Source organism: Streptomyces sp. NPDC030799, assembly GCF_055572255.1.
In genome coordinates this window covers 1-114332 of sequence record NZ_JBVIDS010000008.1, presented here as the reverse complement: position 1 = coordinate 114332, position 114332 = coordinate 1, and the positions used below count along the sequence as shown (strand labels likewise).

Sequence of the window (114332 nt, the reverse complement as noted above, 5' to 3'; positions counted from 1 at the left end):
GAGCCGGAGGCGCTGCGCAGGACCGTCGGGCGCGGAGCCTGCCTCGACGCCGCCCGTGACGCGCTCGACCGGGCCGACCACGCCACCGACACCGCCGAACGGTCCCTCGCCAACCGGGAGTTCCACCGCGCCCTGTACCTGCCGTGCGGCAACCCGCTGCTCGGCCGGATGCTGGACGAGGTCCGCGACCAGGCCGCCCTGGTCTCCGCCGTCGCCTGGGCCGCCGACCCCTCCTGGGAGCGGGAGGCCGCCGAGCACCGGGAGATCCTGCGGCTGGCGCTCGATGGCGACGCCGACGGCGCGGCGCGCGCCCTGCACGCCCACATCGCCTCCTTCATCCAGCGCGCTTTCCCCTCGGACGCCCAGGACACCGAGTCCCGGCCGGAGGAAGGTCATCGATGAGCAGTGTGACGTTCGAGACCCAACGGGCGGCGTCGGCCGACGTGGTGGCCATCCCGGTGACTCCGTTCGCCGAGGACGGCACCGTCGAGCAGGACACCCACCGGGCCCTGCTGCGTCGCCTGCTCGACGGCGGGATCCACACCCTCACCCCGGGCGGCAACACCGGCGAGTTCTACGCCCTCACCCCCCAGGAGCGGCGCGTGGTCACCGAGCTGACCGTCGAGGAGGCGGGCGGGCGTGCCGTGATCCTCGTCGGCGTCGGGCACGACCTGCCCACTGCCATCGCCGCCGCACGGCACGCCCGCGACCTCGGCGCCGGGATGGTCATGGTCCACCAGCCCGTCCACCCCTGCGTCTCGGCGGCCGGCTGGGTCGACTACCACCGGGCCATCGCCGAGTCCGCGCCCGGGCTGGGTGTGGTGCCGTACATCCGCAACGCCCAGCTGCCCGGCGCCCGGCTCGCCGAACTCGCCGACCACTGCCCGAACGTCATCGGGGTCAAGTACGCCGTCCCGGATGCCGCACGCTTCGCGGCCTTCGCCCGTGACGCCGGTCTTGCCGAGCCGTACGCCCCCTCCTACTTCTCCGCGGGCGCCACCGGCTTCACCTCGGGGCTCGTGAACGTCGCGCCGGCCGTGTCGCTGAACATGATGGAAGCGCTTCGATCGGGCGACTGTCCGGCGGCCATGAAGGTGTGGGAACAGATCCGCCGCTTCGAGGAGCTCCGCGCCGCCCACGGCTCCGCCGACAACGTCACCGTCGTCAAGGAAGCCCTCGCCGCGCTCGGCCTGTGCCGCCGCGACGTCCGCCCGCCGAGCAGGCCCCTGCCCGAGCACAAGCGCGCCGAGGTCGCCGCCATCGCCGCCGGATGGTCCCTATGAGGAAGCTGAGAAGCCACCAGTGGTACGGGACCGACGGGTTGCGTTCGTTCAGTCACCGGGCCCGGACCCGGCAGCTCGGGTATCTGCCCGAGGAGCACCTGGGCAAGCCCGTGATCGCCGTGCTCAACACCTGGTCCGACATCAACCCGTGCCATGTGCACCTGCGGGATCGCGCCCAAGCGGTGAAGCGCGGGGTGTGGCAGGCCGGCGGGTTTCCCCTGGAGTTCCCGGTCTCGACGCTGAGCGAGACCTTCCAGAAGCCGACGCCGATGCTCTACCGGAACCTGCTGGCGATGGAGACCGAGGAACTGCTGCGGTCCTATCCGGTCGACGGTGCCGTGCTGATGGGCGGGTGCGACAAGTCGACGCCCGCGCTGCTGATGGGTGCGGCCAGCGCCGGTCTGCCGGCCGTCTTCGTGCCTGCCGGGCCCATGCTGCCGGGGCACTGGCGGCGCGAGGTGCTCGGCTCCGGTACGGACATGTGGAAGTACTGGGACGACAAGCGGGCCGGTCTCCTCGGCGACTGCGAGATGGCCGAGCTGGAGAGCGGCCTGGCCCGTTCGCCCGGGCACTGCATGACCATGGGTACGGCGTCCACGCTGACGGCCGCCGCCGAGGTCCTCGGCGTGACCGTGCCGGGCGCGTCGAGCATTCCCGCCGTCGACTCCGGGCACGGGCGGATGGCCGCCAAGGCCGGGATGACCGCCGTGGAGCTGGTCCGGAACGACCGGAGGCTGTCGCGGATCCTCACCCGTGAGGCGTTCGAGGACGCGGTCACGACCGTGCTCGGCCTCGGCGGCTCCACCAACGCCGTGATCCATCTGATCGCCATGGCCGGCCGTGCCGGGGTGAAGCTCACCCTGGACGACTTCGACCGCATCGCCCGGACCGTGCCCGTACTCGCCAACGTCCGCCCCGGCGGCCGTGAGTACCTGATGGAGGACTTCCACTTCGCGGGCGGCCTGCCCGGCTTCCTGTCGCGGATCACCGATCTGCTCCATCTGGACCGGCCGACGGTGTCGTACGACACCCTGCGCGAGCAGCTGCAGGGCGCCCAGGTGCACGACGACGACGTCATCCGCCCCCGCGACAACCCGGTCGCGAGCGAGGGCGGGGTCGCGGTCCTGCGGGGCAACCTCTGCCCGGACGGCGCCGTCATCAAGCACATCGCCGCCGAGCCCCGCTTACTGAAGCACACCGGCCCGGCCGTCGTCTTCGACGACTACAGGACCATGCAGCGCACCATCAACGACCCCGCCCTCGGCATCACCGCCGACAGCGTGCTGGTGCTGCGGGGCGCCGGGCCCAAGGGCGGGCCGGGCATGCCCGAGTACGGCATGCTCCCCATCCCGGACCACCTGCTCAAGCAGGGTGTGCGGGACATGGTCCGGATCTCCGACGCCCGGATGAGCGGCACCGGTTACGGCGCCTGCGTCCTGCACGTGGCCCCGGAGTCGTACATCGGCGGCCCGCTCGCGCTCGTGCGCACCGGGGACCTCATCACCCTGGACGTCGAGGCCCGCAGCCTCCGTCTCCACGTGGACGACGAGGAGCTGGAGGGCAGGCGGCTCGCGTGGACCCCGCCGCCGCCCCGGTACGAGCGCGGCTACGGCGTCCTCTACAACGGGCAGATCACCCAGGCCGACACCGGCTGCGACTTCGAGTTCCTGGCCCGGCCGGGCACGGTGCCGGACCCCTACGCCGGCTGAGCCACGCATCGAGAGAGGTGAAGCGCTTCACCCATGCGCATGCAGCAAGCGCCTCCTGCGCAGGCTGCCGCACCTGTTGACCGCCCCGGCGGCCCTGCTGATGCTGGGCTTCATCGCCTACCCGGTGCTCAGCGTCTTCCACTGCAGCCTGCAGAACTCGCCTTCATCCGGGTCGGTGACCCGTTGGACCTGCCTGGACGACTGGGCGTCATGGGAGGGGTGCTGATGCCCGGCAGACGCACGCTCCTCGGCCCAGTCGATCAGTTCAGATGCCACAGCGCGTACGTGGCAAGAAGCAGGACCAAGCCCGCGCACGCCATCACCGCTCCCAGGAACCGCAGATAGCCCGCAGACGCGAAGAGCGTGGGCGATCCGCCGAGACGCCCCACGGCCGCCCACCGTTCCTCGTTCCTGCGCCGAATCCGCTCGGCCCTGCTCGTGGTGATTCCGCGCACGTCGAAGGCCCAGTTCACACCGCACCACAGGGCGGCCAGGCCGCCCAGGGCGAAGACGACGAGCAACACCGGGGATGGTCCGTGGGTCCCCGCGGCGACGTACTGCATATGTGGTGATCCTTTTCTCGTATCGATCGGATAACACCGCTCGCAGAGCCGGAGTTATGCGCGTAGACATTCTCTGACCTGGTACATCACTCTCATCCACCAGATCCGGAGAATCCATGCGGAAGTCCCACAGAGTCGTCACCGCCGGTGTCGCCTGTGCTCTTGCCGGTGCCGCGCTGTACGGCGCGGGCGCTGCCACCGCCGGGCAGTCGACGGCGAACTCCACCCACGAGCCCTACAACATAGGGCAGTTGGTGAAGGACATAGACAGCTATTACGGCACCACCGCCGACAGCAACGGCGTCTACCAGGCGTCCCCGGACAGCCCGTACGCCAAGGACCTGGCGGACATGGACGCCGCCGCCAAGCGCTACATCGACAAGGCGGCTCGCAAGGCGCACCGGCACGGCGAGAAGCCGGCCGTCGTCTTCGACATCGACGACACGCTGCTGCTCAGCCTCGACTACGAGAAGCGCTACAACTACACGTACAACCCCACCACGTGGAACGACTACGTGAACCGCGCCGACCGCCCGGCGGTCTTCGGCAGCCCCGAACTGGTCCAGTACGCCGCGTCCAAGGGTGTCGAGGTCTTCTACAACTCCGGCCTCAGCGAGGCGCAGCGCGCCGCCGCGGTCGCCAACCTGAAGAAGGTCGGCGCCGATGTGAACCTCGACGCCGACCACATGTTCCTCAAGGACAAGGCCAACCCGCCGGCCTATCTGAGCGACTGCGCCACCCCGAACGCCTGGAACTGCACGACCGTGCAGTACAAGTCCGGGACGCGCAAGCACATCGAGGACGACCTGGGTTACGAGGTCATCGCCAACTTCGGCGACCAGTACTCGGACCTCGACGGCGGCTACGCCGACCGCACGTACAAGCTGCCGAACCCGACCTACTTCGTCTCCTGACGGTCATCAGTAGGTTCTGAGCAGCCGCTCGTACCCGGCCCCCGCCACGGCACAACCGTGCCGTGGCGGGGGCCGGCCGGAAGGGCGGCGTCGCGCCCGCCGCCCGCGTGGTTGTACTGCGGCTCTTCCAGCAGTGATTCGTACGGAACTTCGAACGTCGTATGACACGTCGAACGCTCTTCTGTAACACGAAGAAAACCTGAAACGGGTTCGACGAGGGAACAATCCAGCCAGCATCCGCACGTCGGTCATCAGGTGGCGAGGAGTGGGACCATGTCAGTGGACCGGTACTTCAGGATCTCCGAGCGGGGATCCACCTTCGGCCGGGAGATACGCGGCGGTTTCGCCACGTTCTTCACCATGGCCTACATCCTTGTCCTGAATCCGATCATCCTGGGCAGCGCCAAGGACAAGTTCGGCCACTCCCTCGACACCGGCCAACTCGTCACCGCCACGGCGCTGGTGGCCTGTGTGATGACGATCGTCATGGGCGTCGGCGGCAACCTCCCGCTGGCCGTCGCCGCCGGCCTCGGCCTCAACGCCGTCGTCGCCTTCCAGCTGGCGCCCCTGATGAGTTGGGCCGACGCGATGGGCCTGGTGGTCCTGGAAGGCCTCGTCATCTGCCTCCTGGTCCTCACCGGACTGCGGGAAGCCATCATGAACGCGATCCCGCAGCAGCTGAAGCAGGCCATCGGCGTCGGCATCGGACTGTTCATCGCCTTCATCGGCTTCGTCGACGCCGGGTTCGTCAGCCGCATCCCGGACGCCGCCCACACCACCGTGCCGGTCCAGCTCGGTGCGGTCGGCCGGCTGACCGGCTGGCCCGTGCTCGTCTTCTGTCTCGGCGTGCTGCTGACCATCGCGCTGCTCGCCCGGAGGGTGAAGGGCGCGATCCTCATCAGCATCGTGACGATGACCGTCGTCGCGATCGTCCTCAACGCCGTCGCCGACATCAAGAGCTGGGGCCTGACCACGCCCAAGGTCCCCGACAGGATCGTCGCCGCCCCGGACTTCGGACTGATCGGTCACTTCAGCCTGTTCGGCGGCTTCGCCAAGGCCGGGGTGCTCACCGCCGTGCTGCTGGTGTTCACCCTGGTCCTGTCCGACTTCTTCGACGCCATGGGCACGATCGTCGGCATCAGCGCGGAGGCCGGGCTGCTCGACGAGAAGGGGCAGGTGCCCGGCATCGGCCGCGTGCTGTTCATCGACGGCGCCGCAGCCGCAGTCGGCGGCCTCGGCTCCGCCTCCTCCAACACCGCCTACATCGAGTCCGCCGCCGGCGTCGGCGAGGGCGCCCGCACCGGCCTCGCCAACCTGGTCACCGGCGGCCTCTTCGGTCTCGCCCTCTTCCTCGCCCCGCTGCTCACCATCGTCCCGCTCCAGGCGGCGGCGCCCGCGCTGATCGCGGTGGGCTTCCTGATGATGACCCACGTCAAGCACATCGACTGGGACCGGTACGAGATCGCCGTCCCGGCGTTCCTCACCATCGCCGCGATGCCGTTCACCTACTCCATCACCGACGGCATCGGGGCCGGATTCCTGTCCTACGTCGTCATCAAGACGGTGCTGGGGAAGGCGCGGGAGGTCAACTGGCTGCTGTGGGCGGTCTCGGCGCTGTTTCTGGTGTACTTCGCGATCGACCCGGTCGAGCAGGTTCTCGGGGTGAAGTGAAGGGCGTCACTTGAGTGCCGCCTGCATCATCGCCCTGGCCACCGGCGCCGCCAGACCGTTGCCGCTGACCTCCGACCTCGCCGCGTCCGACTGCTCCACCATCACGGCGACGGCCACTTCCTTGCCGCTGCTGTCGGACTTGCCGAAGGACGTGAACCAGGCGTACGGCGTCTTGCTGTTGTTCTCGCCGTGCTGGGCGGTGCCCGTCTTGCCGCCGACGGTGGCGCCGTCGATCAGGGCGTTCGTGCCCGTGCCCTCCTTGACCACCGTCTCCATCGCCGACTGAAGCTGCTCGGCGGTGGAGGAGCTGATGATCTCCTTGCTGTCCGCGTCGTCGTCGTAGTTGTGCAGCACAGCACCGCCGCTGTCGGTGATCTGCGACACCATGTGCGGCGAGACCAGCTTGCCGCCGTTGGCTATGGCCGCGGACACCATGGCCATCTGCAGGGGGGTCGCGGTGACGTCGAACTGGCCGATGCCGGAGAACGCGGTCTGCGGCTCGTCCATGCCGGAGGGGTACACACTGGCGTAGGCCCGCACCGGCACGTCCTGCTTGTCGTCGTTGAAGCCGAACTTCTCGGCCATCGCCTTCACCTTGTCCTGGCCGAGCTGGACGGCCATATGGCCGAAGACGTTGTTGCAGGAGTACTGCAGGGCGACGCGGATCGAGGCGTTCTTGCACGGCGCCGACCTGTTCTCGTTCACCAGCACGTGCGTCGTGCCCCGCGGGGTGTAGGGGTCCGGGCTGTCGGTCTGCTCGTTCACGGTCTTGTACAGCCCGTCCTCCAGCGCTGCCGCCGCCACCACCAGCTTGAACGTGGAGCCGGGCGGCAGCGGCTGGCGCAGCGCCCGGTTGGTGAGCGGCTTGTCCTTGTCCGCGTTGAGCTGCTTCCAGGCGATCCCTGCCGTGTTGGCGTCGGTCAGCGAGGACGGGTCGTACGACGGCGTGGACACCACCGCGAGGATCTTGCCGGTCTTCGGGTCGACCGCGACGGCCGCGCCCTTGTTGCCGCCGAGCGCGCGGTACGCCGCCTTCTGCACGGCCGGGTCGATCGTCGTGAGCACGTTGCCCGGGTCGGCGCGCTTGCCGGTGAGCGTGTCCATCACGGTCTTCAGCCGGTTGTCCGTGCCGTTCAGCAGGTCCGCGTAGATGCCCTCCAGCTGGGTCGGGGCATAGGCCTGCGAGGCATAACCCGTCACCGCGGCGTAGAGCTTGCCGTCCGTGTACGTCCGCCTGTACGCGAGGTCGCTCCCTTTCGTCCGCGTCGAGCCGGTGATCGCGTTCCCGGCCACGATGATGTTCCCGAGCGGCCGCGAGTACGTCTGTATCGCGTTCCGCCGGTTGCTGTTGTCGTCCGCGAGGGCCTTGCCGTCGTAGAACTGCACCCAGGTCGCCCTGACCAGCAGAGCGAGCACGAGCAGCAGCGCGAAGACGGACGCCCGCCTGATCGTCTTGTTCATCCCGCTTCGAAGACGATCGGGACGGGGCCGATCGTTCCCGTACGCCCCGTTTTCTCATCGCCCGCTCAGAAAACCGGCCTCGTACGCGGCGATCACCGCCTGGGTGCGGTCCCGGGCGCCGGTCTTCGCGAGGACCGCCGCCACGTGCGACTTCACGGTCGCGGGGCCCACGTCCAGCCGCCGGGCGATCTCGGCGTTGGTCAGTCCGTCGGCCATGTGCCGCAGCACATCGCGCTCACGTCCGGTGAGCTTGCTCACCCAGGGCGCGGCCGATGCGGTGCCGCGCGCGTGCTGGGCCGCGAGGGACCGCACGGCCGACGGGAACAGCAGGGTGTCGGTGCGCGCGACCAGCCGTACCGCCTGCACCAGGGCATCGGCGTCCGACCGCTTCAGCAGGAAGCCGGCGGCACCGGCGCGCAGGGCGTCGTACACGTACGCGTCGTTCTCGAAGGTGGTCACGACGACGATCCGCGGCGGCTGTGCCACGGCGGCGACGATCTGCTCGGTGGCCCGGATGCCGTCGACCTCGGGCATCCGGACGTCCATGAGCACGACGTCGGGCCGCAGTTCCCGGACCACGGACACGGCCTCGGCGCCGGTGGTCGCCTCGCCGACGACCTCCAGGCCCGGCTCGGCGGAGAGGATGGCGCGCAGGGCGGTGCGGACCATGCGCTCGTCGTCGGCGAGGACGATCCGGATGGCGGGCTGGGTCATGCGGGTCCCTTCGGGAGCGGTCGGGGTTGCGTGTCGGCTGCCGTCGCGGCCGTGGTCAGGGGCAGGCGTACATGCAGGCGCCAGGTGCCGCCCGACGGTCCCGCCTGTGCCGTGCCGCCCAGCAGCCGCACCCGGTCGGCGATGCCCCGTAGTCCGTGGCCGCCGCCGGGGCGGGGAGCCGTGGCCGTGCCCAGGGGGTTCTCGACGGTGATCTCCAGGTGGCCGGCGGAAGCGCAGATGCGCACGGCGACCGCCGTGCCGGCGTGCTTCAGGGCGTTGCTCAGGCCCTCCTGCACGATCCGGTACGCCTCCCGGGAGACCAGCGCCGGCAGCGCGGCGGGGTCGAGACCGACGGTGGCCGTCACGGGCTGTCCGGCGGCCCTGGTCCGGCGCAGCAGCCCGTCGAGGTCGGTCGCGAGGGTCGGCGCCGGCGCGGTGCCCGGCGTGTCCCCGTCGCGCAACACGCCGAGCACGGCGTCGAGTTCGCCGACCGTGCGCCGGGTGGTCTCCTCGATGGCGGCGAGCGCCTCGCGGACGAACTCCGGGTCGGAGCCGAGGAGCCGGCGGGCCGCGCTCGCCTGGAGGGTGACGGCGCTCAGGGCGTGTCCGACGGAGTCGTGCAGCTCGCGGGCGAGCCGGTTGCGTACGGCGAGGTCGGCGGCCCGGGCCTCGGCGGCGGCCAGCCGGTCCTGCGGGGTGGGTCCGAGCAGCGCGGGCGCCCAGCGGGCCAGCAGGGCGCCGCAGCCGGCCGCGCACGCGGCGAGCGCGCACAGCATGGCCAGGCCCGCGACCGGGGACAGGGCCAACGCCCAGGGGTGGTCGAGGGCTTCGGGCAGGCCGAGCGGGGAGTGGCGCAGTCCGGCGAACAGGGGCAGTACGACCAGCACCGCGGCGAACGGCGGCACGGCCAGCGACATGCCGGAGATGATCCCGCCGAGGCCGAGGTGCAACGTGAACCAGGCCGCCGTACGGCCTCGTTCGGCCCGCGTCCGGGCCGGGCCGTGGGCGAGTGCCTCCGCGTCGATACCGCACAGGGCCCGCGCGGCGGCCGACTCCAGCGGCCGGGCCGACGGGAACAGCGCGGTGACGGCGGCCAGCGGCAACCCGACGGCGAACGAGCCGAGTTGCAGGGGGAGCGAACGGAAGACGTCGTCCACGCCGGTGAGCGGCCCGACGACCAACGAACCGACGAGGACGTACGGCATGGCGAGCGCGCCGCCGAGGATGAGATGGATCCAACGGCGCCGCGCCCGCCCGCCGAACAGCGGCCTCAACGCCCTTGTCACCGCGGTGCCTTGGCGGGCCGGTCCGCGAGGAAGTGGGCGATGACGCTCGCCACGAGCAGGCCGGTGATCATCTGCCCAGCGTAGGTGAGGCTGGTCAGCGGTGTCGGCCTGTAGGCCGTCACCAGCGTTCCCAGCGATATCCAGCCGCCCCAGCACGTCACGGCCCCGGAGCCGGTCCAGGCCAGCGCCAGCGGCACGGCGACCGGCAGGGCACGGCCCCGGCGGAACGCGAGCTGCCAGGCACCGGTGACGGCCATGGCCAGGAAGAGGACGAAGACGCACTGCAGGGACCGGGCACCGCTGCCGTCCGCCGAGGCCGCCCCGAAGGCCCGCAGCAGCCGCACCACGCCGGGGAACAGCGCGAGAAGCGCGGCCGTCACGGCCGTCAGCCGCTGCGCCCCCGTAGCGCCCCCGGCCGGCAGCTCCCGCACCCGCCCCCGCCACAGGTGCCCCCAGCGCTCACGGGCGTACCCCGCGAACAGCGCGCCGAGCGCCAGCCCCTGAACGATGAACCCGCTGTAGACCACCGCGAAGACCCAGTCGGCCAGGAAGGGTCTGCCGTCGCTGTGGCCGCCTCCGCCGCCGTGCAGGACCAGTTGCAGCGGGAAGCCCACCATGATGGGTGCGAGGAGTCCCACAGCGAGCCACATCGGCACCGCGAGCAGCCAGGCCGGCACCCGCCGGCCCCACGGACGGGTCAGCAGCAGCGCGAGCACGACGACGGCCGCGTCCATCAGCACGGTGACGCCGTTGGCGAGCGCCGCGGTCAGCCGGTGCTCCAGCAGCGGACTGCCGTCCGGGATGCCGAGGTGGCTGCCGGCGATCCAGGCGGCCTTGAGGGACATGTACGGCAGGCAGGCGGTGATGGCCACGAGCCGGAGCGAACGGCGTCGCGTGGAGATGCCGGCCGTGAGAGCGGCCGTTGAGATCGTCATGCCCCAACGCTCCCGCGTCGCCCCGGGCGAGCACCTCCTGCGGCCCGACGATCCGTCTCCGCCGCACGGGGGAGGGGCCTCAGCCCTCCAGGACGAGCACGACCTCGTCGATCTCCTGCCCCCGCCCGTTCGCGTACCCCCGGGCCCGGGCCGTCTCGCGGAAGCCGCACTTGTCCAGCACCCGCAGCGATGCCGCGTTGTCGGCCGCCGCCCGCGCGTACAGCGGCCGTTCGGGAACCTCGGTGAGCAGAGCCCGCAGCGCGGCCGTCGCCACGCCCCGGCCCCAGTACGCGCGCTCGATCCAGTACGTCACCTCGCGCTCGCCGGCCACGCCGTAGACCGCCGCGTTACCGGCCACCTCGCCGTCGGCCAGCACCGTGCGCAGGACGAAGGAGGAGTTCCGCACGCGCAGCCAGTAGGCCGCGAAGGCCTCCGGGTCGTACGGGCCCTCCGGGCCGAACGCGGCCATCCGGACGGCTTCCGGGTCGGTCATCTGCCGGTGGAAAACCGGCAGGTCATCGTCCTCCACGGCGCGCAGAGCGATCTCCATGGGGCCCGAGCCTACGACGGCTCGCGCGCCGCGCCCACCACCGCCCGCGCTCAGAGCCTGCGCGTCGCCAGGGTCAGCCGGTCACGCGCGTCGAACAGCGCGTCCTTGATCATCTGCTCATGGGCCGGGGTCAGCCGGGCCACCGGCACCGAGCAGCTGATCGCGTCCCGGGCCGGGGTGCGGTAGGGGATCGCCACGCCGAAGCAGCGCAGGCCCAGCGTGTTCTCCTCACGGTCGACCGCGAAACCCTGCTCGCGGACCTGGTGCAGCTCCTCGATGAGCTTCTCCCGGTCGGTCAGGGTGTTCTCGGTGAGCGCGGGCAGGGTCTCCGGCAGCAGCTTGCGCACCTGCTCGTCGCTGTACGTGGCGAGGATCGCCTTGCCGAGGGAGGTGGAGTGGGCCGGCAGCCGGCGCCCGACCCGGGTGAAGGGGCGCAGATAGTGCTGGGACTGGCGGGTGGCGAGGTAGACCACGTTGGTGCCGTCGAGCCGGGCCAGGTGGATGGTCTCCGTGGTGTCGTCGGAGAGCCGGTCCAGGGTCGGCCGGGCGGCGGCCACCACCTCGTCGCCGTCGATGTACGACGTGCCCACGAGCAGCGCCCGCACCCCGATGCCGTACCGCGTGCCCGTCGCGTCCGTCTCCACCCAGCCCAGCTCCACGAGGGTGCGCAGCAGCATGTACAGGCTGGACTTGGGGTACCCCACGGCCTCCTGGACGGACGCGAGGGAGTGCATACCGGGCCGGCCGGCGAAGTACTCGAGCAACTCGACGGTCCGCACCGCGGACTTGACCTGGGCCCCGCCTGTCTCGCCAGCCGACATCGCCCTTGACCCCTTCGTTCGCCGGGAAATAGTCTCCGAGCAGCATATTCATCATCAGAGACAGCGTTCAGTATATCGAACGCCTCTGATGGTCGACCCTGGCCCGCCCTTGGATATTGCGGCCTTACTGGAGGGATCCGCGGTGGCAGCAGCACCAGTCTGGAGTGTCGACCCGCGCACCGGGAAGCAGCGTGAACAGGTTGCGGTGGAGGCCACGGCCCAGGAGGTGGACACGGCGGTCAGGGCGGCCCACGCCGCACGTGGCGCCCTCGCCGACCGCGCGGTGCGCTCCGCCTTCCTGCGCTCGGCCGCCGCGGGCCTGGACGCGGCCGGGGACGGCCTGGTCGGGACCGCCGACGCCGAGACCGCCCTCGGCCCGGTCCGGCTGACCGGAGAACTCGCCCGCACCAGCTACCAGTTGCGGGCCTTCGCCGACATCGTCGACGAGGGTGCCTTCCTCGACGTCGTCATCAACCACCCCGACGACACCGCCACCCCGCCCGTCCCGGACCTGCGCCGCTACAAGGTGCCGCTCGGCGTCGTCGCCGTCTACTCCGCCTCCAACTTCCCCTTCGCCTTCTCCGTCGCCGGCGGCGACACCGCGAGCGCGCTCGCCGCGGGCTGCCCGGTGGTCGTCAAGGCCCACCCCGACCACCCGGCCCTGTCCGAGCTGGTCGCCGAGGTGCTGCGCCGGGCCGCCGCCGAGCACGGCATCCCCGAGGGCGTCGTCGGCCTCGTGCACGGCTTCGAGGCGGGCGTCGAGCTGATCAAGCACCCGCTGGTCGCGGCGGCCGGCTTCACCGGTTCGGTACGGGGCGGGCGGGCGCTGTTCGACGCGGCGGCCGCGCGTCCGGTGCCGATCCCGTTCCACGGCGAGCTGGGGTCCTTGAACCCGGTCCTGGTGACCGAGGCCGCCGCTGCCGAGCGCGGCGAGGAGATCGGCACCGGGCTGGCCGGGTCCATGACGCTCGGCGTCGGGCAGTTCTGTGTGAAGCCCGGGCTGGTGCTGGTGCCGTCCGGCGCCGGGGGCGACCGGCTGGTGAAGGCCCTGGCCGACGCCGTCAGCGACACCGGCGCGGGGGTGCTGCTCGACCACCGCATGCGGGACAACTTCGTCGCCGGGGTGCGGGAGCGGGCCGGCCTGGACGACGTGGAGACGCCGGTCACGCCGGGCGCGGACGGCGAGCACACGGTCAGCGCCGGATTCCTCACGGTGCCGGCGCAGCGGCTCACCAAGGAGGGCGCGTACGACCTGCTGCTCGAGGAGTGCTTCGGACCGGTCAGTGTCGTGGCCCGCTACACCTCCGAGGAGGAGGCCGCCGTGGTGCTGTCGCGGTTGCCGGGGAATCTCACGGCGACGGTCCACCTGTCCTCGCAGGAGGCGGCAGGGAAGGGGCGGGGGCCGGAACTCCTGGCCGAGCTGACTCCGCTGGCGGGGCGTGTGGTGGTGAACGCGTGGCCCACCGGTGTCGCGGTGGCTCCGGCCCAGCACCATGGCGGCCCCTACCCCGCGACGACCTCGACGTCCACCTCGGTGGGCGGTACGGCCATCGAGCGGTGGCTGCGGCCGGTGGCCTATCAGAACGCGCCGTCGGCCTTGTTGCCGAGGGAGCTCCGCGATGAGAATCCGCTGGGGCTTCCCCGGCGGTTCAACGGGATTCTGGAGCGGTAATCGCAGCCCTGCGACACTTGGCCGATGGACGTGGAACTTCCCGAACTCCCTTTCCCTCTCCGTACTTACGGACCCGACGGGCACTGGACCTACGAGGACGGCGTGCTGACCGGCTGGGCCGGGCCCCGGCAGGACCGGTTCGTACCGCCCACCGGGGAGGCACTGGACCCCGTCTCGGACGCGCCCCGGCTGCTGGGCGCGCCCGAGGGCGACTTCCAGCTGATCGCTCGGGTCACCGTGGGCTTCCGGGCCGCCTTCGACGCGGGCGTCCTCTACGTCCACGTCGGCGAGCGGGCCTGGGCCAAGCTGTGTCTGGAGTACTCCCCGGATGTGCCCACCGTCTGCACGGTGGTCACCCGGGGGCACTCCGACGACGCCAACTCCTTCACCGTCGAGGGGAGTTCGGTGTGGCTGCGGGTCAGCCGCACCGGGCGGGCCTTCGCCTTCCACGCCTCGCGGGACGGCGAGCGGTGGACCTTCGTCCGGCTGTTCACCCTGGGCGACGAGAAGGAGACCGATGACGCGCTGGTCGGTTTCATGACCCAGTCGCCCCTGGGGGAGGGGTGCGTGGTGACGTACGACCACCTCGCGTTCAGGGCCGCCTGGCCGAGCGACCTGCGAGACGGAAGCTGAGGGCGAACGTCGTCGTGAGCCGGGCCGCGCCGAGGGCCGGGCTCAGCCGCACACCGGCCTCGAAGCCGTCGCCGAGCGGCGCCCCGAACACCGCGATGCCCGGGCCGCCGGCCATCTGCCGGGCCGAGTCGAGCACCCCGGCCGCGAGAGCCGCCCGCTCGGCGGGTACGGCGACCGTCATCGCGGCGGTCAGTGGCGGCACCGTGAGCGCGCAGCCCAGCGCCGGCGGCACCAGCGGCACGGACACCACCGGGTGCGGCCGACGGGCCCCGATGCGCAGGGACGCGGCGCCCGCGGCGACGGCCACCCCGGCGCCGCCCACCCCGAGCGCCTACCGGCCCGGTTCAGCCGCCTCCCGGAGGGAATGAACCCGGCTGTTTGAACGTTCACGTACTGCTGGCGGAGAGAGCCTCCGCACCCGTACGACCTGGAAAGAGCCGAAGACATGCGCGTCGAGATCTGGAGCGACATCGCCTGCCCCTGGTGCTATGTGGGCAAGGCCCGCTTCGAGAAGGCGCTCGCTGCCTTCCCGCACCGTGACGACGTCGAGGTGGTGCACCGCTCCTTCGAGCTGGACCCGGGCCGCGCCAAGGGCGACGTGCAGCCGGTCATCACCATGCTCACCAGGAAGTACGGCATGAGCGAGGCGCAGGCCCAGGCCGGCGAGGACAACCTGGCCGCCCAGGCCGCCGCCGAGGGCCTGGACTACCGCACCCGCGACCGGGACCACGGCAACACCTTCGACATGCACCGGCTCCTGCACTTCGCCAAGGAGCACGGCAGGCAGGACGCGCTGATCCAGATCCTGTACCGGGCGAACTTCGCCGAGGAGCGGTCCGTGTTCACCGAGGGTGACGAGCGGCTCGTCGAGCTGGCCGTGGCGGCCGGTCTCGACGCCGGGGCCGCCCGCGCGGTGCTCGCAGACCCCTCCCGCTACTCCGACGAGGTCCGCGCCGACGAGCGCGAGGCCGCACAGCTCGGCGCGACCGGCGTCCCGTTCTTCGTCCTCGACCGGAAGTACGGCGTCTCCGGCGCCCAGCCCGCCGAGGTCTTCAGCCAGGCGCTGACCCAGGCGTGGGACGAGCGCTCCCCGCTGGAACTGGTCGAGCAGGGGGATGCCGAGGCCTGTGGGCCGGACGGGTGCGCGGTGCCGCAGCACTGAGAAACCGCAGGTCGGCGCGGACGTATAAGGATCCCTAAGCGGATTCACGTAAAAATCCGCAATGGACTGGGACTTCACGGGGCCGCACAGTGGTCCCATGCAGACCACGGAGACGTTCGACAGCCTCGTCCGCGCCGAGTTCGCCCCCACGAGCACCTATCTCAACACCGCAAGCAACAGCCTGCTGCCCGCCCGTACCGTCGCCGCCCTGCACCGGGCGGCGCTGCTGCGGGCCGAGGGCCGGCCGCTGACTCCGCTGTACGAGGACGTGGAGGACTGCCGGGCCGCGTACGCCCGGCTCGCCGGTGTCCCCGCCACCCGGGTGGCCGCGGGCGCCTCGGTCGCCGCGCACACCGGGGTGATCGCCGCCTCCCTGCCCGCCGGTGCCGAGGTCCTCACCGCCGAGGAGGACTTCACCTCCGTACTGAACCCGTTCCACGTCCGCGGCGACCTCAAGGTCCGCACGGTCCCGCTGGCGCGGATCGCCGAGTCCGTCCGTCCGGGCACCGCGCTGGTCGCGGTCAGCGCCGCCCAGTCCGCCGACGGGCGCATCGCCGACCTGGCCGCCCTCAAGGAGGCCGCCCGCGCGCACGGGGCACGCACCTATGTCGACTTCTCCCAGGCCGCCGGCTGGCTGCCGATGGACGCGGACGCCTACGACTTCACCGCCACGGTCTCCTTCAAATGGCTGCTCGGCCCGCACGGCGCGGCCTTCCTCACGGTCCCCGAGGACTTCGGCGGGCTGAGTCCTGTGCTCGCCGGGTGGGTCGCGGCCGAGAGGCCGTGGGACAGCTGTTACGGCCCGGTCGCCGACCTCGCCCACTCCGCACGGCGGTTCGACCTCAGCCATGCCCTGTTCACCTTCACGGGACTGCGGCGCTCGCTGGAGCTGATCGAGGAACTGGGCGTGGCCGCCGTGCACGCCCACGACGTCGCCCTCGCCGACCGGTTCCGGGCCGGCCTGGCCGCCCTCGGCCACGAGCCGGTGCCCGCCCCCGGCTCGGCGATCGTCTCGGTGCCGCAACTCGGCTCCCGGCAGCCCGACTTGAGCGAGGCCGGCATCGAGGTCTCCAACCGCGCGGGCAACCTGCGGGCGTCCTTCCACCTGTACAACACGGAAGCGGACGTGGACCGTCTGCTGGACGTGCTCGCCGGCCGACGACATGACCGGGCCGGAGCCTTGAAGGGGTGACCTTGCCAAGTCACCCGGAAATATCACGCATGATCAGTGGCGGGACAAGGAACCGGCGATCCGTCGGACGAGGTCGGTGAAATTTCCACTCCCGAGTGAATCGATCATGGGATCGTAAAGTGACGCATTTCCTTGTTGTCGACAAGGGGCGGGCTGCGGCGAGTGTCGGCGAATTGACTTGACACCGTCGGTACGCTATGGCCTGACGGCGCATCGGCGCAAGGCCGGTCAGGGCGCCTGGTCGACAACGGGGGCTTGTGAGTGAACGACTCGGACAAAGGGTGGTACTCCATAGTTTCGCCGCTGGCGGTGAAGCTTTACGAATGGTCTTTGAGGCGCGGCGGCATATCCCGCGCGGAGGCGCTTGAGGGGGCACCCGGGATCGGGGGATCCGTCGCGGACGTCAGCGATGCACTGCGGACCCTGGTCGAGCTGACTCTGCTGCGAAGCTCGCTGTCCGAGCCCGATGTTCTTTTTCCTGTCAGCCCCGAGTCGGCGATTGCGGAAGTCGTCAATCCGATCGAGGTGGACATCAAGGAACGTGAGCAGCAGGTCGGGGGTCTGAAGTCCCAGTTACTTTCCCTGAATTCAGTCTATTTCCAGAGTCGGCAGGCGAGAAATCGACGGGAGGCCATTGATGTCATCAGTGACGTCGAAAGCGTTCGGTTGATTCTGGCGAAGGAAGCACGGGCGTGTTCCGTCGAAGTCTTCAGTGCGCATCCCGGTATTTTATCCGAGCATGAAATAGAGCGGTCGCTCCCGCAGGACCTCGAACTGCTCCGCCGCGGCGTGCGGATGCGTACGCTTTACCAGCATCCCGTCCGGGTCAGCCCGATGATGCGTCACCAGCTGACACGGCTCGCGGCGGAGGGCTGCGAGATCCGCACCTGCGAGGAGATTCCGGACCGGATCGTCATCTTCGACCGTGAGGTCGCGTTCATCCCGGACCGCATGGGTTCCGACGGTGCCGTCGCCGTCCGGGAGCCCTCGACGGTCGATTTCCTGTACCGGGGCCTGGAGCAGGCGTGGTCCGCCGCTGTCCCCTTCGAGGACCGTTCGCCGTCGGGGATCGGTTACGGCGCGGCCCGGAGCGAGATGAAGCGGGCCATCGTCAGGTACCTCGCGGAAGGTGCGAAGGACGAACTGATAGCACACCGCTTGGGCATCTCCGTGCGGACCTGCCGGCGGCACATCGCTGAAGTCATGGAGGAACTGGAAGCGTCCAGCCGCTTCCAGGCCGGGGTGCTCGCGATGCGGGCAGGACTGCTCGACGACGCGGCGGTCGGCGTTTCGGAGACGTCACTGAGGCTTTCCCGGCGGTGATGCCGGGCGGGACCGGTGTGGTTCGTCAGCCGAACCACACCGGTCCCCACGCGATCTGCGGGCGGCCCAGCAGCGCATCGGCCAGGACTCGGGTGCCCAGGACCCTGAGACCGGCTGGACGGAGGAATTGAAGGACGCTGGAGGCCAGTTGCATCAGCGAGGCCGGGTCGAGCTCGGTCAGCAGGCAGCTCGCGGACGGCACGCACTGTTCCGGCGGCCCCTCGGCCGGCGAGCCGAACCCGGTTGTCCGAGCGGCGGCCACAGCGCGCCGAGCGGCGTCTTCGACGCAGCATCCCCACTCGGCGGGCGCCTGGACGCCCGATTTCTGGTGGACCAGCTGTGCTGTGCACCAACTGCCGGGGAGCTGCCTGACGCAGCGGAACACGAGCTGCCAGTCGCAGGCCGGCGAGGCGAACCCACGAGTCGCATCCGACCAGGCAAGAGGCGGTGGGACCTCCTGCCTCCGCGTCACCATCGAGACCCGGGCCAGCAGGCTCAGGGCGCCGTCCAGCAGCCAGTGGAGCTCTGACGGGCCCGCGGCACCGACTGTCTTCCCGCGCAACAGTCCACCGGACGGACAGGACTCGGCAGCCAGCATCTTCAGTCCGCCGAGAACGGCCGAGAGAGCTGAGTCGGCTTCGCTCTGTCCCCAGCCGCGGCTCTCGCACTCTCCGGACAACGGGCAGACCAGAAGCCTGGTTTCGTAGGGGCCGGTGGGTGAGAGGCGAGATGCGCTGCCGGGCGCCAGCAGACCGGACCACGGTCGCAGGAGCCCCGACACATCCACTGGCTCGTCAGGTGCTGCCGCTGTCGCGCCCAGGCAGGTGAGATCGGCCAAAGATCTGATGCCGGTCCACTGTGAACGGCCTGATCCCCTCACGCTCAGGTAGGTGATCCGGCCACTCGCCCGCTGCACGATCGCCGCCGCCCCGGGCCGCCCCCCGAGGCCGGACTTGAGGGCCCTGCGTACCGAGACCGCGGGCGCTTGCTCATACCGGTCCTCCCGCTCGCGCAGGACCCGTTGCCACATGCGAGAGCGGCGCACGAGTTCTTGGTGGGCGGTCCAGGTTTCCGCAACGGGGCCCAGAACGACGGCGCTGTGCAACACGGTGACCGGAACTGACTGCTGGGCCAATGATCTCCGTTCCCGTCATTGCTCGTAGCAGGTGCTCGACCGCTCGGCGGCGTGGGTCAGTCCCGTCCGGTCGGGCGGGGGAGGTGGCGTCCCGTCCGGTCGAGCGCGATCGCGCGAGTCATGGAGTCCGCCGATCCCGAACGACGACTGTGTCTCAGGTCTCCGTGCGCGTCCAGCCTGGCGCAGTTGGCCACTGGGAGAACAGAGCCGGAGGAACGTCATAAACCTGCACGGCACTTTGTCCCCCGTGGTCTTCGAGTGTGTGCCGGGAGCGTTCGGTGGCATGCAGCGTCGTGGGACGCGTGCTGTCCCGACGTGCTCCTGGAAGCCCGTGCCCGTCCCGCCGACCGGGCCGGCGCGAGCCCGGGGGGACTTCGTGCCATGCAGCTTCCTGGCGGTCCGTCAATAGTCCGGCAGGCCACAACGGATGCAATGGTGGGGTCAATAGTGTGGGCGTGCCGAGCGCCGAGTACTGCGCAACCGAACGGCCTCCTGTGGCCTCGCCGTGGTACGCCCAGCAGTCCGTCCCCAAATCGCCAGAGCAGGTGGGTCTTGCAGATGGTTCGGTCATTGGTGGAAGTGCTGAGCTCTCGGGCATCGGGCGAGCCCGACCGGATCGCCTACCGGTACTTGACCACCGGTGAATGCGACGGCCCCGTGGACACGCTGACGTATGGTCAGCTCGACCGGCGTGCCAAGGCCATCGCCTCCTGGCTCCAGCAGCGCGGACTGGCCGGCTCCCGGGCACTGCTCCTGTATCCGCCGGGCCTGGACTTCATATGCGGCTACATGGGCTGCCTGGCGGCGGGCGTCATAGCCGTTCCGGGCGTGCCGCCGCAAGGGCGCTCGCAGAACCATCGCGCCTTGAACCGTATGCAGCGGTTGATCGCCGACGCGAACGTCGAGGTGATTCTCGGTACTCGGCAGATCCTCGACGCCCTGCGCCCTGCCCTGGACGCCCTCACCGGACTCGCCGACATCACCTGCGTGGCCACCGAGGAGTTCCATGACGAGATCGCGGGGGACTGGCGCGAACCCGACATCACATCGGATTCGGTCGCCTTCCTCCAGTACACCTCGGGTTCGACCTCGGCGCCGCGCGGCGTGGTGGTGACCCACGGGAACCTGCTCGACAACCAACGGGTCATGACGGAACGCATGGGGCACACGCCGGACGCGATCGCGGCGCACGGTGGCGAGCTCTATGTCAGCTGGCTCCCCGTTTACCACGACATGGGGCTGATCGCCCCGGTGCTCAACACGATCCACCTCGGCGCCACCTCCACGCTGTTCTCACCGCTGCACTTCCTGCAGCGGCCCGAGCGCTGGCTGGACGCCGTTTCCCGGTACCGGCCGCACACCAGCGGCGGACCCAATTTCGCCTACGAGCTGTGTCTTCGGGACGCCACCCCTGAGCTCCTCGACCGCCTCGACCTGAGCGCATGGCGCGTGGCATTCAACGGTGCCGAACCGGTCCGCGCCGCGACGCTGCGGCGGTTCTCCGACACGTTCGCGCGTGCCGGGTTCCGCAATGAGGCCTTCTACCCGTGCTACGGGCTCGCCGAGGCGACGCTCATGGTGAGCGGGGGTTCGGTGGACGAGGCGCCGACGGTGTCGGGCCGGCCCGGAGACGCCGCCGAGGTGGTCAGCTGCGGCCGCCCGGGCATGACGGTGGTGATCGCCGATCCCGACCGGCTGGAGGAGTGTCCCGAGGGCGAGGGCGGGGAGATCTGGGTCTGCGGCGCCAGTGTCGCGCGCGGCTACTGGCGCAACACGCTGAAGACCCGCGAGGTCTTCCAGGCATCGCTGAACGACGGCAGGAGCGGATTCCTGCGGACCGGTGACCTGGGATTCATGAGGGACGGCGAGTTGTTCGTCACCGGCCGTGTGAAAGACCTGCTGGTCATCGACGGACGCAACCACTACCCCCAGGACCTGGAGCTGACCGCGGAGATGTCCCACCCGGCCGTCCGTCCGGGCTGCGCCGCCGCCTTCTCGGTCGAGGACGGCTCGCTGGGCGAACGACCCGTCATCGTCGCGGAGGCGTCGCCGGACGCCGCGCCCGAGATCGGCGAGATCTCGGCGGTCATCCGCAGCACCATCAGCGAGACCCACGACCTGTCGTTGCGGGACGTGGTGTTGATCAAGCCCGGATCCATCCCCAAGACGTCCAGCGGGAAGATCCAGCGCCAGGCCTCCCGGGCCGCCTACCTCGATGGCACGCTCGCCGTACTCGAGCCGGCGGGCCGCCCCGCCGAGTAGCCACTCCACCGCCGACTGTCCAGGTCGATCGCCGCACGACGGATCGCGCCGCAGACCCCTGAACGAGCCCGCGAGAACGGTTGCCCTCATGCTTGAGAACAAGTCGCCCGAGCCGCCCGTCGACACACCCGAGGCGGTCCGGGGCTGGCTGACCGAAGCCGTCGCCGAACGTGTCGGCGTTGCTCCCACCGAGATCTCAGTCGACCGTCCGATAGCCGAATTCGGTCTGGGGTCACGTGAGTTGGTGGCACTGGTGGGTCGGTTGTCCATGCGGATCGGCCGAGATCTGGAACCGTCTCTGTTCTACAACCACCCCAGCATCGCCGGGGTCGCCGAGGCGGTGGCCGGCAAGGGCCCGGATCAGCTGGTCGCGGCGTCGGCCACACAAGCTTCGCCCCGGGGGCCGGCGGCCGCTGAGGCGGCGGACGAGATCGCCGTCATCTCGATGGCCTGCCGCTTCCCCGGCGGCGCGGACACCCCCGACCAGCTGTGGCGGCTCCTGGCCGCCGGCGAGGAAGTGATCAGCGACGTCCCGGCCGGCCGCTGGGACGCCCAGGCGCTGTACGACCCGGACCCCGAGGTCTCCGGCAAGGCCTACTCGCTGCGCGGCGGCTTCCTGTCGGACATCGACCGCTTCGACGCCTCGTTCTTCGGCATCTCGCCCCGCGAGGCCGCCGCCATGGACCCCCAGCAGCGCCTCCTGCTGGAGACTTCCTGGGAGGCGATCGAGAACGCCGGCATGCTCCCCGGGGCGTTGAACGGCAGCTCCACCGGTGTGTACATCGGCCTGTACCAGAGCGGCTATCTGGCCTCGGCCGGCTTGGAGCAGCTGGACGGGCACGTCGGCACGGGCTCGGCCACCAGCGTCGCTTCCGGACGGATCGCCTACACCCTCGGCCTGCAGGGCCCGGCCGTGACGGTGGACACCGCCTGCTCCTCCTCCCTGGTGGCGCTGCATCTGGCCGCGCGGGCCCTGGCGAGCCGGGAGTGCGATCTCGCCCTGGCCGGCGGCGTGACACTGATGGTCACTCCGCGCGGGCACGTCGAGTTCAGCAGGCTGCGCGGGCTGTCGCCCTCCGGGCAGTGCAAGCCCTTCTCCAGCGACGCGGACGGCGTGGTGTGGGCCGAGGGCTGCGGGCTGGTGATGCTCAAGCGGCTGAGAGACGCGCACCGGGACGGCGACCGGGTCCTCGCGGTCATCAAGGCCACGGCCATCAACCAGGACGGCCGGAGCCAAGGGTTGAGCGCCCCCAACGGCCTGGCGCAGCAGCGCGTCATCCGAGCCGCCCTGGACGCCGCCGGTCTCGCTCCGCACGACGTGGACTACGTGGAGGCGCACGGCACGGGCACGTTGCTGGGCGACCCGATCGAAGGCGACGCCCTCGGCACCGTCTTCGGCCCGGGCCGACCGGACGGACATCCCCTCGGCGTCGGATCCCTCAAGTCGAACGTCGGCCACATGCAGGCCGCAGCCGGAATCGGCGGCGTCATCAAGACCGTACTGGCACTCCAGCACGAGCTGCTGCCCGCATCCTTGCACGCCGACAACCCGACCGAGCGGGTCGACTGGGCCGGCGCCGGCATGCAGGTGCTGAGCCGCGCGCAAGCCTGGCCCCGCGGCCACCGGGTGCGACGCGCCGGCGTGAGCGCGTTCGGGATCAGCGGCACCAATGCGCACGTGATCCTGGAGGAGGCGCCCGACGTCCCCGTGGCGTCCGAGGCCGGGCCGGCAACGGCACAGCCGTTCCGCCGGCAGGACGGCGAAGGTTCACAGCTCGTGCTGTTCCCGCTGTCCGCCCGCACCGCGCCGGCACTGCACGCACAAGCCCGTCGCCTCCTCGACGCTGTCACGGCGGACCCGCAACTTGCCCTGCCCGCCATCGCTGCCACGCTTGCCCACCACCGGACGCACTTCGAGCACCGGGCCGTCATCGCGGCGCGTCATCGCGACGAGCTCGTGAGTGGTCTGCGCGGCCTGGCAGCCGGGGAGCCCGCCACGGAGCTCGTGGTCGGGCCGCACCGGGTGTCGGCACCGGGCAAGCTGGCCTTCGTCTTCCCCGGCCAGGGCGCGCAGTGGGCGGGCATGGCCCGTGACCTGCTGGCCCGCTCCCCGCTGTTCGCGGACGAACTCGACCGCTGCGACGCTGCCCTGAGCGAGCACACCAAGTGGTCCGTGGCGGCCGTGCTGCGAGGGGATGCCGACGCGCCGTCCCTGGAGCGGGTCGACGTCGTCCAGCCGGTGTTGTTCGCCGTCATGGTGGCCCTGGCTGCGGTATGGCGCGCGAACGGTGTGCGGCCGGACGCCGTGGTGGGACACAGCCAGGGCGAGGTCGCCGCGGCCTGCGTCGCCGGGGCGCTCAGCCTCAACGACGCGGCAGCCGTGGTCGCCTTGCGCAGCCGGGCACTGGCCGGTGTCGTCGGGTCCGGCGGCATGGCCGTCGTGGGCCTGCCCAGCAGCGAGGTCGAGACCCGGCTGCGGGACCAGGACGGGCGGGTGTCGATCGCCGCGGTGAACAGCGGCCGGGCCACCGTGGTGGCCGGGGACTCGGAAGCCCTGGCCGCCCTGCTGGCCGAGCTGGAGAAGGAGCAGGTGTTCACCCGGGCCCTGGAGGTGGACTACGCATCCCACAGCGCGCAGGTCGAGCCGGTCCGCGAGGCACTCCTGGCGGACCTCGACGGCATCGTCACCTACCCGACGTCCGTCACGTGGTACTCGACGGTCACTGAAGAACCGGTCCGGCACGAGCTGGAGGCCGACTACTGGTACCGCAACCTGCGCGCGCCCGTCCGGTTCGCGTCGACCGTGGAACGCATGGTGGCCGACGGCTACCGGTACTTCGTCGAACTGAGCCCCCACCCGTCGCTCGTCACCTCGGTGCAGACCATCGGCGAGGACGCCGGACATGAGCTGGCAGTGGTCGGCTCCCTGCGGCGCGACGACGACGCGGTGGCCTGTCTTGACCGGGCCGCGGCCGAACTGCATGCCCGCGGCCGGGCGATCGACTGGCGGCGCATCGCACCCGCAACGGACGGGGAGCCGGCGCGGCTGCCGACCTATGCGTGGGAACCGCAGCGCCACTGGACCGACCCCGATGCGACCGCGGGCTCATCCGGCTTCCTGCCCCGGTCCGCGCACCCCCTGCTCGGCATCGAGCTCCGCTCGGTCGACGCCACCCGCTGGACCTTCCGCAACGAGTGGTCCCCGAACACAGCCGACTGGCTGGTCGACCACACGGTGTTCGGCGAGGTGGTCGTCTCGGGCACGACGCTGATGGAGCTGTGTCGTGCCGCGCTGGAGACGGCCCGCCCCGAGGAGCCGGCCCACCTCACCGACGTGCTGCTTCTCGCCCCGCTGGTGCTGCCGCGCTCCGGCACCGTGGAGGTTTCCGTCGAGGTCGTCGCCGCCGGCCCGCAGGATCCCCTTGAGGTCACGGTGTACAGCCGGCCACGTGGGCAGGAGCTCGCGGGCTGGGTGCAGAACGCCGCTGCGACGGCGAGTGAGCCGGCCGCGACGGACGCGGGCGCACCGCCGAGCCCGCCGGACGGTGCGCAGCCGTGCTGGGATCCGCAGACCTACGCGCGCCTGGCCGAGGGCGGACTCGCCTACGGTCCCGCGTTCCAGGGTGTCGTGTCGGCCGTGCGCACGGGGGACGACGAGCTGCTGGCCCGTCTGTCGCTCCCGTCGCCCCAGCACGACGACGTGGAGGGATATCCGGTCCATCCGGCCCTGCTGGATGCCGCGTTGCACGTGGCGGCGGCCTTCGAGGAGCAGGGCCGCGTGCTGCTGCCGTTCTCGGTCGGACAGTACGCGCTGCTGCCCGGGGCTTCCGGCGACGTGATCGCATCCGTCCGGCGGACAGCCGGCTCCGCGGACGAGGTCGCCCTGGACGTGCGGCTCTGGGACTCCGACGGCTTCCCCGCGGGCTGCCTGACGGATGTGCGGCTGCGCGCGGTGAACCCGTCCGATCTGCAGGGCTCCTCCCGCGCGGACGATTGCCTCTACGAGGTGGTCTGGACCGCGGTGGTCCCCGAAACCGCCGGAGCGCAGCCGCGTGACGACAAGTGGACCGTGGCCGGGGACAGTTCACACCCGTACGCCGTTGCGGCCCGGCAGGGCCTCGAAGCGGCGGGGATCCGCACGGCCGACGCAGTGGCCGATGCCGCCGGCGAGACCCTCGTCCGCTTCTGGCCCCTGCCCGGAGCGGACACTGACACGGCCGAGTACGTGCAGGAGCTGACCAGCGCCGGGCTCGCCGACCTCCAGTCGCTCCTCGCCCTGCCGCCGGAGCAACTGCCTTCTCGCGTCCTCTGGGTGACCTGCGGCGCGGTCGCGACCGACGCGACAGCACCGGCGTCGGGGTTCGCCCAGTCGGCGCTGTGGGGCCTCGCCCGCACCGCGCGCTCGGAACACCCGGAGCTCGGACTTCGTCTGATCGACCTCGACGGCCTCGACACCGTACGCACTCCGTGGCCCGTGCTGAGCGAGCTCGTGGCCGGCTCGGACGAACCCGAACTCGCGGTGCGCGGTGACGTGTTGCTCGCCCCTCGGCTGCTGCGCAGCCGGAGCGCGGACGACCGGGCGACGCCGGCGGCGCGGCACGAGCGGCTGACGGACACGGACGCGGAGCTGCCGCTGCCCGGCGGTCCGGTGCCGACCGACGGCACCGTGCTGGTCACCGGTGGTCTCGGCGGGGTCGGCGTCCACATCGCACGGTGGCTCGCCTCACGCGGAGTCGCGCGGCTGGTGCTCACCTCGCGGCGGGGCCCCGAGGACCCGCGCAGCGCCGAGGTGACCGCGGAGCTGTCCGCGCTCGGTGCCGAGGTCGAGGTGGCGGCATGCGACGTGGCGGACGCCGAGGAGCTTGCCAGTGTGATCGGCAGGGCCCGCCCGCTGCGCGGTGTCGTGCACTGCGCCGGCGTGCTGGACGACGGCGTCGTCGTCGAACAGACACCGGAGCGGTTCGCCCGGGTACTGCGCCCCAAGGTGGCGGGGGCGATCAACCTGCACCATCTCACGACGGATGATCCACTGGATCTCTTCCTCCTGGTGTCGTCGGCGGCGGGGGTCGTGGGCAGCCCCGGGCAGGGCAACTACGCGGCCGCCAACGTCTTCCTCGACCGGCTCGCCCACCACCGGCGGACGCTCGGCCTGCCAGGAGTCTCGGTCTCGTTCGGCGCATGGGCCGGTACCGGCCTGGCGGCCGACCACGCCGACCTCCAGCGGATGGCGCGGCTCGGCCACGGCGCCCTGACGCCGGCGCAGGCGTGCGGGCTCGTCGAACTCTCGCTGCTGCGCGGGGCGCCGCATCTGGTCGCGTGGGCTCTGGACCAGCGAGGGCTGCGCGATTCGCTGGCTCGCGGGGGCGGCGCGACCGCGCTGTGGCGGTCCTTGCTGCCTCCCGAGAAGCCCGTGCGACGGGACGACGCATTCGCGGCTCGGCTCGCCCGGCTCCCGAAGGCCGAGCGGATGGAGCGGGTGCTCGCCGTGGTCTGTGCGGAGGCGGCACGCGTGCTGGGGCTCCGCTCTCCCGACGAGCTGCGCAAGGACCAGCCCCTGAGCGAGCGGGGGATGGACTCGCTGATGGCCGTCGAACTGCGCAACCGGATCGGCGCCCGGGTCGGGGCCCGGCTCTCCGCCACCTTGTTGTTCGACCATCCGACGCCGGTCCGGCTCGCGGACCACCTGGTGAGCACCGTGCTCACGTCCGACGCCCGGGAGAGCGGGCGGGCGGCAAGCGCCCCGCGGCGGGAGTCCGCCTCCGACGAGCCCATCGCCGTGGTCTCCATGGCCTGCCGGCTGCCGGGCGGTGCCGACGATCCCGGGGCGCTGTGGCAGGTGCTCGAAGGCGGCCGTGATGTCGTCGGCCCGTTCCCCGCGCAGCGCTGGAACGTCGAGTCCCTCTACGACCCCGATCCGGAGGCCGAAGGCAAGACCTACGCCCGGGAGGGCGGGTTCCTGCAGGACATCGAGACCTTCGATGCCGCCTTCTTCGGGATCACCGCGCGCGAGGCCGCGGCGATGGACCCGCAGCAGCGCCTGCTGCTGGAGACCACGTGGGAGGCGCTGGAGCGCGCCGGGATCGTGCCGGCCCGGCTCGCCGGAAGCACGACGGGCGTGTACGTCGGCATGTTCGGCAGCGACTACCTGGCGGGCTCCCGTCTCGACCAGCTGGACGGCTACGTCAGCACCGGGTCCGCCCTCAGCGTCGCCTCCGGTCGGCTTGCCTACACCCTCGGACTCCACGGCCCCGCCCTGACCGTGGACACCGCCTGTTCCTCCTCACTGGTGGCGGTGCACCTGGCCGCGCAGGCGCTGCGCTCGGGCGAGTGCGACCTGGCGTTGGCCGGCGGTGTGACGCTGATGGTGACTCCCCAGACGTTCGTGGAGTTCAGCCGCCTGCGAGGGCTGTCCCCCACGAGCCGGTGCCGGTCGTTCTCCGACGACGCGGACGGAGCCGTCTGGGCCGAAGGGGCCGGCATGGTCGTGCTCAAGCGGCTGACGGACGCGCGCCGGGACGGCGACCAGGTGCTCGCGGTGCTGCGTGGCACCGCGGTCAACCAGGACGGGCGCAGTCAGGGACTCGCGGCACCGAACGGCCCGGCCCAGGAACAGGTCATCCGAAAGGCCCTGGATCTGTCCGGGCTGACGCCCGCGGACATCGACTACATCGAGGCCCACGGAACCGGCACGACACTCGGCGACCCGATCGAGGCCAACGCCCTCATGTCGGTGTTCGGCGCCTCCCGTCCCACGGGACGCCCGCTGTACCTGGGTTCCCTCAAGTCCAACCTGGGCCATCTGCAGGCGGCTTCGGGCATCGCAGGCCTGATCAAGGTCGTGCTGGCGCTGCGGCACGGGAGTCTTCCGCGCACGTTGCACGCCGAGCGGCCCAGCCGCCATGTCGACTGGGACAGCGGTGAACTGCAGCTGCTCCAGGAGGCTGTGGCCTGGCCGTCGGGCCCGCGACTGCGGCGGGCCGGCGTCAGCGCCTTCGGGATCAGCGGCACGAACGCGCACGTGATCGTCGAGGAAGCCCGGGAGGAGATCGCGGCCCGTCAGCCCGACCCGTCCGCCGGAACGGACGAGGGCACCGCGCCGCGGCAGCTGTTCGTGCTGTCGGCGCGCGACGACGCCGCCCTGCGCGGTCAGGCCACCGGTCTCGCCGCTCACTTGGGCGCACTCGGTTCCAGCGGGCCGGCACTGCGCGACATCGGCTACACGCTGGCCCACCGCCGCAGCCACTTCGAGCGCCGCGCGGCGGTGCTGGCGAGCGACCGGGACGGTCTCCTGGCCGGCCTCGACGCGCTGGCGCAGGGGCGTGTCCATCCGGACGTCGTACGGTCACCCGCACGGGAGACACCGGCGGGCAAGGTGGCGTTCGTCTTCTCCGGGCACGGCGGTCAGTGGCCCGGCATGGGCAGCGAGCTGCTGACCGAGTCGACGGCGTTCCGGGAGGCGCTGTCGGCCTTGGACGATGCGATCCGCCGGCACGCCGGCTGGTCGGTGCTGGAGGCCCTGCGCGGAGCGGAGCAGGCCCCCGACCTCGATCGCACCGACATCCTGCAGCCGGTACTGTTCGCCTTCAACGCGGCTCTGGCCGCGGCCTGGCAGTCCCTCGGAGTCTCTGCGGACGCGGTGGTCGGCCACAGCCTGGGCGAGATCGCAGCCGCATACGCGGCCGGCGCGCTGAGTGCCGACGGCGCCGCGGCCGTGGTGACCCGGCGTGCCCGTGCCGTCGTGCCGCTGGCCGGCAGGGGCGGCCTGCTCTCCGTGGAACTGCCGCTGTCCGAGGTCGAGGAGCGTCTCACCGCCTACCAGGGGCGGCTGTTCGTCGGAGCTGTGAACAGCGCGCGGTCCACCGCGGTGTCCGGCGACATCGACGCGCTGACCGACCTCCAGGGCAGGCTCGCCGAGGAGGGGGTCCCCGTCCGGCGACTGACGACCGCGTTCGCGTCGCACAGCCCGCTCATGGCTCCGCTGCGTGCGGAGCTGGTCGACGGATTGTCGGACGTGCGAGGCAGGCACACGTCGATCCCGTTCTATTCGACGGTACGTGCGGAGCCCACGGCCGGTGACGGGCTCGACGCGGAGTACTGGTACGCGAATCTGAGCCGACCGGTGCGGTTCGCCGACACCGTGCGCCGCATGCTGGAGGACGGTTACCGCTACTTCGTGGAACTGAGCCCGCATCCGACGCTCGGCGCGGCCATCGAGTCGGTCGCGCAGGAGGTGGGAGTCGCCGCGGTGAGCGTGGGCTCGCTGCGCCGTGACGCCGGCGGCCTGGACGGTCTGCTGCGTCACCTCGGTCTGCTGTACAGCGCCGGACACGAGCCCGACTGGTCGCCCCGGTGTCCCACCGGTGCCCTCGCCGAACTCCCCACCTACGCGTTCGAGCGGGAGCGCCACTGGCTGACGGCTGCCCCGGCCCTGTCCTCCGGTGCGGGCCGCACGCCGCTCGTCGACACAAGGATCGAGGCGAGTGACACGCCCGACCGGCACATCTTCCAGACCGATCTCGACCCGCAGGACGGCCGGTTCGGCTACTTGCTCGATCACCGCGTGGCCGGCGAGGTGTGGCTGCCCGCGGCCGCCTTCCTGGAGATGGCGTTCGAGGCGGCCTCCGGTCTCCAGGAAGGCGAGGAGGTGCGGCTGGCCGACGTCAGGTTCGAGGCACCCCTGAAGCTGCCGACGACCGGACCGGGTGTCCGGCTGCAGCTGGTCCTGCAACCGGAACACGACGCCGGCCGGGACTTCACCATCGCCTCCACGGTGCCGGGCGAGCCGCGGTCCGGGTGGGTACGGCACGTGTCCGGACGTGTCGTCCTGGGCGCCGCTGCCGAGGAGGGCGCCGGCACCCGCACCCGGCCCGGCGACTCGTGGGGCGGCTCCCTCGAAGCGCTGCGCGCGCAGTGCCCCGCCGAAGCCGATCTGCCTGGTGTCTACGCCGCGCTCACCGCGCTGGGAATCGACTACGGTCCGGCCTTCCGCCGTCTGGAGCAGGGCTGGCAGGCCGAAACCACCGCGCTGGGCAGGCTGGCCGACACGCCGCGCGGCGGGTACCTGCTGCATCCCGCGGTGCTCGACTCGGCCTTCCACACGGCCGCGCTGCCGGCGGGCGCGCCCGAGGGCCGCGCACTGGTACCCACCGGGGTGGGGCGTCTGCGGTTCTCGAAGCCGCGCACCGCACCCGCCTGGGTGACCTGCCGACTGCGTGCCGTGAACGGGAACGCCGTCACGCTCGACCTGCTGCTGCTCGACGAGCAGGAGCAGGAGGTCCTGCGGATCGAGGAGTTCGAGTTGTCCGCGCTGTCTCCGCTCGACGCGTCCCTGTACGAAGTGGAATGGCAGCCGAGGCCCACCGCGCAGGCGCAGCCCGCTCAGGGCCCCTGGCTGATCCTCGCCGACGACTGCGGGGTGGGAGCTCGGCTGAGCGCTCTGCTCGGCCCGCTGCCCCATGTGGTGGCGGTGAAGGGCGACACGTTCGCCGCCGAGGCTCCCGGTCGGTTCCGGATCGATCCGCGGAACCCGCAGCACCTGGCCCGGCTGCTCGACGAGGCCTTCCCCGCCGGCGGGCCCGAGCAGGTGGTCCACCTGTTCGCGCTGGACGCCCCCGGGGTCGACTCGGTCGAGACAGCGGAGCAGGCCGCCGCGCTGGGGTGTCTGAGCACCCTTCACCTCGCCCGGGTGCTCACGGAGGGTCGGCGTGGCCGGGTGCCGCGCCTCTTCCTGGTCGTACGCGGCACCCAGCCTGCCGACGGGAGCGAGGTCTCCGCGCCTGAACAGGCGCTTGCCTGGGGGTTCGGTCTCGCCCTGGCCCAGGAGTACCCCCAGTTGGCGACGACGCTGATAGATCTGCCGCCCTCCGGTGGGGTGGACGCCCTGCTGGCGCAGTTGCTGCAGGCGGACGACGAATACCTCGTCGCACTGCGCGAGTCCGGTCGCCTCGTGCCGCGCCTGGTGCGCAGCCGCCAGGACGGCGTCGAGGACGGCGAACCGGCGGCCGACGGCACGTTCCTGGTCACCGGAGGACTGGGCGGCCTCGGCCGCGTCGCCGCCGAGCGCCTGGTACACCGCGGCGTACGCCGCCTGGCCCTGATGACCCGCTCCGCGCCCGATGCCGAAGCGGAGAGCTGGGTCGAGGCACTGCGTGCGCGCGGCGTCACCGTGCACCTGGCTCGCGCCGATGTCGCGGACCCGCAGGGCCTCGCGGCGGCGCTGGACCGCGTCCGCGACCTCGGTCCGATCACCGGCATCGTGCACGCCGCCGGTGTCGTCGACGACGCCACCGTGCCGAACCTGTCCGACGAACGGGTGCTGCGGGTGCTCGCCCCGAAGGTGCTGGGCACGGTTCTGCTCACCCAGCTGGTGCCCGAGGCGGAAAGCCTCGTCCTGTTCTCCTCGGTGGCGGGAGTCCTCGGCTCGGCAGGGCAGAGCCCCTACTCCGCGGCGAACGCCTTCCAGGACGCCTGGGCGCACCACCTCGCCCTGGCGGGCCGTCAGGCTCTCAGCCTCGACTGGGGCGCCTGGGCAGGTGTCGGTCTGGTCACCCGGTCCGCGACCCGGACCGAGACCACTCGCCGGTCGGGCCTCATCGCCTTCTCCCCCGAGGAGGGCGGCGACCTGTTCGAGCGCGCGCTGCCCATGACTCGACGCCGTCAGCTGGTTCCCGCCCGGCTCGACTGGGAGGCGTTGGCACTCGATCCGGACGTGGCCCGGTCGCGGCCGATGCTGCGGGGGCTGATCACCTCGCCGGCCGCTGGGCCGGACACCGACGAACTGGTGGCCCGGGTGCTCGGCGCGGCGACCGCCGGCGAGCAGCAGGAACTGCTGGAGGGTTATGTGCGGGAGATGGTCGGCGAGGTGGTGGGCGGCCTGCCGCAGGCGACCCCCACCGCCTCCCTCAAGGCGCTCGGTCTCGACTCCCTGATGATGGTGAGGCTGCGCAACTCCTTCGTCCGTGATCTCGGCGTCGAACTGCCCACGACTGCCGCCTTCTCGGCCGCGGACATCCGTGGCCTCGCCCAGCTGCTGCTCTCCGCGCTGTCGGCACAGGGCAGCCCGGCCGGGCCCGCCACCGCTCACCACGAGCGGCAGCCGGCGGACGACGTTCCCGAGACCGAGCTGCGGCCCGCGCCCCGTGACGTGGCCCGTCTGGTGCGGAGCGCACAGCAGGGCACACCGGGCTCCGCCCACGCCGTCGGCGTCGCCGTCCGGCTCGGAGCGCAGACCACCCGGGAACATCTGACCGGCGTGCTCACCCGACTCGCCGCACGGCACGCGGCCCTGCGCACCGCGATCGTCGCGGGGGACGGACGCGAGCAGCAGCTGCGCATCGACAAGCAGGTGCCCGCGTCGCTGCTGTTGCGCTGGACAGAGCTGGGCGACGGCGCGGAACTCGATGCCGACGCCAGGCTGCGGGCGCTCGTGGAGCAGCCGTTCGACCTCACTGCCGCACCGCTGTGGCGCTTTGAGCTGCTCGACCGCGGGGACGAGGCCCAGACGCTGCTCTTCTGCGCCCACCACAGCGTGAGCGATCTGCAGTCGCTGCTCCTGGTGACGGCCGAGATCGACGCTGAGCTCGCCGGAGCGACGCTGGGGGACGCCGTGACCAACCGCGACATCGACCTGCTGCTCGAAGCCCAGACCCAGCAGGCTCCGGCGGGCGGCCCGGACGGCACGACGGACGACTGGCACGAGTCCTTCAGCGGTGCCGCCCGACTCGACCTGACCCTCGCGAAGGAGCGCCCCGCCCAACGCTCGTACCGGGCCGGCAGCGTGACCCTGACGCTGCCCGACACGCTGATGGCACGGGTGTCGGATCAGGCGAGCCGGCTCGCGATCACGCCGGCGGCGTTCTGCCTGGGCGTGCTGACCGTGTTGCTCGCCCGGCGGCAGGAACGCGACCGGTTCGTCCTCGCTGTCCCCGTCGACACCCGGATCCATGCCGACGCCGACGGCGCGCTGGGGTTCTTCGGTGTGCCGGTGCCGTTCCCGGCACAGGCCGCCGGCAACGAGGCCGTCCAGGATGTGCTGCGCCGGAGCGACCGTCACCTCGAACGAGTCCTGGCCAAGGGCGCCATGTTCTCGGACACCCTGTCGACACTCGTCGCGCAGGGGCTGTACCGGCCGAACGCGCCGCTGGTCGAGGTGTACTTCAACTACGTGCGGTCCTCGGCGGTCCGGCTCACGAATCTGGAGATCCTGCCGGCCGGCACGGGCTATTCGGATCTCGACCTGATGGTGACGATGACGCCGGACGCCGGACGGCTGCGACTCGACTACAGCCTCGACATCCTGGACGAGGCCACCAGCAAGGCGCTCGGGGAGGACTTCCTGCGGCTGCTCGCCGAGGCCGCCGAGGATCCCACCGCCCCGGCCCGCACCGGAGCCGTGGTGGAGGGCTCGGCACCCGAGCGCCCGGACACCACACCCGCTCAGCTCTCTGTCGCCGTCGCGGCCACGTTCGCGCTGGGCAACCTGCCCCTGCTGTGCCAGATGGCGCTGAGCGACAGGGCGGACGACGGCGGCGCCGCGCCGGTGTCGATCGCGGAAGCGCCCTACCACCAGGTGCTGGCAAGCCTGCAGGACCCCTCGGGGGTCTTCGCCGACCCGTCGACGGCGCTTGGCGTGGTGCTGCTCAGGGCGGCCGATCTCGAACGGTTCGGCCGGGTGGACGACGCCCTTCTCGCCGAGCTGCGCACGCAGTATCCCGCCGCTCTTCGGGCCCTGTCCGAGCGGAGCAGGAGGCCGTTGATCGTCGGCTTCCTGCCCACCGCACACCGTGACGAGCGGCTGGAGCGCTGGGAGCGCGACGTGGCGTCCGAGCTGTCGGAGCTGCCCGGCTTCGCGCTCCTGCGGCCCGACGACTGGACACGGCACCACGAGGTCGCAGAAGTCTTCGACGACAGGACGGACCAGCTGGCGCATCTGCCGTTCACGCCGCAGTTCCAGGCGGCGGTGGCGCTCACGCTGGCCGAGACGGTCGAGGCCGTGCGCCGCACGCCGCCGAAGGTGATCGCCGTGGACGGAGACGAGACGCTGTGGAGCGGTGTGGCCGGGGAAAGCGGCCCCGACGGCGTGGACCTCGGGGGTGCCCGCGCGCTGCTGGCCCGCCGACTGCTCCAGTGGCGGGACGCCGGAACCCTGCTGATGCTGGTCAGCAACAACGACGAAGCCACGGTGCGAGCGGTGCTCGACCGCCCGGAGAGCGTTCTGCGGGCTGAGCATTTCAGCGTGATCTCCGCGGAATGGGGTCGTAAGTCCGAGCGGTTGGCGCAGGCGGCGCGGACGCTCAACCTGGGCGTCGACAGTTTCCTGTTCCTCGACGACAACCCGGTCGAGATCGCCGGCGTGCGTGCGGCACTGCCCGAGGTGCTCTCGGTGACCTGCCCTGCCGTCGACGAACTGGAGTCCTTCCTGTCCCGGCTGTGGCCGCTCGTCCCGGCGGCGGCGACCGCCGAGGACTCCCTGCGCGCCGCGTTCTACGAGCAGGAGCAGCAGCGTGAGGCGGCGCGTGGGCAGGCCGGCTTCCAGGAGTTCCTCGAGCAGCTGGGACTGGAGGTCGACATCCGGCCGCTGACCGGTGACGACGTGCCGCGCGCGGCACAAATCGTCCGCCGCACCAATCAGTTCACCCTGCACGCCCGGTCGAGCGACGACGGCGACCTGGAGCGCTGGCGGCAGCAGGGCGAGGTATGGATCGCCGCGGCCCGCGACCGATTCGGGGACTACGGCCAGATCGGGCTGGTCGCGCTGCGCCACGACGGCGACCAGCTGGACGTCCTTGCCTGGATGCTCAGCTGCCGGGTCCTGGGGCGCGGCGCCGAGGAGAGGTTCCTGCAGTGGCTGGCGGACCGGGCGGACGGCCTGGGCTGCGGCAAGGTGCGCCTGACGGCCTCGCAGACGCCCCGCAACATTCCGGCCCGGCGCCTGGTGGCCGCGCTCGGCGGCGGCGACCAGGACAGCAGGCTCTTGGAACTCATCACCACTCCGGAGCACCTGCGGGCGTTCCGGTCCTGGCAGCAGTGATGGCGAACACAGACACACACGGCGAAGGGCTCCCCGTGCAGCAGAACAACGAGGACAGGCCGACTCGGGCAGCAGATCCCGGTCAGCGGCTGATCGGCGAGGCCATCGAGCGGGGCAAGACCGCGCTCAGCGTGGCGGACCTGCTCGCCCGAGCGCTCCCCTCAGCGGCCCCGGCGACCCCCCGACCACCGGCGCGCACCGCCGCGGACGACGCACGGCCGCAAGACGCGGAGGAACTGGCCGCGGCCATCGCCGCCCTGGCCGGCCGCCACCTGGACGCAGAGGTGGGTCCGGAGACCGACTTCTTCGAGGCGGGCGGAACGTCCGTCGGGGCGGTGGAGCTGGTCGCGTCAGTGGCCCGCGAGCTCGGGGTGGAGCTCACTCTGGACGACGTGTTCGCCGACGCCCGGCCGCGGCGTCTCGCCGAGCGCTGGCTCGCCGCCACCGGAGTCGTTGACTCCAAGCGGCCCATGCCCGCGTCCCGCGCCGTACGTGCCCGTACCGGGGACGACGACCTCGACCTCATCCTGGCCGACCTGGCCCTCGTCGACGACCTGCCGTGGGCGGCTCCCCCGGAGCCCGTCGCGCCCCGCCGCGTGCTGCTGACCGGAGCGACGGGTTTCCTCGGCGGCCACATGCTCCTCGATCTGCTGCGGCACAGCGACGCGCACGTGTACTGCCTGGTGCGCGCCGGCGACGAGCCGGAAGGGCTCCAGCGCCTCGGTGCGGCGCTGGCCGGCTACTCGCTGCCGTGGTCCGCCGAGATCCGCAGGCGGGTGAGCGTCCTGCCGGGCGACCTCCGCAAGCCGAAACTCGGCCTGACGGACGATCGATGGAACGAGCTGGCCCAGGAGCTGGACGCGGTCGTGAGCGTAGGCGCGGCGGTGGACTTCCTGCGCGGCTACCCGTCGTTGCGACAGAGCAATGTGCTGGGAGCGCTCGCGCTGGCGGAACTGGCGGCGGCCGGACGACCCAAGCCGCTGCACCACATCTCGTCGATCGCGGTGTTCAACGAGGTCGGCATCGCCTCCATGGGTGAGGACGACCCCCTCGCGCACATCGACCGCCTCGTCGCCGGCTACGACAAGTCGAAGTGGGCCGCAGAGGCCGCACTGCGGCGGGCCCGTGATCACGGGCTGGTGGTCACGGTGCTGCGGCCGGGCGGTATCGGCGGGCACACCAAGACAGGCGCCTACAACGCCCAGGACCTCAGCAGCGGGCTGCTCTCGGCCTTCAGCCGGTTCCGCAGCGTCCCCGCGTTCCGCTATCTCAACGCCGCCCCCGTGGACTGGGTGAGCCGAGTGGCGGTGGCCGTCATCTGCGAGCCCAGCGCCTGGGGATACAACTACAACCTGACCGGCACACCGAACACCCTCGATGACGTCGTGCGGGACATGAGCCTGGGCGGCATGAATGTCCGGGTGCAGGACTGGGACGAGTGGCGAGCCGACACCCTGGCCCGTCTGGAGGCCGAGCCGATACCCGAACTCGACTTCCTGACAAGGGTGTTGCAGAGCCCCACGGCTCTGAAGCTGTGCGAAGCGACGCTGACGGGACCCGCGGCAACGGGCACGCGCACCGAGGCCTTCGTGGCCGCGCAGGGCCTCACACCCGCCGCACGGTACGACACCCAGGCACAGCTGAAGACGTTCGAGAGGCTGGCGCACGACGGTCTCGCCCGGCTGCCCGAGCGGACCGACACGCCGTACCTCTGGTTCCCCGAGACGATGGAGGGGAGCCTGGGTCCTGCGGGCCAACCCGCCGAGAGCGCCTGCACGCTGTCGCTGACCCTGTCGATCGCCGGCATGTACCAACTCATCCGCGAGCGTCGGGTCGACGTCGCAGGCGAGCTCCGCTGCTCTCTGATGCATGCGGATCCGCTCGTGGTGGAGCAAGGTGACATCTGGGTGCGGCCGCAGGAGGGGATCCCGGAGCGGCACGGCCTGCGTCATCCGCTGCTCAGGTACCGGCTGACGCTGCGCGACGCAGACGGGCAGCGCTGGTGGCTGGAGGGTCGGAAGTATGCCCGCGCCCGGCGTGATCTGTGGCGGCAGACGCGAGCACTGACCGTGGCGATCGGCCGTGCCGGCGAGCCCGCCCACCTGGCAGGTGAGGTCGTCGTGCCGGCCGACAGCTATCTGCGCGAACAGATCGACGGCATCCGTGTGAACCCGCGCCTGTCCCCCCAGGAGCAGCGGATCGCCAAGCTGACGTGGCTGCTCTGGTTCGGCCGGGAAATCGGCCTCGGACTGCTCGGCCCGTTCACCCGGGTGGGCGCGGACCTGCTCGACATACGCCGGAACCCGACACTGACGGAGCGCACGCGATGACTCTGCGACCGCTGTACGCACGCCTCGCGGAGGCACGCGTGGAAGAGATGCCGTTCGTCACCAAGGACGGGTTCAGGCTCGGCCTGACCCGGGTGGCGACCGACGACACCGACCGGCCCGCCGTACTGCTGCTGCACGGCCACACCGCCTCGTCCGACATGTTCCTGCTGCCCGAGACCCGCAACCTGGTCGAGGTACTGCTGGACGCGGGCTACGAGCCGTGGCTGCTGGACTGGCGCGGCAGCTGCCGCCTTCCCTACAACGAGACGGGGCGTCGGTACACCTATGACGACGTCGCCCTGTACGACATCCCCGAGGCCGTGGCGCGCATCCGGCAGCGGATCGGCACCCGGCCGCTGTTCGTGGTGGCGCACTGCATCGGCGCGCTCGCGCTGTCGATGAGCATGACCGCGGGCCTGGTGCCCGGGCTCGCCGGCGTGGTGACGCAGGGCGTGTTCCTGACGCCGAAGCTGGCCGGACGGACCTCGCTGCGCATGACGCTGGGCAGCGAGCTGCTGCGGTCCCGGATCGATCACGTACCCGTGGACTTCCGCAAGGTCGGCTTCCGGTCGCGTCACACACTGCTGTTCGCCCTGGCCTCCCGTAAGGCGACCTGTCCCGACCCCACCTGCCAGATCCTGCACAACTCGGCCTGGGGCATGGGGGCCTCGCTGTTCGTGCACGAGAATCTCTCGGCGGCCACGCACGACCGACTGGCTGAGCTGCTGGGCCCCGCACCTGTGTGGATCTGGCCGCATCTGCGGCGCATCGCACTGGCGCGCAGCGTCGTGCGCTGGCACCACGGCGACGACCGCTACCGCGCACTGCCGGAGAACGCCCTCGACGAGGCCTCTCGTATCGACTGCCCCGTCCTGCTGCTGTCCGGCAGCGAGAACGGGCTCTGGCTGAACTCCCAGGAGCTCTGCCACGAGGTGCTGACCGCCAGGCAGCCGCAGCTGGACGTGACCTACACCGAGGTCCCCGGCTACGGCCACCTCGACATGTTCATGGGTCGTGGCGCGGCGCTCGACGTGTTCGGACACATCCTCGACTTCCTCGGCAGGGCCGGTGACTGAGCGTCGGTGAACGGGGTTCCTCCACGGCTGGACGGCCGGCCGGCACCGCTGATGGTTCCTCTCGGCCGGCGTTCCGTCACCCCGTAGCGACCGCCTCACCCAGCATCCCGAGCGTGCGCGATCCGGCGCGACCGCTCCTCCCTCACTAGGAGTGCACTCCATGTCCACGACCGTTCCGCCCGGCAAGACGTCCGCGGTGGTGCCCGGGCCCGCGGGCTCGCCGCTGCTCGGCTCGATGCTCGAACTCAGGCGCGGCGCTCTCGATCTCTTCCTGGACGCGCGACGCGACTACGGCGACGTGGTCCGCTTCACCGCAGGCCCGCCCGGGCTGCGCAAGGAGATCTACGCGGTCTTCTCCGCCGAGGGCGCCCAGCAGGTGCTGGCGACCGAGGCGACCAACTTCCGCAAGGACAGCCGTTTCTACCAGGAGGTCCGGGAGACGGCCGGCAACAACCTGCTGACCAGTCAGGACGCCGTATATCAGCGGCAGCGCCGGCTGCTGCAGCCGCTGTTCACACGGCGCCGGGTCGACGGCTACGCCACGCAGATCGCCGAGGAGACCCAGGCACTGCTCACCGCCTGGCGCAACGCGCCGGACGACACGGTCGAACTGGTCGAGGACATGTCGCGGCTGACCCAGCGCATCACGGTCCGCATCCTCTTCGGTGCGGACTTCGAGGCCGCCCTCGATGTCGTGGCACGCTGCTTTCCGGTCGTCGGCGACTACATCCAGCGTCGCAGCTACTCGTTCGTCAGTGTGCCGCGGACCTGGCCGACGCCCATGAACCGCAGGGCCGCCGCTGCCACGGAAGAGCTGTACTCGGTGTGCGACCGGGTCATCGAGAAGCGGCGCGCGGGGGCGGATTCGTCGGCTGCGGAGGACATGATCACACTGCTGGTCCAAGCGCAGAACGCGGAGGACGGCAAGCTGGACGCATCGGAGGTCCGCGACCAGGCACTGGTGTTCCTGCTTGCCGGCACCGAGACGACGTCGACCTCGCTCGCCATGGCGTTGCACCTGCTGGCACGGCACCCCGAGGCACAGGAGCGCGCCCGCGAGGAAGTCCGGCGCGTGCTGGGGACCCGTGCGCCCGTCTCCTCCGACATGGACGAACTCCCGTACCTCAGCTGGGTGTTCAAGGAGGCGATGCGCCTCTACCCGGCTGGTGCCTTCGTCACGCGAAACGCAGTCGCCGCCACCGAGATCGACGGCTACACGATTCCCGCGGGAGCCGAGGTGCTGGTCTCGCCCTGGGTGACGCAGCGGCACCCGCGCTACTGGGACGAGCCGGAACGCTTCGACCCCGAGCGGTTCACGCCGGAGCAGGAGAAGGCCCGGCACCGCTATGCATGGTTCCCCTTCGGCGGCGGCCCGCGGGCGTGCATCGGCAGGCATCTGTCCATGCTGGAGTCGGTGATGGCTCTTGCGATGATCCTGCGGCAGTACGAACTGGACGCGGTGGACGAACACGTTCCCGTCACGTACGGGGTCACTCTTCGCACGGAGACCCCCGTCCGCTGCCGGCTGCGTCCCGCATAGCGCGGGTTCCCGTCCGTGCGCGTTCGAGGTCCGGCGCGCACGGAAAGTCCGACCGGAGGCCCGTCGGGTCTTCGGCAGCGGTACTCGGCCCGGCCGCGAGATCGCCGCGCCCGACGGTCTCGCGGGAGCGGCCGCACTCCACCCGAGGTGGAGTCGACCACCCGCCGTCTAGCAGGATCAGAGGTACCCATGCGTTGGGAGCAGCTTTACATCGCCGGAGTCGGCGCATACCTTCCCGAAGCGGTCGAGAAGGCCGAGACCGCCGTTGCCGCCGGCCTGTACGCCGCCGATGCGGCGGAGGCGAACGGAATCCGCGCGGTCCGGATCGCCCGGGCGGACGAGGCACCGCCGGTGATGGCGGCCGCGGCGGCACGCCAGGCGGTGGCCCGCTCGGGGTGCGAGGAGGCGCAGTTCGGGCTGGTGGTGCACGCCTGCCTCGGCCACCAGGGGCAGGAGTTCTGGCAGCCGGCCTCCTACGTCCAGGACAACTCGGTGGGCGGCAGCGGTGCGGTGGCCGAGGTGCGCCAGGGGTCCAACGGCTCGCTGACCGCCCTTGAGCTGGCGGCTTCCTGGGTGACCGCCCGCCCGGGCAGCGCCGCGCTGGTGACGGCGGGGGACTCCTTCCACCTGCCGTACTTCGACCGCTGGACCAGCGACGACTCCCAGGTCTTCGGCGACGGCGCGGGCGCCGTGGTGCTCACCTCCGGTACGGGCTTCGCCCGGGTGCGCTCCACCGCCACGCTCTCCGACGCCACGCTGGAGCCGATCTACCGCGGCACGGCGGGCTGGACGGCGGGACCGTTCCTGGACGGCCGGCCGGTGGACCTGCGGGAACGGAAGCTCGCCTATGCCGCCACGGTGGAGGAGGGGGCGGAAGGCACGATCATCGCGCGGATGGGCGGCAATCTCCTCGCCGTGGTCGAGACCGCGCTGCAGGACGCCGACGCCGAGCTCGCCGACATCGCGTACGTGCTTCACGCCAACACCGGCGCGCGTCTGGTGGAGAACGGCTTCTACAAGCTGCTCGGCATCGACGACACGAAGACCGTCTACGAGTGGGGGCGCGAGATCGGGCACATCGGCGCCGCCGACCAGCTGGTCAACCTGAACCACCTCGTCGAGAGCGGCCGGCCGGCCGCCGGTGACCTCGTGCTGGTCTTCGGGGTCGGTATCGGCTTCACCTGGAGCGCGGCGGTGCTGGAGATCCTGGACGTCCCGGCCTGGGCATGAGCCCGCACCGCGCCGCCGCCGGACCGCTGGATCGGCGGCGGCGCGGTGGTGTGGACTCACCGCACGGGGGTGAAGTCCCGGGCCCCGATGAAGTCCGGCCGGCGCACCGGCGCGGCGAACGGCTCCACCGCCGTGTTCTCCACGCTGTTGAACACGATGAAGACGTTGCTGCGCGGGAACGGCGTGATGTTGTCGCCGGAGCCGTGCATGCAGTTGCAGTCGAACCAGGTCGCCGAGCCGGCCCTGCCGGTGAACAGCCGGATGCCGTGCTCGCTTGCCAGCGCGGTCAGCGCCTCGTCGGACGGGGTGCCCGCGTCCTGCATCTGCAGGGACTTCTTGTAGTTGTCCTTGGGCGTGGCGCCGGCACAGCCCAGGAACGTCCGGTGCGAGCCCGGCATGATCATCAGGCCGCCGTTGGTGTCGTGGTTCTCGGTCAGCGCGATCGAGACGGACACCGTGCGCATGTTCGGCAGGCCGTCCTCGGCGTGCCAGGTCTCGAAGTCCGAGTGCCAGTAGAAGCCGCTCGCACCGAAGCCGGGCTTGACGTTGATCCGGGACTGGTGGACGTACACGTCCGAGCCGAGGATCTGCCGGGCCCGCCCGACCACCCGCGGATCGCGCACCAGGTTCGCGAACACCTCGCTGATCCGGTGCACTTCGAAGACCGAGCGGATCTCCTTGGACTTCGGCTCGACGATGGAGCGCTCGTCGGCGCGGATCGCCGGGTCGGAGACCAGCCGGTCCAGCTCACGCTTGTAGACCTCGACCTCGTCCGGGGTGATCAGCTGGTCGACGGCGAGGAACCCGTCACGCTCGTACGCCTGGAGGTCGGACGTCGGGATCGGGCCCGGCGTGTCCGGGGAGCCCCAGACGACCGGGTCCTGACGCGGGACGGTCACCTCGGTGGTGCCGCGGGTCGGGTAGAGATCCTTCACGGGGGCAGTGGTCATGGGTTCTCACACCTCCTCGGGCTCGGTGAGCAGCGGGTAGACGCCGTTCTCGTCGTGGTCCTCCCGTCCGGTCACGGGCGGGTTGAACACGCAGATGCAGTGGAAGTCCTCCTTGACGCGCAGGGTGTGCCGCTCGTGCCCGTCGAGGAGGTACATGGTGCCGGGGGTGATCGTGTACGTCTTCCCGGCCTCGTGGTCGGTGAGCTCGGCCTCGCCCCGGGTGCAGACGACGGCCTCGATGTGGTTGGCGTACCACATCGACGTCTCGGTCCCGGCGTACAGGACGGTCTCGTGCAGGGAGAAGCCGACCCGCTCCTTGGCGAGGACGATCCGCTTGCTCTCCCAGGTGCCGGACTTCGCCCTGACGTGCCGGTCGGTGCCTTCGATGTCCTTGAACGATCGGACGATCACAGTGGTGCAACTCCTAGGTGGTCATGCGGTTTCGCGGACGGCACGGGCGAGGATGCTCAGGCCCTCGTCCAGCTCGTCCGGGGTGATGGTGAGGGCGGGCAGCAGCTTGACGACCTCGCCCTCCGGGCCGGACGTCTCGATGAGCAGCCCCAGCTCGAAGGCCCGCCGCGCGACCCGCGACGCCCGGCCCTTGTCGTGGAACTCCATGCCCCACACCAGACCGCGCCCGCGGTACTCCTTCACATCGGCGAGGTTCTCCTCGGTGACGGCGATCAGCGCCTGCTCGACCTGCTCGCCACGGGCGCGGGTCTGCTTCTCCATGGCCGAGCCGTCGGTCCAGTACGCCTCCAGCGCGGCGGTGGCGGTGACGAAGGCCGGGTTGTTGCCGCGGAAGGTGCCGTTGTGCTCGCCCGGCTCCCAGACGTCCAGTTCCGGCTTGAACAGGCACAGCGACATGGGCAGCCCGTACCCGCCGATGGACTTGGAGACGGTGACGATGTCGGGGGTGATCCCGGCCTCCTCGAACGAGAAGAAGGCACCCGTGCGCCCGCAGCCCATCTGGATGTCGTCGACGATCAGCAGCATGTCCTGCCGCTCGCACAACTCCTTGAGGGCGCGCAGCCATTCGGGCCGGGCGACGTTGACGCCGCCCTCGCCCTGCACGGTCTCCACGATCACGGCGGCGGGCTTGTTGAGCCCGGAGCCCTGGTCCTCCAGGAGCCGCTCGAACCACAGGAAGTCCGGGACCGTGCCGTCGAAGTAGTTGTCGAACGGCATCGGCGTGCCGTGCACCAGCGGGATGCCGGCACCGGCCCGCTTGAAGGCGTTCCCGGTGACGGCGAGGGAGCCCAGGGACATCCCGTGAAAGGCGTTCGTGAAGGACACGATCGCCTCCCGCCCCTTCACCTTCCGGGCCAGCTTCAGCGCCGCCTCCACGGCGTTGGTCCCGGTCGGCCCCGGGAACATGACCTTGTACGGCAGGTCCCGCGGGCGCAGCACCAGATCCTGGAAGGTCTGCAGGAAGGACCGCTTGGCCGTGGTCGACATGTCCAGGCCGTGGGTCACCCCGTCCCGGGACAGATAGTCGATCAACGCCCGTTTGAGTACGGCGTTGTTGTGGCCGTAGTTGAGTGAGCCGGCACCGGCGAAGAAGTCGAGGTACGCATGACCGTCCTCGTCGTACATCCGGCTGCCCTGCGCCCGGTCGAAGACGGTGGGCCAGCCGCGGCAGTAGCTGCGCACCTCGGACTCGACGGTCTCGAAGACGCTGAGGTCGGGCTGGGTGATGGTCACGGTGAATCGCTCCTCAGTGGGCGGTGGTGTCGGTCAGCGGACCGATGCGGTAGAGGACTTCGGGGTCGTGCGGGCCGTCCGGGAACAGCTCGGCGGGGAACAGCACCGCACGCTCCAGGTGCGCCCCGTGCCGGGCGGCGAACGAGGTGAACAGCCGCTCGGAGGCGGTGTTGCCGGGCGTGATGGTGGTCTCCACGTCGGTGATGCCCTGCTCGTCGGCGAGTCGTGCGGTCAGCCCGTCCAGCAGCCGGGCGGCGATGCCGTGGCCCCGGTACGCGGAGTCGACGGCCACCTGCCAGACGAGCAGGGTGCGGGGGTGCTCCGGCCGCACATAGCCGGTGACGAAACCGACCGGCTCCCCGTCCGCACCGCGCGCCACCGCCGAGGTGCCGGCGAAGTCCCGGCACCACAGCAGATAGCTGTACGAGGAGTTCAGGTCGAGGGTTTTCGAGTCCTTGGCGAGACGCCAGAGCGCGGCTCCGTCGGTCACCGCCGGCTGGTCGATGAGCAGGTCTGCGGGTGCGGCAGTCATGCGGCACGAATTTAGCGAGGCGAATTAGGAAATGCACGGCCGCCGTCACTGTGCCGCGCAGAGGCCTCGGTGAAATGACCGAATTGACCCGCATCAAATCGGGACAAAAGTGCTGCGCTGTGGAGTGTGTCACAGCACAGAAACCGCCAGAAAACCGCCAGGAAACTTCCCCGTTTAGCCTTGCAAAAAGCGGGCAGAAGAAGACGGGAAGCTGTCGCCCAGAGAATTGGCGGGAATTGTGAAGCCCAATTGAATTCAGGCTCCGGCGGTGCCGTCGATTCGTTCACGCAGAATGTCGGCGTGCCCATTGTGCCGGGCGTACTCCTCGATGAGGTGGATCAGCACCCAGCGCACACTCACCTCGACGCCGGCCATCGGTCCGTCGGCGATCCGCCCGGTGTCCTCCAGAGCCCGCTCGGCAAGCAGCTCACGGCCGCGCGCGATCTCCCGCCGCCACGCATCCAGCGCCTCGTCGAGCCCCCGCCCCGGAGCGAGGGCGTACCCCGTCTCCTCCTCGAACACCGGCGGCACGTCCAGCCCGGCCACCACCCGCTGGAACCAGGTGCGCTCGACCTCGGCGAGGTGCTGGACGAGCCCGAGCAGCGTCAGCGACGACGGCTGCGCGGAGGCCTGCCGCACCTGCGCGTCGTCCAGCCCCCGGCACTTCAGCTCCAGCGTGGCCCGGTGAAAGTCGAGCCAGCTCTCCAGCGTGGGCAGCTCGGGTCCGGTCAGCAGGGGGATCGGCCGGCCGTCGGGGAGCGTGCGGGGTGCCTCGGGTGTGCCGTCGCTGCGGGGGGTCTGTCGCATGGTCATGGGCGAAAGGGTGACACGGAGCACTGACATCCGAACCCGCAAGCAACCGGCGGGTCCGGGGGCGGAGCCCCCGCACCGGACCCCGCTCGTGTCGACCGGCCGGCACCGCTCGTCACGGCCGGCCTGAGCCGAACGACACCCCCTGGCGCTGCACGCCGAGCGCCGTCCCGAGCGCCGTCAGGCACCTGTCCACGGTCTCCGCGGAAGCGTCCGGGCCGTAATGGTTGACCCGGATCATCTCCTTGGCCAGCGCACCACCGCCGGCGGCGATCGGCAGCGTCGGGTCGTCGGTCAGGGCCCGCGCCACCACCTCCGACGCCACCACCCCCGGCGGCACCCGAAGCGTCGTGGCGACCGGTGCCGCATCCGAGGCCTCGGACACATACGGCTCAAGGCCCCCGCCCAGGGACACCGCACCCGCCCGCGTGGCCAGCGCAGCGCTCCGGTGCCGGTCCATCACCACATCCAGCCCCACCGACTCGATCCGCTCCAGACACGCCTCCAGCGCCAGCATCTCCAGCTGTGCCGGAGCATGCGGCAGCACGGCGCGCCCGGCGTCGGTCCAGCGCTCCTTCCAGTCCAGCAGGGACAGATAGGACCGGCGCGGAGCGTTCGGGTTGGCCGCCATCCGGGCCCAGGCCCGCTCGCTCACCGAGATCGCCGACACACCCGCCGGACCGCCCATCGCCTTCTGCGCGCCGATCACGCACAGATCCACGCCCCACGCGTCCGGCAGCACCGGCTCCGCGCCCACGGAGGCGACCGCGTCCAGATAGAACAGCGCGCCCTGCTCCCGTACCGCCTCGGCGATCTCCGCGACCGGGTTGGTGTTGCCGGTCGCCGCCTCCGCGTGCACCAGCGAGACGAAGTCGATCTGCGGATGCTCGGCGAACGCCTCCCGGATCTGCTCGGCGGTCACGGCCGTGTGGAAGGGCACCGACAGGTCGTACACCGTCGCACCGCAGTCCCGGAGCCAGTTCCCGAACGTCTGCCCGTACGGGCCGGTGATCACGTTCAGGGCCACCGTGCCCGGACCGGCCGCCGCCCGGATCGCGCCCTCCAGCGGCAGCAGCGCCTCCCCCTGCGTGATCAGCACGTCCTGCCGGGTGCCCAGCAGCCGGGCGACGGCGTCCTCGATGGCGGCGAAGCGCTCGGCGCTGAGCGGGGGCAGATCGAGGAAGGGGTGGCTCACGGTGCTGCTCTCTTCGTTGCTCACGGAGGTCGACTCGTCCGATCTTAGGTGCAACGGTTCCGTAACCATCGGTTTGATTTGAGAGACTCAAACTCTTCCTTATAATCGGAACTCACCGTTCCCCCACAGAGAAGATCCCCCATGAAAACGTTCCTCGGACGCCGGACCCGCCTCCTGGCTGCCACCACCGCCACCGCCGGTCTGGTGCTCGTGGCCGCCGGCTGCTCCTCGAACGGCAACGGGGGGAGCGGCGGCGCCACCGTCAAGGGTGTGCACGTCGTCAAGGCCGGTCGGCTGACCACCTGCACCCACCTGCCCTACCCGCCGTTCCAGTCGGAGATCAACGGCAAGGTGCAGGGATTCGACGTCTCCCTCATCGACCTCGTCGCCAAGAATTTGGGCGTCGAGCAGCAGATCGTCGACACGCCGTTCGAGAACTTCAAGACCGGCGCCTTCCTGAACTCCGGCCAGTGCGACCTGGCCGCCGCCGGCATGACCATCACCGCCGAGCGCAAGAAGAACGTCGACTTCTCCGACCCGTACTTCGAGGCCACTCAGGCCGTCCTGGTCGACAAGAACAGCGGCGTCAACTCCCTGGCGGACGTCAAGGCCAAGGGCAAGAAGCTCGGTGCCCAGGCGCAGACCACCGGCGAGGACTACGTCAAGAGCAAGGGCTACGACCCGATCTCCTTCGAGTCCTCCGACGCGGTCCTCAACGGCCTGCGCACCGGCCAGGTCCAGGCCGTCGTCATCGACTACCCGGTCGTCCAGGGCTGGCTGAAGGACAAGGCCAACGCGGACAAGTTCAAGGTCGTCGACAACCTCAAGACCGGTGAGCAGTACGGCTTCACGGTCAAGAAGGGCAACACGGCGCTGCGCGAGGCCATCAACAAGGCCCTCAAGCAGGCCAAGGCGGACGGCACCTACAAGAAGCTCTACGAGCAGTGGATCGGCCCCTACAACGCCTCCGTGGCCTCTCCCGCCGCCTCATGACCGACGCGGACGTACGACTCCAGCCGAAGAAGAAGGGGCTGACGCGGCGTCAGAGGCGTCGGCTGTCCCGCGGCGTGCAGTACGTCGTCTTCGTCGCCGCCGTGATCGCCATAGCGGTCACGGCGGACTGGGGGCGGCTGCAGAACCAGTTCGCGCAGGGCGCCATCGCCCGGCAGATGTGGCCGGACGTCATCACCCTGGCGCTGAAGAACACCGTGCTGTTCACGGTGTCCGGCTTCGTCCTCGGACTGGTGCTCGGCCTGGTCATCGCGCTGATGCGGCTGTCCTCCGTCGGACCGTACCGCTGGCTGGCCGGCATCTACATCGAGGTCTTCCGCGGTCTGCCCGCCCTGCTGATCTTCGTCTTCATCGCGGTGGCCGTGCCGCTGGCCTTCCCCGGCACGGAGATCCCGGGCGGAACCTACGGCAAGGGCGCCCTCGGTCTGGGTCTCATCGGCGCCGCCTACATGGCGGAGACGTTCCGCGCCGGTATCCAGGCGGTGCCCAAGGGGCAGATGGAGGCGGCCCGTTCACTGGGCTTCTCGCCGGCCAGGGCCATGGTCTCCATCATCATCCCGCAGGCGTTCCGGATCATCCTTCCGCCGCTCACCAACGAGCTGATCATGCTCTTCAAGGACTCCTCGCTGGTGCTGCTGCTCGGCGTGACCCTGGAGGAGCGCGAACTGTCCAAGTTCGGCAGGGACCTGGCCAGTACGACCGCCAACTCCACGCCGATCCTGGTCGCGGGCCTGTGCTACCTGCTGGTCACCATTCCGCTCGGCTTCGTCGCCCGCCGGCTGGAGGCCAGGGCCCAGGAGGAGATCAAGTGACCCGCCCCGAGATCCGCGTACGGGACCTGCACAAGTCCTTCGGCGACAACCACGTCCTGCGCGGCATCGACCTGGAGATCGGCCAGGGCGAGGTCGTCTGTGTCATCGGCCCCTCCGGCTCCGGCAAGTCCACGCTGCTGCGGTGTGTGAACCTGCTGGAGGAGCCCAGCAAGGGCCAGGTCTTCGTCGGCGACACCGAGATCACCGACCCGGACGTCGACATCGACGCCGTACGCCGCCGGATCGGCATGGTCTTCCAGCAGTTCAACCTCTTCCCGCACCTGAGCGTCACCGAGAACCTCACACTGCCCCAGCGCAGGGTCCTCGGGAGGGACAAGGCGACGGCCGCGAAGACCGCCGCCGAGAACCTGGCCCGGGTCGGCCTCTCGGAGAAGGCGGACGCCTACCCCTCCTCCCTCTCCGGCGGCCAGCAGCAGCGCGTGGCCATCGCCCGCGCGCTCGCCATGGGCCCCGAGGTGATGCTCTTCGACGAGCCCACCTCGGCCCTCGACCCGGAGCTGGTCGGGGACGTCCTCGCGGTGATGCGCAGGCTCGCCGAGGAGGGCATGACAATGATGGTCGTCACCCACGAGATGACTTTCGCCCGCGAGGTCGCCGACCGGGTCGTCTTCATGGACGGCGGCGTGGTCGTCGAGGACGGCAGCCCCGAGCGGGTCATCGGCGACCCGCAGCACGAGCGCACCCGCCACTTCCTGTCCCGGCTGCTCGACCCGGCCATGGCCGAGGTGGAGGAGGAGAGCTCCGACCAGGTGGGGAAGGAGCAGCCTTAGGCCGTTAGGGTGCGGTGCATGAGCGATGGCGCGGTGCTGCACGTGAAGGGCCGGGTTCTGGCCGGGCCGGACGACGTCCGTGACGAGCTGTGGGTGGTCGGGGGCCGGGTGTCCTACGACCGCCCCGCCGGGGCACGTGACATCCGTACCGTCGAGGGCTGGACGCTGCCCGGCCTGGTCGACGCGCACTGCCATGTGGGCCTCGGCGCGGACGGCCCGGTCGACGCGGACACCGCCGAGAAGCAGGCGCTCACCGACCGCGAGGCCGGCACCCTGCTGATCCGGGACGCGGGCTCGCCCTCCGACACCCGCTGGGTCGACGACCGCGAGGACCTGCCGAAGATCATCCGGGCCGGCCGGCACATCGCCCGTACCCGCCGCTACATCCGCAACTACGCCTGGGAGATCGAACCGGACGACCTGGTCGCGTACGTCGCCCAGGAGGCCCGGCGCGGCGACGGCTGGGTCAAGCTGGTCGGCGACTGGATCGACCGCGACCTCGGCGACCTCGCGCCCTGCTGGCCGCGCGAGGCGGTTCAGGCCGCCATCGCCGAGGCCCACCGGCTCGGCGCCCGCGTCACCGCGCACTGCTTCGCCGAGAGCTCCCTGCGGGACCTGGTCGAGGCGGGCATCGACTGCATCGAGCACGCGACCGGCCTGACCGACGACCTGATCCCGCTGTTCGCCGAGCGCGGCGTCGCGATCGTCCCGACCCTCGTCAACATCGCCACCTTCCCGCGGCTCGCGGCCGGCGGCGACACCCGGTTCCCGCGCTGGTCCGCGCACATGCGCCGGCTGCACGAGCGCCGCTACGACACCGTGCGCGGCGCCTACGACGCCGGGATCCCGGTGTACGTCGGCACGGACGCCGGCGGCTCGCTGGCCCACGGCCTGGTCGCGGCCGAGGTGGCGGAGCTGGTCACCGCCGGCATCCCGGCCGTGGACGCCGTCTCGGCGACGAGCTGGGGCGCCCGCGCCTGGCTCGGCCGCCCCGGCCTGGACGAGGGCGCACCGGCCGACCTGGTGGTGTACGAGGGCGATCCGCGGGCGGACGTACGGGTGCTGGCGGCGCCGCGCCGCGTGGTGCTGAACGGGCGGATCGTGCAGTAGGGGAACGCCTGTGCCCCGTGATTCGAAGAGGTGTGCCGGGTATCCACGTTCGGGTGAAGTAGTGCGAGATCGCTGACCGTTCACCCACAGGGCGTACAGGGTTGACGGGTCCCAAGCACGTTTCCTCTGGGGGTCCCACCGCCTTGAACAGCATCAACTTCCGCATGCCCGCACGCCGTGTCGCGACTGTCGCGACGGTCACCGCCCTGGCCGCCGGTCCCGCGGTCCTGGGCGCGGGCGCCGCGCACGCGACCACCGACCACGGTCGCGCCTCCGCCGTCGTCCTGCGCACCGGGCTCGACGTCTCCCTGCTCAACAAGACCGTCGACGTCCCGCTCGCGGTCTCCCTCAACGAGGTCCAGGCACCGCAGAGCGCCGACAGGACCACGCTGTCCGCCCGGCTCGACGGCGTGGCCGGCGGCAAGCCGTTCACGGTCCTCGGCGCCGACGTCGCCTCCGCGAAGGCCACCGCGAGCGCGCAGCGCGCCGAGGGCTCGGTCCGGCTCGTCGACGCCCGGCTGCACGTCCCCGGCCTGCCCCTGCTGTCCCTGATCGAGGTCGGCACGGTCACCGCCAAGGCGACCTGTGAGGCCGGCCGGGCACCGGTCGCCTCGGCGAACGTCCTCGGCGGTGTCACCGTCCTCGGCAAGCGCGTCACGCTCACCGCCGGCGGTCCGACCGTGGTGAAGGTGCCCGGCGTCGGAGAGGTCCGCCTCGACCTCGCCCAGCAGCGCACCACGACCCGCACCGCTGCCGCCACTGCCCTCGAACTCAAGGTGTCCGTCAACCCCTTGAAGCTCAACGTGGCCGACGTCGAGGGCACCGTCACGCTGGCCAAGGCCACCTGCGAGACCCCGACGGCCCCGCGCCCGGTGCCGAGCCACGACCCGGCCGCGGGCCCGAAGTCCCAGGACGCGCCCGCGCGGCCCGACATCGCCTCCGACGTGAAGCCCCAGGGAGGCGCGGCGAAGACCGACCTCGCCGAGACCGGCGGCAGTTCCGCCACCCCGTACATCGCCGGCGGCGCGCTCGCCCTGGTGCTGGCCGGCGGGGGAGCGGTGACGGCGGCCCGCCGCCGCAGGGGCTGACGCCCCGCACCGCTGACAGGGCGGCGGCGTCCCACCCGCCGCCCCGCTCGGCCGTCATGCCGGGTAGGGCGCCGCTTCCCGGCCCGACCGGAGCGTGCCCGCCCACCAGGACAGCTGGTCGAACAGGGTCTTGGCGTAGCCCTCGGCCGCGCTGTCCAGCGGCCGGCCGTCCTGCCACGCGGTGAAGTAGTTCGGGAAGGCGAGACCGTCCCGGATGGTCACCGCGTGCAGTTCGGTCAGCACGTTCTCCAGGTGCAGCACGGCATGCCGGCCACCGGCCGCACCGCCGTAGCTGACGAAGGCGACCGGCTTCGCCGTCCACTGGGTGAAGTGCCAGTCGATGGCCGCCTTCAGGGAGGCGGGGTAGCTGTGGTTGTACTCCGGAGTGACGACGACGAACGCGTCGGCCTCCGCCAGCGCCGAGGTCAGCCGGGCCATCCCGGCCGGCCGCGGGTAGGCGTCACCGGCGAACTTCGGCGACTCGGCGGGCAGCGCCAACGGGATGTCGATGTCGGCCAGATCGATGACGTCGACCTCGAACCCCCCGTGCCGCCGCGCCTGTTCGGCCACCCACGACCCGACGACCGGCCCGAACCGGCCCTCCCGGACGCTCCCGACGACGACCAGCAACTTGTGTGTCTGCGTGTTCTCCATGCCCACCACGATCGGGTCGCCCGGCACCCCACAGCCAGACCGTGCTCAGGCTGGCCCCCGCAGGGCCACCCTGAGCACTCGGCGACCGTCGGACCGCCGGTCTATCCTCGCGCCATGGGCACACCACTGGGGGATTTCGTCCGGGCCAAGCGCGACAGCACCCAGCCGGCGACACTGGGCCTGCCGGAGCGCGGCCGCCGCCGCTCGCCGGGCCTGCGCCGACTGGACCTCGCCGCACGGGCCGGCATCAGCGTCGAGTACCTGACCCGCATCGAACAGGGCCGCGACCGCAACCCCTCGGTGTCCGTGGTGAACGCGCTCGCCGACGCGCTCAGCCTCGACGCCGCCGAGCGCACCCATCTGCGTTACCTCGCGAAGATCACCGGCGGCGCGTGCACCGCCCACACCCGCCCGGCCCCGCCCCGCCGGGACGTCCGCCCCTCCCTGCTGCAGACGCTCCGCCTGCTGGAACCGGGCATCGCCGTCGTCACCAACCGCCTCGGCGACATCCTCGCCCGCACCAGCGGCTACGAGCTGGTGACCGGCGGCACCGGACTGCTCGACGCCGAGAACCCGAACCTGACCCGATACGTCTTCACCGATCCCCGGGCGCGGACGTTCTTCGCCGACTGGGACGAGGTCGCCGACGAGCAGGCCTTCGACCTGTGGCTCGGTCCGTCGGCCGAGAACTCGGAATGGCTCAGCACGGAACTCGCCCCCGTCGCCGGGCCGGAGTTCACCCGCCGTCTGAACCGCCATGTGGTGCCGCAGCGGGGCGTGCTCCGGCTGAACCACCCCACAGGCTGCGAACTCCGCCTCACCCGCGAGACCCTGGACGCATCGGCGGAGGCCCAGCAGCTCGTGGTGTACCTGCCGGCGGACGACGAGACGGCACAGGCCCTGGCCGGACTCCGGGCACATACGAGGGGCAGGCTCAGGGCGATCTCCTGACGGCGCTACCCAGCCGACCGGGCGGGCGGAGCTCGGCTAGGGCAGGGCAGCCGACAGTGCCGACAGGAACCCGCTCACCGTGACCCGGTCCCGCACAGCCACCCGCACCCATTCCTCACCGAGCCCCGGAAACGTGTCCCCCCGCCGTACCGCATAGCCGAGCTCCCGCAGCCGACGCCGTACGACCACCGCTTGGGGCATACGGACCAGCACAAAAGGCCCTTCCGCAGGCTCCACCACCCGCACCCCCCGCGAAGCGAACGCGGACAACCCCGCCACCAGGTGGGCCCGGTCCGCCGCGATGCGATGCGCGGCATGCCCCGCCTCGGCCAGGGCCCGCGGTGCCACACACGCCCGCGCCGCGGTGAGGGCCGGCGTGGAGACGGGCCACAGCGGCTGAGACCGCTCCAGTTCGGCGACGATCTCCGAAGGAGCCAGCACGTACCCGATCCGCAGCCCGGCCAGCCCCCACGTCTTGGTCAGGCTCCGCAGCACCACGAGACCGGGCACATCCGTCCGCCCGGCCAGCGCCTCCCGCTCACCCGGCACCGCGTCCATGAACGCCTCGTCGACCACCAGCACCCGTCCGGGACGGGCCAGTCGGGCGATCGTCCCCGCCGGATGCAGCACAGAGGTGGGGTTGGTCGGGTTCCCGATCACCACCAGATCGGCCTCCTCCGGCACCGCCGCCGGATCCAGCCGGAACCCGTCCGCCTCACGCAGCAGCACCCGCTCCACGGTGTGCCCCGCGTCCCTGAGCGCCGCCTCCGGCTCGGTGAACTGCGGATGCACGACGACCGGGCGCCGCACCTTCAGCGCCCGCGCCAGCAGCACGAACGCCTCCGCCGCGCCGGCCGTCAGCAGCACCCGTTCCACCGGCAGCCCGTGCCGCGCCGCCACCGCCGCCCGCGCGGCCCGACCGTCCGGGTAGGCCGCGAGGGACGACAGCGAGGCGGCGATCTCCTCCCGCAGCCACGGCGGCGGCGTGTCCGCGCGGACATTGACGGCGAGGTCGGTCAACGCCGCCCCGTCGTCCCGCACTTCGGCGTCCCCGTGATGCCGCAGATCGTGCCCGGAGCCGCCGGTGTCGTCAGTGCGCATGGCTGTGCGAGTGCCCCCCGTGATGGTGGTGCCCGTGCCCGTGGTGATGGCCGTCGTCGTCCGGGTGGAAGTGCGGCTGCTGCGGCAGCCCCACCTTGTCCTCGAAGCCGGGCAGCGCGATCCGGTACACGCACGAGTCGCAGTTCATGCGCAGATCACCCTTGACGGCCTCTCCGTACCGCTCCATCACCAGGTCCAGCAGCTCCGGCTCGGGCCCGATGACGTCCGCCGAGCGCACATCGGCCTCGGGGTGCCCGGCCGCCCACTCCTCGGTCTGCTGCCGCACCCGGTCCGGCAGGATCCCGGTGAACAGGAAGTAGGGCAGGACGACGATCCGCCGCGCGCCCAGCCTCGCGCACCGGTCAAGGCCGCTCGGCACGTCCGGCGCCGCCAGCGACACGAACGCCGTCTCGACCCCCGCGTACCCGCGGCCCTCCCACAGCAGCCGCGCCGCCTTGAACACCTCGGCGTTGGCATCGGGGTCGGTCGAGCCGCGCCCGACCAGCAGCACGGTCACCTCCGCGCGGTCCGTGTCGCCCAGCACCTCCTCCAGCCGCCGCTCCAGCACGTTCAGCAGCGCCGGGTGCGGGCCCAGCGGGCGGCCGTAGGTGTACGAGATGCCCGGGTGCCGTTCCTTCTCGCGGGCCAGCGCGGCCGGGATGTCGCCCTTGGCGTGCCCGGCGGACACCAGCATCAGCGGCACGGCGGCGAACCGGCGCACGCCCCGCTCGACCAGCTCGGCGACGGCCTCGCCGAGCGGCGGCGGGGACAGCTCGATGAAGCCGCCCGCGACGGGCAGCTCGGGGTGGCGGCGCCCCAGCTCACGCACGAAGTCGCGGAACGCCTCGGCTCCGGCGTCGTCACGGGTGCCGTGTCCGGCGATCAGCAGGGCGGGCGGGGTGGTCACGAGGTCTCCTCAGACGAAAGGGGGTGGTACAGCAGGGCGTTGAGCGCGGCGGCGGCGACCGCCGAGCCGCCCTTCTCGGACACGTTGCTCACGGCGGGCAGCCCGCTCTCGCGCAACGCGGCCTTGGACTCGGCCGCGCCGACGAAACCGACGGGCAGACCGATGACGAGTGCGGGGGAGGCGTCCAGGGTGAGCAGCTCCTCCAGGGCGGTCGGCGCACAGCCGATCACCCACAGGGCGCCCGGTCCGACCTGTTCGTAGGCGAGCCGGACGGCATGGGCCGAACGGGTCAGTCCCGGACCGGACGTGGCGTCCTTCAGCCGGCACACGGTCTCCCGCCGGGTGATGCCGGCCGCGACCATCTCCACGTCCACGACGACCGGCGCCCCGGCGTGCAGCGCCGCGTGCGCCTTCACCAGGTCGTCCTCGGCCATGACGAGGTCGGTCGCGTATTCCAGGTCGGCGGCGGAGTGGATGACCCGCTCCACGACCGCCCGGGTCAGGGGCGGGAAGTGCGAGGTGTCCAGGCGGGCGCGCAGCCGCCGGAAGGACTCCTGCTCGATGGGGTGGACCACACGGTTCACTGGGCGTCCTCCTGCCCCGCGGCGGAGCCGCTCATCGGTGCGGCTTCCTGCCAGCGGTAGCCGCGCGGGGTCACCATGCGGCCCGCGACGGTGCGGGTCGCGGTGTTGCCCACGGTGACGACCGTCATCATGTCGACCGTCGCCGGGTCCAGCCCGGCGAGCGTGGTCACCCGGCTCGACTCGTCCGGCCGGGAGGCGTTGCGTACGACGCCCACCGGTGTCGTCGGCTCCCGGTGCCCGGCCAGGATCGCGAGCGCCTTTGGCAGCTGCCAGTCGCGGCCCCGGGAGCGCGGGTTGTAGAAGGTCACGACGAGGTCCGCCTCGGCCGCCGCCCGCACCCGGCGTTCGATGACCTCCCACGGCGTGTGCAGGTCGGACAGGCTGATGGAGACGTGGTCGTGGCCCAGCGGCGCGCCCAGGACCGCCCCGGCGGCCAGCGCGGCCGTCACCCCGGGCACCCCGACCACGTCGATGTCGTCCGACGCCTCGGCGAGCGCCGGGGAGGCCATGGCGTACACGCCCGCGTCCCCGCTGCCGATCAGCGCCACCGCATGCCCCTTGCGGGCCTCCGCGACCGCCGTACGGGCCCGCTCCTCCTCGGCGCCGAGCCCAGACTCCAGCACCCTGGTGCCCGGCCGCAGCAGGTCGCGGATCTGGTCCACGTACTGGTCGAGGCCGACCAGCACCGAGGCCCGGCGCAGCTCGGCCGCCGCGCGCGGGGTGAGCAGGTCCCGGGCGCCCGGCCCGAGCCCGACCACCGCGAGCCGCCCGCGTCCCGGGCGTCGTACGACCGCGCAGGTCGCCATCGCGGGCCGGCCGTCCGCACGCTCCGACTTCCGCTTGGGCACCAGCAGTTCACCGCCGCGCACCAGCGCGGCGGCCTCCGCCACCGACGGTGTGCCGACGGCCGCGAGCGGCGCGTGCGACGGGTTGGGCACCTCGACCGCCGCAAGCTCCTCGGCGGAGTACGTCACCAGCGGCACCCCGAGCCGTTCGGCGGCGGCCAGCAGGCCCGGCTCCTCGGACTTGGCGTCCACCGTGGCGAGTTCGGCCACGGACCGCACCGAGAGGCCCGCCTGCGCCAGCGTCTCCTCGACCAGCCCGAGGACCTCGTCCACCGGCGCGCCCTTGGACGCGCCGACCCCGACCACCAGGGACGGCGGACGCAACAGCACCTCACGCTCGCCCGGCGCGACATCGCGGTCGGTGAGCCGGATGGTGTACGACCCCTGCGCCGAGACCGGCAGCGGCGGCAGCGGCCACGGCACCTCTGCCTCCAGCGCGACCGGTTCGCCGTCCAGCAGGGCGCGGGAGACCAGGGCCACCGAGCCCTCGTACGGCAGCCCGAGCGTGTCCAGGCCCGCCAGTCCCACGGAGTCCGTCGCGGTCGTCACCACCGGCTGGGCCCCCAGCAGCTCGCCGACCGCGCGGGCCAGTTCGTTGGCGCCCCCGCCGTGCCCGCCGGCCAGTGACACCGCGAACCGGCCGCCCTCGTCCACGCACACCACACCCGGGTCGGCCGTCTTGTCGCCGAGCAGGGGCGCGAGCAGCCGTACCGTCGCGCCCGTCGCCAGGAAGCACACCAGCTGCTCGCACTCGGCGAACGCGGCCCGTACCGCCTCCCCGACGGGACCCTCGTACACGCGCGTACGGTCCGGCCAGGCCGCGGCCAGCCGGTCCCGCGCCACCGCCCCCGCCGCGGTGGCGGAAATCAGGCCGATCACTGGGCAACTCCCTCACTCGATACCGGGGTTCTGTCACCCCAGAGCAGAAACACAGGATTGGTGGCCGCGAGCCGGGTCACGTCCCCGGGCAGCGGCGCCAGGCGCGAGGACTGCAGCAGCACCCCGTCGCAGGTGAACCCGGCGGCCGTGAGCGCCTCACGGGCGGCCGGCACACGGTCCAGCGCGGCCATGGCGACGACCACGGTCCGCCGGGCCCGCCGCGCGCACGCGCCGACGACGGCGGGCAGTTCCCGGCCGCCACCGCCGACGAACACCGCGTCGGGATCGTCGAGCGTGTCCAGGGCCTCGGGGGCCGGGCCGTGCACCACGTCCACGTCGACCCCGTGGGCGTGCGCGTTGGCGTGGATCCGCGCCACCCCGTCCGCCGCCTTCTCCACGGCGACGACGGCCGCGCCGAGCCGCGCGCACTCCACCGCCACCGAGCCCGAGCCGGCGCCCACGTCCCACACCAGGTCGCCCAGCCGCGGCCCCAGCCGGGCCAGCGCCAGCGCCCGCACCTCGAACTTGGTGATCATCGAGTCGCGGTGCGCGAACCCGCCCTCGTCCAGCGCCCATCGGGCGGGTCCGGCCGGTGCCCCGGCGACCGTACGCACCCCGCCGAGAGCGCGTGTCTCGTCCAGGCACAGCACCACGCTGACGTCCGGGCCCCAGTTCCGGGCGGCGGCCTCGGCGGGCGTGACCCGTTCGACGCGCTCCTCCGCGGAGCCGAGGGCGGAGGCGACGACGAGGACGCGCCCGCGGGGCGCGTGCGCCGACGCGGCCTCCGGACCGGCCGTCGCGTCCCGCGGTACCCGAGAGCGGTGCAGCAGCGCCGCCCCCAGTTCCGCCGGCCCCGCGCCCGGCCCCGTCAGCACCGCCACCTTCGGCCGCGCGCGGCACACGTTGACCGCCGTACGCAGCTCCCTGCCGTGTGCGCTGACGACCACGGCGTCGTCCCATGTCAGCCCCACCCGCGCGAACGCGGCGGCCACGGACGAGACACCGGGCCGCACCTCAAGCCGCCGCGACCCGAACCGCTCGGCCAGCACCCGGACGATCCCGAAGAACCCCGGGTCGCCGGAGGCCAGTACGACGACCCGGCTCCGCTTCTCCAGATACCGCTCGATGATGTCCAGCGCCGGCGCCAGCGGCCCCAGCACGACCTGCTCGGCGCCGTCGGGCAGCCGTACCGCGTCCAGGTGCCGGCGCCCGCCGACCACCAGCGCGGCGCCCGCGAGAACGTCCGCGGCGACCGGCGCGCCCGTCCCCGTGCCGACGACCGTGATCAACTCTTCGCCCGCTGCTCGCGCAGGGCCCGCCGGGCCTCGGGGTCGGCCTTGCGGTATCCGTGGAAGTGCCCCGGGTGGTACAGGTGCGAACGGGTGCCGTGCGCGTCCAGCGCCGGGCCGACCAGGAAGAGCGTGTGCTTCCAGAGCTTGTGCTCCTTGACCGTCTCCTCCAGCGTGCCGATGGTGCAGCGCACGATCAGCTCCTCCGGCCAGGTCGCCTGGTAGGCGACGACCACCGGCGTGTCCGTCGGATAGCCGCCCTCCAGCAGCTCGCGCACCAGCTGTCCGCTGCGCGCCGCCGACAGGAAGACCGCCATGGTGGTGCCGTGCCGGGCGAACTCGCGCACCTCCTCGCCGGGCGGCATCGGCGTCTTGCCGCCGCCCAGCCGGGTGAGGACGACGGACTGCGCGACCTCGGGGATGGTCAGCTCACGCTGGGCGAGCGCGGCGACGGCGGAGAAGGACGAGACCCCGGGGACGACCTCCGTGGCGATGCCGATCTCGGCGCACCGGTCCAGCTGTTCCTGCGTGCCGCCCCACAGCGCCGGGTCGCCGGAGTGGATCCGGGCCACCTTCAGGCCCTCGGCACGGGCGCGCCGGTAGACGGCGACGACGTCCTCCAGGGACATGGCCGCCGAGTCGAGGACCTGAGCGTCCTCGCGCGCGTGCGCCAGGACCTCCGCCTGGACCAGGCTCGCCGCCCAGATCACCACGTCCGCCTCCGCGATCGCGCGCGCGGCACGGAACGTCAGCAGATCGGCGGCGCCGGGGCCGGCACCGACGAACGTCACCTTGCCGGTGGGGGCATCGGCCATGGGAGGGTCCTCTCGTACGGGGTCACCAATGAAAAGCAGGGGAAATATCAGGTTCTGCGTCGATGTGGGCGTGGCCGGATGTGCACGAAGGCGCCTTCATCGGATAGCAAGGGCCTATGGCGGTCTTCGTCGCGCTCGGCGCGTTCCTGATGACGCTGGCCGGCGGCTGGACGGCACAGCGCGTGACCGACCGTCGGCACCTGGTCCTCGGACTGGCCGGCGGTCTGATGCTGGGCGTGGTCGGCCTGGACCTGCTGCCGGAGGCGCTGCACGCCGCCCACCACGAGGTCTTCGGCGTACCCGCCGCCCTGCTGCTGTTCGTGACCGGCTTCCTGCTGGCCCATCTGGTGGAGCGCACGCTGGCCGCCCGGCAGGCCGCGCACGGCGGCGCCGAGGGACACGACCACCGGGCGCCCGAGGTGGGCCTGGCGGCGGCCGGCGCCATGGTGGGCCACAGCGCCATGGACGGCGTGGCGATCGGCGCGGCCTTCCAGGTGGGCGGCGGCATGGGCGCGGCCGTCGCGCTCGCCGTGATCGCGCACGACTTCGCGGACGGCTTCAACACCTTCACCATCACGAGCCTGTACGGCAACGCCCGTCGCCGCGCCATCGCCATGCTGGTCGCCGACGCCTGCGCACCGCTGCTCGGCGCGGTGTCGACCGCCTTCTTCCACATCCCCGAGCCGGTACTCGGCGGCTATCTCGGCCTCTTCGGCGGCGTACTGCTCTACCTCGCCGCCGCCGAGATCCTGCCCGAGGCCCACCACGAGCACCCGGCCCGCTCCACCCTGCTGTGCACGGTGGCGGGCGCGGCCTTCATCTGGCTGGTGGTCGGCCTCTCCGGCGGCTGAGCCGACCGGTCGCCCGGGCCGGCTCACAGCTTCCCGCCCCGCCCGCCGTCCCGCCGCGGGGGCGCGATCAGCGTCGACAGATACGGCAACGGCGTCCCGTCCAGCTCGCCGGCCGACCGCACCGACTCCTCCGGCAGCCCCAGCGCCGAACCCCACACGGCGTCCCCGAGCCGCCCGGTCTCCCGCAGCGCCTCGGCGACCTCGGCGGCCTGCCGCCCGAACTTGTACGCCACGACGGTCCCGGGCCCGGCCAACGCGTCCTTGAGCACGGCGGACCCGGCGGTGACCGGCACCAGCGTCAGCGGTTCGGTGCCCTCGGTCAGCACGGCACCGGACCGCGCCGCCAGATCCTGCATGGCGGTGATCCCGGGCACGGTCTCCACGACCACGTCCGGCACCAGCTCCGTGATGGTCTGGGCGAGATAGGTGAACGTGGAGTACACGTTCGGATCGCCGATGGTGGCGAAGGCGACGGATCCGTGCGCTGCGAGAAGCTCGGCGACCCGCCCGCCCGCCGCGTCCCAGGCGGCCTCCCGGCGCGCCCGGTCGGTCCGCTCGTTCAGCGCGAACACCACCCGGACGACCTTCTCCGCGGGCACGTAGTGCAACACGGTCGCCTCGGCCCGCCCCCGCTCCCCGGTGTCCATCACCGGGACGACGACGACATCGGCGGCCCGCAGCGCGTTGACCCCCTTGACGGTCACCAGCTCCGGATCACCGGGACCGACCCCGACTCCGACCAGCCTGCTGCTCATGACGTCCGGCACCTCTCCACGAACCGACGGGCGACACCGGGCTCGGACGCCCAGTGCGTGTGCAGGTAACTCGCGTGCACGCCCCGCTGTACGAAACCTTCGACCCGCCGTACGGGCGCCCGCACGCCCCAGGCGGGAGCCTCACCGACGCCGGGCTCGACGACCGTGCGATGGAACTCGTGCCCCCGCATCCGGGTCCCGGCGACGGCCAGCACACTGTCCCCGACGGCCACGGCGTCCCGGTAGCCGAGGGTCAGCCGTTCCGTCATGCGTGCGGTCGCGTCCAGCACCCCGCACATGGGCTGCCCGTCCAGCTCGCGGCACAGGTAGATCAGCCCGGCGCACTCGGCGGCGACGGGAGCACCGGCGAGGGCCAGTTCGGCGACGGCCTTCCTCAGCGGCTCGTTGGCGGACAGCTCACCGGCATACATCTCGGGGAAACCGCCGCCGATGACCAACCCGGCGGTGTCTTCCGGCAGTTGCTCGTCCCGCAGGGGGTCGAAGGTGACGACGTCGGCACCGGCGGCGGTGAGCAGTTCCGTGTGTTCGGCGTAGGAGAAGGTGAAGGCGGGTCCGCCGGCCACGGCGACCACCTCACGCTTGCCCGTGGTGGTGACGGGCGGTTCCCAAGGAGCGCATGACAGGTCTCCCGCACTCCGCGCCAGTCGCCGCAGAGCTTCGAGATCGCAACCTCGCTCCACCTGAGCGGCCATCGCCGCCACTGCGTCTGTCGCGTCGGACCGTCGCTCGGCCACCGGCACCAACCCCAGATGGCGAGAAGGCGTATCCACCTGCGGAACCCGCCGCAGCACACCGAGGACAGGCACCCCCGCCGAATCCAGGGCCTCCCGGAGAAGCTCCTCGTGCCGGTCGGAGCCCACCTTGTTCAGGATCACGCCCCCGACCCGCACCTCCGGATCCCAGGAAGCGAACCCGTGCACCAGCGCCGCCACCGACCGCGACTGCGACGACGCGTCGACCACCAGCACCACCGGCGCCCGCAGCAGCTTGGCGACATGAGCGGTGGACGCCAGTTCACCCTCTCCGGCCGCCCCGTCGTACAGCCCCATCACGCCCTCGACCACGGCCAGGTCACAGCCCCGCGCCCCGTGCAGGAACAGCGGAGCGACCAGCTCGGGACCGCACAGATACGCGTCCAGGTTGCGTCCCACCCGCCCGGTCGCGAGCGCGTGGTAGCCGGGGTCGATGTAGTCCGGCCCGACCTTGTGCGGGGACACGGCGAGCCCCCGCGCGGCGAACGCGGCCATCAGCCCCGTGGCGACGGTGGTCTTGCCGCTGCCCGAGGAAGGCGCGGCAATGACCAGCCGAGGCACCGACGACATCACCACTCGATGCCCTTCTGGCCCTTCTGCCCCACGTCCATGGGGTGCTTGACCTTGGACATGTCGGTGACGAGGTCGGCGAAGTCCACCAGTTTCTCCGGCGCGTTCCGCCCGGTGATCACCACATGCTGGGTGCCGGGCCGGTTCCGCAGCACGTCCACGACCTCGTCGGTGTCCACCCACCCCCAGTGCATGGGGTAGGCGAACTCGTCCAGCACGTACAGCCGGTACGTCTCGGCGGCCAGGTCCCGCTTGACCTGCTCCCAGCCCTCCCGGGCCTTCTCCTCATTGTCCATCTGCTGATCGCGCTGCACCCAGGACCAGCCCTCGCCCATCTTGTGCCAGTCCACGGTCCCGCCCTCGCCGGAGGCGCCGAGCACCCGCAGCGCGTTCTCCTCGCCGACCTTCCACTTGGCCGACTTCACGAACTGGAACACCCCGATGGGCCACCCCTGGTTCCAGGCGCGCAGTGCGAGCCCGAACGCGGCGGTGGACTTGCCCTTGCCGATGCCGGTGTGCACGACGACCAGCGGACGGTTGCGTCGCTGACGGGTGGTCAGTCCGTCGTCCGGTACCACACTCGGCTGTCCCTGCGGCATTACGCGGCCCTCCTCGAAGTCCTCTGCGTCCCCTGCACGTCCCTGACCAGCCCGGCGATCGAGTCGGCCCGCAGCTCGTCCAGCGTGACGGCCGTACCGCCCAGCTCACCCGCGAGCTGCCCGGCGAGCCCGAGCCGCACCGGCCCCGACTCGCAGTCCACGACCACCGAGGCGACCGACTCGGCCGCGAACAGCCGCGCCGCACGCCCTGCCAGCGCGACCGGCTCGGGGCCGCCGGTGGCCCGCCCGTCGGTCACCACGACCACGAGCGCCCGCCGCGCCGGATCCCGCAGCCGCTCCACGCGCAGCACCTCGTGCGCCCTGAGCAGCCCGGCGGCCAGCGGCGTACGGCCACCGGTCGGCAGCGACTCCAGCCGCGCCGCGGCCGCGTCGACCGACGAGGTCGGCGGCAGCGCGACATCGGCGCCCGACCCCCGGAACGTCACCAGCCCCACCTTGTCCCGCCGCTGGTACGCGTCCAGCAGCAGCGACAGCACGGCCCCCTTCACGGCACCCATCCGCTGCCGCGCCGCCATCGACCCCGAGGCGTCCACGACGAACAGCACGAGGTTGCCCTCGCGGCCCTCCCGGGTCGCCTGCCGCAGATCGTCCCGGCGGACCACCAGCCCCGGCCCGGACCGGCCGCGCGCCCGCTGGTGCGGGGCCGCCGCCTGCACGGTCGCCGCCAGGTGCAGCTTGGTCAGGGCCCCCCGGGGCCGCCGGGCACCGGTCGTCCGCCCGTGCTCGGTCCGCGCGCGTGACCGCCGTCCGGCCGCCCCCTCGCCGATCCCGGGCACGCTCAGCACCTTGGTCCGGAACGGCTCGGCGGCCCGTACGGCCGACTGCTCCCGCGCGCCGGAGGCCTGCGGTTCCCCGCCCTCACCGGACTCCGGCCGCGCGGCGGCGTCCCCGCCCCCCTGCGGACCGGAGTCGGGCTGCGGCCCGCCACCGCCCCCGCCGGGACCGTCCGGATCGGGGTCGTCGTCGCCCTCGTTCTCCCCGGAGAACTGCTCCAGCGTCTCGTCCAGCTTGTCCTCGTCCAGGCCCGGCGCGTCAAAGGGGTTACGGCGCCTGCGGTGCGGGAGCGCCAGCAGCGCCGCCTGCCGGACGTCCTCCGCGAGGACGTCCGTCCGCCCGGCCCACGCGGCCAGCGCCGTCGCCGTACGCGCCATCACGATGTCGGCGCGCATGCCGTCCACCTCGAAGGCCGCGCAGGTCGCCGCGATCTGCCGCAGCGCACCGTCGCCCAGCCGCACCTGCGGCAGCAACTCCCGTGCCGCCACGATCCGTTGCCGTACGACGGCCTCCTCCTCGGCCCACCGGGCGGCGAAGCCGGCCGGATCGTCGTCGTACGCCAGCCGGCGCCGCACCACCTCGACCCGCTGGTCCGGCTCCCGCGAGGCCGCGACCTCCACGGTCAGCCCGAACCGGTCCAGAAGCTGGGGCCTGAGCTCGCCCTCCTCGGGGTTCATGGTGCCGACGAGCAGGAAGCGGGCCGCGTGCCGCACCGACACACCCTCGCGCTCCACGTACGACGCACCCATCGCCGCCGCGTCCAGCAGCAGGTCGACCAGGTGGTCGTGGAGCAGGTTGACCTCGTCGACGTAGAGGATCCCGCGGTGCGCGTCGGCCAGCAGACCCGGCTCGAACGCCTTCACACCCTCCGCGAGCGCCCGCTCGATGTCCAGGGCACCGACCAGCCGGTCCTCGGAGGCACCGACGGGGAGCTCGACCATCCGTGCGGGACGGGCCGCACCCGCCCCCCGCTCGTGCGGGCCGTCCGGGCACGACGGGTCCGGTGCCGCCGGATCACAGGAGAACCGGCACCCCGGGACGACGGCCACCTGTGGCAGCAGCGCCGACAGAGCACGCACGGCCGTCGACTTGGCCGTGCCCTTCTCGCCGCGCACCAGCACCCCGCCCACCGCCGGGGACACGGCGTTCAGCAGCAGCGCCAGCCGCAGGTCGTCCTGACCGACCACGGCCGTAAAAGGGAAGGGGGTTGTCACTGGTCGTCGCCCTCCAAGTCGCCTTCCAGCTCCAGGTAGGTGGCGCGCAGCCGCTCCAGCGTGTCCGCGTCCGGCTCCGCCCACAGGCCGCGGTCCGCCGCCTCCAGCAGCCGCTCGGTGATGCCGCGCAGCGCCCACGGGTTGGACTTCTGCATGAAGTCCCGGTTCTCCGGGTCGAAGACGTACTCCGCGCTGAGCTTCTCGTACATCCAGTCGTCGACCACGCCCGCCGTGGCGTCGTAGCCGAACAGATAGTCCACGGTCGCCGCCATCTCGAAGGCGCCCTTGTAGCCGTGCCGGCGCATGGCCGCCATCCAGCGCGGGTTGACCACGCGGGCCCGGAAGACACGGTGCGTCTCCTCGCCCAGCGTGCGGGTCTTCACCTGGTCCGGTACGGCACTGTCGCCGACGTACGCCTCGGGGTTGGCGCCGGTCAGATGCCGCACCATGGCGACCATGCCGCCGTGGTACTGGAAGTAGTCGTCTGCGTCGACCAGATCGTGCTCGCGGGTGTCGACGTTCTTCGCCGCCACCGCGATCCGCCGGAACGCGGTCTCCATGTCCCCGCGCGCCGCCCGCCCGTCGAGCCCGCGCCCGTACGCGTACCCGCCCCAGACGGCGTACACCTCGGCCAGATCCGCGTCGCTGCGCCAGTTGCGCGCGTCGATCAGCGGGAGCAGACCGGCACCGTAGGCCCCCGGCTTCGAGCCGAAGACACGGGCCGTGGCGCGCCGCCGGTCGCCGTGCTCGGCGGTGTCCTCGTCGGCGTGCGCCCGCACGTAGTTGGACTCGGCCGGCTCGTCCAGCTCGGCCACCGCCCGCACCGCGTCGTCGATCAGCCCGACGACGTGCGGGAACGCGTCCCGGAAGAAACCGGAGATACGGACCGTCACATCGATGCGCGGCCGGCCCAGCTCCTCCAGGGGGACCACCTCGAAGCCCGTGACCCGGCGCGAGGCGTCGTCCCACACCGGGCGGCAGCCCAGCAGCGCCAGGATCTCGGCGATGTCGTCGCCCTGGGTGCGCATCGCGGACGTACCCCACACCGTCAGACCGACGGACTTCGGGTACTCGCCCGTGTCCTGCAGATACCTCTGCACCAGCGAGTCGGCCAGCGACTGGCCGACCTCCCAGCTCAGCCTCGAAGGAATCGCCTTGGGGTCGACCGAGTAGAAGTTCCGGCCGGTCGGCAGCACGTTCACCAGACCGCGGGTCGGCGAACCCGACGGACCCGCCGGGACGTAACCGCCGTCCAGCGCCCGCAGGATGTGCCCGATCTCGTCCGTGGTCCTCGCCAGCCGCGGTACGACCTCGTCGCACGCGAACTCCAGCACCGCCACGGCGTCCGGGAGTTCGGTGCCGAGCACGCCCCGCAGCACGGCCGGGACGACCGCACGGTCCCAGGCCCGTGCCTCCATGCCCTCCGCGATCCGCCGGCACAGCTGCTCCAGCAGGTCGATCGCGTCGGACGCGGTGCGCGCCGGACCCTCGACGAGGTCGGTCAGCTCCACCGGCACCTTCACCGGGGCACCGGGCTCGGCCAGCAGCTCCTTCTCCACCAGCCCGAAATGGGCGGCGAGCGAGGCCCTGAGCCCCGGCAGCGCGTTCGCCCGGCCGCCCCACACCTGCGAGGCGCGCAGCACGGCGAGCACCAGGTTCACGCGCGGCTCGGCGACCGGGCCGCCGCCCAGGATGTGCAGACCGTCGCGGATCTGCACGTCCTTGATCTCGCACAGATAGCCGTCGATGTGCATGACGAACTCGTCGAACTCGTCGTCGTCCGGCTGCTCGTCCACATGCAGGTCGTGGTGCAGCTCGGCCGCCTTGACCAGCGTCCAGATCTGGGCGCGCACGGCCGGGGCCTTCACCGGGTCCAGGTCGGAGACGAGCGCGTACTCGTCCAGCAGCTGCTCCAGCTTGGCGAGGTCGCCGTAGGTGTCGGCGCGGGCCATCGGCGGCACCAGGTGGTCGACCACCGTGGCGTGCCCGCGCCGCTTGGCCTGGGTGCCCTCGCCGGGGTCGTTGACGATGAACGGGTAGATCAGCGGCAGGTCGCCGAGCACCGCGTCCGGGGCGCAGCCCGCGCTCAGGCCGAGCCCCTTGCCCGGCAGCCACTCCATCGTGCCGTGCTTGCCCATGTGCACGATCGCGTCCGCGCCGAAGCTGTTCTCCAGCCAGCGGTAGGCCGCCATGTAGTGGTGCGAGGGCGGCATGTCGGGGTCGTGGTAGATCGCGATCGGGTTCTCGCCGAAGCCGCGCGGCGGCTGGATCATCACGACGACGTTCCCGAACTGCAGCGACGCCAGCACGATGTCGTCACCGTCGACATAGAGGCTGCCCGGCGGCTCGCCCCACGCCTCGGTCATCGCGTCCCGCAGCTCCGGGTCGAGCTTCTCGAACCAGGCGCGGTAGTCGGCCAGCGGCACCCGCGCGGGAGCCGCCGCCAGCTGCTCCTCCGTGAGCCACTCCACGTCGTGACCGCCGGCCGCGATCAGCCGGTGGATCAACTCGTCGCCGCCGGAGGGGTACTCGGTGAGTGCGTAGCCGGCGTCCCGGAGCGCGTCCAGTACCCGCACCGCCGACGCGGGCGTGTCCAGTCCGACCGCGTTGCCGACCCGGGAGTGCTTGGTCGGGTACGCCGTGAAGACCAGCGCGACCTTCTTCTCGGCGTTCGGCTTGTGCTTCAACCGGGCGTGGCGCAGGGCGATTCCGGCCACCCGCGCGGCCCGTTCCGGGTCGGCGAGGTACACCGGGACCTCGTCCGGGCCCTGCTCCTTGAAGGAGAACGGCACGGTGATCAGCCGCCCGTCGAACTCCGGGATCGCGACCTGCATCGCCGCGTCCATCGGGGACAGGGCGGCGTCGGACTCCTCCCAGGCGGCCCGCGAGGAGGTGAGGCACAGGCCCTGCAGCACCGGGATGTCCAGATCCGCGAGCGCCCCGATGTCCCAGGACTCCTCGTCGCCGCCCGCCGAGGCCTGCGAGGCGTGCGTGCCGCCGGCCGCCAGCACCGTGGCGACCAGCACGTCGGCCTTCGCCAGCAACTCGTACAGCCCGGCGTCCGCGCCGCGCAGCGAACCGCAGTAGACGGGCAGGGCGTTGGCGCCCTTCGCCTCGATCGCCTCGCACAGGGTGTCCACGAAGGCGGTGTTGCCGCTCAGTTCGTGCGCCCGGTAGAAGAGCACGCCCACGGTCGGCCGGCCGTCGCGGACCGGGTACGAGCCGTGGACGCCGTACTCCGGCATCTTCCGCGGCTCCTCGAAGCCCTCACCGGTCAGCAGCACGGTGTCCGACAGGAACCGGGACAGCTCCAGCAGGTTCGCGGGGCCGCCCTCGACCAGGTACTTCAGCGCCTCCGCCACCACACCGGCCGGCACCGACGACTCGGCCATCAGCTCGGCGTCGGGCACGGCCTCGCCGCCCAGCAGCACGGTCGGGATCCCGGCCGCCTTCAGTGCGGTGAGCCCCTCCTCCCAGGCGCGCTTGCCGCCCAGCAGCCGTACGACGGCCAGGTCGGCCCCGTCGAGCAGGCGCGGCAGCTCCTCGCGGACGTCCACCCGGGTCGGGTTGCCGATGCGGTAGTCCGCGCCGGAGGCCCGGGCCGCCAGCAGATCCGTGTCGGCGGTCGACAACAACAACACTGTGCTCATGCGGGCGCTCCCGGTGGAATGAAAGGCAGTCCTTGCGGCGCGCCCGACTCGATGAGCCGCCAGAGCGCGTCCGTGTCCGCGTGCTGTTCGATCAGGTCGCCGAGCCGGTCGAGCTGCTCCTCGCGCAGCGCGGCGAAGGAGGTGCCGGGCGCCGGCACGAAGCGGCGGCCCGCGGCGGCGGCCACCTCGCGCAGGAAGGCCCGCCGGAAGCCGTCCGACTCCAGCGAACCGTGCCAGTGCGTGCCCCAGGTCTGTCCGACCCGGCAGCCGTCGAGGCTGTGTCCTTTGTCATCGGAGATGAACGGTTGCCCTCCCTCTATGGAGGCGACCCCGTGGTGGATCTCGTACCCCTCGACCCGCTCGCCGAGGGCCTCCCCGGCCGGCCGGGTCAGGGTCTTGTCGCGGGCGAACCGCACCCGCACGGGCAGCACGCCGAGCCCGTCGACCGCGCCGGCCCGCGACTCGACCTCGTCCTCGATGTGCTCGCCGAGAATCTGGAAGCCGCCGCAGATGCCGAGGATCGGGCGCTGCTCGGCGGCTCTCCTGAGAAGCGCGTCGGCAAGCCCCCGCTCCCGCAGCCACTCCAGGGCCCGTACGGTCCCGCGCGTGCCCGGGATCACCACCAGGTCGGCGTCCGCCAGCTCCTCGGCCCGGTCCACGAACCGCACCACGACACCCGGTTCGGCGGCCAGCGCGTCCACGTCCGTGAAATTGGACATCAGCGGAATGGCGCACACGGCGACCCGCAGCACGTCCTCGCCGACGGGCGGGGCCACGTTCGACTCCCGCACAGTCCCCCGCAGGGAAACGCGCAGTCCGTCCTCCTCGTCGATGCCGAGGCCGTGCCGGAACGGCAGGACGCCGTAGGCGGGCCGTCCGGTGAGCCCGCGCAGCATCTCCAACCCGGGCTCCAGCAGGCCGACATCGCCCCGGAACTTGTTCACCAGGAACCCGGCGACCAGCTCCTGGTCCTCGGGCGACAGCAGGGCGACGGTCCCGAAGAAGGACGCGAAGACGCCCCCGCGGTCGATGTCGCCCACCACCAGCACGGGAAGCCGCGCACTCCGCGCGATGCCCATGTTCACGATGTCGGTCCGGCGCAGATTGATCTCGGCCGGGCTGCCCGCACCCTCACAGATCACCGCGTCATACGTGCCCCGCAACTCGGCCAGGCAGTCCAGCACGGTGCCGAGGAGCTGCTGCTGCCGCCCCCCGTGGTACCCGCGCGCGCTCAGCTCGCCCACCGGCCTGCCCAGCAGCACCACCTGGCTGCTCTGCTCGCCGCCCGGCTTGAGCAGCACCGGGTTCATCAGCGCGGTCGGCTCGATCCGGCACGCCTGGGCCTGCATGGCCTGGGCCCGCCCGATCTCCGCGCCCTGGCGGGTCACGAAGGAGTTCAGCGACATGTTCTGCGCCTTGAACGGCGCGACCTTCACACCCTGGCGCACCAGCCACCGGCAGATCCCGGCCGTCACGACGCTCTTGCCGGCGTCGGAGGTGGTGCCGGCGACGAGGAGTCCCCCGTTCACTTTCCACGTCCCTTCAGACCCTTGACGAGACCTTTGGCGAGGAGACGCGCGGCGACCGTGGTGCCGAGCGCGAGAAGGCCGACGCGGCCGGAGAGCCGTACGGACCGGTCGATGTCGGTGACCCGGACCGCCCGTCCGGTGTCCCCGTTCAGCACCGGCCGGTGCTCGACCCGGCCGCCGTAGGAGAGCGTGCCGCCCAGGCGTACGCCGAGGGCCCCGGCGAAGGAGGCCTCGACGGGCCCGGCGTTGGGGCTCGGGTGCTTGCGGGCGTCGGCCTTCCAGGCGCGCAGGGCACCGCGGGGGTCGGGCCCGGCCGCGGCGGCGAGCACGGCGGTCAGCCGCGCCCCCGGCCAGCCGGCCAGGTCGTCGAGCCGAGCGGAGGCCCAGCCGTAGCGCCGGTAGCGGGGGGACTTGTGACCCACCATCGCGTCCAGCGTGTTGACCGCCCGGAACCCGAGCAGCCCCGGAACCCCGGCCACGGCCCCCCACACCAGTGCCCCCACGACGGCGTCGGAGGTGTTCTCGGCGACCGACTCGACCACTGCCCGGGCGATCCCGTCGGCGTCCAGCGCCTGGGGATCCCGGCCGCACAGATGCGGCAGCCGGGCCCGCGCCGCCTGGACGTCTCCGCGCTCCAGAGCGCGCCCGATGGTGCGGGCCTCCCGGGCGAGCGACGTACCGCCGACGACCGCCCAGGTGGCGGCGGCGGTCAGCGCGAGGGACGCGGCGGGGGAGGGGCGTACGGCGCGTGCGGCCACCGCGCCCAGTGCGACGGCGCCTCCGGCGCACACGACGGTGTGCAGGGCGCCCCAGCCGCGGTGGTCGTGCCACAACGCGCCGTCCACGGCAGCGGCCGCCCGGCCGAACGCGGCGACCGGATGCCCGTGGCGCGGATCGCCGAGCAGCAGGTCACCGAGAAGGCCGGCGGCGGCGCCGTACGCGTATGTGCGATCGGCACCCATCGGCTCAGCCGGCCGTGGGTACAGGAGCGGGCCTGGTTCGGGTCCTGGTCCTTCGGCAGCCGAGCATGGCGATCCGTGTCCTCACTCAGGGTGTCCGCGCCCTGGTTCGACGAGATTCGGCGGTGAGAGTTCCTGGCTCCCGGGGTTCTTCCCCGGTGACAGTGGCGGGACCGCGCCGGATTCGCACCGGCTTCCTCTTCTGCCGCCCTACATGGCCTGGGCAGTCCACCACGCGCCCCGAACGGCCGTCAACTTGCCGTTGACCTGCAGGGGGAGAGTGTGCGGATCCCCACATCGCGGGGTGTGCGGGCATGAGAAAGGCCCCCCTTCCGCCTTCCGGGGGAGGGGAGCCTTCAGAGGGTGTGGTCAGGGCTTGGCCACGATCAGGTAGATGCCGTACGCCACCGCCGCCGCGCACGCGGCGAAGCAGACGTAGGCGCCGGTGACGGCGAGGCCGGCGGAGCCGCCCTGGGCCGCGGCCTTCTCGCGCCGGGCCAGACCGCCCACGCCGAGGGTGAACAGGGCCACCAGGCCCACTGTGAAGGCGAGGCTGACGCCGAAGACGGAGCCGAGGGCCGCCCAGTCGATCTTCATGATGCTTCCTTCGTAACCGGGGTGGCCGGGGTCAGACGGTGGCGGCCGGCGGGGCGGCCGGGGCAGCGGGTTCGGCGGCCGGGGAGGGGATCGTCGCCGTCAGGTCCTCGGTGAGCGTGCCCGCCGGGGGCGGGGCCACCGCGGCGATGGCGGTGGTCACCACGCCGGCCGGCTCCTCGGCGTCGGCGACGACATTGGTGTGGTCGACGACCTCACGGCGGGAGATCTTCCAGATCGCGGCGCTCGCGGCGACCAGGAAGACGGCGACCGCGGCGGTGCCCCAGTCACCGAGGTCCGTGACGGACTCGGCGCCCGCGCCGACCAGCGCGGCGGCCGGGAGGGTGAGCACCCAGGCGACGGCCATGCGGGTCGCGGTGGACCAGCGGACCACCCCGCCCTTGCGGCCGAGGCCCGCGCCCATCACCGAACCGGAGACGACGTGCGTGGTGGACAGGGAGAAGCCCAGGTGGGAGGAGGCCAGGATGGCGGTCGCGGCGCTGGTCTGGGCGGCGAAGCCCTGGCGCGGCTCCAGGTCGGTCAGGCCGGTGCCCATGGTGCGGATGATGCGCCAGCCGCCGATCCAGGTGCCCAGCGCGATGGCCAGGCCGGCGGAGAGGATGACCCAGGTGGGAGGGTTGGAGCCCGGGGCGATGGCGCCGCCCGCGATCAGCGCGAGGGTGATGATGCCCATCGTCTTCTGGGCGTCGTTGGTGCCGTGGGCGAGGGAGACCAGGCCGGCGGAGGCGATCTGGCCGGCGCGGTAGCCCTTGCGGGTGGCCTCGCCCTCGGCCTTGCCGCCGATGCCGTAGGAGAAGCGGGTGGCCAGCATCGAGGCGACGCCCGCCACGACCGGTGCGGCGACCGCCGGCAGCAGCACCTTGGTGACCAGCACGTCGCCGTGCACGGCACCGAAGCCGGCGGAGGCGACGGTGGCGCCGATCAGACCGCCCATCAGGGCGTGCGAGGAACTGGACGGCAGGCCCACCAGCCAGGTCAGCAGGTTCCAGAGGATCGCGCCGACCAGGGCGGCGAAGATGACCTCGGGACGGATGCCGGTCTCGTCGACGAGACCCTTGGAGATCGTGTTCGCGACCTCCACGGAGAGGAAGGCGCCGACCAGGTTGAGGGCGGCGGACATGGTTACCGCGATCTTCGGCTTCAGGGCGCCTGTGGAGATGGTGGTGGCCATCGCGTTCGCGGTGTCGTGGAAACCGTTCGTGAAATCGAACGCGAGTGCGGTTACCACCACAATCGCGAGAATCAGCGAGAAGCTTTCCATTTACCCAGGCAATCGTTCGAGGTCATTGGCTGGACGACCGTAGGCAACCTGGGTGAACGGAAGATGAACTGAGACGGGCGCGACGGTGTCCGTATGGGGGGAGTGGGGTTCCGTACGGCCCTCTCGGCCCAGGCGCCCCATGGCTACCGGCCCCGCGCGAGGGTCCGCAGCCGGCTGGTGGACCCGTTGAAGAGATTCTGGTCACCCGGCAGCCGGCCCTCCGTGCCGTACTGCCAGATCGTCCAGTACGGCCATCCGCCCGGCAGCTTCCCCGGCCGCGAGGTGCCGTGACGGGCGATCCACAGGGGGTTGCCGGTGAACGCGCGGCTGTTGCCGGTGCAGAGCTCCCACCACGGGGTCGACGTGTAGATCACGGGGCGGCGCCCGGTCCTCCGCCTGACCTCGTTGCTGAAGGACCGGATCCAGCGGACCATCCGCTTCCTGCCCATCCCGTAGCACTTGTGCTTCTTGTCGTACGGGTTGTACTCGAGGTCGAGCGCGGGCGGCAGCGTCCAGCCGTCCGCCCGCCAGCCGCCGCCGTGCCGTACGAAGTACGCGGCCTGCTTGGCGCCGGAGGACTTGTCCGGCCGGGCGAAGTGGTAGGCGCCCCGGACCAGGCCCGCCTCGCGTGCGCCGTTGTACTGCTGCGAGAAGTAGGGGTTGCGGTAGTCCGTGGACTCCGTCGCCTTGATGTAGACGAACCGCGCGCCCTTGGACCGGGCGGCCGGCCAGTCGACGCGCTCCTGGTGCGACGAGACGTCGTGTCCGTGGGGCTTGGCCGCGGTCGGCGCCCCGGCTCCGGCCGCCGCGGGCGCGGTGCCCAGGAGGGCGAGCGCCGCCGTGGCCGCCACGAGGACCCCGGCGCGGCGACCGAGGCGAGTGCGTTCACGGGCCATGTGTCTCCCCGGGTCGGCGGACGAGGGATCGTCCGGCGGGCAAGGCAGACCATTGAAGGCCCGGCGATCATCGAATCAGCGCCTCGTGAGCGGCGATTCCTCCCGATTTCCACCCGTTCGGGGGTGCGTGCCGACGGCCGGAAGTGACCGCCACCCCTCTTGCCCCCGGGCGCGGCTGGCAGGATCGCGGCATGGCTGAACAGCGGCGGGACGCGGAACGGGAACGCATCTGGGCGGAACTGGTCGCGACGGCGCGGCGGACCGTAACCGACGGGCTGGTGGTCGGCACCTCCGGGAACGTCTCGGCGCGTATCGGCGACCTCGTGCTCGTCACCCCGTCGGGCGTGCCCTACGACCGGCTCACCCCCAACGACATGACCGGCGTCGACCTCACCGGACGCCAGGTGCTCGGCACACTGGTGCCGACCAGCGAGCTGCCCCTGCACCTCGCCGTCTACCGCACCACCGACGCCCGCGCGGTCGTCCACACCCACGCCGTGCACGCGACGGCGGTCTCCACGCTCGTGCCCGAGCTGCCGCTGGTCCACTACATGGCCGCCGCCCTGGGCGGCCCGGTCCGCGTCGCCCCGTACGCCACCTACGGCACCGACGAGCTGGCCCAGAACATGCTCCGCGCCCTGGCGGGCCGCTCCGGCTGCCTGCTGCAGAACCACGGCACGATCACCTACGGCGCCGGCCTCGACCAGGCCTACGACCGCACCGCCCAGCTGGAGTGGATGTGCCGCCTGTGGCTGACGGCGTCCTCGGTGCCGAGCCTGACCCCGTCTCTGCTGACGGAGGCACAACTGGCCGAGGCCGGGGAACGCTTGAAGGGGTATGGCCAACGGAGGTGACCCCTTGCCGCGCAGCCCTTTGCTCCGCGCCCTGCTGACCCCGCTCCCCTCGATCCGCCGCACCGGCGCTCGGCCACGACGCCGGGATCCGGCGGTGCCGAACCCATGCGCACCCCGACGCTCCCCACTCGGCCCCGCCCTTCCGCTGGCCGGTGACGGCAACCCCCATGACACTGGACGCGTGCGCCCCGTCAAAGCGACCGCCACCGCACTCACCGTCGCACTGGCCGCCGGCATGGCCTCCGTGGCCGTCGGCCGGCTTGCCAGTGACGCCGCGCTGAAGGCGCCCGCGGGCCGTCCGCTGCCCACCGAGCCCCGCCTCACCGTGCACGGCACGGCTGCCGGCCAGATCACGCTCACCCGCGACCTGGCCGCGCTGCGCCCCGGCACCTACGGCCTGTCCGGCGACGGCTCCCACGCGGTCGTCGGCCCCGTCCTGGAGGCGGCCCGGCACACGGCCGACACCGTCGTACGCCGTCTGGAAGGCGTCACGCACGGCACGTTCGCCCCCGGCGACGCGGTGTGGCTCACCCCGAACCTGTACATCGGCAATCCGTCCGCCGCCCTCGGCCTCGACCACGCGGACATCGACGTGCCCGGCGAACTCGGCCGGCTGCCCGCCTGGTTCGTACCCGGCCAGCGGGACACCTGGGTGATCGCCGTGCACGGCCTGGGCGCCACCCGGGAACAGGCCATGAACATCATGGGCTTCCTGCACGCCCGCCGGCTGCCGGTCCTCGCCCTCGCCTACCGGGGCGACCTCGGCGCGCCGCGCCCGCCGGACGGCCTGAACCACCTCGGCGAGACCGAGTGGCGGGACCTGGACGCGGCCGTCCGCCACGCCGTCCGCCACGGCGCCCGCCGGGTCGTCCTGCTCGGCTGGTCCACCGGTGCCACCATGGCCCTGCGCGCCGCCGAGCACTCCGCGGTGCGCGAGCGCATCGCCGGACTGGTCCTGGACTCGCCGGTGCTCAGCTGGGAGGCCACGCTGCGCGCCCTCGCCCACGCCCGCCACACCCCCCAGCCGCTGCTGCCGCTCGCCGTACGGGCCGCGCAGGGCCGGGCCGGCCTGCACGCCGACCGGGTCGCCGAGATCACCGACCCCGAGCGGCTCGCCGTCCCGACCCTGATCTTCCACGGCCCCGACGACCAGGTGGCCCCCTGGGAGCTCTCCCGCCGGCTCGCCCACCGCCGCGCCGATCTGGTCGCCCTGCACACCGTGGCCAACGCACCGCACGCGGCGATGTGGAACGCCGACCCGAAGGAGTACGAGGAGCGGCTGCGCCGCTTCCTGACACCCTTGATGTGAGGTTTGACCGGAGACCTGATGTGGGGCCCGATGTGCGGCCCCGGACCGCCTGCCCGCCCGGTGCGGGGCATTCCGTTTAAGGCCGTACGACTGGCTTGATCACCCCTCCTCGCCCCGCACCGAACCCCGTGCCTTGGCCAGCCCCGTCGCCCCCCGTGACATTCCGTTTGGGTTTTCGGACCGTCAACCGGAAGACTGCACCCGTGACGTCCCGTATCCCGCGCGACTCCAGGCTCCGACTCGTCCGACCGCGACCCCTGGCCGCCGCCCCCAGAGCTGTGAACCAGCGGCGCCCGCGCCGCCCCGCACCCCGGCCGCCGGAGGGCACACCCGCCCCCGCCGAACTGGCGAGAATGGCACGCATCGGGCTGGCCGGCCCGGTCCGCGTGGCCCGCTGGGCCGACGCCGCACTCGGTCCCGGCAGCGACGGCGCCACCGCCGACGGCAAGGCCACCCTCTCCGCCGTCACCGCCGAACGCGCCGCCGCCGACCTGGGCCTGAGCGCCGCTCAGGTCCGCGCCGACTGGGACACCGCCCGCCTGGCCGGACTCGTCGAGGTGCACGGCGACAGCGCGCGCCCCGGCTGGCGGCTGCGCGCCTGGGACCGTGACGACAGCGCCGTACTGCGCGGCTGGGTCGCCCTCTTCGACGCCTGGTCGCTCGCCTCCCCGGAACCCGAGGAGTACGAGCCGGCCGCCGTCGCGGAGGTCGTCTCGGCCATGCCGCAGGTGCTCTCCTTCCTCCAGCTGTCCGCCGGTCCCGTCCCGGTCGAGCAGCTGCTCGACCTGCTCCAGCAACGGGTCACCGAACTGCGCACCGAGCGCTGCGAGGTCCCCTACGAGCCCGGCACCGACCACCCCGCCGGCTCCGGATCCGTGCGGCCGGCCGTGCCGCGACAGCCGACCGCGCAGGGGCCGGAGCACCCGGCCGAGCCCGGCGCCGGGCAGCCCGCCGGGACCGGGGAGCCGGGTGCGGCCGCCGGTCCCGCCGCACCCGCATCCGCCGTCGACACCCCGCTCGCCCCGCTCCTCGACTGGGCGCTGCGGGCCCTCGCCGCCGTGGGTGCGCTGACCTACGGCGACGGCCAGGCCACTCTCACCCCGCTGGGCAGCTGGGCGGTCTGGGTCAAGCTGGAGCAGATCTGCGTGGCCGCGCAGAGCCCGGCCGGCAACATCGAGCAGTCCGCCGAGGACATGCTCCGCGGCTGCGCCCAGCTGCGCCCCAACGCCGCCCGCGCCGAATACCGCGCCTGGCTCGCCGCCCGTCCCGTCGGCAGCGCCGTCACCGAGCTGATCCAGGCCGCCCGCGGCGAGGACGCCCTGCTGCGCGGCCTGGCCTTCGAGGCGCTGCGCGTCGTCGGCGCCCCCGCCGAGCCCGACGTGCGCGCCGTCGTGGACGAGCCCGCCGTCCGGCCGTACGCCCTGCTGTGGCTCGCCGAGCACGACGGGGCCGATCCGGAGGACGCCCACGAGGTCCTGACCCGTGAGGAGGCGACCTGGCTGTGGGTGGACACCGCCGCGGCCGTCGCCGACCACGGCGAGGCGCCGATGCTGGTCCGGCATCTGGAGTCCGCGGTGCAGCCGACGGTCCCCCAGCTGCTCGACGAGGTCCGCGCCGTCGGTCACCCCCGCACCGTGCAGGTCCTGGTCGCGCTCGCCGCCGCACACCCCGACCCGGCCCTCGCCAAGGCCGTGCGCCGAGCCGCCTTCCAGGTGCACACCGGAGGATGAGCCGGCCCGGAGGTCAGGCGCCGATCTCCGGGGCGTACGTCCCGAAGCTCCAGATGTTGCCCTCGGTGTCGCGGGCCATGTAGTCACGCGAGCCGTAGTCCTGGTCGGTCGGGGGCATCAGGATCTCCACGCCGTGCTCCAGGGCCCGCTGGTGGTGGGCGTCCACGTCGTCCACGACGACGTACACCCCGGCGGGGCCCGCGTCCTTCATCACCGTGTCGAACAGGCCGCCCCGGCCCTTGGAGCCGATCATCACCGCGCCGTTGCCCTGGACCAGCTCGGCGTGCATCACCTTGCCGTCCTGCGTCTCGTACACCGACAGTTCGGTGAAACCGAGGCCCTCCGTGAGCTGCCGTATCGCCGCCTTGGCGTCCGCGTACAACACCGTGGGGTAGAGGCTCGGCCGTCCGCCGCCCGTACCTGCCATGCCGATCACTCCTTGTGCGTCGGTTCTGGGGCGCCTCGTTCAGTCTTGCAGCCGGCACTGACAACGCACCCTGCCGCTGCCGAGCCCGGGCTCGGACCGGCGCGCACCCGAACGGGCGACTTCCCGCCCCCGCCCGCCCCGGCACCGGCCCCCACCCGCCGCCCGCGACTACGCTCTGCGCCTGATCCGCGGCCGAGGACACCGAAGGGGGACAGGTGGCCACCCCACCACCCACCAGCCACCCGCGTCCCCCGGGCCCCGCAACCCCCCACAGGCGTCCCGCGCGTGTGCACCGCGTACGCCGTGCACTCCCTGCCCTCTGCGGGGTTCTCCTCGCCGCGGTTCTGTTCGGTGTCGCGCATCACCTGCGGCCGCCCGCCCCGTACGGAGACCGTTTCGTGCCGGCCGCGCACGGGCAGCGCCGGCCGGAGGCGGGAGCGTGGACGTCTCGTGCGCGGGGTGCCGTCGTCGTCGCCTACGACACCCGCACGGGCCTGCCGCGCTGGCGGTACGCGCGCGTGGGGCATCGGCCGGTCGCCGTGCTGACCGCGGGCGAGGAGGTGATCGCGCTGTGGGAGGACGGGCTGCTCACCGGCGCCGACGACCGCTCGGTGCGCTGGCACCGCGCGCTGCCCGACGCGGCCGAGTGGCTCCCCGCCCAGGGCGGCACCGGTGTCCTGCGTCCCGTCGGTCACGGCATCCTCGCGGTCGTCACCCCGCACCGCGTCTCCGCGTACCGCCTCGCCGACGGCGATCTGCGCTGGGTGCTGCCCGCCCGCACCGGCTGCGCGTTCCGGCCCGAGGGCGCCGTACGGCACGGCGCGGCCCTGCTGATCGCCCAGCCCTGTGCGCGGGGCGCCTGGACCGGGCAGCTCGTGGCCCTGGACGACCTCGGACGGATCACCCCGGACCGCACGCCCCTCGGCAACGATCTCCCGCGGCCCGGCCCGAACGCGTGGACGTAGAAAAACCGCTTGCACGGCCCCGTTAGACTTCTCCCATGGCCATTCTCCTCGCGCATTAGACGGCGGGAACGTCCTCAGCCGCCCACCCGCCAACCCCTGTACGCCCTGGAGTCTGTCCTTGATCTCCGCCTCCGGTATCGAGCTGCGCGCCGGTGCGCGCGTCCTCATCGAGAACGCCACCTTCCGTGTCGCCAAGGGCGACCGCATCGGCCTCGTCGGCCGCAACGGCGCAGGCAAGACCACCCTCACCAAGTGCCTCGCGGGCGAGGGCATCCCCGCCGCCGGCCAGATCACCCGCTCCGGCGAGGTCGGCTACCTCCCGCAGGACCCCCGTACCGGCGACCTGGACGTCCTGGCCCGGGACCGGGTGCTGTCGGCGCGCGGGCTCGACGTGCTCATCCGCAAGATGCGCGAGAACGAGGAGCGCATCGCGAACGGCAAGGGCGCCACCCGCGAGAAGGCCCTCAAGCAGTACGAGCGCCAGGAGACGGAGTTCCTCACCAAGGGCGGGTACGCCGCCGAGGCCGAGGCCGCCACCATCGCCGCCGCGCTGAACCTGCCCGACCGCGTCCTCGGCCAGCCGCTGCACACCCTCTCCGGCGGTCAGCGCCGCCGTATCGAGCTGGCCCGCATCCTGTTCTCCGACGCGGACACGCTGCTCCTGGACGAGCCGACCAACCACCTCGACGCCGACTCGATCATCTGGCTGCGGGACTACCTGAAGACGTACCGCGGCGGCTTCATCGTGATCTCCCACGACGTCGACCTGGTCGAGACGGTCGTCAACAAGGTGTTCTACCTGGACGCCAACCGGTCCGTGATCGACATCTACAACATGGGCTGGAAGCTCTACCAGCAGCAGCGCGAGGCCGACGAGAAGCGCCGCAAGCGGGAGCGGGCCAACGCCGAGAAGAAGGCCGCCGCCCTCAACGCCCAGGCCGACAAGATGCGCGCCAAGGCCACCAAGACGGTCGCCGCGCAGAACATGGCCCGCCGGGCCGAGAAGCTGCTCTCCGGTCTCGAAGAGGTCCGGATGTCCGACAAGGTCGCCAAGCTGCGCTTCCCGGAACCCGCGCCCTGCGGCAAGACCCCGCTGACGGCGGAGGGCCTGTCGAAGTCGTACGGCTCACTGGAGATCTTCACCGACGTCGACCTCGCCATCGACAAGGGCTCGCGGGTCGTCATCCTCGGCCTCAACGGCGCCGGCAAGACCACCCTCCTGCGCCTCCTCGCCGGCGTCGAGAAGCCGGACACCGGCCAGGTCGTCCCCGGCCACGGGCTCAAGCTCGGTTACTACGCACAGGAGCACGAGACCCTCGACGCCGACCGCACGGTCCTGGAGAACATGCGCTCGGCCGCCCCCGACATGGACCTGGTCGAGGTCCGCAAGGTGCTCGGCTCGTTCCTGTTCTCCGGGGACGACGTCGACAAGCCGGCCGGTGTCCTCTCGGGCGGTGAGAAGACCCGTCTCGCCCTGGCGACCCTCGTCGTCTCCTCGGCGAACGTGCTCCTCCTCGACGAGCCCACCAACAACCTCGACCCCGCCAGCCGCGAGGAGATCCTCGGCGCCCTGCGCACCTACAAGGGCGCGGTCGTCCTCGTCACCCACGACGAGGGCGCCGTCGAGGCACTCCAGCCCGAGCGGATCATCCTGCTGCCGGACGGCGTCGAGGACCTGTGGGGCTCCGACTACGCGGACCTCGTCGCCCTGGCGTGATCCACTGCGTATGGATCATTCGGCCGATCCGTGATCCATCATCTGTGTGAGATCTCCTCGTATCGGGGTGTGTCGTACACGGATTTTGCGGCCGATCCCCTGCATGCCAAGGGATCGGCCGCTTCACTTCGCTGACCTGGTACTTCGCGAATCCACCCGTTCGGCCGTGCGCACACCACTCGATGGAATCGCGTGTTCCGCTTGTGGGGATCGGCTCCTGTCGTCACAACGATGTCTTACGGACCTTGCCGAATGGGTGGCCATCACGCCCAAGAGGGGTGATCATGAGGAGACCAGAGCGCACTTCCCATGAGGAGGCACGGGTGGCCGAGACTCTGAAGAAGGGCAGCCGGGTGACCGGCGCCGCGCGCGACAAGCTCGCGGCAGACCTGAAGAAGAAGTACGACTCCGGTGCGAGCATCCGGGCGCTGGCCGAGGAGACCGGCCGCTCGTATGGCTTCGTCCACCGGATGCTCAGCGAGTCGGGCGTCACGCTCCGTGGGCGTGGCGGAGCGACCCGGGGCAAGAAGGCCGCTACGTCCTGACTCCGGGCGGCCCACCGGCTTCGATGGTGGCCACCCGGTCGGCGATCTGATCGGCCGGGTGGTTACTGTGCAGTCACTTAAGCATGCCCTCGGCATGCCCGGATGACCGCACTCATCGGAGGCGCCCCATGGCTTCGCCCGACCAGGACCTCGCTCCTGTACTCGACAAGGACGGCGTACGGCTCACCGTCGACGACGCGCTCGCCACGGTGACGCTGACCAACCCGGACAAGCGCAACGCGCAGAGCCCCGCCCTGTGGCGGGCGCTCACCGAGGCCGGGCGTCTGCTGCCGGGCTCCGTCCGTGTCGTCGTGCTGCGCGGCGAGGGCAGGTCCTTCTCCGCCGGGCTCGACCGGCAGATGTTCACCCCGGAAGGGATCCCGGGCGAGCCGACCTTCATCGAACTCGCGCGCCGTGACGACGCCGGGCTCGACGCGAGCATCGCCGAGTTCCAGGAGGCGTTCACCTGGTGGCGGCGGAACGACATCGTGTCCATCGCCGCCGTCCAGGGGCACGCCATCGGGGCCGGCTTCCAGCTCGCGCTCGCCTGCGACCTGCGGGTCGTCGCGGACGACGTGCAGTTCGCCATGCGCGAGACCAGCCTCGGCCTCGTACCCGACCTGACCGGCACGCACCCGCTGGTCGGTCTCGTCGGGTATGCCCGTGCGCTGGAGATCTGCGCGACCGGGCGGTTCGTCGGGGCGGAGGAGGCCGTGGCCTCCGGGCTGGCCAATGTTTCCGTGCCCGGTGACCAACTGGACGGAGCTGTGCGGGATCTGACCGCCGCATTGCTGGCTGCGCCGCGGGATGCCGTCGTGGAGACCAAGGCGTTGCTGCGCGGTGCCGTGGACCGTACCTACGACGAGCAGCGTGCGGCCGAGCGTGCCGCCCAGGCTCGGCGGCTGCGGGATCTGGCCGGCGTCGGCGAGTAGCAGTACGAGCGGTCGTGCGGGCCGGTGAGGGCTGGGCGCGCGGTTCCCCGCGCCCCTAAAAGGCGCTTTCCACCGCTGTGATCAGCACCGCCACCGTCGGGCGGTCCTCCAGTGCGTCCCGGACGACCTCGCGGACCCGCTGGGCCACCTCCACGGCTCGGCAGTCCGCGCCGGTCGTCACCTCCACGCGCACATGCCGGTGCGGTAGCGCCGTACCGGCCGTGCGCTCCTCCAGATGTACCGCCCGGCCGAGACCGCCCAGCGAGCCGGTCAGGCCGGTCACCCCGGGGACGGTCAGTGCGGCCTCGGCCGCCCGGGCCTCGTCCGGGTCCGTGGGCCGCCGCGCGGGCGCCGGCCGTGCCGCACGCGTCTTCGGGACCGCCTCCTCCGCCTCCAGCAGGTCGGTCACCCGCAGGTCCACCTCCCTCACCGCGAGCCCGAGCCGCTGCGTCGCGGCCGTCGCCAGGGCCAGCCGCACACGGGACGCCACCACCGGCAGCGGTTCGCCCGCCCCCGCGGCGAAGTCCGCGGTCAGCCGCAGTGCGCCCGGCGGCAGTGCGCTCGGCGGAGCCGGTACGACGGGTTCGCGCACGTCCTCCGGGTCGGCGAGGGTGATCCGCAGCGCGCCCAGCCGCACCCCGGGCACCCCGGCCGCCAGCGCGCGTGCCAGCACCGCCCCGGCCGCCTCCTCCGTGATCCACGCGCCGTCGCCGGGTTCCCCGAGCGGCAGCAGCCGGCCCAGCCCGACCTGGTGCCGTACCACCTGTGTCCATCGTTCCGCCGTCATTCCACCAGCCTGCCGTATCCCCGGCGCGTGGCCGGGGAACCTTGCATACGGTGGTCGCAGGGGACGAACGGGGACGACGACCGAAAGGGACGTACGGCGATGACCGATATGACGACGGCCCCCGAGGACGACCACGAGCCGCAGGTGACGACCCGTAAGGCCACCCGGCGCGGCGGCGGCGATCCGGCGGCGCGCGGACGGACGACCATCGCCGACGGCGTCGTGGAGAAGATCGCGGGTCTCGCCGCCCGGGACGTGGTCGGCGTCCACACCATGGGCAGCGGCCTGGCCCGCACCTTCGGCGCCGTGCGCGATCGGGTGCCGGGTGGCTCCAAGTCGGTGAGCCGGGGCGTGAAGGCCGAGGTCGGCGAGGTGCAGACCGCCCTGGACCTGGAGATCGTCGTGGACTACGGCGTCTCGATCGCCGATGTCGCCCGTGCCGTACGGGAGAACGTGATCGCCGCCGTGGAACGCATGACGGGACTTGAGGTGGTCGAGGTCAACATCGCGGTCAGCGACGTCAAACTGCCCGAAGAAGAGGACGAGGAGCCCGAGCTGCCGCGCATCCAGTGACGCGCCGGCGACCCGGCCCCGCACAACCGACGAGCTGAGGAGCGCCGCATGAGCATGGCAGTGATCGGCATGATCGCCGGAATGGCGCTGGGCTTCGCCGGGTACTTCGGCGGCTTCGCCGCCTTCCTGCTGGTGGCGGCGCTGGGTGCGATCGGGTTCGTCCTCGGCCGGTTCGCGGACGGCGACCTGGAGCTGGGTGAGTTCTTCCGCACCCGTGCCGACCGGCGCGACCGGCGGCGGTGAGCGGCGGTGACCGCCGGGACCGGCGCGGTGCGCCCGGCGCCGGTCCGGGTGCCGCCGGGCGAGCGCGGCGCCACCCGGATCGCCGACCGGGTCGTGGCGAAGATCGCCGCGCAGGCCGCCCGGGAGGCGCTGCCGCCGCTGCCCGCCGACGCGGCGGCACCGCACGCCACGGTCGTCGTCCACCGTGCGGCGGCCCGGGTACGCGTCCGTCTCGAACTCGGCTATCCCTGCGACATCGGCGCCCAGTGCGCCGCCGTGCGCCGCCAAGTCGCCGAGCGGGTGGGTGCGTTGGTGCACATGGCGGTGCCCGAGGTCGCCGTCCAGGTCGAACGGCTGCACCCGGCAGCGCGCGGGAGGGCGTGATGAGCGAGCCCCGGACGACCACCCCGATCCTCGACAAGGACCCCGGTACCGCCCCGCCCGGCCCCGGCGAAGGCAGCGGCCGTTTCTGGTCACCGCGCCGCGTCCCGGCCGCCGTCGTGGCGGTCCTGCTGCTGGCCGGCGCCGGTCTCCTGCTGTACGACATCGCCGCCGTACGGGCCCACCACCCCGCGATGCACTGGCGGCGCGTCCTGGCCCGGCAACTGGCCGAACGGCCCCTGGACGACACCTGGGTGCTGACCGGTGCGGCCGTCGTCGCCGTTGCCGGCCTGTGGCTGATCGTCCTCGCGGTCACCCCCGGCCTGCGCGGTCTGCTGCCCATGCGGCGTCCGCACCCCGACGTCCGGGCCGCACTCGGGCGCGACGCGGCGGCGCTCCTGCTGCGCGACCGGGCCATGGACGTCTCCGGGGTCCGCGCCGTCCGGGTGCGGGTGCGCCGCAAGAGGGCCGACGTCCGCGCCGTCTCGCACTTTCGCGACCTGGACGACGTACGCGCCGACCTGGTCACCGTCCTCACGGACGCCATCCGGGGCCTCGGCCTGAGCCGGCCGCCCACACTGTCCGTCCGGGTGACCCGGCCCGCACGGAAGGGGTGACGCCGATGCGCAGGATCGGCCTGCACCGCGTCCTCCTGGCCCTCGTCGGGCTGCTGCTGCTCGCGCTCGGCGGCGCCGTGCTGGCGGTCGGCCTGGGCGCGCCGCCGCCTTCCTGGTGGATCCACACCGGCCCGCACGACGTCCTGCTCACCCGGTCCGAACGCACCCGCTGGCGGGGCACCGGCTGGTGGGGGGCCACGGTCATCGGCGGTCTGACCATCGTGGTCGTGCTCGCCCTGTGGTGGCTCACGACGGCCCTGCGCCGCCGCCGGCCGACCGAGATCCTGATCGACACCGGCGACGGCGAGTCCGCCCTCCTCCGGGCCGGGGCCCTGGAATCGGCGCTGGCCGAGGACGCCGTTCAGCAGCAGGGCGTGGCCCACGCCGGGATCCTGCTGCGGGGCCGCCGTACGAGGCCCACGGTGAGGGTCTGGCTCCGGCTGGAGCCGGGGGCGGATCCGGCGGCGGTCCTGACCGAGTGCACGACCCGGGCACTGACCCACGCACGCGAGTCGGCGAGGCTGGCATCGCTTCCGGCGGAGGTGCACCTACGGGCCGTGAAACACCGTGCGGAAAGGGTCACTTGACAGCGCGGTGCTGCCGACCGGCTCAAGGGGCGCGGGCAACTGTGCGAGCACCCCACCGCGACCCGCAGGCTAGAACCCGTGCCGCATGCCCCCGTCGACAGGCACCATGATGCCGGACACATAGGACGCCGCCGGAGACAGCAGGAACGCCGCAACCCGCCCGAACTCCTCCGGCGCCCCATACCTCCGCAACGGAATCCGGGACTCGTTCGCGGCCCGAGTGGCCTCAGGGTCGGCGGACAGTGCGTCGAGCTCCCGCACGCGATCCGTGTCGATACGCGACGGCAGCAGCCCCAGCACGCGAATCCCCCGCGGCCCCAACTCGTCGGCGAGCGACTTGGCGAACCCGGCGAGCCCCGGCCGCAGCCCGTTGGAGATGGTCAGCCCCGGAATGGGCTCGTGCACCGACGCGGACAGCACGAACCCGATGACCCCGCCCGGCTCCAGTTCGGCTGACGCCGCGCGCGCGAGCCGCACCGCACCGAGGAACACCGACTCGAACGCGTCCCGCCACTGCTCGTCGGTGTTGTCCGCGACGAACCCCGGCGCCGGCCCGCCCACGCTCACCAGCACGCCGTGGAACCCGCCGAAGTGCTCACGGGCGGCCGCGATCAGCCGCTCCGGAGCCTGCGCGTCGGCGTTGTCGACGGCGACGCCGGCCGCGTTCGGGCCCAGTTCGGCGGCGGCGTCGGCCACCCGCTTCTCGTCCCGGCCGCTGAGCACGACCTTCGCCCCGTCGGCGACGAGTTCCCGCGCGGCGGCGTTGCCCAGCCCGCGGGTCGCCCCGGTGACGACGTACACCCGGTCCTTCAGTCCAAGATCCATGGCCCCTATCCTGCCTGGTCGTCCCCGAACAGCGTGAGCGCGGTGTTCACCAGCCCGATGTGGCTGAAGGCCTGCGGGAAGTTGCCCAGCTGGCGGCCGTGGACGGGGTCGTACTCCTCGGCCAGCAGCCCCACGTCGTTGACCAGGCCCGCCAGCCGGTCGAACAGTTCCCGCGCCTCCTTCGTCCGGCCGGTCATGTGCAGCGCGTCGGCCAGCCAGAACGAGCAGGCCAGGAAGGCGCCCTCGCCGCTCGGCAGCCCGTCGACCACCGAGTCCTCGGTGTCGTAGCGGCGCAGGAAGCCGCCGTGTCCGAGGTCGTCGCGGATCGCGTCGACCGTGCCGACCACCCGTGGGTCGTCGGCCGGCAGGAAGCCGACGCGCGGGATGAGCAGCAGTGCCGCGTCGAGCTCGCGGGAGCCGTAGTACTGCGTGAACGTGCCGCGCTCGGCGTCGAAGCCCTTCTCGCACACCTCCTGGTGGACCTCGGCACGGAGTCTGCGCCAGCCGTCCAGGTCGCCGTCCAGCTCCGGGTGCTGCTCCAGCGTCTTCACGGCCCGGTCGGCGGCCACCCACACCATCACCTTGGAGTGCACGAACTGGCGCCGGCCGCCGCGCACCTCCCACAGGCCCTCGTCCGGTTGCCGCCACGCCGACTCCAGGAACTGCATCAGCGAACGCTGTATGGCCCACATGTGCGGCCGGGTCGGCAGGCCCGACGCGCGGGCCAGGGACAGCGAGTCCATCACCTCGCCGTACACGTCGAGCTGGAGCTGGTCGACGGCGCCGTTGCCGATGCGTACGGGCGAGGAGCCGGCGAAGCCGGGCAGCCAGGGCAGTTCCGTCTCCGGCAGCCGCCGCTCGCCCGCGACGCCGTACATGATCTGCAGGTCGGCCGGGTCGCCCGCGACCGCGCGCAGCAGCCAGTTGCGCCACGCCTCGGCCTCGTTGTGGTAGCCGGCGGTGAGCAGCGCGCCGAGGGTGAGGGTGGAGTCGCGCAGCCAGCAGTACCGGTAGTCCCAGTTGCGCACGCCGCCGGGCTGTTCGGGCAGCGAGGTGGTGGCCGCGGCGACGATTCCGCCGGTCGGGGCGTAGGTGAGGGCTTTCAGAGTGATCAGGGATCGTACGACCATGTCCCGGCAGGGGCCGTCGTAACGGCACTGCCGGGCCCAGCGCCGCCAGTCGGAGACGCTGCTGTCCAGGGCCTCGTAGGGGTCGACGAGCGGCGGTCGGCGCTCGTGCGAGGGGTGCCAGGTGAGCACGAAGGCGACCCGCTCGCCCTCGCCGACGGCGCACTCGGAGTGGGTGCCGTAGTCCTCGCCCCAGGTGTGCACGGCCGGCTCGGAGCGCAGCCAGGCCGAGTCGGGCCCCGCGACGGCCACCCGGTGCCCGTCCGAGCGGCGCACCCACGGCGTGATCGAGCCGTAGTCGAAGCGGAGGCGGAGGGTGCTGCGGACGGTGACCCGGCCGCTGACCCCCTCCACGATGCGTACGACGTCCGGGGCGCGGTCGCGCTGCGGCATCAGGTCGGTGACCCGGACCGTGCCGTCGGCGGTCTCCCACTCGGTGTCGAGGACCAGGGTGTCGGAGCGGTAGGCGCGGCGCGTGCAGGTGTCCGCTCCCTCGGGGGCGATCCGCCAGTAGCCGTGGTCCTCGTCGCCCAGCAGTTTCGCGAAGCAGGCGCCGGAGTCGAAGCGGGGCAGGCACAGCCAGTCGATCGAGCCGTTCCGGCCGACCAGCGCGGCGGTCTGCTCGTCCCCGATGAGGGCGTAGTCCTCGATGCGCGCGTCCACGGGATGCGGCTTCCCGGCGGGCCGGGGGGCCAATCAGGGGGTGCGCCGGGGGAGTGAAGCCGTCCTGGGGAAGCCGGAGTCACACCGTGGCCGGTTCCGGCTCCTCCGGCTTCGGCTCCGCCGCGGCCTCCTCCCGGTCGCGGATCTCCCGCCGGACCAGGGTCCACCAGCCGAACGGGACGGCCGCGGCGAACAGCCACCACTGGATCATGTACGCGTAGTTCAGCGGGGCGTCCTCGCTGCCGGGGTCGGAGATCTGCTCCGGCGAGCCGTCCTTGGGCGTGGGCGCCGTCTGCTCCACATAGCCGCCGAGCACCTGCGCGCCGAGCCGGTGCGCCTCCTGGGCGCTGTTGATCAGCATGATCTGCCGGTCGGGCAGGCCCTTGACGTTCTTGATGCCGCTGGCCGCGGTCGTCTCGTCGGCCATCAGCCGTCCGGTGACGGTGGTGCGGCCGGACGGCGGGGCGGGGATCTTCGGGAAGGCGGTCTGGACTCCGTTGGCGGGGATCCAGCCGCGGTTGACGAGCAGCACCTTGCCGTCGGTCAGGACGAACGGAGTGAGCACATGGAAACCGACCTCGCCGTCGGAGCTGGTCCGGCGGCGGACCACGACCTCCCTGGCGGTGTCGAAGGCGCCGGTCGCGGTGACCGTGCGGTACTTCTCGGTGCGGGTCACGGCGTGCCCGGGGGAGGTCAGCCGCTCGACCGGGACCGGTTTCGCGTGCAGTGCCGAGGACACCAGGTCGTTGCGGGCGGTGCGCTCCTCGTATCGGTGCTTCTGCCAGAAGCCCAGCCTGATCATCGTCGGGATCAGCGCGATCGCGACGAGCGTGAGGATCACCCACTGGCGGGACAACAGGAAGCGGTAGCGGTGCACCCCACGACGGTACCTCCGAGCCGTGGGGTGCATTCAGGCGGGTACCGGGTCACACCCGGTCGACGATGCCCACCTTCCCGTCGGCGCGGGCGCAGTGGGCGCCGCAGTAGAACTGGCCGTCGGCCTCCACGCCCTGGCCGATGATCTGTACCCGGCAGTGCTCGCAGATGGGGGCCATGCGGTGGATCGCGCAGGAGAAGCAGTCGAAGACATGCACCGCGCCCTGTGCGTGGACCTCGAAGGTCATGCCGTAGTCATTGCCGCAAACTTCACATTTCGCCATGCGCCACAGAGTGAGTCGTCGTGGCGGCCGGGGCGAGCGGGTTCCGGGTGAGTCGTGTGCCAATCACTCATCCGTACGATCACTCGTCGGCGGGCTCGACGTCCCGCAGCAACTGCCCGAACGCGGCCTCGTCGACGATCGGTGTGCCGAACTGGCGCGCCTTGACGACCTTGGACGTGCCCGAGTCGGGGTCGTTGGTCACCAGCAGGCTGGTCAGCCGGGAGATGCTGGACGCCACATGCAGGCCGGCCTCGGTGGCCCGGTCCTCCAGCAGCTCGCGCTCGACGGACGTGTCTCCGGAGAACGCCACCCGCATGCCCTGTTTGAGGCGTTTGCCGTCTTCGTAGCGCCCTGGGTTGGGATAGGGGCATGCGGGCCTTTTGCGGGAGGGGCGCCAACTGCTGGACCGATAGCCGCCGTAGCCCCCGAGTGCGCCGGACGACTGCCGGGGCACCGGCCGGTCCGACCACTCCGTCAGCGGGCGGCACTCCAGCAGCGGCAGCCGTACGCCGCCCGCCGCCGCGGCCCGCAGACTGGGCCGGAAGGCCTCCGCCAGCACGCGCGCGTCGTCCAGCGCGTGGTGCGCCCGCTGCTGTACGACGCCGTAGTGCGCCGCCAGCGACTCCAGCTTGAAGTTGGGCAGCGGCAGCCCCAGCTCCTTCGACAGGGCGATGGTGCACAGCCGCTGACGCACCGGTGCCTCGCGCTTCGCGCGCGCGTACTCCCGCGCGATCATCTGCCAGTCGAAGACGGCGTTGTGCGCGACCAGCACCCGGCCGTCGAGCCGGGCCGCGAAGTCCTCGGCGATGTCCGCGAAGCGCGGGGCCCCTTCGAGCACCTCGCTCGTCAGACCGTGTATCCACACGGGTCCCGGATCGCGCTCCGGGTTGACCAGCGTGTACCAGTGGTCCTCGACCTCGCCGCGCTCGTCCAGCCGGTAGACGGCCGCCGAGATGATCCGGTCGTCCCGGGCCAGGCCGGTGGTCTCCACGTCAACGACCGCGTATCCCTTCGGATACGCGGCCGGCCACTGGGTGGGGGAGGACACTGCGGTCGCACGGTCTTCGAGCATGGTCACTGAGGATACGGGCCACGACTGACAGCGGGGTCCCGCAGGCCCCGGTGGCGCCGCCGGTTCCCCGCCCAGCCGCTCGACCGTCGCACGCGCGTGCGTGCACCTCGCCCACTCGCCCGCCTGGTCCCGGCCTCCCGGAAAGCTCGGGTCGAGGGGCTCCGTTGTGCGCCTCTCGGCCGACCGGGCCGGGGTCCGCAGGGGCGGGACCCGCCGGCCGGGCGGCCCACGCGTGCGTGCTCGTCCCGTGCCTCTCAGCCCGCCGAGTCGGCTGGGCGGGTGAGCGCACTCGGTGCCAGCAGGGACCGTACCAGCGCACTCACGGCTGTCACGAACAGCCGCTCGGTGTCCACCGGGCGGGCCAGCGCACGCGCCAGCGCCGGGTCGTCCCCCGCGGCGACCGCACGCCACAGCTCCTCCTCTCCGGGGTGCTGGGCCGGCGCCCGCTCGCGGTTGCGCTCCACCAGCACATGTCCGACGACCTGGAACTGCACCGCGCGGACGAACTCGGCGGCCCGCGCCCCGCGCAACCCGGCCGCGTGCGCCTCGCGGACCAGGACCTGCTGCGCGGGCAGGAACATCCGCTCGGTCAGGCCCCGTTCGTGCACCAGGGCCACCAGATGCGGGTGGTCGCGCAGCCGGCGGCGCAGCGCACAGGCGACGGAGACCACACGCTGCTCCGGCGTGCGCCCCGCCGGGCGGATCTCGCCGAGGTCGGCCACGGTCCGCTCCACGAGTGCGTCGAGCAGCGCCTCGCGGCCCCCGACGTGCCAGTAGATCGACGTCACGGCGGTGCCCAGCTCGGCGGCCAGCTTGCGCATGGTCAGGGCGTCCGGGCCGTGCTGTCGCACCAGCCCCGCGGCGGCGTCCAGCACCGCCTCCCGGCTCAGCGCACTTCTCGGACCGCTCGCCATGATCTCCCCACTCCCGTCCGTCCGCGTGTCTTTACCCCGCCCGAGGTCTGCTGTAACTGTGTTACAGGTGACGGGCCGTCAGAAATCCCGTCAGGAACACCGTCAGAACCCCGTCAGGATCACCGGCCGGCAGAAGGGCGGTACGGCGTATGGCACGCGAACACGCACGCGTACGCTACGGCGCACGGAGCGAGCGGGAGATCGCCGCGACCCGCACCGCGGGCGCGCGGCTTGCGGACATCTGGTCCACCGGCGTGGTGGCCGTCTGGGAGACCGACCCGGACGCGGTCGCCGCGGTCCTGCCACCGCCCCTGAAACCCACCGGCAGCCCGCTCGTGCGGGTGACCATCAGCAAGGTCGACCTGCCGGGGTACCCCCTCGGCGCGGGCTCGTTCGCGGTCGCCGCCGCGCACGGCACGGCCGAGGGCTGGTACCCGCTGGTCATGCCCATGACCCAGGAGCGTGCCCTCACCGGCGGGCGCGAGGTCTTCGGCGAGCCCAAGAAGCTCGGCGAGGTGACGGTCGAGCGCGACGACGGCGGTGTACGCGCGGTGCTGGCCCGGCACGGCATCGCGTTCGTGGAGGTGCGCGGCACGGTCGGCGGCGAGCTGCCCCTGCCGGAGCCGAGCCGCAGGACCGACTTCTACTTCAAGTTCCTGCCCGCCGTGGAGGGTTCGGGTTTCGACGCCGACCCGGTGCTGGTGCACTGCGTGCGCCACGAGAAGGTGCGCCGACTGGAGCGCGTCACCGGCGAGGTCGTCCTGCGGGAGTCGGCGTACGACCCGGTGGCCGACCTTCCGGTGCTGCGCCTGCGCGAGATCACCCTCGGCGAGAAGACCAGCGACCAGAGCGGCCGGGTCGTCGAACGGGTCGACGCCCAGGCGCTGCTGCCGTACGTCCATCAGCGCTACGACGATCCGCTGCAGATCCTCGACGCACCGCCCGAAGGGAGCTGAGCCGCATGGATCTGCACGCCGGACAGGTCGCCGTCGTCACCGGAGCGGCGAGCGGGGTCGGGCTCGCGATGGCCCGCCGGTTCGCCGCCGAGGGCCTGAAGGTGGTCCTCGCCGACGTGGAGGAGGCCGCACTCGACAAGGCCGCGGCCGGCCTGCGCGCCGAGGGCGCCGACGTGCACGCGCGCGTGGCCGACGTCGGCGAACGCACCCAGGTCATGGAGCTGGCCGAGGCCGCGTACGACACCTACGGCGCCGTGCACGTCCTGTGCAACAACGCGGGCGTCGGCTCGGGCGCCGAGGGCCGGATGTGGGAGCACGACCCGAACGACTGGCGGTGGGCCTTCGCCGTCAATGTGTGGGGGGTCTTCCACGGCGTCCAGGCGTTCGTGCCCAGGATGATCAAGTCGGGCCAACCCGGTCATGTGGTCAATACATCCTCCAGTGACGGCGGCATAGCACCGCTGCCGACGGCCTCCGTGTACGCGGTCACCAAGGCGGCCGTCGTCACCCTGACCGAGTCCCTGTACGCCCACCTGAAGGCCGAGCACGCGCGCGTGGGCGCCTCGGTGCTCTTCCCGGGTCCGCACATGCTGCGCACCGGCCTGTGGGAGTCGCACCGCAACCGCCCCGCCCGCTACGCCAAGCAGCGCCCGCGCAGGACCCCGTACCGCAGCCTCGGCCAGTGGGAGGAGGCGATGCGCGCGGCCGGCCAGGAGGTCCGCTTCACGCCCGTCGAGGAGGTCGCCGACCTCGTCGTGACCGGTATCCGGGCGGACCGCTTCTGGCTGCTCCCGGCGAGCGAGCACAGCGACGCCCAGATCCGCGCCCGGGCCCGGTCGATGCTGGACCGGGCGAACCCGTCGTACCTCGAAAGCTTCGTCCTGGACTGAGCGGAGGCCCTGGTGAGCGCATACGACGACCCCTATCTGATCATCTCCTCCGACTGCCACGCCGGACTGCCCACCGAGGAGTACCGGCCCTACCTGGAGAGCCGTTTCCACCGGGACTTCGACGAGTTCCTCGCCGGCCAGGGCCGGCGCCGCGCGGAGATGACCCGGCTCGGCATCCGCAACGAGGCCTTCGCCGACCAGTGGTTCCGCGACAACGAGGAGGGCCTGCGGGGCGGCTGGGACACCGCACAGCGCCTGAAGGAGCTGGACGGGGACGGCGTGGCCGCCGAGGTGGTCTTCCCGGACGCCGACGCCGTCGACAGCCGCACCGCGGCGCCCTTCGGCGTGGGCCTCGGCCTCACCGGCGACCAGGACCCGCAGCTGGGCATGGCGGGCGCGCGGGCGCACAACCGCTGGCTCGCGGACTTCGTCTCCGAGCACCCCGAACGGCACTGCGGCGTCGCCCTGCTGCCGGTCACCGGCGAGGTGTCCGAGGTCGTCGCCGAGATCCGCCGGGCCAGGGAGTCCGGCCTCGGCGCCCTGATGATCCCGGCGATGTGGGCCGGTAAGGAGCCGTACCACGACCGCCGTTACGACCCGGTGTGGGCGGCCGCCGCCGAGTGCCGGATGCCCGTGCTCACCCACTCCGGTGCCGCCCCGCGCGAGGAGTACGGCGACCACCTCGGCATCTTCGTGAGCGAGGTGACCTGGTGGCCGGCCCGGCCGCTGTGGTTCCTGCTCTGGTCCGGAGTCTTCGAACGCCACCCGGGGCTGCGGTTCGGCGTCGCCGAGTCCGGCTGCTGGTGGCTGCCGAACCTGCTGTGGTTCATGGACCGCCTCTACCTCGGCGCTCACGGCGGCAAGAAACTCTCCCCGTTCGAGGGGCTGAAGCGTCCGCCGCACGAGTACCTGGACCGGCAGGTGTTCGTCTGCGCCACCAACACCAAGCGGCGTGAGCTGGCCCAGCGGTACGAGATCGGCGTCGACAACATCCTCTGGGGCAGCGACTTCCCGCACCCCGAGGGCACCTGGCCCGACACGCGCGCGTGGCTGCGCCGTACCTTCCACGACATCCCGGTGGACGAGACCCGCCGGATGCTGGGCCTCGCGGCGGCGGAGGTCTTCGGCTTCGACGTCGCAAGGCTGACGCCGCTCGCCCGCCGTATCGGCCCGACCCCCGCCGAACTCGGTCAGCCGGCCGACCAGGCGGCCGTGGAGGCGTCCTGGGCGCGCTCGCGCGGGACGGGCCGGCACTGGCTGACCGACGAGGACTTCCCGGTTCTGGGGGTGACCCGATGAACGACGACCGCTACACGGTGATCTCCGCCGACTGCCACGCGGGAGCCGATCTGCTGGACTACAGGCCGTACCTGGAGAAGCGGTACCACGACGACTTCGACGTCTGGGCCGCCACCTACGTCAACCCCTACGAGGACCTGCTCGCCGACTCCGCCGACCGCAACTGGAACTCCGAGCGGCGCCTCGCGGAGCTGGAGGCGGACGGGATCGTGGCGGAGGTGATCTTCCCGAACACCATCCCGCCGTTCTTCCCGTCCGGCTCGCTCATGGCCCCGCCGCCGGGCGCCGAGGACTTCGAGCGGCGCTGGGCCGGGCTGCGCGCCCACAACCGCTGGCTCGCGGACTTCTGCGCGGCCGCGCCGGGCCGCCGGGCCGGTGTCTTCCAGATCCTGCTCGGGGACGTCGAGGAGGCCGTCAGGGAGATCCGCTGGGCCGCGTCGGCGGGCCTCAAGGGCGGCCTGATGCTGCCCGGCACCCCGCCCGGCTCCGGACTGCCCGAGCTGTACTCGCGCATCTACGACCCGATCTGGGCCACCTGCGCGGAACTCGGCGTCCCCGTCAACCACCACGCCGGCTCGGCCTCCCCGCCGCTCGGCGAGGAACCGGCCGCCCGCGCGGTGTTCATGGTGGAGACGACCTGGTTCTCCCACCGCGCCCTGTGGCACCTGGTGTTCGGCGGCGCCTTCCGCCGTCACCCGGAGCTGAGACTGGTCCTGACCGAACAGGGCTCCGGCTGGATCCCCGGGGTGCTCGGCATGCTGGACTACTACCACGGCCGTCTGGTCGCCGCGTCCGCGCAGGCCGACACGGCGGAGGCCAAGTTCGGTGCCGGACTCGCCGACGGCATGGGCGAGCCGCCCTCCCGGGTCTGGCGGGACCACTGCTTCGTCGGCGCCAGCTTCATGCGCCCGCACGAGGTGCCGCTGCGCGACCGCATCGGCGTCGACAAGATCATGTGGGGCAGCGACTACCCGCACGACGAGGGCACCCACCCCTACACCCGCGAGGCCCTGCGCTTCGCCTGCGCGGGCGTCCCCCACGACGAGCTCGCGGCCATGCTCGGCGGCAACGCCGCCCGCGTCTACGGCTTCGACCTCGACCTGCTGGACTCGGTCGCGGCCAAGGTCGGCCCCACGGTGGCGGAGATCGCCGAACCCCTGCCGGAACCCCCGGCGGACGCGACCAGCCCGGTGTTCGCGCGGGGGGCGTCGGTGCGGGTGTGGTGACGGCAGGGGTGCGATCCTCCCTGCTGTGACGGAACCAACCCATGACGAGGCGCACGGCGGTGCGCTGGGCTCCCGCCTGAACTGGCTGCGGGCGGCCGTCCTCGGGGCGAACGACGGCATCGTGTCCACCGCCGGACTCGTCGTCGGCGTGGCCGGTGCGACGGACTCCCGTGCCGCCCTGCTCACGGCCGGTCTGGCCGGCCTGCTCGCCGGGTCCATGTCGATGGCGGCCGGGGAGTACGTGTCCGTGTCGACGCAGCGGGACTCGGAGATGGCCGCGCTGGCCCTGGAGCGGCGGGAGCTGCGCGAGCAGCCGGAGCTGGAGCTGGAGGAGCTGACCGAGCTGCTTCGGCAGCGCGGGCTGTCCCACGAGGTCGCCCGGGAAGCCGCCGAGCAGCTCACCGCGCGGGACGCGTTGAAGGCCCACGCGCGCGTGGAGCTCGGTATCGACCCGGACGAGCTGACCAACCCGTGGCACGCGGCCTGGGCGAGTTTTCTGGCGTTCACCGTCGGCGCGCTGCTGCCCCTGCTGGCCATCGTGCTGCCCCCGGCCGCCTGGCGGCTCCAGGTCACTGTGGCGTCCGTACTGGCCGCGCTCGTCCTCACCGGGTGGAGCAGCGCCCGGCTGGGAGCGGCCGACCCCGGGCGCGCAGTGCTGCGGAACGTGCTGGGCGGGGCGCTCGCGATGGGGGTGACGTACGCGGCGGGGAGCCTGCTGGGGGCGGCGGGGGTATAGCGGACTCCGGCACCCTGGCCGCGCAGCACGCGGCGGCGACGGCGTACCGTGAAGTGCGCTCGACCACCCCCTGAGCGCACCGCACGATCCCGCACGAGAAGGACCCTCGCCATGCGCGCCACCACCATCCACGCCCCGTACGACATGCGTGTGGAGGACGTCCCCGAGCCCGTGGTGCAGCTGCCCACCGACGCCGTGGTGCGGGTGCTGCGCGCCTGTATCTGCGGCAGCGACCTGTGGGCGTACCGCGGTGAGGCGGCCCGGCAGCCGGGCCAGCGCATCGGGCACGAGTTCCTCGGGATCGTCGAGGAGACCGGCTCCGAGGTGGGTACGGTCAAGCGCGGTGACCTGGTGGTCGCGCCGTTCATGTGGTCCGACGGCGTCTGCGACTACTGCCGCGAGGGCCTGACGACGTCCTGCGAGCACGGCGGCTTCTGGGGCTCCGTCGGCCACGACGGCGGTCAGGGCGAGGCGGTGCGCGTGCCCTTCGCCGACGGCACCCTCGTCCAGCTGCCCAAGGACGCGGCCTCCGACGACCACCTGCTGTCCGCCCTGCTGACCCTCTCCGACGTCCTCGGCACCGGCCACCACGCGGCCCTCGGCGCGGGCGCCCGTCCCGGCGCCACGGTCGCCGTCGTCGGTGACGGCGCGGTCGGCCTGTGCGCCGTGCTGGCCGCCAAGCGGCTCGGCGCCGAGCGGATCATCGCGCTGGGCCGGCACGAGGTCCGTACCGACATCGCGCGCCGTTTCGGCGCCACCGACGTCGTCGCCGAGCGCGGGGACGCGGCCGTCGAGGCCGTCCGGGAACTCACCCGCGGTCAGGGTGCGCACGCCGTCGTGGAGGCGGTCGGCACCGAGCAGTCCATGCGCACGGCCGTCAACATCACCCGCGACGGCGGCGCGATCGGCTTCGTGGGCGTGCCGCACGGCAGCGGCACCGGCCTCGACCTCGGCGTCATGTTCGACCGGAACATCGCCCTGCGCGGCGGGGTCGCGCCGGTGCGCGCCTACATCCCGGACCTGCTCCCCGACGTCCTCGACGGCACGATCGACCCCTCCCCGGTGTTCGACATGACCGTCGGTATCGAGGGCGTCCCCGACGGCTACAAGGCCATGGACGAGCGCACCGCCCTCAAGGTGCTCGTCACCAACGACCAGTAACCGGCCACGGCCGGCCGGCTCCAGTGGATCGGCAGCGGCAGCGCCGTGAGCAGGCCCGAGACCGCGACGACCGCGCCCAGCGCGATCACCTCGGCCCGCGCGGGCGCGTACGCGGTCAGCGGGTCTCCGGCGCGGCGCAGCCGGATCCGCGCCCACAGGGCGAGCAGCGCGACGGCGGCGACCAGGACGGCCTTGGCCAGCAGGGTGCGTCCGTACGCCGTCGTCGTCAGCTGGTCGGGAATCGTGGCCGACGGCATCCGGCGCAGCCAGCTGCACACGCCCGTCGCCGTGACGGCCGCGAGCAGCACGGCCGCCACGCGCGCGTAGCGGCCGAGCAGCGCGGCCCCGGCCGGGTCGCCGCGCCACAGCCTGAGCAGCCGCAGGACATGCAGCAGACCGCCGGCCCACAGCGCCGCGCACGTCAGATGCACCAGCGTCAGACCCGAGCCGGCCAGCGGGCTCTGCTCGGTCTCGGGATGGGCACGCAGCGCCTCCGCGACCACCACGGCGGCCAGTGGCCACACCTGGGCCGCCGGGCGCCGAGAGACCGCCGCTGCCAGGAGGAAGGCGTTGACCTCCAGCAGCGCCAGTTCGCCGTCGCGGGAGCCGTACAGGCCGCCGACGTCGATCTGGCCGAGGCGGTGCGGGATCAGATTGCCGGCGGCCACCACCGAGGCGAGCGCCAGCGCGGCGACGAAACCGGCGGCCGTGGCGAACGGCGCCCAGCTGAGCGGCCGTTCGGGCGGGACGCCGGGCAGGCCCCGGGCAAGCCGGTGCACGAACAGCTCACCCAGGGGGACGCCGAGCGCGGCGCACAGCACCGCGCGCATTAGCCCGATGCCGCCGGTCCCCGGCGCGGCGGCCTCCCCGGTGCCGTGCAGCGCCGCCGACGGCCCGAGCAGCGGGATCAGGGTGCCCAGTGCCACCAGGACCAGCAGGGCGGCGGCCCGGCCGGTGCCGGACCGGCGGGCGCGGCCGGCTTCGTCGCCCACCTCGGCGGACGGTCGTATCAAGCGCACTCGCTGAGCTTCGCCAGTCGCCGCAGAACCGGGCAAGTCCCGGAAAACAACTGGCAGTACGGCATTCCGCGCATCCGTACGTTTCCGGCCGCCCGCGTACTCACCGCCAGCGGGCGGTGTCCGAGCCCCAGGGCACCGGGGGCCGTGCCCAGTCGGCGGGGCCGCCCCTGAAGGACACCGGCGGCAATGTGTGCCGCAGCCGGCCGAGCGGGCTGCCGGTCTCCGTCAGCCAGGCCTTCGGCCCCTCGTACGGCGCACCCGTGGCCGTGGTCGGCCGGATCCCGTCCGTCAGCCAGAGCGCGGTCCGGGCCAGGGCCACCCGCACCCATCGGCCGCCGCCGTCGTACGACTGCTCGGTCAGCGCCCGCAGAACGGCCGCCGCCAGCAGGTAGCCGGTGCCGTGGTCCAGCGCCTGTGCGGGCAGCGCACCGGGCTCCGCGGCCGAACCCTCGGTCGCCGCGATACCGGTCGCCACCTGTACCAGGCTGTCGAAGCCGCGTCGCCCGCCCCAGGGGCCGTACGCTCCCCACGCCGAGACCTGCGCGACGACCAGCCCGGGCCGGCGCGCGAACAGCGCCTCCGGGGAGAGCCCGAACCGGTCGAGTGCGCCCGGCCGGTAGCCGGTGACGACGACGTCGGCCGAGGCCAGCAGCTCCTCGAAGGTGTCCCGGTCGGCGCCCAGGTCGAGCGTGGCGGACCGCTTCCCGAAACCCGTGTCGGCGTGCTGGTCGGGGAGTTCGGGCAGCCAGGGGGCGTCCAGGCGGAGCACGTCCGCACCCAGCAGGGCGAGGGTGCGGGTGGCGACCGGACCGGCGAGGACCCGGGTGAGGTCCAGTACGCGCAGGCCGGCGGCGGGCAGCAGGGGGGCGGCGGCCGGGTCCAGGGGAGTGAGCACGCGCGCGGGTGCCGTGGTGGGCCGCTCGCGCTCGACCAGCGGCCGTGCGGCCACCTCGGCGGCCTGCTCGTGCGCCTGCCACTCCTCCGGGGTGCGCAGGGCCACGGCGAGGCCGCCGGCGCCGTACACCGCCTTCTCGACCTCCGGCGCGGAGCGTTCGGCGAGCCGGGCGGCCACCGCCTCCACCGAGGCGTCCGCGGACAGGCCGAGCGCGTCGAGCAACCGGGCCCGGTGGTGGGGGTAGTTGGCGTGGGTGCGCACCCAGCCGTCGGCCGTCCGCCAGAACCGGGACAGCGGCGCGAAGACGACCGGCGCCCGCCCGTCGACCAGCAGATGCCGTTCGCTGTGGAAGGCGGCCGCGACGGCGCCGTCGTCGACCCGGACGCCGGGCAGCTCGCCGAGGCCGGCCCGGCGGGCCGCCAGCTCCGCGGCGGCCAGCGCACAGGCGCCTACGCTGCCGCGGGCGAGTTCCCGTACGGGAAGGCGCGCCCGGAGCGCGCCCTCCCGCGGCACGGTGGTGAGCCGTGCGAGATGGGCGGGATCGCCGCCCAGAGCGGACCACGCGAAGTTGATTCCAGTCATGACTGCACTATGCAGTATTGACTGAATCAATATGCACGGTAGGCCGGTCTACCCGGTCACTGCGGCCAGTGCGTCCGCCGTACCGAAGCCGTAGAAGCCGTTGTAGTTCCTCGGGCCCTCGCACACGGCGTCGACCTTGCCGTCGCCGTTGATGTCGTACGGGTCCGTGCACGGCGTGGCGTCGGCCTCCGCGTACAGCAGCGCCTTGACCAGGGAGGCCGGAGCGTGCGGATGGGTTGACTTGATCAATGCGGCAACGCCCGCGACATGCGGCGCCGCCATCGACGTCCCGGCCATGTATCCCCACTTGCCGCCCGGCAGCGGGCCGAGGATCTGCCCGCTGGTCGCCGGGGGCGCCGGCTTCTGGTAGGCGGTCGAGTCGCCGCCCGGCGCAGCGATGTCGATCACGCCGAGGCCGTAGTTGGAGAAGGAGGACTTCAGTCCCTTCGCGCCCGTCGCCGCGACCGTCACGACGCCCGGCAGCTGGGTCGGTATGTCGTAGCACGTGTGCGGGTCGACCACCCGGTCCGACGGGGTGCCGTCGTTCGGGGAGGACGGGTCGGTGATCGAGTCGGACGCGAGGTCGTAGTTCTCGTTGCCGGCCGCCGCGACATTGACCGTGCCCTTCCGCTCCGCATACCGCGTGGCCCGGGTGATCGCGTCGACCAGCGCCTTCTGGTCCGGGTCGCCGGTGCAGTTGAAGTACCACGGGTCGGTGTAATAGCTGTTGTTGGTCACGTCGACGTGGTGCTCGGCCGCCCACACGAAACCGCACACCACGGCCTCGGTGTAGAAGTACCCCTTCGGGTTGCCGACCTTGATCCCGGCCACCTCGACCCCGGGTGCCACACCCGTGATGCCGACGCCGTTCTTCGCGCCCGCGATCTCACCCGCCACGTGCGTGCCGTGCGGGCTCTCCGACGCGCTCGGCCGCCAGGCCCCGTCCGTCGTGTCGGGCTTGCCGGACACACAGTTGACGGAGGCCGAACGGTCGAAGTTGGGCGCGATGTCCGGGTGGGTGTCGTCCACACCGGTGTCGATGACCGCGACCGTCACGTCCGGGCTGCCCAGGGTCTTCTCGTGCGCCTTGTCCGCCCTGATGGCCGGCAGGTCCCACTGCAGCGGCTCCAGCGGGTCCTGGCCGTCGGCGGCCCTGGCGCCGGCCACCTGCCCTGCGCTCAGCACCTTCGGCGTGCCCATGTCGGTCGTGGACTGTGCGGGCAGCGGCGCGTTGCGCGTGGCACCGGCCGAGTCAACCCCGCGCACCGTACGGATCTGCCGGGCGAAGCCGGGGTTGGCGGAGTGGACGACGATCACACCGATCCGGTCGTACGCGATCACCACCGAGCCGCCGGCCTCGGCGATCGCCTTCTGCACATGCGCCGGGACGCCGTGTCCCGGCCGGACGTTGACGACATAGCTGAGCAGGGGCCCGTCGGCGGTGGCCGCCGGGCTGTGGTCCGCCGCGGACGCGGTGACGTCGGGCAGGAACGCCAGGGCCGTGGCGAGGGCCATCCCGGCCGGGATCGCGAGGGCGCGGCGGTAGCGCTGCTTGGGCGCTGTCATGGGTCAGTTCTCTCCAGTTCGTTCGCGGTACGAGCGTGCCGTGCGGGAAGTCCGGGAGGAAGCGGCTGCTTCGCTTTGCTACTTGACCGCGCGCAGCGCGTCGACGACGCCGGAGCCGTAGAAGCCGTTGACCCGCTTGCCGCCGACGCAGGTCGCGTCCACGACCCCGTCCCCGTCCCCGTCGTAGGGCCCGCTCGGGCAGCCCGGGTTGTCCGCCTCCGCCTTCAGCAGGGCCTGCAGCTGGGCCGGAGTGGCGTACGGATGCGCCGACTTCAGCAGTGCGGCGACCGCGGCCACGTGCGGCGACGCCATCGAGGTGCCCTGGAGGAAGCCGTACTTGTCGTTCGGCAGCGTGGACAGGATGCGTCCGTTCTTCGACGGCGTGTCCGGGATCTGGTACTTGTCGCCGCCCGGCCCCGCCACGTCGATCACGCCCTGGCCGTAGCTGGAGTAGTACGACTTGGCGCCCTTCACACCCACCGCGCTCACGGTCACCACGCCGGGCAGCTGGGTCGGCACGTCGAAGCACTCGTGCGGGTCGACCGTGCGGGTCGTGGCGGTCGAGTCGTCGGGGCTGGACTCGTCCGTGAGGGCGTTTGCGTCCAGGTCGTCGTTGGAGTTGCCCGCGGCCGCCACATTGAGCGTGCCCTTGCGCTGTGCATACGACTGCGCCCTGTTGACCGCGTCAACGATGGCACGTTGATCGGGATCATCCATGCAGTTGTACAGCCATGGATCAACGTAGTAGCTGTTGTTGGTGATCTGGATGCCGTGGTCCGCGGCGAACACGAAGGCGCAGACCACGCTCTCCGGATAGAACAGCGAGGTCGCGTCCGGCTGGGACACCGTGATGCTCGCGACCTTCACGCCCGGCGCCACGCCCGCCACGCCGATGCCGTTGCGGGCCGCGGCTATCTCGCCGGCCACATGGGTGCCGTGATAGTGATCGGCGTCCGCCGGACGCCAGGCGCCGTAGGTCGTGTCCGCCTTGCCGCTCACACAGTTCGCCGACTGCGAGGCGGAGAAGTTCGGGGCTATGTCCGGGTGGGTGTCGTCCACGCCGGTGTCGATGACACCGACGGTCACGTTCCTGCTGCCAGGGTTGATCCGCGCGGCCTCGTCGGCGCCGATCGCCCGCAGATCCCACTGGTCCGCCTCCAGCGGCTCCTCACCCGCCGTCGCACGCGCGGCGAGCTTCGCAGCCTGCGCCTTCGACAGGACCTGCACCGCGCCCTCGTCGGTCGTCCCCGCGGCGCTCAGCGGCGCCGTACGCGTGGCGCCCGCCGAGTCGACCCCGCGCACCGCGCGCATCCGTGCCCCGAAGTCGGGGTTCGCCGAGTGCACGACGATCACGCCGATCCCGTCGTAACGGGCCACGACGGTGCCGCCGTTGCGGGTGATCTCGCGCTGCACCGACTCGATCGTGCGGTGATCCGTACGGGTGTTGACCACGTACGCGAGATTCGGTCCGTCGTCCGCCGCCCGCGCCGCCGGGGCCGCGACCGGTGCCGCCGAGGCCGTCGACGGCAGGAAACCGAGCGAGGCGGTCAGCGACAGCACGACCGGCACGGCGAGTGCGAGACGGCGTCTGGAGCGCAGATGAGCCATGGGATCTCCACATCATCCGGATACAGAACCGCCCGAGACACAGATCGGTGCTCGGGCAGGTACATGACGGGTGTTGCAGGCAGAAGCTATCCCCCCGCCTCACCCCTCAGCAATGACTTGGCAATGACTCACCAAGAGCGCTTGCGAAAGAACTCATAGGACTTGAACCGGTCCTCGCGTGGCGCCGTGGACCTCGGGCAGGGAGCGCGAGCACCATCGAGCCCCCGTCCACTCACAGCATCCGCAACGCGAGGAGACTCCGTGGCCACCGAGACACCGCCCCCCGCGACACCGGGGGCGCCGCTTCCCTCCACCGAGGAGTTCGTCGATGTGCAGCAGAGCGCGGAGTTCGGGGAACTGCGCCGCGCCCACCGCTCCTTCGCCTTCCCGCTGACCATCGCCTTCACCGCCTGGTACCTGCTGTACGTCCTGCTGTCCAACTACGCGGGTGGCTTCATGGGCACCAAGGTGGCCGGCAACATCAACGTTGCTCTCGTCCTGGGCCTCGCCCAGTTCCTCACCACCTTCCTCATCGCCTGGTGGTACGCCCGGCACGCCGCCGCCGAGCTCGATCCCAAGGCGGAGGCCATCAAGTCCCGGATGGAGGGCGGCGCATGAGCCCCGCGCAGCACACCCTGCTGGCCGCCGGTGAGGCGAGCGAGCACCGGACGCTGATCATCACCCTGTTCGCGGTGTTCGTCGCCGCGACCCTCGTCATCACCGTCTGGGCCGGCCGCCAGACCAAGGACGCCGCCGACTTCTACGCGGGCGGACGCCAGTTCACCGGCTTCCAGAACGGCCTCGCCGTCTCCGGCGACTACATGTCCGCCGCGTCCTTCCTCGGCATCGCGGGCGCCATCGCCCTGTTCGGCTACGACGGCTTCCTGTACTCCATCGGCTTCCTCGTCGCCTGGCTCGTCGCCCTGCTGCTGGTCGCCGAGCCACTGCGCAACTCCGGCCGCTACACCATGGGCGACGTACTGGCCTACCGCATGCGCCAGCGCCCCGTCCGCACGGCCGCCGGCACCTCCACCATCGTTGTGTCGATCTTCTATCTGCTCGCCCAGATGGCGGGCGCAGGCGTCCTCGTCTCGCTGCTGCTGGGCATCACCAGCGACGGCGGCAAGATCGGCATCGTCGCCCTGGTCGGCGTCCTGATGATCGTGTACGTCACCATCGGCGGCATGAAGGGCACCACCTGGGTCCAGATGGTCAAGGCGGTGCTCCTGATCGCCGGCGCCCTGCTGCTGACCTTCCTGGTCCTGCTGAAGTTCCACTTCAACATCTCCGATCTGCTCGGCAGGGCCGCCGACAACAGCGGCAAGGGCGCGGCCTTCCTGGAGCCGGGCCTGAAGTACGGCGCCACCGGCACCACCAAGCTGGACTTCATCTCGCTCGGCCTCGCCCTGGTACTCGGCACCGCGGGCCTGCCGCACATCCTGATCCGCTTCTACACCGTGCCGACGGCAAAGGCCGCCCGTAAGTCCGTCATCTGGGCGATCGGCCTGATCGGCGCCTTCTACCTGATGACCCTCGCCCTCGGCTTCGGCGCGGCGGCCCTGATCAAGCCGGACGAGATCATCGCCTCCAACAAGGCGGGCAACACGGCCGCTCCCCTGCTGGCGCTGCACCTGGGCGGCACCGACTCCAACTGGGGCGCGATCCTGCTCGCCACCATCTCCGCCGTCGCCTTCGCCACGATCCTCGCGGTCGTCGCGGGCCTGACCCTGGCCTCGTCGTCCTCCTTCGCGCACGACATCTACGCCAACGTCATCAGGAAGGGGCAGGCCACCGAGAAGCAGGAGCTCGGCGCGGCCCGCTGGGCGACCGTCGGCATCGGCGCGGTCTCCATCGTCCTCGGCGCCCTCGCCCGCGACCTGAACGTGGCCGGCCTGGTCGCCCTCGCCTTCGCGGTCGCCGCCTCCGCCAACCTGCCGACCATCCTCTACAGCCTGTTCTGGAAGCGGTTCACCACCTCCGGAGCCCTGTGGTCGATCTACGGCGGCCTGTTCACCGCGGTCGGCCTGGTGCTGTTCTCGCCGGTGGTCTCCGGCAAGCCGGCCTCGATGTTCCCCGGCGTCGACTTCCACTGGTTCCCGCTGGAGAACCCCGGCATCATCTCCATCCCCGTCGGATTCCTGCTCGGCGCCGTGGGCACCCTGCTGTCGAAGGAGACCCCGGACGCCGGCAAGTACGCCGAACTGGAGGTGCGGTCCCTGACCGGCACCGGAGCGCACTGACGCCGGTGCACTGAGGTTCGTACGACGGCCGCGTCGTGAAGGGGCTGTAGGGTCCTACGACGCGGCCCCGTCGTACCTCGTCGGATCGGGTCGCTGTCGTTGTCAGCGGTGTCACGTAGGCTCGCAAGTGACGGAAGACAATGACTCCGGGATTCGAGGGAGGGGGCCCACGTGCTCATCGACACCTACGGCCGAGTGGCCACCGACCTGAGGGTCTCGCTGACCGACCGCTGCAATCTGCGCTGCACGTACTGCATGCCCGAGGAGGGCCTGCAGTGGCTGGCCAAGCCCGACCTGCTCACGGACGACGAGATCGTCCGCCTCATCGACATCGCCGTGCGGCTCCTCGGCATCGAGGAGGTCCGCTTCACCGGCGGCGAGCCGCTGCTGCGCCCGGGCCTGGTCGGCATCGTCGAGCGGGTCGCGGCCCTCGCCCCGCGCCCCCAGATGTCCCTCACCACCAACGGCATCGGCCTCAGGCGCACCGCCACCGCCCTGAAGGCCGCCGGCCTCGACCGGGTCAACGTCTCCCTGGACACCCTCCGCCCGGACGTCTTCAAGACCCTGACCCGCCGCGACCGCCACAAGGACGTCCTCGAAGGCCTCCAGGCCGCCCGCGAGGCCGGCCTCACCCCGGTCAAGGTCAACACGGTCCTGATGCCGGGCCTGAACGAGGACGAGGCCCCCGACCTGCTGGCCTGGGCCGTGGAGCAGGACTACGAACTCCGGTTCATCGAGCAGATGCCCCTGGACGCCCAGCACGGCTGGAAGCGGGACAGCATGGTCACCGCCGGGGACATCCTCGCCTCCCTGCGCACCCGCTTCGACCTCACCCCCGAGGGCGCCGACACACGCGGCTCGGCCCCGGCGGAGCGCTGGCTCGTGAACGGCGGCCCGCACCGGGTCGGCGTCATCGCCTCGGTCACCCGCCCGTTCTGCGCGGCCTGCGACCGCACCCGCCTCACGGCCGACGGCCAGATACGCACCTGCCTGTTCGCGACCGAGGAGACCGACCTCCGCGCGGCCCTGCGCTCCGGCGCCCCGGACGAGGAGATCGCCCGCATCTGGAAACTGGCGATGTGGGGCAAGAAGGCGGGAGCGGGCCTGGACGACCCGTCGTTCGTCCAGCCGGACCGACCGATGTCGGCGATCGGCGGCTAGGCGCCTTCGGTTCCAGGAGCCTTTCCGGCTTCAGGCCCCCTCGGGCTTCAGGCCCCCTCGGGCTCCTGCCAGTCCGCGAACCTGACCACGTCCTTCAAGAAGCCCCGCACCCCGAGGAACTGCGACAGATGCTCGCGGTGCTCCTCGCAGGCGAGCCACGTCTTGCGCCGCTCCGGCGTATGGATCTTCGGGTTGTTCCACGCCAGCACCCACACCGCATCGGCGCGGCAGCCCTTGGCGGAGCAGACCGGGGTCTCGTCACTCACAGGTTCGTCTCGGGTTCGTCTCGCAGAAGGGGCGCAAACAAGGCGACGCCGAGCAGCCACGGGGGGAGCTGCCCGGCGTCGGTCCGTCGCTCCGACGGGGGATGCGGAGCGCGTACGCAGTATGTCACGGCTACCCCGCCGACCGGCACTGGAACTGCACGATTGATCTGAGCTTTTCTTGAGCTTGACGGGCGGCGCCGTTCCGCTTCCGCAGCTTCCGGCCGTGTCCGCCATGGTCACACGGGGTCGGGATGCTCACCGCGTGCCCCCGCCGGACGAGCCGCCGAATCCTGCGGAACGGACTGCTCCTGCGTCTCCTCCGCCTGCGGCGGCGTGATCATCGGCCGCATCGGCGTGGTGATGAACGTCGACGGGAGGGACGGCGGCCGCTCCCGGCCCGCGTTCGCGATCACCACGGCGACATAGGGGAGAAGCGCACCGAGCACGAGCGCCACGAACGCGACGTACCGCTCGACGTTCCACAGCGAGACAGCGAGAATCACCGACGCCGTGCGGATCGTCATCGAGATCACGTACCGCCGCTGCCGGCTCCGTACGTCCTCGGCGAGTCCCGTCCGGGCCCCGGTGATCCGGAACACCTGGACGCTGCCGCCGCCGTGCTGTTTCCGCATCACAATCCACCATCCGCACGCATCGGACCCTGCCCGATCTCCCACGTTACGCCGTGGTCACGCCGCCTACGAGACCGGGTGGCCCACTGCCTGCGATGACGTCCCGGCCGGGCGCGCCCGGGGGAGTCCGACATGCGCCGCACGGTCCACCGGCCCACACTGGCCGTAATGCTCACGTCGAGCCGTACGAGGAGGCAGCCATGGGCTGGTTGTGGGCGATCATCGTGGGATTCGTGCTCGGCATCATCGCCAAGGCGGTCATCCCGGGAAAGCAGCACAGTCCGCTGTGGCTGACCACCATCTGCGGCATGCTGGGCGCCATCGTGGGCAACGCGGTCGCCCGCGCCGTCGGCGTAGCGGCGACCCCCGGCATCGACTGGAGCCGGCACATCTTCCAGCTGGTCGCCGCGATCATCATCGTCGCGGCGGTGGACGCCCTCTACATGGCGACTGTGGGAAAGAAGCACGAGCGGGTCGGAGCGTGACGACACGCTGAAGGCAAGCGCCCCGAAAGGGGCGCGGGGCTGAATCGACATGCGGCTCCGCCGCGGGGGCGCGAGAACCCCGACGAAAGCCGCACTTCGCGGAGCACCCACGCCCCTGTGGCGCTACCCGGCAACGACCTCCACAGCCGCCAGGTTCTTCTTGCCGCGCCGCAGCACCAGCCACCGCCCGTCCAGCAGGTCCTCCTTGCCCGGAACGGCGTCCTCCGAGGCGACCTTGACGTTGTTCACGTAGGCCCCGCCCTCCTTCACCGTCCGCCGCGCAGCGGACTTGCTGGCCACGAGACCGACCTCGGCGAACAGGTCGACCACCGGACCCAGCTCGGCGACCTGGACGTGCGGCACCTCCGACAGCGCCGCCGCCAGCGTCCGGCTGTCCAGCTCCGCCAGCTCTCCCTGCCCGAACAGGGCACGGGACGCGGCGACCACCGCGGCCGTCTGGTCGGCCCCGTGCACCAGCGTCGTCAGCTCCTCGGCGAGCGCACGCTGCGCCGCTCGGGCCTGCGGACGCTCCTCGGTCTGCCGTTCGAGCTCCTCCAGCTCCTCGCGGGACTTGAAGGACAGGATCCGCATGTACTTCGAGATGTCCCGGTCGTCCACGTTCAGCCAGAACTGGTAGAACGCGTACGGCGTGGTCATCTCCGGGTCGAGCCAGACGGCGCCGCTCTCGGTCTTGCCGAACTTGGTGCCGTCCGCCTTGGTCATCAGCGGGGTGGCCAGGGCGTGCGCCTCGGCGCCCGGCTCCAGCCGGTGGATCAGGTCGAGACCCGCCGTGAGGTTGCCCCACTGGTCGCTGCCGCCCTGCTGGAGCGTGCAGCCGTACCGCCGGTACAGCTGCAGGAAGTCCATGCCCTGCAGGATCTGGTAGCTGAACTCCGTGTAGCTGATGCCCTGGTCCGACTCCAGACGGCGGGCCACGGAGTCCTTCGTCAGCATCTTGTTGACCCGGAAGTGCTTGCCGATGTCCCGCAGGAACTCGATCGCGGAGAGGTTCGCGGTCCAGTCGAGGTTGTTGACCATGACGGCCGCGTTCTCGCCCTCGAAGGACAGGAACGGCTCGATCTGGGCGCGCAGCTTGCCGACCCAACCGGCCACCGTCTCCGGGTCGTTCAGCGTGCGCTCCGCGGTCGGGCGCGGGTCGCCGATCAGGCCCGTCGCGCCGCCCACCAGCGCCAGCGGCCGGTGCCCGGCCTGCTGCAGCCGGCGCACGGTGAGCACCTGCACCAGGTGCCCCACGTGCAGTGACGGCGCTGTCGGGTCGAAACCGCAATAGAACGTGACGGGACCGTCCGCGAGCGCCTTGCGCAAAGCGTCCTCGTCAGTGGACAGGGCGAACAGCCCGCGCCACTTCAGCTCGTCGACGATGTCCGTCACGGTTCTCGTGTCTCCTCGGTGATCTTCGGGCGGCCGGGTGACCCCGACCACGAACGCCTACGAGGTTATACGCCCTGACTGACAGAGCTCATGTTGAAATCCGGGATCCGCAGCGCGGGCATCGCGGCCCGCGTGAACCAGTCGCTCCACTCGCGGGGCAGCGTCTTCTCCGTACGGCCCGCCTCCGTGGCCCGCCGCAGCAGGTGCACCGGCGACTCGTTGAACCGGAAGTTGTTCACCTGCCCGGTCACCTCGCCGTTCTCGACGAGGTAGACGCCGTCCCGGGTCAGGCCGGTGAGCAGCAGCGTCGCCGGGTCGACCTCGCGGATGTACCACAGACAGGTCAGCAGCAGGCCGCGCTCGGTGCCCGCGACCATCTCCTCCAGCGAACGGTCGCCCCCGCCGTCCAGGATCAGGTTCCCCAGCACCGGGGCGACCGGCAGCCCGGTCAGGCCCGCGCTGTGCCGGGTGGTGGTCAGGTGCTTGAGCACGCCCTCGCTGATCCACTCCGTGCTGTGGGTCGGCAGACCGTTGTCGAACACGGACTGGTCGCCGCCGGAGGAGTGGGCGACCACGAAGGGCGGGCACTCCAGACCCGGCTCGTTCGGGTCGCTGCGCAGGGTCAGCGGCAGCTCGCTGAGCCTCTCGCCCACGCGCGTGCCGCCGCCCGGCTTGGAGAACACCGTCCGGCCCTCGGCGGCGTCCCGGCCCGATGCCGACCACAGCTGGTAGATCAGCAGGTCCGCGACCGCACTCGGCGGCAGCAGCGTCTCGTACCGGCCGGCGGGCAGCTCCACGCGCCGCTCCGCCCAGCCGAGCCGTACGGCCAGTTCGGCGTCGAGCGCCCCGGGGTCGATGTCCTTGAAGTCCCGCGTGGCGCGGCCCGCCCAGGCCGAGCGCGTACGGTCGGGCGACTTGGCGTTCAGCTCCAGCGTGCCGGTGGGCTGGTCGTGCCGCAGACGCAGCCCGGTGGACGTGCCCAGGTACGTCGACACCAGCTCGTGGTTGGCGAAGCCGTACAGCTCACGGCCGCCCGCACGCGCGCGTGCGAACGCCTCGCCGAGCGCCGGCGCGAAGTCGGCGAACACCGCGGAGGAGGTCTCGGCCGGCGCGTCCGTGAAGTCGGGCGACTGCGGCACATCAGCGACCAGCGGCTGTGCGTCCTCGGCGGGCCCCGCCCCCCGCGCGGCGGCCTCGGCGGCCCGCACCAGCGGCTCCAGCTCCTGAGCGGTGACCGCCGAGCGCGACACGACACCGGAGGCGGTGCCCTCCTTGCCGTCCACGGTCGCGATCACGGTGAGCGTACGACCGCGCGTCACGCCGTTCGTGGTGAGCGCGTTGCCCGCCCAGCGCAGGTTGGCGGTGGAGTGCTCGTCGGCGATGACGACGCAGCCGTCGGCCCGGGACAGCGCGAGCGCCTGCTCGACGATCTCGTGCGGCTTGTGGGTACGGGCGCTCATCGACCGGCCTCCTGCGTGGTGTTCAGAATGTTGACGCCCTTGAAGAGGGCGGAGGGGCACCCGTGCGACACGGCGGCCACCTGTCCGGGCTGGGCCTTTCCGCAGTTGAAGGCGCCGCCGAGGACGTAGGTCTGCGGACCGCCAACAGCCGCCATCGAGCCCCAGAAGTCGGTGGTGGTCGCCTGGTAGGCCACGTCCTTCAGCTGCCCGGTGATCCGCCCGTTCTCGATCCTGAAGAAGCGCTGCCCGGTGAACTGGAAGTTGTACCGCTGCATGTCGATCGACCAGGACCGGTCACCGACCACGTAGATGCCCCGGTCGACGCCCCCGATCAGGTCCTCCGTGGACAGCCCGGCCGGATCCGGCTGCAGGGACACGTTGGCCATGCGCTGCACCGGCACATGGGCGGGGGAGTCGGCGTACGCGCACCCGTTGGACCGGTCGAACCCGGTCAGGCGCGCGATCCGCCGGTCCAGCTGGTAGCCGACCAGCGTGCCGTCCTTCACCAGGTCCCAGGACTGCGCCGCGACGCCCTCGTCGTCGTACCCGATGGTCGCGAGCCCGTGCTCGGCGGTGCGGTCCCCGGTGACGTTCATCAGCTCGGAGCCGTACCTCAGCTTGCCCAGCTGGTCGAAGGTGGCGAAGGAGGTGCCGGCGTACGCGGCCTCGTAGCCGAGTGCCCGGTCCAGCTCCGTGGCATGCCCGATGGACTCGTGGATGGTCAGCCACAGGTTGGACGGGTCGACCACCAGGTCGTACAGGCCCGGCTCCACGCTCGGCGCCCGCATCTTCTCGGCGAGCAGCTCCGGGATCCGCTCCAGCTCGGCGTCCCAGTCCCAGCCGGTGCCGGTCAGATACTCCCAGCCGCGCCCCACGGGCGGCGCGATGGTCCGCATGGAGTCGAACTCCCCGCTCGACTCGTCGACCGACACGGCGGTCAGCTCCGGATGCAGCCGCACCCGCTGCTGGGTCGTCACGGTCCCGGCGGTGTCGGCGTAGAACTTGTTCTCGTGCACGGTGAGCAGCGAGGCGTCCACGTGATTGACGCCGTCCGCGGCCAGCAGCCGCGTGCTCCACTCCGCGAGCAGTGCCGCCTTCTCCTCGGCGGGCACGGAGAAGGGGTCGATCTCGTACGACGAGATCCACGTCCTGTCGGCGTGCACCGGCTCGTCGGCCAGCTCCACGCGCTCGTCCGAACCGGCCGCCTTGATCACCTGCGCGGACAGCTTGGCCATGGCCACGGCCTGCGAGGCGACCTTCGCGGCCGCGTCGAGGGTCAGGTCCACCCCGGACGCGAAGCCCCATGTGCCGCCGTGCACGACCCGCACCGCGTACCCGAGATCGGTGGTGTCCGACGAACCGGCGGGCTTGGCGTCGCGCAGCCGCCAGGACGCGCTGCGCACCCGCTCGAGACGGAAGTCCGCGTGCTCGGCCCCGAGCGCACGCGCGCGTGCCAGCGCGGCGTCGGCGAGGGCCCGTAGGGGAAGCGCGGTGAAGGCTTCGTCGATGGAATGGGGCACGGAGGTCTCCCTGCTGTCGTGGCCTGTCGGTCCGATCATGTCCTGGCAGCGGCCCGGCGGACCACATGTTTCAGGCCCGGACCCGGGGCGTTCTGTAGGGATCCGACAGCGACACCCCCTCGCCACTGTCGGTGCCCGATTGCCCACACGCGCGGCGCGACCGATAGGTTTTCGATGAAGCCGCCTGTCATCCAGGTGTTCGGGCGGGTTGTCGGACATCTGCAGACCGCTATCGAAAGGGTGATCCGTTGAGCCGCTCGGTTCTCGTCACCGGAGGCAACCGGGGCATCGGCCTCGCCATCGCCCGCGCATTCGCCGACGCCGGCGACAAGGTCGCCATCACGTACCGCTCGGGTGAGCCGCCGGCCGGCTTCCTGGCCGTCAAGTGCGACATCACCGACCCGGAGCAGGTGGAGCAGGCCTACAAGGAGATCGAGGACCAGCACGGTCCGGTCGAGGTCCTGATCGCCAACGCCGGCGTGACCAGGGACCAGCTCCTGATGCGCATGTCCGAGGAGGACTTCACCTCGGTCATCGACACCAACCTCACCGGCACCTTCCGCGTCGTCAAGCGGGCCAACCGCGGCATGCTGCGCGCCAAGAAGGGCCGCGTCATCCTGATCTCGTCCGTGGTGGGCCTGCTCGGCTCGGCGGGCCAGGCGAACTACGCCGCCTCCAAGGCCGCCCTGGTCGGCTTCGCGCGCTCCCTGGCCCGTGAGCTGGGCTCGCGCAACCTCACCTTCAACGTCGTCGCGCCCGGTTTCGTCGACACCGACATGACCAAGGCGCTCACCGACGAGCAGCGCCAGAACATCGTGTCGCAGGTGCCGCTCGGCCGTTACGCGCAGCCCGAGGAGATCGCCGCGACGGTGCGGTTCCTCGCTTCGGACGACGCCTCGTACATCACTGGAGCCGTCATCCCCGTTGACGGCGGACTGGGAATGGGTCACTGATCACCATGAGCGGAATCCTCCAGGGCAAGCGCGTCCTGATCACCGGCGTGCTGATGGAGTCCTCCATCGCCTTCCACGCGGCCAAGCTGGCCCAGGAACAGGGCGCGGAGATCATCCTGACCGCGTTCCCGCGGCCCACCCTGACCGAGCGCATCGCCAAGAAGCTGCCGAAGCCCACCAAGGTCATCGAGCTGGACGTCACCAACGACGAGCACCTCGGGCGGCTGGCCGACATCGTCGGCGAGGAGCTGGGCGGCCTCGACGGCGTCGTGCACTCCATCGGCTTCGCGCCGCAGGACGCGCTCGGCGGCAACTTCCTCAACACGCCGTTCGAGTCCGTGGCCACCGCCATGCACGTCTCGGCGTACTCCCTGAAGTCGCTGACCATGGCCTGCCTGCCGCTGATGCAGAACGGCGGCTCGGTCGTCGGCCTCACCTTCGACGCCCAGTACGCCTGGCCGCAGTACGACTGGATGGGCCCGGCCAAGGCCGCCCTGGAGGCGACCAGCCGCTACATCGCCCGCGACCTGGGCAAGCAGAACATCCGCTGCAACCTCATCTCGGCCGGCCCGATCGGCTCCATGGCCGCCAAGTCCATCCCGGGCTTCGCCGAGCTGGCCTCGGTCTGGGACTCCCGCGCCCCGCTGGAGTGGGACCTCAAGGACCCGGAGCCGGCCGGCAAGGGCATCGTCGCCCTGCTGAGCGACTGGTTCCCGAAGACCACCGGCGAGATCATCCACGTGGACGGCGGTCTGCACGCGATCGGCGCGTGACCGCTGCCGCTCACAGCTGACCCACGGCCGGGGCTGGAAGGAAGTCCGGTCGGTGTGGATCAGCCACCAGAGGGAGCGCTGAACCGGCCCGGGCGGCACAGGAACGGATAGCTCGCGGC

The 114332-nt window shown here is 72.0% G+C and carries 97 protein-coding genes and 1 riboswitch (1 of these 98 running past the window's edge); of the genes, 48 read left to right on the top strand and 49 right to left on the bottom strand.

Translation table 11 applies throughout. The annotated features are described in order from the left end of the window. The 4 genes from ACZ41I_RS21165 to ACZ41I_RS21150 all read left to right on the top strand — a co-directional run. Window positions 1-402, top strand: the 3' portion of a protein-coding gene (locus tag ACZ41I_RS21165) for a GntR family transcriptional regulator (protein ID WP_468514786.1). 273 nt of this gene lie to the left of the window's left edge; only the last 402 of its 675 coding nucleotides appear in the window; its start codon lies beyond the left edge, outside the window; the stop codon is at window positions 400-402. Beyond that, window positions 399-1283: a dihydrodipicolinate synthase family protein gene (locus ACZ41I_RS21160; RefSeq protein ID WP_468514785.1), complete on the top strand. Its 885-nt coding sequence runs from the start codon at window positions 399-401 to the stop codon at window positions 1281-1283. Before ACZ41I_RS21165 ends, ACZ41I_RS21160 begins: the two co-directional genes overlap by 4 nt. After that, a complete protein-coding gene (gene araD / locus ACZ41I_RS21155; protein ID WP_468514784.1) occupies window positions 1280-2992 on the top strand; it encodes an L-arabinonate dehydratase in 1713 nt (570 codons plus the stop codon). The genes ACZ41I_RS21160 and araD overlap by 4 nt, the downstream gene beginning before the upstream one ends. 76 nt (window positions 2993-3068) lie before the next feature. Beyond that, window positions 3069-3218: a hypothetical protein gene (locus ACZ41I_RS21150; protein ID WP_468514783.1), complete on the top strand. Its 150-nt coding sequence runs from the start codon at window positions 3069-3071 to the stop codon at window positions 3216-3218. Window positions 3219-3252: 34 nt separating this feature from the next. Here the strand turns inward: ACZ41I_RS21150 and ACZ41I_RS21145 are convergent, their stop codons facing one another. Beyond that, on the bottom strand, window positions 3253-3555 hold the full coding sequence (locus ACZ41I_RS21145; RefSeq protein WP_399770301.1) for a hypothetical protein: 303 nt from the start codon (window positions 3553-3555) through the stop codon (window positions 3253-3255). A 116-nt stretch (window positions 3556-3671) separates the two neighbouring features. Between ACZ41I_RS21145 and ACZ41I_RS21140 the strand changes: the two genes are divergently transcribed. Then, window positions 3672-4469, top strand: coding sequence for an HAD family acid phosphatase (locus ACZ41I_RS21140; RefSeq protein ID WP_363220341.1), 798 nt, complete (start codon window positions 3672-3674; stop codon window positions 4467-4469). A 273-nt stretch (window positions 4470-4742) separates the two neighbouring features. Continuing rightward, window positions 4743-6140, top strand: coding sequence for an NCS2 family permease (locus tag ACZ41I_RS21135; RefSeq protein WP_468514782.1), 1398 nt, complete (start codon window positions 4743-4745; stop codon window positions 6138-6140). Window positions 6141-6146: 6 nt separating this feature from the next. On the opposite strand, the gene ACZ41I_RS21130 is transcribed toward ACZ41I_RS21135, so the two are convergent. The 6 genes from ACZ41I_RS21130 to ACZ41I_RS21105 form a co-directional block, all read right to left on the bottom strand. Beyond that, window positions 6147-7601, bottom strand: a complete 1455-nt coding sequence (locus ACZ41I_RS21130; RefSeq protein WP_399770307.1) for a peptidoglycan D,D-transpeptidase FtsI family protein — start codon at window positions 7599-7601, stop codon at window positions 6147-6149. Between the two features lie 54 nt (window positions 7602-7655). Further along, window positions 7656-8315, bottom strand: coding sequence for a response regulator transcription factor (locus ACZ41I_RS21125; RefSeq protein WP_468514781.1), 660 nt, complete (start codon window positions 8313-8315; stop codon window positions 7656-7658). Further along, window positions 8312-9601, bottom strand: a complete 1290-nt coding sequence (locus ACZ41I_RS21120) for a sensor histidine kinase (RefSeq protein ID WP_399770310.1) — start codon at window positions 9599-9601, stop codon at window positions 8312-8314. The genes ACZ41I_RS21125 and ACZ41I_RS21120 overlap by 4 nt, the downstream gene beginning before the upstream one ends. Further along, on the bottom strand, window positions 9598-10536 hold the full coding sequence (locus ACZ41I_RS21115; protein WP_399770312.1) for a hypothetical protein: 939 nt from the start codon (window positions 10534-10536) through the stop codon (window positions 9598-9600). The genes ACZ41I_RS21120 and ACZ41I_RS21115 overlap by 4 nt, the downstream gene beginning before the upstream one ends. Window positions 10537-10615: 79 nt before the next feature. Further along, the gene (locus ACZ41I_RS21110; protein WP_468514780.1) at window positions 10616-11086 is read right to left on the bottom strand and encodes a GNAT family N-acetyltransferase; all 471 of its coding nucleotides are present in this window, start codon (window positions 11084-11086) and stop codon (window positions 10616-10618) included. A 50-nt stretch (window positions 11087-11136) separates the two neighbouring features. Further along, window positions 11137-11907 carry an IclR family transcriptional regulator gene (locus ACZ41I_RS21105; RefSeq protein ID WP_363214947.1) on the bottom strand — a complete coding sequence of 257 codons (771 nt, stop codon included), beginning with the start codon at window positions 11905-11907 and terminating at the stop codon, window positions 11137-11139. A gap of 142 nt (window positions 11908-12049) precedes the next feature. On the opposite strand from ACZ41I_RS21105, the gene ACZ41I_RS21100 reads away from it, so the two are divergent. Beyond that, the gene (locus tag ACZ41I_RS21100) at window positions 12050-13579 is read left to right on the top strand and encodes an aldehyde dehydrogenase (NADP(+)) (protein ID WP_468514779.1); all 1530 of its coding nucleotides are present in this window, start codon (window positions 12050-12052) and stop codon (window positions 13577-13579) included. A gap of 24 nt (window positions 13580-13603) precedes the next feature. Continuing rightward, a complete protein-coding gene (locus tag ACZ41I_RS21095) occupies window positions 13604-14212 on the top strand; it encodes a DUF1349 domain-containing protein (protein ID WP_363214945.1) in 609 nt (202 codons plus the stop codon). Here the strand turns inward: ACZ41I_RS21095 and ACZ41I_RS21090 are convergent. Further along, window positions 14172-14534, bottom strand: a complete 363-nt coding sequence (locus ACZ41I_RS21090) for a hypothetical protein (RefSeq protein WP_468514778.1) — start codon at window positions 14532-14534, stop codon at window positions 14172-14174. The genes ACZ41I_RS21095 and ACZ41I_RS21090 overlap by 41 nt on opposite strands. Before the next feature lie 123 nt (window positions 14535-14657). On the opposite strand from ACZ41I_RS21090, the gene ACZ41I_RS21085 reads away from it, so the two are divergent. From ACZ41I_RS21085 to ACZ41I_RS21075, 3 genes are all read left to right on the top strand, one after another. Further along, window positions 14658-15374, top strand: a complete 717-nt coding sequence (locus ACZ41I_RS21085; RefSeq protein ID WP_468319995.1) for a DsbA family oxidoreductase — start codon at window positions 14658-14660, stop codon at window positions 15372-15374. 97 nt (window positions 15375-15471) lie between these two features. Then, on the top strand, window positions 15472-16566 hold the full coding sequence (locus ACZ41I_RS21080; RefSeq protein ID WP_468319991.1) for an aminotransferase class V-fold PLP-dependent enzyme: 1095 nt from the start codon (window positions 15472-15474) through the stop codon (window positions 16564-16566). A gap of 261 nt (window positions 16567-16827) precedes the next feature. Beyond that, complete coding sequence (locus ACZ41I_RS21075; RefSeq protein ID WP_468514777.1) at window positions 16828-17889, top strand: helix-turn-helix transcriptional regulator; 1062 nt, start codon at window positions 16828-16830, stop codon at window positions 17887-17889. 25 nt (window positions 17890-17914) lie between these two features. Here the strand turns inward: ACZ41I_RS21075 and ACZ41I_RS21070 are convergent, their stop codons facing one another. Then, the gene (locus tag ACZ41I_RS21070) at window positions 17915-19024 is read right to left on the bottom strand and encodes a hypothetical protein (RefSeq protein WP_468514776.1); all 1110 of its coding nucleotides are present in this window, start codon (window positions 19022-19024) and stop codon (window positions 17915-17917) included. A gap of 558 nt (window positions 19025-19582) precedes the next feature. Here ACZ41I_RS21070 and ACZ41I_RS21065 point away from each other — a divergent pair. The 6 genes from ACZ41I_RS21065 (at window position 19583) to ACZ41I_RS21040 (ending at window position 41491) form a co-directional block, all read left to right on the top strand. Next, window positions 19583-21286: a fatty acyl-AMP ligase gene (locus ACZ41I_RS21065; RefSeq protein WP_468514775.1), complete on the top strand. Its 1704-nt coding sequence runs from the start codon at window positions 19583-19585 to the stop codon at window positions 21284-21286. An 88-nt stretch (window positions 21287-21374) separates the two neighbouring features. Further along, the gene (locus ACZ41I_RS21060; RefSeq protein WP_468514774.1) at window positions 21375-35315 is read left to right on the top strand and encodes an SDR family NAD(P)-dependent oxidoreductase; all 13941 of its coding nucleotides are present in this window, start codon (window positions 21375-21377) and stop codon (window positions 35313-35315) included. 35 nt (window positions 35316-35350) lie between these two features. After that, a complete protein-coding gene (locus ACZ41I_RS21055; RefSeq protein WP_468319984.1) occupies window positions 35351-37645 on the top strand; it encodes a thioester reductase domain-containing protein in 2295 nt (764 codons plus the stop codon). Further along, window positions 37642-38721, top strand: coding sequence for an alpha/beta hydrolase (locus tag ACZ41I_RS21050; protein ID WP_363214936.1), 1080 nt, complete (start codon window positions 37642-37644; stop codon window positions 38719-38721). Before ACZ41I_RS21055 ends, ACZ41I_RS21050 begins: the two co-directional genes overlap by 4 nt. A 160-nt stretch (window positions 38722-38881) precedes the next feature. Next, window positions 38882-40261: a cytochrome P450 gene (locus tag ACZ41I_RS21045; protein ID WP_399770358.1), complete on the top strand. Its 1380-nt coding sequence runs from the start codon at window positions 38882-38884 to the stop codon at window positions 40259-40261. A gap of 189 nt (window positions 40262-40450) precedes the next feature. After that, the gene (locus ACZ41I_RS21040) at window positions 40451-41491 is read left to right on the top strand and encodes a ketoacyl-ACP synthase III family protein (protein ID WP_468514773.1); all 1041 of its coding nucleotides are present in this window, start codon (window positions 40451-40453) and stop codon (window positions 41489-41491) included. A gap of 56 nt (window positions 41492-41547) precedes the next feature. On the opposite strand, the gene thpD is transcribed toward ACZ41I_RS21040, so the two are convergent. The 6 genes from thpD to ACZ41I_RS21010 all read right to left on the bottom strand — a co-directional run bounded on the left by thpD (window position 41548) and on the right by ACZ41I_RS21010 (window position 46682). Next, window positions 41548-42441, bottom strand: a complete 894-nt coding sequence (gene thpD / locus ACZ41I_RS21035; RefSeq protein ID WP_363214933.1) for an ectoine hydroxylase — start codon at window positions 42439-42441, stop codon at window positions 41548-41550. 6 nt (window positions 42442-42447) lie between these two features. After that, window positions 42448-42852 carry an ectoine synthase gene (locus ACZ41I_RS21030; RefSeq protein ID WP_399770362.1) on the bottom strand — a complete coding sequence of 135 codons (405 nt, stop codon included), beginning with the start codon at window positions 42850-42852 and terminating at the stop codon, window positions 42448-42450. A 21-nt stretch (window positions 42853-42873) separates the two neighbouring features. Continuing rightward, window positions 42874-44145, bottom strand: coding sequence for a diaminobutyrate--2-oxoglutarate transaminase (gene ectB, locus ACZ41I_RS21025; protein ID WP_363214931.1), 1272 nt, complete (start codon window positions 44143-44145; stop codon window positions 42874-42876). 13 nt (window positions 44146-44158) lie between these two features. After that, window positions 44159-44677, bottom strand: coding sequence for a diaminobutyrate acetyltransferase (gene ectA, locus ACZ41I_RS21020; RefSeq protein WP_363214930.1), 519 nt, complete (start codon window positions 44675-44677; stop codon window positions 44159-44161). Window positions 44678-44932: 255 nt separating this feature from the next. Continuing rightward, window positions 44933-45490, bottom strand: coding sequence for a DinB family protein (locus ACZ41I_RS21015; RefSeq protein ID WP_468319979.1), 558 nt, complete (start codon window positions 45488-45490; stop codon window positions 44933-44935). Window positions 45491-45602: 112 nt separating this feature from the next. Then, complete coding sequence (locus ACZ41I_RS21010) at window positions 45603-46682, bottom strand: pyridoxal-phosphate-dependent aminotransferase family protein (RefSeq protein WP_468514901.1); 1080 nt, start codon at window positions 46680-46682, stop codon at window positions 45603-45605. A gap of 141 nt (window positions 46683-46823) precedes the next feature. Between ACZ41I_RS21010 and ACZ41I_RS21005 the strand changes: the two genes are divergently transcribed. From ACZ41I_RS21005 to ACZ41I_RS20985, 5 genes are all read left to right on the top strand, one after another. Beyond that, entirely contained in the window at window positions 46824-47675 is an 852-nt protein-coding gene (locus ACZ41I_RS21005) for a transporter substrate-binding domain-containing protein (RefSeq protein ID WP_468514772.1), read from the top strand. Then, window positions 47672-48505: an amino acid ABC transporter permease gene (locus ACZ41I_RS21000; protein WP_399770367.1), complete on the top strand. Its 834-nt coding sequence runs from the start codon at window positions 47672-47674 to the stop codon at window positions 48503-48505. The genes ACZ41I_RS21005 and ACZ41I_RS21000 overlap by 4 nt, the downstream gene beginning before the upstream one ends. After that, a complete protein-coding gene (locus ACZ41I_RS20995) occupies window positions 48502-49296 on the top strand; it encodes an amino acid ABC transporter ATP-binding protein (protein ID WP_399770370.1) in 795 nt (264 codons plus the stop codon). Before ACZ41I_RS21000 ends, ACZ41I_RS20995 begins: the two co-directional genes overlap by 4 nt. Window positions 49297-49314: 18 nt before the next feature. Further along, window positions 49315-50406 carry an amidohydrolase family protein gene (locus ACZ41I_RS20990; protein ID WP_363214925.1) on the top strand — a complete coding sequence of 364 codons (1092 nt, stop codon included), beginning with the start codon at window positions 49315-49317 and terminating at the stop codon, window positions 50404-50406. A 143-nt stretch (window positions 50407-50549) separates the two neighbouring features. Then, complete coding sequence (locus ACZ41I_RS20985) at window positions 50550-51494, top strand: SCO1860 family LAETG-anchored protein (RefSeq protein WP_468514771.1); 945 nt, start codon at window positions 50550-50552, stop codon at window positions 51492-51494. Between the two features lie 54 nt (window positions 51495-51548). Here ACZ41I_RS20985 and ACZ41I_RS20980 read toward each other — a convergent pair whose 3' ends face one another. Beyond that, window positions 51549-52148 (bottom strand): NADPH-dependent FMN reductase, encoded by a 600-nt coding sequence (locus ACZ41I_RS20980; protein WP_363214923.1) that lies wholly within the window; start codon window positions 52146-52148, stop codon window positions 51549-51551. Window positions 52149-52262: 114 nt separating this feature from the next. On the opposite strand from ACZ41I_RS20980, the gene ACZ41I_RS20975 reads away from it, so the two are divergent. Further along, a complete protein-coding gene (locus ACZ41I_RS20975; protein ID WP_399770376.1) occupies window positions 52263-53099 on the top strand; it encodes a helix-turn-helix domain-containing protein in 837 nt (278 codons plus the stop codon). A gap of 36 nt (window positions 53100-53135) precedes the next feature. Here ACZ41I_RS20975 and cobC read toward each other — a convergent pair whose 3' ends face one another. From cobC to cobM, 6 genes are read right to left on the bottom strand one after another with little or no spacing between them, the layout of a single operon-like run. Beyond that, on the bottom strand, window positions 53136-54200 hold the full coding sequence (gene cobC / locus ACZ41I_RS20970) for an Rv2231c family pyridoxal phosphate-dependent protein CobC (protein WP_363214921.1): 1065 nt from the start codon (window positions 54198-54200) through the stop codon (window positions 53136-53138). Beyond that, on the bottom strand, window positions 54190-55107 hold the full coding sequence (locus ACZ41I_RS20965) for a sirohydrochlorin chelatase (RefSeq protein WP_399770380.1): 918 nt from the start codon (window positions 55105-55107) through the stop codon (window positions 54190-54192). Before ACZ41I_RS20965 ends, cobC begins: the two co-directional genes overlap by 11 nt. Next, window positions 55104-55691 (bottom strand): precorrin-8X methylmutase, encoded by a 588-nt coding sequence (locus tag ACZ41I_RS20960; protein WP_399770383.1) that lies wholly within the window; start codon window positions 55689-55691, stop codon window positions 55104-55106. The genes ACZ41I_RS20965 and ACZ41I_RS20960 overlap by 4 nt, the downstream gene beginning before the upstream one ends. Beyond that, complete coding sequence (gene cobJ / locus ACZ41I_RS20955) at window positions 55688-57415, bottom strand: precorrin-3B C(17)-methyltransferase (protein WP_363214918.1); 1728 nt, start codon at window positions 57413-57415, stop codon at window positions 55688-55690. The genes ACZ41I_RS20960 and cobJ overlap by 4 nt, the downstream gene beginning before the upstream one ends. Then, the gene (gene cbiE, locus ACZ41I_RS20950; protein WP_468514770.1) at window positions 57412-58704 is read right to left on the bottom strand and encodes a precorrin-6y C5,15-methyltransferase (decarboxylating) subunit CbiE; all 1293 of its coding nucleotides are present in this window, start codon (window positions 58702-58704) and stop codon (window positions 57412-57414) included. The genes cobJ and cbiE overlap by 4 nt, the downstream gene beginning before the upstream one ends. Then, entirely contained in the window at window positions 58701-59519 is an 819-nt protein-coding gene (gene cobM / locus ACZ41I_RS20945) for a precorrin-4 C(11)-methyltransferase (protein WP_363214916.1), read from the bottom strand. Before cobM ends, cbiE begins: the two co-directional genes overlap by 4 nt. Window positions 59520-59635: 116 nt before the next feature. Here cobM and ACZ41I_RS20940 point away from each other — a divergent pair, with 116 nt between their 5' ends. After that, window positions 59636-60370 (top strand): ZIP family metal transporter, encoded by a 735-nt coding sequence (locus ACZ41I_RS20940; RefSeq protein ID WP_363214915.1) that lies wholly within the window; start codon window positions 59636-59638, stop codon window positions 60368-60370. 23 nt (window positions 60371-60393) lie between these two features. On the opposite strand, the gene cobI is transcribed toward ACZ41I_RS20940, so the two are convergent. The 10 genes from cobI to ACZ41I_RS20890 all read right to left on the bottom strand — a co-directional run bounded on the left by cobI (window position 60394) and on the right by ACZ41I_RS20890 (window position 73986). After that, entirely contained in the window at window positions 60394-61125 is a 732-nt protein-coding gene (gene cobI / locus ACZ41I_RS20935; protein ID WP_363214914.1) for a precorrin-2 C(20)-methyltransferase, read from the bottom strand. Further along, window positions 61122-62468, bottom strand: coding sequence for a cobyrinate a,c-diamide synthase (locus ACZ41I_RS20930; RefSeq protein ID WP_468514769.1), 1347 nt, complete (start codon window positions 62466-62468; stop codon window positions 61122-61124). Before ACZ41I_RS20930 ends, cobI begins: the two co-directional genes overlap by 4 nt. Then, window positions 62468-63067, bottom strand: coding sequence for a cob(I)yrinic acid a,c-diamide adenosyltransferase (gene cobO, locus ACZ41I_RS20925; protein ID WP_363214912.1), 600 nt, complete (start codon window positions 63065-63067; stop codon window positions 62468-62470). The genes ACZ41I_RS20930 and cobO overlap by 1 nt, the downstream gene beginning before the upstream one ends. Then, the gene (locus ACZ41I_RS20920; protein ID WP_399770394.1) at window positions 63067-65076 is read right to left on the bottom strand and encodes a putative cobaltochelatase; all 2010 of its coding nucleotides are present in this window, start codon (window positions 65074-65076) and stop codon (window positions 63067-63069) included. The genes cobO and ACZ41I_RS20920 overlap by 1 nt, the downstream gene beginning before the upstream one ends. Next, on the bottom strand, window positions 65073-68726 hold the full coding sequence (gene cobN / locus ACZ41I_RS20915; RefSeq protein ID WP_468514768.1) for a cobaltochelatase subunit CobN: 3654 nt from the start codon (window positions 68724-68726) through the stop codon (window positions 65073-65075). The genes ACZ41I_RS20920 and cobN overlap by 4 nt, the downstream gene beginning before the upstream one ends. Continuing rightward, window positions 68723-70255: a cobyric acid synthase gene (locus ACZ41I_RS20910; protein ID WP_363214909.1), complete on the bottom strand. Its 1533-nt coding sequence runs from the start codon at window positions 70253-70255 to the stop codon at window positions 68723-68725. Before ACZ41I_RS20910 ends, cobN begins: the two co-directional genes overlap by 4 nt. Further along, a complete protein-coding gene (locus ACZ41I_RS20905) occupies window positions 70252-71217 on the bottom strand; it encodes a cobalamin biosynthesis protein (RefSeq protein ID WP_399770398.1) in 966 nt (321 codons plus the stop codon). Before ACZ41I_RS20905 ends, ACZ41I_RS20910 begins: the two co-directional genes overlap by 4 nt. Window positions 71218-71321: 104 nt before the next feature. Further along, a riboswitch (cobalamin riboswitch) is annotated at window positions 71322-71462 on the bottom strand. 121 nt (window positions 71463-71583) lie between these two features. Next, entirely contained in the window at window positions 71584-71811 is a 228-nt protein-coding gene (locus ACZ41I_RS20900; RefSeq protein ID WP_363214907.1) for a hypothetical protein, read from the bottom strand. 31 nt (window positions 71812-71842) lie between these two features. Then, window positions 71843-73090 (bottom strand): inorganic phosphate transporter, encoded by a 1248-nt coding sequence (locus ACZ41I_RS20895; RefSeq protein WP_363214906.1) that lies wholly within the window; start codon window positions 73088-73090, stop codon window positions 71843-71845. Between the two features lie 143 nt (window positions 73091-73233). Next, entirely contained in the window at window positions 73234-73986 is a 753-nt protein-coding gene (locus tag ACZ41I_RS20890; protein WP_399770400.1) for a lysozyme, read from the bottom strand. 191 nt (window positions 73987-74177) lie between these two features. Here ACZ41I_RS20890 and ACZ41I_RS20885 point away from each other — a divergent pair, with 191 nt between their 5' ends. From ACZ41I_RS20885 to ACZ41I_RS20875, 3 genes are all read left to right on the top strand, one after another. Beyond that, complete coding sequence (locus ACZ41I_RS20885; protein ID WP_468514767.1) at window positions 74178-74840, top strand: class II aldolase/adducin family protein; 663 nt, start codon at window positions 74178-74180, stop codon at window positions 74838-74840. A gap of 181 nt (window positions 74841-75021) precedes the next feature. After that, window positions 75022-76149 (top strand): alpha/beta hydrolase, encoded by a 1128-nt coding sequence (locus ACZ41I_RS20880; RefSeq protein WP_363214903.1) that lies wholly within the window; start codon window positions 75022-75024, stop codon window positions 76147-76149. Window positions 76150-76502: 353 nt separating this feature from the next. After that, the gene (locus tag ACZ41I_RS20875; RefSeq protein WP_468514766.1) at window positions 76503-77879 is read left to right on the top strand and encodes a hypothetical protein; all 1377 of its coding nucleotides are present in this window, start codon (window positions 76503-76505) and stop codon (window positions 77877-77879) included. Window positions 77880-77892: 13 nt separating this feature from the next. Here the strand turns inward: ACZ41I_RS20875 and ACZ41I_RS20870 are convergent, their stop codons facing one another. Beyond that, the gene (locus tag ACZ41I_RS20870; RefSeq protein WP_363214901.1) at window positions 77893-78306 is read right to left on the bottom strand and encodes a VOC family protein; all 414 of its coding nucleotides are present in this window, start codon (window positions 78304-78306) and stop codon (window positions 77893-77895) included. Between the two features lie 398 nt (window positions 78307-78704). Here ACZ41I_RS20870 and ACZ41I_RS20865 point away from each other — a divergent pair, with 398 nt between their 5' ends. The 4 genes from ACZ41I_RS20865 to ACZ41I_RS20850 all read left to right on the top strand — a co-directional run bounded on the left by ACZ41I_RS20865 (window position 78705) and on the right by ACZ41I_RS20850 (window position 82465). Continuing rightward, window positions 78705-79271 carry an outer membrane protein assembly factor BamB family protein gene (locus ACZ41I_RS20865; RefSeq protein WP_468514765.1) on the top strand — a complete coding sequence of 189 codons (567 nt, stop codon included), beginning with the start codon at window positions 78705-78707 and terminating at the stop codon, window positions 79269-79271. Window positions 79272-79389: 118 nt separating this feature from the next. Continuing rightward, complete coding sequence (gene abc-f, locus ACZ41I_RS20860; protein ID WP_363214899.1) at window positions 79390-80988, top strand: ribosomal protection-like ABC-F family protein; 1599 nt, start codon at window positions 79390-79392, stop codon at window positions 80986-80988. 323 nt (window positions 80989-81311) lie between these two features. Further along, on the top strand, window positions 81312-81533 hold the full coding sequence (locus tag ACZ41I_RS20855) for a helix-turn-helix domain-containing protein (RefSeq protein ID WP_010355597.1): 222 nt from the start codon (window positions 81312-81314) through the stop codon (window positions 81531-81533). Window positions 81534-81661: 128 nt separating this feature from the next. Continuing rightward, complete coding sequence (locus tag ACZ41I_RS20850; RefSeq protein WP_363214898.1) at window positions 81662-82465, top strand: enoyl-CoA hydratase/isomerase family protein; 804 nt, start codon at window positions 81662-81664, stop codon at window positions 82463-82465. 55 nt (window positions 82466-82520) lie between these two features. On the opposite strand, the gene ACZ41I_RS20845 is transcribed toward ACZ41I_RS20850, so the two are convergent. After that, window positions 82521-83252: a nucleopolyhedrovirus P10 family protein gene (locus ACZ41I_RS20845; protein ID WP_468514764.1), complete on the bottom strand. Its 732-nt coding sequence runs from the start codon at window positions 83250-83252 to the stop codon at window positions 82521-82523. Between the two features lie 99 nt (window positions 83253-83351). Between ACZ41I_RS20845 and ACZ41I_RS20840 the strand changes: the two genes are divergently transcribed. The 5 genes from ACZ41I_RS20840 to amaP are packed head-to-tail and all read left to right on the top strand — an operon-like array spanning window position 83352 to window position 85632. Further along, the gene (locus tag ACZ41I_RS20840; protein ID WP_363214896.1) at window positions 83352-83825 is read left to right on the top strand and encodes an Asp23/Gls24 family envelope stress response protein; all 474 of its coding nucleotides are present in this window, start codon (window positions 83352-83354) and stop codon (window positions 83823-83825) included. 48 nt (window positions 83826-83873) lie between these two features. Then, window positions 83874-84068, top strand: coding sequence for a hypothetical protein (locus ACZ41I_RS20835; RefSeq protein WP_363214895.1), 195 nt, complete (start codon window positions 83874-83876; stop codon window positions 84066-84068). A 6-nt stretch (window positions 84069-84074) separates the two neighbouring features. After that, window positions 84075-84431, top strand: coding sequence for an Asp23/Gls24 family envelope stress response protein (locus ACZ41I_RS20830; RefSeq protein ID WP_468514763.1), 357 nt, complete (start codon window positions 84075-84077; stop codon window positions 84429-84431). Next, window positions 84431-85045: a DUF6286 domain-containing protein gene (locus ACZ41I_RS20825; protein ID WP_468514762.1), complete on the top strand. Its 615-nt coding sequence runs from the start codon at window positions 84431-84433 to the stop codon at window positions 85043-85045. The genes ACZ41I_RS20830 and ACZ41I_RS20825 overlap by 1 nt, the downstream gene beginning before the upstream one ends. 5 nt (window positions 85046-85050) lie before the next feature. After that, window positions 85051-85632, top strand: coding sequence for an alkaline shock response membrane anchor protein AmaP (gene amaP / locus ACZ41I_RS20820; protein ID WP_468514761.1), 582 nt, complete (start codon window positions 85051-85053; stop codon window positions 85630-85632). A gap of 69 nt (window positions 85633-85701) precedes the next feature. On the opposite strand, the gene ACZ41I_RS20815 is transcribed toward amaP, so the two are convergent. From ACZ41I_RS20815 to ACZ41I_RS20790, 6 genes are all read right to left on the bottom strand, one after another. Next, complete coding sequence (locus tag ACZ41I_RS20815) at window positions 85702-86457, bottom strand: SDR family oxidoreductase (protein ID WP_468514760.1); 756 nt, start codon at window positions 86455-86457, stop codon at window positions 85702-85704. A gap of 5 nt (window positions 86458-86462) precedes the next feature. Beyond that, window positions 86463-88247: a glycoside hydrolase family 15 protein gene (locus ACZ41I_RS20810; RefSeq protein ID WP_468319941.1), complete on the bottom strand. Its 1785-nt coding sequence runs from the start codon at window positions 88245-88247 to the stop codon at window positions 86463-86465. A 79-nt stretch (window positions 88248-88326) separates the two neighbouring features. Then, entirely contained in the window at window positions 88327-89157 is an 831-nt protein-coding gene (locus ACZ41I_RS20805; RefSeq protein ID WP_363214889.1) for an SURF1 family cytochrome oxidase biogenesis protein, read from the bottom strand. Window positions 89158-89173: 16 nt separating this feature from the next. Continuing rightward, a complete protein-coding gene (locus tag ACZ41I_RS20800; RefSeq protein WP_363214888.1) occupies window positions 89174-89407 on the bottom strand; it encodes a hypothetical protein in 234 nt (77 codons plus the stop codon). 79 nt (window positions 89408-89486) lie between these two features. Further along, complete coding sequence (locus ACZ41I_RS20795; RefSeq protein ID WP_468514759.1) at window positions 89487-90479, bottom strand: DEDDh family exonuclease; 993 nt, start codon at window positions 90477-90479, stop codon at window positions 89487-89489. 254 nt (window positions 90480-90733) lie between these two features. Further along, window positions 90734-91393 (bottom strand): TetR/AcrR family transcriptional regulator, encoded by a 660-nt coding sequence (locus ACZ41I_RS20790; RefSeq protein WP_399770424.1) that lies wholly within the window; start codon window positions 91391-91393, stop codon window positions 90734-90736. A gap of 149 nt (window positions 91394-91542) precedes the next feature. Between ACZ41I_RS20790 and ACZ41I_RS20785 the strand changes: the two genes are divergently transcribed. From ACZ41I_RS20785 to ACZ41I_RS20760, 6 genes are all read left to right on the top strand, one after another. Further along, window positions 91543-92349: an acetoacetate decarboxylase family protein gene (locus ACZ41I_RS20785; RefSeq protein ID WP_468514758.1), complete on the top strand. Its 807-nt coding sequence runs from the start codon at window positions 91543-91545 to the stop codon at window positions 92347-92349. Window positions 92350-92354: 5 nt separating this feature from the next. After that, on the top strand, window positions 92355-93239 hold the full coding sequence (locus tag ACZ41I_RS20780) for an SDR family NAD(P)-dependent oxidoreductase (protein ID WP_468514757.1): 885 nt from the start codon (window positions 92355-92357) through the stop codon (window positions 93237-93239). Between the two features lie 12 nt (window positions 93240-93251). Beyond that, entirely contained in the window at window positions 93252-94538 is a 1287-nt protein-coding gene (locus ACZ41I_RS20775; protein WP_363218788.1) for an amidohydrolase family protein, read from the top strand. Continuing rightward, window positions 94535-95764: an amidohydrolase family protein gene (locus ACZ41I_RS20770; protein ID WP_399770431.1), complete on the top strand. Its 1230-nt coding sequence runs from the start codon at window positions 94535-94537 to the stop codon at window positions 95762-95764. The genes ACZ41I_RS20775 and ACZ41I_RS20770 overlap by 4 nt, the downstream gene beginning before the upstream one ends. A gap of 25 nt (window positions 95765-95789) precedes the next feature. Next, window positions 95790-96500 (top strand): VIT1/CCC1 transporter family protein, encoded by a 711-nt coding sequence (locus ACZ41I_RS20765; protein WP_363218790.1) that lies wholly within the window; start codon window positions 95790-95792, stop codon window positions 96498-96500. Window positions 96501-96611: 111 nt separating this feature from the next. Continuing rightward, window positions 96612-97661 carry a zinc-dependent alcohol dehydrogenase family protein gene (locus ACZ41I_RS20760; protein WP_399770433.1) on the top strand — a complete coding sequence of 350 codons (1050 nt, stop codon included), beginning with the start codon at window positions 96612-96614 and terminating at the stop codon, window positions 97659-97661. Here the strand turns inward: ACZ41I_RS20760 and ACZ41I_RS20755 are convergent. The 4 genes from ACZ41I_RS20755 to ACZ41I_RS20740 form a co-directional block, all read right to left on the bottom strand. Next, window positions 97604-98680 carry a CopD family protein gene (locus ACZ41I_RS20755; RefSeq protein WP_468514756.1) on the bottom strand — a complete coding sequence of 359 codons (1077 nt, stop codon included), beginning with the start codon at window positions 98678-98680 and terminating at the stop codon, window positions 97604-97606. The genes ACZ41I_RS20760 and ACZ41I_RS20755 overlap by 58 nt on opposite strands. Before the next feature lie 100 nt (window positions 98681-98780). Then, the gene (locus tag ACZ41I_RS20750) at window positions 98781-100157 is read right to left on the bottom strand and encodes a CoA transferase (RefSeq protein WP_468514755.1); all 1377 of its coding nucleotides are present in this window, start codon (window positions 100155-100157) and stop codon (window positions 98781-98783) included. 48 nt (window positions 100158-100205) lie between these two features. Further along, window positions 100206-101723 (bottom strand): S8 family peptidase, encoded by a 1518-nt coding sequence (locus ACZ41I_RS20745; protein WP_399770441.1) that lies wholly within the window; start codon window positions 101721-101723, stop codon window positions 100206-100208. 78 nt (window positions 101724-101801) lie between these two features. Continuing rightward, complete coding sequence (locus ACZ41I_RS20740; RefSeq protein WP_468514754.1) at window positions 101802-103331, bottom strand: S8 family peptidase; 1530 nt, start codon at window positions 103329-103331, stop codon at window positions 101802-101804. A 261-nt stretch (window positions 103332-103592) separates the two neighbouring features. On the opposite strand from ACZ41I_RS20740, the gene ACZ41I_RS20735 reads away from it, so the two are divergent. The 3 genes from ACZ41I_RS20735 to moaA all read left to right on the top strand — a co-directional run bounded on the left by ACZ41I_RS20735 (window position 103593) and on the right by moaA (window position 106732). Beyond that, complete coding sequence (locus ACZ41I_RS20735) at window positions 103593-103949, top strand: DUF485 domain-containing protein (RefSeq protein ID WP_399770446.1); 357 nt, start codon at window positions 103593-103595, stop codon at window positions 103947-103949. Beyond that, window positions 103946-105571 (top strand): solute symporter family protein, encoded by a 1626-nt coding sequence (locus tag ACZ41I_RS20730; protein WP_363218797.1) that lies wholly within the window; start codon window positions 103946-103948, stop codon window positions 105569-105571. Before ACZ41I_RS20735 ends, ACZ41I_RS20730 begins: the two co-directional genes overlap by 4 nt. A 171-nt stretch (window positions 105572-105742) precedes the next feature. Further along, entirely contained in the window at window positions 105743-106732 is a 990-nt protein-coding gene (gene moaA, locus ACZ41I_RS20725) for a GTP 3',8-cyclase MoaA (RefSeq protein WP_363218798.1), read from the top strand. A 47-nt stretch (window positions 106733-106779) separates the two neighbouring features. Here the strand turns inward: moaA and ACZ41I_RS20720 are convergent, their stop codons facing one another. Beyond that, complete coding sequence (locus tag ACZ41I_RS20720; RefSeq protein WP_363218799.1) at window positions 106780-106998, bottom strand: hypothetical protein; 219 nt, start codon at window positions 106996-106998, stop codon at window positions 106780-106782. A 236-nt stretch (window positions 106999-107234) separates the two neighbouring features. Further along, window positions 107235-107630, bottom strand: coding sequence for a DUF3099 domain-containing protein (locus ACZ41I_RS20715; RefSeq protein ID WP_399770451.1), 396 nt, complete (start codon window positions 107628-107630; stop codon window positions 107235-107237). Between the two features lie 200 nt (window positions 107631-107830). On the opposite strand from ACZ41I_RS20715, the gene ACZ41I_RS20710 reads away from it, so the two are divergent. Further along, on the top strand, window positions 107831-108115 hold the full coding sequence (locus tag ACZ41I_RS20710) for a GlsB/YeaQ/YmgE family stress response membrane protein (protein ID WP_399770454.1): 285 nt from the start codon (window positions 107831-107833) through the stop codon (window positions 108113-108115). A gap of 123 nt (window positions 108116-108238) precedes the next feature. Here the strand turns inward: ACZ41I_RS20710 and tyrS are convergent, their stop codons facing one another. The 3 genes from tyrS to ACZ41I_RS20695 all read right to left on the bottom strand — a co-directional run bounded on the left by tyrS (window position 108239) and on the right by ACZ41I_RS20695 (window position 112526). Then, entirely contained in the window at window positions 108239-109507 is a 1269-nt protein-coding gene (tyrS, locus tag ACZ41I_RS20705) for a tyrosine--tRNA ligase (RefSeq protein ID WP_363218802.1), read from the bottom strand. A 65-nt stretch (window positions 109508-109572) separates the two neighbouring features. Beyond that, window positions 109573-110967, bottom strand: a complete 1395-nt coding sequence (locus ACZ41I_RS20700; protein WP_468319929.1) for a metallopeptidase TldD-related protein — start codon at window positions 110965-110967, stop codon at window positions 109573-109575. Then, window positions 110964-112526: a TldD/PmbA family protein gene (locus tag ACZ41I_RS20695; RefSeq protein ID WP_468319927.1), complete on the bottom strand. Its 1563-nt coding sequence runs from the start codon at window positions 112524-112526 to the stop codon at window positions 110964-110966. The genes ACZ41I_RS20700 and ACZ41I_RS20695 overlap by 4 nt, the downstream gene beginning before the upstream one ends. Before the next feature lie 209 nt (window positions 112527-112735). On the opposite strand from ACZ41I_RS20695, the gene fabG reads away from it, so the two are divergent. Together fabG and fabI are read left to right on the top strand one after the other, a co-directional pair. Then, window positions 112736-113440, top strand: coding sequence for a 3-oxoacyl-[acyl-carrier-protein] reductase (gene fabG / locus ACZ41I_RS20690; protein ID WP_360093361.1), 705 nt, complete (start codon window positions 112736-112738; stop codon window positions 113438-113440). Window positions 113441-113445: 5 nt separating this feature from the next. Beyond that, complete coding sequence (gene fabI / locus ACZ41I_RS20685; RefSeq protein ID WP_363218805.1) at window positions 113446-114213, top strand: enoyl-ACP reductase FabI; 768 nt, start codon at window positions 113446-113448, stop codon at window positions 114211-114213. Window positions 114214-114332: the final 119 nt, after the last annotated feature.

What these genes read in the sequence shown, in the direction of transcription:
- ACZ41I_RS20715 (WP_399770451.1), bottom strand. Translation starts at nt 107,630, where the DNA reads ATGCGGAAACAGCACGGCGGCGGCAGCGTCCAGGTGTTCCGGATCACC.
- ACZ41I_RS20825 (WP_468514762.1), top strand. Translation starts at nt 84,431, where the DNA reads ATGAGCGAGCCCCGGACGACCACCCCGATCCTCGACAAGGACCCCGGT.
- ACZ41I_RS20870 (WP_363214901.1), bottom strand. Translation starts at nt 78,306, where the DNA reads ATGGCAGGTACGGGCGGCGGACGGCCGAGCCTCTACCCCACGGTGTTG.
- ACZ41I_RS21050 (WP_363214936.1), top strand. Translation starts at nt 37,642, where the DNA reads ATGACTCTGCGACCGCTGTACGCACGCCTCGCGGAGGCACGCGTGGAA.
- ACZ41I_RS20835 (WP_363214895.1), top strand. Translation starts at nt 83,874, where the DNA reads ATGAGCATGGCAGTGATCGGCATGATCGCCGGAATGGCGCTGGGCTTC.
- ACZ41I_RS20805 (WP_363214889.1), bottom strand. Translation starts at nt 89,157, where the DNA reads ATGCACCCCACGGCTCGGAGGTACCGTCGTGGGGTGCACCGCTACCGC.
- ACZ41I_RS21115 (WP_399770312.1), bottom strand. Translation starts at nt 10,536, where the DNA reads ATGACGATCTCAACGGCCGCTCTCACGGCCGGCATCTCCACGCGACGC.
- ACZ41I_RS20745 (WP_399770441.1), bottom strand. Translation starts at nt 101,723, where the DNA reads ATGACAGCGCCCAAGCAGCGCTACCGCCGCGCCCTCGCGATCCCGGCC.
- amaP (WP_468514761.1), top strand. Translation starts at nt 85,051, where the DNA reads ATGCGCAGGATCGGCCTGCACCGCGTCCTCCTGGCCCTCGTCGGGCTG.
- ACZ41I_RS20845 (WP_468514764.1), bottom strand. Translation starts at nt 83,252, where the DNA reads ATGACGGCGGAACGATGGACACAGGTGGTACGGCACCAGGTCGGGCTG.
- fabI (WP_363218805.1), top strand. Translation starts at nt 113,446, where the DNA reads ATGAGCGGAATCCTCCAGGGCAAGCGCGTCCTGATCACCGGCGTGCTG.
- ACZ41I_RS21110 (WP_468514780.1), bottom strand. Translation starts at nt 11,086, where the DNA reads ATGGAGATCGCTCTGCGCGCCGTGGAGGACGATGACCTGCCGGTTTTC.
- ACZ41I_RS20890 (WP_399770400.1), bottom strand. Translation starts at nt 73,986, where the DNA reads ATGGCCCGTGAACGCACTCGCCTCGGTCGCCGCGCCGGGGTCCTCGTG.
- ACZ41I_RS20875 (WP_468514766.1), top strand. Translation starts at nt 76,503, where the DNA reads ATGGCACGCATCGGGCTGGCCGGCCCGGTCCGCGTGGCCCGCTGGGCC.
- ACZ41I_RS20850 (WP_363214898.1), top strand. Translation starts at nt 81,662, where the DNA reads ATGGCTTCGCCCGACCAGGACCTCGCTCCTGTACTCGACAAGGACGGC.
- araD (WP_468514784.1), top strand. Translation starts at nt 1,280, where the DNA reads ATGAGGAAGCTGAGAAGCCACCAGTGGTACGGGACCGACGGGTTGCGT.
- ACZ41I_RS20785 (WP_468514758.1), top strand. Translation starts at nt 91,543, where the DNA reads ATGGCACGCGAACACGCACGCGTACGCTACGGCGCACGGAGCGAGCGG.
- ACZ41I_RS20815 (WP_468514760.1), bottom strand. Translation starts at nt 86,457, where the DNA reads ATGGATCTTGGACTGAAGGACCGGGTGTACGTCGTCACCGGGGCGACC.
- ACZ41I_RS21135 (WP_468514782.1), top strand. Translation starts at nt 4,743, where the DNA reads ATGTCAGTGGACCGGTACTTCAGGATCTCCGAGCGGGGATCCACCTTC.
- ACZ41I_RS21145 (WP_399770301.1), bottom strand. Translation starts at nt 3,555, where the DNA reads ATGCAGTACGTCGCCGCGGGGACCCACGGACCATCCCCGGTGTTGCTC.
- ACZ41I_RS20770 (WP_399770431.1), top strand. Translation starts at nt 94,535, where the DNA reads ATGAACGACGACCGCTACACGGTGATCTCCGCCGACTGCCACGCGGGA.
- ACZ41I_RS21140 (WP_363220341.1), top strand. Translation starts at nt 3,672, where the DNA reads ATGCGGAAGTCCCACAGAGTCGTCACCGCCGGTGTCGCCTGTGCTCTT.
- ACZ41I_RS20795 (WP_468514759.1), bottom strand. Translation starts at nt 90,479, where the DNA reads ATGCTCGAAGACCGTGCGACCGCAGTGTCCTCCCCCACCCAGTGGCCG.
- ACZ41I_RS21160 (WP_468514785.1), top strand. Translation starts at nt 399, where the DNA reads ATGAGCAGTGTGACGTTCGAGACCCAACGGGCGGCGTCGGCCGACGTG.
- ACZ41I_RS20885 (WP_468514767.1), top strand. Translation starts at nt 74,178, where the DNA reads ATGGCTGAACAGCGGCGGGACGCGGAACGGGAACGCATCTGGGCGGAA.
- ectA (WP_363214930.1), bottom strand. Translation starts at nt 44,677, where the DNA reads ATGACTGCCGCACCCGCAGACCTGCTCATCGACCAGCCGGCGGTGACC.
- ACZ41I_RS21080 (WP_468319991.1), top strand. Translation starts at nt 15,472, where the DNA reads ATGCAGACCACGGAGACGTTCGACAGCCTCGTCCGCGCCGAGTTCGCC.
- thpD (WP_363214933.1), bottom strand. Translation starts at nt 42,441, where the DNA reads ATGACCACTGCCCCCGTGAAGGATCTCTACCCGACCCGCGGCACCACC.
- ACZ41I_RS21085 (WP_468319995.1), top strand. Translation starts at nt 14,658, where the DNA reads ATGCGCGTCGAGATCTGGAGCGACATCGCCTGCCCCTGGTGCTATGTG.
- cobI (WP_363214914.1), bottom strand. Translation starts at nt 61,125, where the DNA reads ATGAGCAGCAGGCTGGTCGGAGTCGGGGTCGGTCCCGGTGATCCGGAG.
- ACZ41I_RS21060 (WP_468514774.1), top strand. Translation starts at nt 21,375, where the DNA reads ATGCTTGAGAACAAGTCGCCCGAGCCGCCCGTCGACACACCCGAGGCG.
- ACZ41I_RS20975 (WP_399770376.1), top strand. Translation starts at nt 52,263, where the DNA reads ATGGGCACACCACTGGGGGATTTCGTCCGGGCCAAGCGCGACAGCACC.
- cobO (WP_363214912.1), bottom strand. Translation starts at nt 63,067, where the DNA reads ATGCCGCAGGGACAGCCGAGTGTGGTACCGGACGACGGACTGACCACC.
- ACZ41I_RS20740 (WP_468514754.1), bottom strand. Translation starts at nt 103,331, where the DNA reads ATGGCTCATCTGCGCTCCAGACGCCGTCTCGCACTCGCCGTGCCGGTC.
- ACZ41I_RS20760 (WP_399770433.1), top strand. Translation starts at nt 96,612, where the DNA reads ATGCGCGCCACCACCATCCACGCCCCGTACGACATGCGTGTGGAGGAC.
- ACZ41I_RS21005 (WP_468514772.1), top strand. Translation starts at nt 46,824, where the DNA reads ATGAAAACGTTCCTCGGACGCCGGACCCGCCTCCTGGCTGCCACCACC.
- ACZ41I_RS20780 (WP_468514757.1), top strand. Translation starts at nt 92,355, where the DNA reads ATGGATCTGCACGCCGGACAGGTCGCCGTCGTCACCGGAGCGGCGAGC.
- cobM (WP_363214916.1), bottom strand. Translation starts at nt 59,519, where the DNA reads ATGGCCGATGCCCCCACCGGCAAGGTGACGTTCGTCGGTGCCGGCCCC.
- ACZ41I_RS20990 (WP_363214925.1), top strand. Translation starts at nt 49,315, where the DNA reads ATGAGCGATGGCGCGGTGCTGCACGTGAAGGGCCGGGTTCTGGCCGGG.
- ACZ41I_RS20800 (WP_363214888.1), bottom strand. Translation starts at nt 89,407, where the DNA reads ATGGCGAAATGTGAAGTTTGCGGCAATGACTACGGCATGACCTTCGAG.
- ACZ41I_RS20790 (WP_399770424.1), bottom strand. Translation starts at nt 91,393, where the DNA reads ATGGCGAGCGGTCCGAGAAGTGCGCTGAGCCGGGAGGCGGTGCTGGAC.
- ACZ41I_RS21130 (WP_399770307.1), bottom strand. Translation starts at nt 7,601, where the DNA reads ATGAACAAGACGATCAGGCGGGCGTCCGTCTTCGCGCTGCTGCTCGTG.
- ACZ41I_RS20840 (WP_363214896.1), top strand. Translation starts at nt 83,352, where the DNA reads ATGACCGATATGACGACGGCCCCCGAGGACGACCACGAGCCGCAGGTG.
- ACZ41I_RS21105 (WP_363214947.1), bottom strand. Translation starts at nt 11,907, where the DNA reads ATGTCGGCTGGCGAGACAGGCGGGGCCCAGGTCAAGTCCGCGGTGCGG.
- ACZ41I_RS21065 (WP_468514775.1), top strand. Translation starts at nt 19,583, where the DNA reads ATGGTTCGGTCATTGGTGGAAGTGCTGAGCTCTCGGGCATCGGGCGAG.
- ACZ41I_RS20750 (WP_468514755.1), bottom strand. Translation starts at nt 100,157, where the DNA reads ATGACTGGAATCAACTTCGCGTGGTCCGCTCTGGGCGGCGATCCCGCC.
- ACZ41I_RS20700 (WP_468319929.1), bottom strand. Translation starts at nt 110,967, where the DNA reads ATGAGCGCCCGTACCCACAAGCCGCACGAGATCGTCGAGCAGGCGCTC.
- ACZ41I_RS20730 (WP_363218797.1), top strand. Translation starts at nt 103,946, where the DNA reads ATGAGCCCCGCGCAGCACACCCTGCTGGCCGCCGGTGAGGCGAGCGAG.
- ACZ41I_RS20940 (WP_363214915.1), top strand. Translation starts at nt 59,636, where the DNA reads ATGGCGGTCTTCGTCGCGCTCGGCGCGTTCCTGATGACGCTGGCCGGC.
- ACZ41I_RS21015 (WP_468319979.1), bottom strand. Translation starts at nt 45,490, where the DNA reads ATGACCATGCGACAGACCCCCCGCAGCGACGGCACACCCGAGGCACCC.
- ACZ41I_RS20895 (WP_363214906.1), bottom strand. Translation starts at nt 73,090, where the DNA reads ATGGAAAGCTTCTCGCTGATTCTCGCGATTGTGGTGGTAACCGCACTC.
- cobC (WP_363214921.1), bottom strand. Translation starts at nt 54,200, where the DNA reads ATGCGCACTGACGACACCGGCGGCTCCGGGCACGATCTGCGGCATCAC.
- ACZ41I_RS20710 (WP_399770454.1), top strand. Translation starts at nt 107,831, where the DNA reads ATGGGCTGGTTGTGGGCGATCATCGTGGGATTCGTGCTCGGCATCATC.
- ACZ41I_RS20980 (WP_363214923.1), bottom strand. Translation starts at nt 52,148, where the DNA reads ATGGAGAACACGCAGACACACAAGTTGCTGGTCGTCGTCGGGAGCGTC.
- ACZ41I_RS20930 (WP_468514769.1), bottom strand. Translation starts at nt 62,468, where the DNA reads ATGTCGTCGGTGCCTCGGCTGGTCATTGCCGCGCCTTCCTCGGGCAGC.
- ACZ41I_RS21045 (WP_399770358.1), top strand. Translation starts at nt 38,882, where the DNA reads ATGTCCACGACCGTTCCGCCCGGCAAGACGTCCGCGGTGGTGCCCGGG.
- cobN (WP_468514768.1), bottom strand. Translation starts at nt 68,726, where the DNA reads ATGAGCACAGTGTTGTTGTTGTCGACCGCCGACACGGATCTGCTGGCG.
- ACZ41I_RS21000 (WP_399770367.1), top strand. Translation starts at nt 47,672, where the DNA reads ATGACCGACGCGGACGTACGACTCCAGCCGAAGAAGAAGGGGCTGACG.
- ACZ41I_RS20695 (WP_468319927.1), bottom strand. Translation starts at nt 112,526, where the DNA reads ATGATCGGACCGACAGGCCACGACAGCAGGGAGACCTCCGTGCCCCAT.
- ACZ41I_RS20905 (WP_399770398.1), bottom strand. Translation starts at nt 71,217, where the DNA reads ATGGGTGCCGATCGCACATACGCGTACGGCGCCGCCGCCGGCCTTCTC.
- ACZ41I_RS21125 (WP_468514781.1), bottom strand. Translation starts at nt 8,315, where the DNA reads ATGACCCAGCCCGCCATCCGGATCGTCCTCGCCGACGACGAGCGCATG.
- ACZ41I_RS20900 (WP_363214907.1), bottom strand. Translation starts at nt 71,811, where the DNA reads ATGAAGATCGACTGGGCGGCCCTCGGCTCCGTCTTCGGCGTCAGCCTC.
- ACZ41I_RS21095 (WP_363214945.1), top strand. Translation starts at nt 13,604, where the DNA reads ATGGACGTGGAACTTCCCGAACTCCCTTTCCCTCTCCGTACTTACGGA.
- ACZ41I_RS21040 (WP_468514773.1), top strand. Translation starts at nt 40,451, where the DNA reads ATGCGTTGGGAGCAGCTTTACATCGCCGGAGTCGGCGCATACCTTCCC.